Here is a 110494-nt window from a genome sequence, read left to right on the forward strand (position 1 = left end):
GGGACCTGTCCGAGTGATGACTTAAGTCCCCGGCAATGCTGGTTTGCCGCTGTCGTGCACCGCTATACTGCGGGCCTGTTTGTGCCTGATTCCTGGAGAAATGAGCATGTTGCAACGCCTGTTGTTCGGTTTGATCACTGTGGCCAGCCTGTCGCTGGCAGGCTGCGCCCACAGCCCGCAACAACTCACTCCGGAGCCCAAGCTCACCTCCCAGCTGGCGCCAGTGGGCCATGGCCAGCCGGTGGTGGTGAGGGTGGTCGATGGCCGTTCGTCCCCTGTATTGGGCACACGTGGTGGCCTGTACCCTGAAACCAGCTCGATCACCGTGCAGGGCGCGCAGATCCTGCCCAAGCTGCAGGCCCAGGCCGAAGCTGCGGTGCGCCTGCTGGGCTTTACCCCGACCACCGGTGGCAGCAATGCCCCCCAGTTGACCGTGACCCTGGCCGAGCTCAAGTATCAATCGCCCAAGGAAGGCATGTACGTGACCGAGGCGACCATCGGTGCGACCTTCCGCTCCGATGTGCAGAACGCCAACCGCCGCTACAGCGGCCGCTATGGTGCTTCCCTGGACCAGCGCTTCGGCATGGCGCCGAACCAGGACACCAACACCAAGCTGGTGGGCGACGTACTGAGCGACGCGCTGACCCGTCTGTTCAAGGACCCGAGCATCGGCCAGATCCTCGGCGAGTGATGCGCGCCCTGTAGCTGCCGTCGCCGGCTGCGAGCAAGCCCACACGGACTTGTTTGACGCTATAAGCCGACAGATGCAAAAAAGCCCGGGTCCCTTGGACGCCGGGCTTTTTCGTTGCCTGTCGGGCAGTGCTTCACGCCGCTTCGACGTAGAGGTCCAGCACGCTGACGCCGGTCAGCAGGTCGGTCTCCGGCAAGTCCGCGTGTTGATGCCCGCCAAGGGCGCAATACACCAGCCAATGGCGATCCTGGACGTTGAAGGCCAGGGCTCCGACCAGCGCCTGCTGTTCCTCGCTAGGGGCGATCAGGTAGAGGCGGTCCTGGTTTTCTGCATGCAACATGACAAGCTCCGTGGGGCATCGAGGGGCGACAGACTGGCTTGTTCAGATGACGAAAAGATGACGATCTAAATTAATTGCCCGGTGCCTCGTTACTGGTCGGAAAGGTCCGCGGGGCCGCCCGGGGATTGAGTAGAATCCGCGCCGCGGGCGCACTCGACGGCCCGAACACCGGTCTTTTTCGAGGTTCATGATGTCGTTGCAAATGTTCTGGTCGATGTTCAGTGCCCATCCCGGCAAGCTGATCAACCTGTTCGCCCTGCTATTGGCCTGCCCGGGCAGCTGGCTGCTGCACGCCACTCGTCGCCGCGAGCAGCGGGCCCTGGCCAACCTGGCAGTCCAGAGTGAAGAACGGGCGGTGGACCAGCCCATGCTGATGCTCGACCCGGCCACCCTGCGCATCAACCGCTTCTTCTATCGTTTCGGTTTCGCCTGCCTGGGCCTGGCGCTGCTGGTGTCCTGGATCAGCACGCGGTACTGATCGCCCACCTGGCAACGGATACGACAACGGCGCCCGCAGGCGCCGTTGTGCTTTAGCAGCCCGGGCTCTACAGCGCCAGGCCGGCCTTGACCCGATACTGGTTGCGGACCGGGGTCGCATACTGCAGCACCAGGTAGGGGCGATGCTCCGGCGGGCATTCTTGCAGGCGACGCTGCCATTCCTGCTCGGCCTTGGCCAGTTCCTGGGCCGGGAACACCTCGGCGGCGCTGGGCACCTGCAGCTGCGGATCGGCGTCGCTCCACTGGGCATAGGCCAGGTAGTGCACCGGGAACAGCCGGTAGCCGCCGAGGATCTGCCGATCCATTTCCATGGCCAGTTGCTTGGTATCTTCGAACTTTTCGCTGATGGGCGTGGCGAAGTTCACGTGGACCCGGCCCTTGTAGCCGGTGATGCCCTTGGCGATGCTCACGTCGTCTTCCCCCGGTGCCTTGGTGTAGCTGCCGGTGGTGGCGCGGATATACAGCTCCCGGGCCTTGGCCTGGTCGCAAGGGTCGTATTCGTAGCTGATGGACACCGGCGTCAGGTTCAGTGACTGGATCACTTCGCCGAACGGTTCATCCTTGCGGCTCATGTGGAACATCTTGAGGATCGCCGACTCGGTACGGTCGTCGCCGTCCTTGGCCCGGCCCTCGGCCTGGGCGATCCAGATCGACTGGCCGTCGTTGCGGATCGAGTGGTTGATGTAGGCCGACAACAGTTGGTAGGCCGCGAGCTTTTCCCTCCGCCCGCTGAGGGAGCGATGCACGATGAAGCTCTTGTTCAGGCGCATCAGATCGCTGACGAACGGTTTCTGCAGCAGGTTGTCACCGATGGCGATGCGTGGGGTCGGCAGGCCGGCGTGATAGACCGCATAGTTGACGAACGCCGGGTCCATGACGATATCGCGATGGTTGGCCAGGAACACGTAGGCGGTTCCCGACTTGAATTGCTCGACGCCGGTATAGGTCACGCCGTCGGTGGCGCGCTCGATGGTGTGGTCGACATAGAACTCGACCTTGTCCTGCAAGGTCGCCACCGAGGTGATGCCGGCGAATTCGCGGCGCAGGCGGTGAGCGATCAGGGGCTTGAGCAGCCAACCGAAAGTGTTGGCAAAACGCGGGAAGCGAAAGTGGGTGAGGATATCTAGGAATGCCTTGTCGCTGAGCAGCCGGGCCAGCACCGCTGGTACTTCGCTGTCGTGGTAAGGTCGGATGGCATCGAATTCGCCCATCATGCTCTCTTGTTGGAAACGGCTAGGGTAAGAAGAAGGTTCGGATCGAAAAAAAGCCGGGCGCGGTCTGAAGATTCAGCTCAAGCATTAAAGCCCTGCAAATAGACCGGCGATTATACGCATAAGTCACTCGGGAGACCGCGATGCTGGAAACCGACCATTATCAATGTCCTTACTGCGGCGAACAGGCAGAGGCGGTGCTGGATCTGTCCGCCGGCGACCAGACCTATATCGAGGACTGCCCGGTTTGTTGCCGGCCCATCGTGTTCACGCTGCAGACCGATGGCCAGGAATGGATGCTGGATGTGCACGCGGAAAACGACTGAACCTGGGGGAGTGGTGCTTATGCAGCGGATCTACGAGCCGGAAAATCTGATGGAAGGCGAACTGCTCCAGCGCATGCTGGCCAGCGAGGGCATCGAGGCGCACCTGCAGGGACGCGACTTGTTGGGCGGGGCAGGGGAGTTGCCGGTCTTCGGGCTGTTGGCGCTGTCGGTGGAAAACCACGAGGCGCAGCGCGCGCGGGAACTGATCGCTGCGTACAATGCCGCCCTGCCGTTGCCCTTCGAAGAGCCGGAGGGTTTTGCCGGCGTGCTGGTCTGTTAGGCTGAGCGCCGATTTGCCGAGAGTCGTATTGCCCCATGTGTGGACGTTATGCCCTGTTTCGCTGGAACCCCGCCTTCGCGGCCTTGCCGGGATTTCCCGCGGACCAGCGGGCCCAATGGAATATTTCGCCGAATGATTCGGTGCTGATCCAGCGCTTGGAGAACGACCAGCGTACCCTGGCCAGGGCTCGCTGGGGCTTGACCCCGGCCTGGTTGACCGACCTGTCCCGTACCCCGGCCCACGCCCGGGCAGAAACCCTGGCCGAGCAACCGATGTTCCGCCAGGCGTTTCGCGAACGGCGCTGCCTGCTGCCGGCCAACGGTTTCTATGAATGGCGCGGAGGCAGCCGCAAGCGTCCCTACTGGCTGACGCCGGGGGAAGGGTCGTCGATCTTCTTCGCTGCGATCTGGGAGGCGTACCCGGTGCAGGAGCAGGTCTGGTTGAGCACCGCGGTGGTGACCCAGGCGGCTTCTACCCTGCGCCGCCCGCTGATCCTCGACGTTGCCGGCCAGGATGCCTGGCTGGATCCGCAGACTCCCCTGCATGTCCTGCACGCCTTGCTGGCCAGCCCGCCCGCAGCCTTGCGCGAGCGGGTCCTGGCCAACCTGGTCAACGATCCCAAGCTCAATGGGCCGGAGTGCCTGACCCCCGCTTGAGGCCGGGGCGAGGCACCTCGTCATTTAGACCCTGAACTGGTTGATCAGCCGGCGTTGCTGTTCGGCCAGCTTGGTCAGGCCGGCGCTGGCGGCGCTGGACTCGTCGGCCCCGCCAGCCACTTCGTTGGCCACTTGGCCGATGTTGATCACGTTGCGGTTGATGTCCTCGGCCACCGCGCTCTGCTCCTCGGCGGCGCTGGCGATCTGGGTGTTCATGTCGTTGATCACCGAGACCGCCTGGGTGATGGTCTCCAGGGCCTGGGCCGCCTTGGCCGCATGCTCCACGCTTTGGTCGGTCTTGTGCTGGCTGTCCTCCATGACCCGCACCACTTCCCGGGTGCCTTGCTGCAGTTGCTGGATCATCGACTGGATTTCCTCGGTGGCCTGCTGGGTCTTCTGCGCCAGGTTGCGCACCTCGTCGGCGACCACCGCGAAGCCGCGGCCTTGCTCGCCGGCACGGGCGGCCTCGATCGCTGCGTTGAGGGCCAGCAGGTTGGTCTGCTCGGCGATCCCGCGGATAGCGATGAGGATGGCGTTGATGTTCTCGCTGTCCTTGGCCAGGGTCTGCACCACGGTCACCGCGCGACCGATCTCTTCGGCCAGGGCGGCGATGGCGCTGGAGGTATCACGCACCACTTGCATGCCCTGGCTGGCGGCCTGGTCGGCATGGCTGGCCGCTTGTGCAGCCTGGGTCGCGTTGCGTGCCACGTCCTGGGCGGTGGCGGTCATCTCGTGCACCGCAGTGGCCACCTGGTCGATTTCCACCATCTGCTTGTGTACGCCCTGGTTGGTGCGGATGGCGATATCGGCGGTGTGTTCCGAGGAGTCGCTGACACTCTGCACCGAGGTCACCACCTGGCTGATCATCGCCTGCAACTTGGCCAGGAAGGTGTTGAAACCCTTGGCGATCGAGCCCAGCTCATCGGCGCGGTCGCTGCTCAGGCGGCGAGTCAGGTCGCCTTCGCCCTGGGCGATATCGTCGAGCATCGCCACCATCTGCCGCAGCGGCCGGGCGATGCCGTGGCCCACCAGCCAGATCACCAGCAGGCCGACGCCGGCGATCACCAGGCCGACCATGGCCATGCCGAAAGTGTCGGCCTGGCGCTGTTCGGCCAGGTCGCTTTGGAGCTTGTCCAGGTCAGCCATTACCGCGCCCAGGGGCAGTTGCAGCATCAGGGTCCACTGGGCATCGGTCTGGCCGATGCCGAAGGGCAGGTAGAGGGCGATCTTGCCGTTGGCCTGGTCGACGTCATAGGTCACCTCGCCGCGCTTGAGATTGGACAGCTTGGCGACGGTATCGCTGTTGAGTACGTCGCTGACCTTCTCGCCGAACTTGCCGGGGTCCTTGGTGTAGGCCACCAGGCGCGCGTTGCCGCCGATCAGGGCCATCTCGCCGGCGCCGCCGTAGAGCTTCTGGTTGGCGCCCACCAGCATGTCCTGGATGAAGTTCACCGACAGGTCGGCACCGACTATGCCCTGGAACTTGCCGTCCAGCAGGATGGGCTGGATGAAGGAGGCGAGCATCACCACCTTGTCGCCGACCTTGTAAGGCGCGGGGTCGATCACGCAGGGCTTGAGGTTGTCCTTGGAGCACAGGTAGTACTCGCTGGCCCGCACCCCGGTGGACAGCACGGTCCGGTCATTGACGTCGGCCAGCTTGTCCAGGCCCAGGCTGGAGTCCTGGTTGCGGAACCACCAGGGCAGGAAGCGGCCGCTAGCGGCATCGATGCCGACCACGTTGGTGCCGACGTAGGCCCCGTCGTTGTGGTCGATGGCGTTGGGCTCCCAGCCTATATAGGCGCCGAGGATCTTCGGGTTCTGGGTGACGTTTTCCTTGATCAGGGCGATCAGCTGTTCGCGGCTCAGGTTCAGTTGCGCCTGGCCCTGGGCATCCCGGCTGCCCATCAGGGCGTTGACCCGCACCAGGCCTGCGGCAATCAGCAGCGGCGCCTCCAGTTCCCGCTGGATCTGGCTGACCTGGGTCTGCGCCAGGCCGCTCAAGCGTTGCTCGATGACTTGCTCGAACTGGACCTGGGTCCTTTCCTGCACCATCTGCTGGGTCCGGGCGCCGGAGAACAGGGCATACAGCACCAGGGCTGCAACCACGCTGAGGACGATGGCTCCGGCCAGTGCGGCCACCGAAAACTGGATCGACTTGAACTTCATAGAGGCTCCGGGCGCAGGAATTGAGGTCTGCCGTGCTGTATCGGCCGCAGCCCTATGGGTCATTAGCCCGGATTGCACAAATGACGCCTCGAAGGAGGCGGAGGTCGTTAGTGGCAAGGTGCCATGTCAAATGCCACGGGCCCTGGGGACAAGATGAATTTTTTCCTGCAGCGCTGACCTGCATCTCAATTGCGAGCAAAAAAGCGTTTTGCATCTGGCGCGGATACCAACTCGCCCTTAGGATACGCGCCATGTTTTCAGGGAGGTTTTCATGAAGAAGAAGTCATTGGTTGTATGTGCGCTGAGCGCCGCGGTATTGCTCAGTGGTTGCGAGACGGTCAACACCACCAACGCAGGTGTGGTGGGCGTGGATCGCAAACAGTCCATGTTCAGCATGGTATCCAGTGCCGAGGTCAATCAGTCCTACGCACAGTCCTACCAGGAGACCCTGAGCGAGGCTAGCAGCCAGGGCGCACTGGACAAGACCAGCGCCAACGCCAAGCGCCTGCAGGTCATCGCCAACCGCCTGATTGCCCAGGCCCCGAACTTCCGTCCGGATTGCGCGCAGTGGAAATGGGAAGTCAACCTGATCAAGAGCGATGAGCTCAACGCCAACTGCGGTCCTGGCGGCAAGATCATTTTCTACTCCGGCCTGATCGAGCAGCTGAAGCTGACCGACGATGAAATCGCCGCGGTGATGGGCCACGAGATCGCCCACGCCCTGCGTGAGCACGGTCGCGAGGCGATGTCCAAGCAGTACGCGCTGGGTGCCGGCAAGCAGATCGCGACCCTGTTCGGTGTTTCCCAGCAGACGGTTGCCCTGGGCGACAACGGCGTCAACCTGTTGATGACCCTGCCCAACAGCCGTGAGAACGAGAACGAGGCTGACCTGATCGGCCTGGAGCTGGCCGCCCGTGCCGGCTACAACCCGAACGCGGCCATTACCCTGTGGAACAAGATGGGCCAGGCTGCCGGTGGTTCCGCGCCGCCCGAGTTCATGAGCACTCACCCGGCGTCCACCAGCCGTATCGCCTCGTTGCAGGCGGCGATTCCCAAGGTGATGCCGCTGTACCAGCAGGCCAAGAAGTCCTGATCCACCGCGTCAGCCGATGATGCATGCGCCGGCAAGGCGGTTCCCGTAACGGGGGCTGCCTTGCCGGCGTTTTCGTTTACAGCCAGCCGCTGCTCTGCATGGCCTTGTACACCGCGACCAGGGCCAGGATGACAAACGCCGATGCCGCCAGGCGCCGGATCAGGGTCAGCGGCAGTTTGTCCGCGGCGAAGTTGCCGGCAAGCACCACTGGTACGTTGGCGATCAGCATGCCCAGGGTGGTGCCGATGATCACCAGCCACAATTCCGGATACTGCGCAGCCAGCATGACCGTGGCGACCTGGGTCTTGTCGCCGATCTCGGCCAGGAAGAAGGCGATCAGGGTCGTGAGGAAGGGGCCGAACTTGCGCGCGGTGGTGGCTTCGTCGTCGTCCATCTTGTCCGGCACCAGGGTCCACAGCGCAGTGGCGGTGAAGCTGGCGGCGAGGATCCAGTGCAGGGTCGCATCCGAGAAGAAGCTGCCGAACCAGGCGCCTACCGCACCGGCGGCCGCATGGTTGGCCAGGGTCGCGGCGACGATGCCGGCGATGATCGGCCAGGGTTTGCGAAAGCGCGCAGCGAGGATCAGGGCAAGCAGTTGCGTCTTGTCGCCGATTTCGGCCAAGGCAACGATTGCGGTGGGAACGAGCAGGGAGTCCAGCATCAGGGTTTTCCTAAGGGGCGGGTCGACACGGCTATGACACGTACAGCCTTCCCGCCCCGGGTAAGGTGTGCGTGTCATAGGTCTTGTCAAACCCGGCAGCCCGTCTGTGCGGACTCTTGGGTCGCATGCGCCATGGTCTTCGGACCAAGTATGTTGACGCATGCCGGACGAGCGTGGCGCTCGTGGGAGACTACTCCCCTAGGACGGAGCGGATTCTGCCTAGGCAAAATCCTTTCGGCAAGCCTTGTTGGTGAAAAAGACGCTCAGCCGCGCTTGGCCCGGTAGATGCGGAAACCATCGCCTTCGGCCTTGATCGCGCAGGGCCCCAGATGCTCTTCGATCAGTGGCTGGTAGCGCAGGAAACTGTTGGCGACTACCCGCAGTTCGCCGCCTTTTTCCAGATGTTCCCTGGATTTTTTCAGCAGGTTTTCCGTGGCCTGATAGTCGGTGTGGACCCCGGTATGGAACGGCGGATTGGTCAGGATGCAGTTCAAGCCCATGGGCGCGGCATCGATACCGTCCCCGGTCAGGACCTCGCCTTCCAGGCCGTTGGCTGCCAGGGTCAGGCGGCTGCTCCGGGCCGCGAAGGCGTCCACGTCCAACAGGGTCACGCGGGTTTGCGGATAGCGGCGCTTGACCGTCGCCCCCAGCACTCCGGCGCCACAACCGAAATCCAGCAGGTGGCCGGCAGGCAAGTGGTCCAGGTGTTCGAGCAGCAGCGCGGTGCCGCGATCCAGGCGGCCATGGCTGAACACGCCGGGCAGGCTGACGACCTTCAGCGGACCTTCGGCCAATGGCAACAGGTACTCCTGGGCCAGGCTCTCCAGGGCCACAGGTTCGGGGACGTTGCTCACCGTGACCTGCCACAGCTGGCAATGCCTGGCGCTATCGAGCTTGCGCGGCTTGCCGAAGGCGGCGAGCTGCTTGGCGGTGCTTTCCACGCCGGCGCGCTTTTCCCCCACCAGGTACAGCTCGCGCCCGGCCAGGCGCGAAGCCAGGGTGTTGAGCAGGTAGTGGGCCAGGTCCTTGGACTTGGGCAGGAACAGCACGGCGCTGTCGAAGGCGCTGTCCGGGGCGTTCACCCCGAAATGGCAGCGGTCCGGGAAGCGGGCTAGCAGCGCCGTGTGGTCGCCGGCGTGCCAGCTCCAGCCCTGGGCGGCCGGCAGGCGGCCGAGCAGGTCATCGGCGCTCAGGCCGGCCAGCAATACCTGGCCCTGGAACAGCTCGGCCTGGCGTAAGAGTATTTCGCTGCGTATGTCCATCGTCCGCACCTGAAAAAAAGTGGCGCAGTCTATCAATTCACGACCCGCAGCGGTTCACCATTGAAGAAGGCCCGGGCATTTTCCACCAGTTGGCCGACGATGCGCTGGCGGGCTTCGCGACTGCCCCAGGCGTTGTGCGGGGTTACGATCAGGCGCGGGATATCGGCCTCCAGCAAGGGGTTGCCGTTGACCGGCGGCTCGACACTCAGGACGTCGGTGGCCGCGCCCCCCAGGTGGCCGCTGCGCAGAGCGTCGGCCAGGGCCTGTTCGTCGATCAGCCCGCCGCGGGCGGTGTTGACCACCAGGGCCCCGGGCTTGAGCAGGGCCAGCTCCCGGGCGCCGATCAAGTTGCGGGTGTGTTCGTTGAGCGGGCAGTGCAGGGTCAGGGCATCCACCTGGGGCAGCAGTTCGTCCAGGGGCAGGCGGTCGGCGCGCAGCGGGCGTCCGGGAATCTGTCCCAGGACCACGCGCATGCCGAAGGCTTCGGCCAGGCGTGCCACCGCGCCGCCCAGTTCGCCATGGCCCAGCAGGCCCAGGGTCTTGCCCGCCAGCTCCATGATCGGGAAATCCAGCAGGCAGAACTGGCTGGCCTGCTGCCAGCGTCCGGCAGCCACGGCCTGTTGATAATCGGCGACCCGTGTCGCCAGGTTGAGCAGCAGCATCAGGGTGTGCTGGGCCACCGACGGCGTGCCGTAGCCCTGGCAGTTGCTGACGGTGATGCCCTGGCGCCGGGCGGCTTCCAGGTCGATGTTGTTGGTGCCGGTGGCCGTCACCAGGATCAGTCGCAGCTCGGGACAGGCGGCCAGGGCCTGGGCGTTGATCGCCACCTTGTTGCTGATGGCCACCTGGGCTCCTTGTAGGCGCTCGGCCACCTGTTCCGGGGACGAATGGGCATGCAAGTGCAAGGGACTGAAACTGTCGTGCAGCGCCCCCAGATCCAGGTCACCCAAGTCAAGCGAACTGTGATCGAGGAAGACGGCGCGGCGATTGTCGGTCATGAACTGTACCTTTCGTGCGAGGAAACCAAGGCGTAATCTGCCGAGCCTAACAGATGAAATAATTAGACATATACAGGAGCCTGCATGTACCTCACCGAGTTCTTGACCGTTGCCCTCATCCATCTGCTGGCGGTGGCCAGCCCCGGCCCGGACTTTGCCGTGGTGGTGCGCGAAAGCGTGACCCATGGCCGTCGCGCCGGCACCTGGACCGCCCTGGGAGTGGGTTCGGCGATCTTCCTGCACGTGGGGTACTCGTTGCTGGGGATCGGCCTGATCGTTTCCCAGTCCATCGTGCTGTTCAACGCCCTGAAGTGGCTGGCCGCCGCCTACCTGCTGTACATCGGCTACAAGGCCCTGCGTGCCCAGCCAGCCAAGCCGGCCACGGACGACCTGCACAAGGAGGCCGGCGTGCGCACCGCCCGCGGAGCCTTCACCTCAGGTTTCGTCACCAATGGCCTGAATCCCAAGGCGACGCTGTTCTTCCTCTCGCTGTTCACCGTGGTGATCAACCCTCATACCCCGCTGGCGATCCAGGCCGGCTATGGGGTCTACCTGGCGGCGGCCACGGCCCTGTGGTTCTGCCTGGTGGCCATGCTGTTCAGCCAGCAGCGGGTGCGTGCCGGTTTCGCCCGCATGGGCCATTGGTTCGACCGCACCATGGGTGCGGTGCTGATCGCCATCGGTGTCAAGCTGGCCTTCACCGAGATGCATTGAGGGCACTGAGCTGGTTCAGGGACGCCACGTAATGCCGTGGCGTATCCCCGAGCAAGCGCTGGAACATGGCGCTGAAGGCCCGGGCGCTGCCATAGCCCAGTGAGTCGGCCACGCTGTGCACGCTTTCCCCGGCGAGCAGGCGTGGCAAGGCTTCCATCAGGCGCAACTGTTGGCGCCAGGCATTGAAATTCATCCGCACCTGCTGCTGGAACAGCCGCGCCAGGGTCCGTGAGCTGGCGCCCACCTGCTGCGCCCAATCCTCCAGGGTGTAGCAATGGTCGGGAGTGCGCAGCAGGGCCAGGCAGATGGCTTGCAGGCGGCGGTCCTGGGGCATCGGGATATGCAGTGGCAGGTTCTCCAGGCCGGCGATCTCCTCCAGCATCAGTTGCTGGATCAGCGGGTTGCGGGCCTGCTTCGGGCCCTGCACCGCGCGCAGGATCAATTCCCTCAACAGCGGTGTGACCGCCAGTACGCAGCACTGCTGCAAGGATGCCGGACAGAGCTCGGAAGCGATGAACAGCGTGCGCATGCGCACTTCCCCGGCCATGAAGATCTCATGCTCCACCAGCGGTGGAATCCATACTGCGCGGGTCGGAGGGATGACCCAGGCGCCATGGGCGGTCACCAGGCGCATGGTGCCGCAGGCGGCGTAGAGGAACTGCGCCTCGTGATGACAGTGCAGCGGCTGGTGCGCGGCATCGGCGTAGTCCCTGGAGTAGGCGCTGACCGGGCCCTGCTGGAAGTGGCTGATTAACATGTCCGTTTTGATGACTTTGTTGTCCAGAATGCTGTTTGTCGCCAACCTAGCATAGGCGTCACCTTCACTACCTGCAGCGTGCCGCCATGAACCAAGCCCGAAATGTCATCCGCTACGTCAATGCCGCCCATGTCATCGACCACATGTTCATGCTGATCTTCCCTGCGGCGGTACTGGGCATGACCCAGGCCTTCGCCATGGACTATGCCGCGCTGATCGGCTTGTCCCTGGGAGGTTTCATCGCCTTTGGCGCCTGCTCGTTGCCGGCCGGCTGGCTGGGCGACCACTGGAGCCGCCGACGCATGTTGCTGCTGTTCTTCTTCGGCATCGGTGGTTCCTCGATCCTCACGGGCCTGAGCAGCAGCCCGGCGATGTTGACCCTGGGCCTGACCCTGATGGGGGTGTTCGCCGCCATCTATCATCCGGTGGGCACGGCGATGTTGGTGGCCTACGCCCGCAACCGTGGGCGCGAGATCGGTATCAACGGCATGTGGGGCAACCTGGGGGTGGCCTTCTCGGCGCTGCTCACCGGCTTCCTGGTGGCTCGCTTCGGCTGGCGTTCGGCATTCATCCTGCCAGGCGCCGTGGCGATCGTGCTGGGTATCGGTTTTGCCTGGCAGGTGCGTGAGGAGCCGATCCCGGTCCGGGCCCATGCGCCGCTCAAAGGGCAGGGCGGACAGCAGATCTCGATGTTCCTGGTGTTCGCTGTCCTGGCGCTGGCCACGGCCACTGGCGGCGTGGTGTTCAACGCCACCACCATGACCTATCCGAAACTGTTCCAGGAGCGCTTGCTGGACGTCTTCACCTCGCCGCAGACCCTGGGACTGGTGGTGAGCCTGGCCTACGCCTTCGGTGCGGTGGCGCAGTTGACCATGGGGCGCCTGCTGCATCGCTTCAGCCTGAAATGGCCATTCATCATCATGACCCTGTTCCAGGGGCCTTTGTTGCTGGCGCTGGCCCATGCTGAGGGCTGGAGTGTGATTGTGCTGGGCGCGGCGTTCATGTTCGTGGTGTTCGGCCAGGTCACGGTCAACGATGCGATGGTCGCCAACTTCGTCGCCCCCCAGTGGCAGGCCCGGGTATTCGCCTTGCGTTACTGCCTGTCGTTCGGTGCCAGCGCCACGGCGATTCCGCTGATCGCCCTGGTGGAGCCACGCCAGGGCCTGGCCGGGCTGTACCTGATCCTGGGTGCGATCGCGGCGCTGACCTTCGTCGCCGCCCTGGCTTTCCCCCGCACGCCAGCCGAAGCGGCGCTGGGCCAGCAGGCGTGATGGCACGCGGGGCCGCGCCGATGCTGGCCTGGAGCTAGTATCAGGCGTCCCTGCAAATCATTCCTTTGGCTGATTTGGCTGGCGCGCAGGCACTCTAGAGTGAGTATTCTCCAGTTACGACCGAGCCGTCAGAAAAGGGATTCTTATGTTGCAGACTCGCGTTATCCCCCCTGCTGAGGGGGCCTACCAATACCCGCTCCTGATCAAGCGGCTGCTGATGTCCGGCAGCCGCTACGAGAAGACCCGCGAGATCATCTACCGCGACCAGCTGCGCTACACCTATCCGACCCTGATCGAGCGGGTGGCGCGCCTGGCCAACGTGTTGACCGCGGCCGGGGTCAAGGCCGGGGACACCGTGGCGGTGATGGACTGGGACAGCCATCGTTACCTGGAGTGCATGTTCGCCATCCCGATGATCGGCGCGGTCATCCACACCATCAACGTACGCCTGTCGCCGGAGCAGATCCTCTACACCATGAACCACGCCGAGGACCGCTTCGTGCTGGTCAACAGCGAGTTCGTCGGCCTGTACCAGGCGATTGCCGGGCACTTGACCACGGTGGACAAGACCCTGCTGCTCACCGATGGCGAACAGAAGACCGCCGACCTGCCGAACCTGGTGGGCGAGTACGAGACCTTGCTGGCGGCCGCCAGCCCGCACTACCAGTTCGAGGACTTCGACGAGAACTCGGTGGCCACCACCTTCTACACCACCGGCACCACCGGTAATCCCAAGGGTGTGTACTTCACCCATCGCCAACTGGTGCTGCACACCATGGGCGTGTCCACCATCATGGGCGCCATCGACAGCGTGCGCCTGCTGGGCACCAACGACGTCTACATGCCCATCACCCCGATGTTCCACGTGCATGCCTGGGGCCTGCCCTACGTGGCCACCATGCTGGGCCTCAAGCAGGTCTATCCGGGGCGCTACGACCCCGAGTACCTGGTGGAGCTGTGGCGCCGGGAAAAAGTCACCTTCTCCCACTGCGTGCCGACCATCCTGCAGATGGTGCTCAATGCCAAGGCGGCCCAGGGCACGGATTTCGGCGGCTGGAAGATCGTCATCGGCGGCAGCGCCCTGAACCGCGCGCTGTACGAGGCCGCCAAGGCCAGGGGCGTGCAATTGACCGCCGCCTACGGCATGTCCGAGACCGGGCCGCTGGTGTCCTGCGCCCACCTCAACGATGAGCTGATGGCGGGCAGCGAGGACGAGCGCACCACCTACCGGATCAAGGCCGGCGTGCCCGGGCCCCTGGTGGAGGCGGCGATCGTCGACGCCGAGGGCAACTTCCTGCCGGCGGACGGCGAATCCCAGGGTGAGCTGGTACTGCGCGCACCCTGGTTGAGCGAGGGTTATTTCAACGAACCGCAAAAGGGCGCCGAGCTCTGGGAAGGCGGCTGGCTGCATACCGGCGACGTGGCGACCCTGGACGGCATGGGCGTGATCGATATCCGCGACCGGATCAAGGATGTGATCAAGACCGGCGGGGAGTGGATCTCGTCCCTGGACCTGGAGGACCTCATCAGCCGCCATGGGGCGGTACGCGAAGTAGCAGTGGTGGGCATCGCCGATCCGCAATGGGGAGAGCGGCCGTTCGCCTTGCTGGTGGTCCGTGAAGGCCACGAGATCGGCGCCCGGGAGCTCAAGGAACACCTCAAGCCATTCGTCGAACTGGGGCACCTGAGCAAGTGGGCCATTCCCACCCAGATCGCCCTTGTTACGGAAATTCCCAAGACCAGCGTCGGCAAGCTCGACAAGAAGCGCATCCGCGTCAACATCAGCGAGTGGCAGGCCAGCAACAGCGCCTTTCTCTCCACCCTCTGAGTCTTTCCCGCCGTGTCCGCCCGGGCACGGCGCGCCCACCCTGCAAGCCTTTGCCTTGTACTCGCGGATTTTTCCGTCATCCTTGCCGGCCATTTTTCAGCGGTTATGGCAACGGGCCGCTCCAGCACGGCCGGATGGCTGCAAATCACACTTTAGAGGGATCAAGCAGTAATCCTTGCTGGCTATAGTCCGTTAACAGTCTTTTTCGAGGGACGGGGCATTGCGGGGTATTGGCGCCACGCAACCCCAGGGCCTGCGCCAGTGTGCTGGCGCCGCTACCCGGGGCGGTCTCGGAAAAACCAACTGCCATAACAATAATGCACATGGAGTAGCGTCGATGACATCAGCAAACCAGTTCTGGCGCCGGGCGAAACTGCCCCTGGCCGTCGGTCTCGCCTCCACGCTCGCCGGGCCCGCATTCGGCGTCACCTTCAACGTCGGTGAAATCGAAGGCAGCTTCGATTCGTCCCTTTCCCTGGGGGCCAGCTGGTCGACCGCAGGGCGCAACAAGGATCTGATCGGGGTCAACAACGGCGGCAAGGGCTTGTCCCAGACCACCGACGACGGCCACTTGAACTTCAACAAGGGGCAGACCTTCTCGAAGATCTTCAAGGGCATCCATGACCTGGAGCTCAAGTACGGCGATACCGGTGTCTTCGTCCGGGGCAAGTACTGGTACGACTTCAAGCTCAAAGACGAAGACATGGACTTCAAGAACATCAGCGACAGCAACCGCAAGGAAGGCGCCAAGTCCTCCGGCGGGCAGATCCTCGATGCCTTCGTCTACCACAACTACTCCATCGGCGATGAGCCGGGTTCGGTGCGCCTGGGCAAGCAGGTGGTGAGCTGGGGCGAGAGCACCTTCATCGGCGGCGGCATCAACTCGATCAACCCGATCGACGTCTCGGCGTTCCGCCGTCCCGGTGCCGAAATCAAGGAAGGCCTGATTCCGGTCAACATGTTCTACATCTCGCAGAACCTGACCGAAAACCTGTCGGCCGAAGCCTTCTACCAACTGGAATGGGACCAGACCGTCACCGACAACTGCGGGACCTTCTTCTCCCAGCCGGACAACATTTCCGACGGCTGCGATGACAATCTGCGCTTGCTGGCCAAGCGCTCGACCATCGCCGCCACGGCCCCGGGACGAGCTGCGCTGGCGGCGATGCAGGCCCGTGGCGTCGATACCAAGGAAGAGGGCACCCTGGTACGCCGCAGCGGCGACCGCGATGCCCGTGACGGCGGCCAATTCGGCGTGGCCTTCCGCTACAACTTCGAGCCGCTGGACACCGAGTTCGGCGCCTACTTCATGAACTACCACAGCCGCGCGCCGATCTTCAGCGCTACCGCAGCACCGCAGTCAGCCTATGCCATGGCCCCGGGCTTCGGCACCCTGGCTCCGGTATGGATCGCCGGCAACTCGAAGTACTTCGTCGAGTATCCCGAGGACATCCGCCTGTACGGCCTGAGCTTCTCCACCACCCTGCCCACGGGGACCGCATGGAGCGGCGAGATCAGCTACCGGCCGAACGCGCCGGTTCAGCTCAACTCCACCGACATCCTGTATTCCGCCGTGCGTCCCTTGAAGGGAGCCTTCACCAACGCGTCGTTGCTGGAGGGGGTTGCAGGGCAGGACCTCAATGGCTATCGGCGCAAGGAAATCACCCAGTTCCAGACCACGCTCACGCATTTCTTCGATCAGGTCATGGGCGCCAGCCGCCTGACCCTGGTAGGTGAACTGGGCATCACCCGCGTGGGAGGCCTGGAGAGCAAATCGAAAGTGCGGTATGGCCGCGATCCAGTGTTCGGCCCAGGCAAGCTGCCGGCGACGTTCGGCCAGAACACCTGCGCCGGGCTCAACAACACTACCATCGCCGGGGCGGGTCCTGGCGCGGATGCCAGCAACGCCACCAGCAATTGCAACAACAATGGCTTCACCACGACCACCTCCTGGGGCTACCGCGGCCGGGCGATCTGGGAATACCCGGATGTGTTCGCCGGCGTGAACCTCAAGCCCAACGTGGCCTGGTCCCATGACGTCAAGGGTTACTCACCTGGTCCTGGCGGCAACTTCGAGGAAGGGCGCAAGGCCATCAGCCTGGGGCTGGACGCCGAGTACCAGAACACCTACACCGCGAGCCTGGCCTACACCAACTTCTTCGGTGGCGACTACAGCACCGTGGATGACCGGGATTTCCTCGCCTTGAGCGTTGGCGTGAACTTCTAAGCACATTGTATTTTCAGGAAGAACAACAATATGAAAATCACCAAGAGTCTGTTGCACGTCGGTGTGCTGGGACTGTCGCTGCTGGCTACCGCAGTCATGGCCGCGGTATCGGCCGACGAGGCTGCCAAGCTGGGCAGCAGCCTGACGCCGATGGGCGCCGAGATGGCCGGTAACGCCGCCGGCACCATCCCGGCCTGGAAGCCGCTGGCGACCAACGCCGGCAGCGTGGATGGCAAGGGTTTCCTGTCCAACCCCTATGGCAACGAACAACCGCAGTTCACCATCACTGCGCAGAACGTCGAGCAGTACAAGGACAAGCTGGCACCCGGGCAGTACGCGATGTTCAAGCGCTACCCGGACAGCTACAAGATGCCGGTATACGCCACCCACCGCGGCGCTACCGTGCCGGCTGATGTGTTCGCCGCCATCAAGCGCAACGCCACCAAGACCAACCTGGTCTCCGGCGGCAACGGCCTGGAGAACTTCGAGACGGCGATTCCGTTCCCTATCCCGAAAAGCGGGGTCGAGGTGATCTGGAACCACATCACCCGCTATCGCGGCGGCAGCGTGACCCGCCTGGTGACCCAGGCCACTCCGCAAGCCAACGGCTCCTATAGCCTGGTGTACTTCCAGGACCAGTTCGTGTTCCGCGACAAGATGAAGGACTACGATCCGAAGAACCCGGGCAACATCCTGTTCTACTTCAAGCAGAAGGTCACCGCCCCGGCGCGCCTGGCCGGTGGCGTGCTGCTGGTGCACGAAACCCTGGACCAGGTGAAGGAGCCGCGTTCGGCCTGGGTCTACAACGCCGGCCAGCGCCGCGTGCGTCGCGCCCCGCAAGTCTCCTATGACGGCCCGGGTACCGCCGCCGACGGCCTGCGTACTTCCGACAACCTGGACATGTACAACGGCGCTCCGGATCGCTACGACTGGAAGTTGGAAGGCAAGAAGGAGATGTACATCGCCTCCAACAGCTACAAGATCGACTCGCCGACCCTCAAGTACGCCGACATCATCAAGGCCGGCCACATCAACCAGGACCTGGCTCGCTACGAGCTGCGCCGGGTCTGGCATGTGGTCGCGACCCTTAAGGAAGGCCAGCGCCATATCTATGCCAAGCGTGACTTCTACATTGACGAGGACACCTGGCAGGCCGCGGTGATCGACCATTACGACGGTCGTGGCCAACTGTGGCGCGTGGCCGAGGCCCATGCCGAGGACTACTACGACAAGCAAGTGCCGTGGTACGCCCTGGAAACCCTCTACGACCTGCAGTCCGGCCGCTACCTGGCGCTGGGCATGAAGAACGAAGAGAAACAGGCGTATGACTTCGGCTTCACCGCCACCACCAGCGATTTCACCCCGGCCGCCCTGCGCCAGGACGGAGTTCGCTGATCCGCGTTACCCCTTAGAGGCCGCATCCTCGAAAATTGCCCCGGCTGGTTCGGGGCTTTTTTTTGCCTGTGGGATAGGTCCGGGCCGGCTGACGTAGAAATCAGTGGCAATGCGACTATCTTTCTCGGGACGAATTGGGAGCTTGTCTAAATAAGCAAACGAAATATCGCCCAATAATTGCGGAATATCTGACCGATTTGGTCATAGTCTTTTTCGCGCGAATGGTCGCAAAAATCTTCAACAGGTGGCCTTTTACCGCTAGTCTGCGGACATCTGCTACGCCGACAACCGTACACCAATAAGAGTTGGCCATGACTGATCTGTTCTTCCTCCAGCGGTCTGACAGTGCAGTGATTCCTGCACTGGAAGGGCGTTTCTATCGGCCCCCATTGCCTGATGGCTATGTGTCGCGGCCGCGCCTCTGTGAGCGCTTGAAGGGAGGGCTGAAAGGGCGCCTGTTGCTGGTCTGCGCACCGGCCGGGTTCGGCAAGAGCTCCCTGGCGATCGAGTTCTGCCAAAGCCTGCCCGGCAATTGGCAGAGCCTGTGGCTGGGCCTGAGCCGGCGGGATAGCGATCCGGGGCGTTTCCTCGAGCGCCTGCTGGCCGGCTTGCAGCAGTATTTTCCGCAGCTGGGCCGGCAGTCCCTGGGGTTGTTGAAAATGCGCCAGCGTCACCAGCCGTTCGCCTTCGAGGAGTGGCTGGACGGTTTGCTGGACGAGTTGGCGGAGCAGTTATCCAGTGCCAGCCCGGTGTTGCTGGTGCTGGACGACTACCACCTGGCCCAGGGGCCGGTGCTCGATCGTTGCCTGCAGTTCTTCCTCAACCACCTGCCCGATGGCCTGTTGGTGATGGTCACCAGCAGGCAGCGCCCGGATTGGCACCTGGCGCGCCTGCGCCTGTCACGGCAATTGCTGGAGCTGCATGAGCAGGACCTGCGGTTGACCCACGACGAGTCCCTGAGCCTGCTGGACCGACACAGCAGCGCCTTGCGCGGCGAGGCCCTGGAAAACCTGATCGAACGTAGCGAGGGCTGGGTCGCGGGGCTGCGCTTCTGGCTGCTCGCCGCCTCCGAAGCCGGTGCCGTGGGGACCTTGCCCCAGGGCTTGCATGGTGGCGAGGGGTTGATCCGCGATTACCTGCTCGAAGAAGTCATCGATTGCCTGCCCGCCGAGGTCCAGGCCTTCCTGTATGACACCGCCCCCCAGGAGCGCTTCTGCGCCGAGCTGTGCGATGCCCTGCGCGAGGCCCATGACAGCGCCGAGATCCTCGGCTTCCTGCAGGCGCACCAGGTGTTCCTGGTGCCGCTGGACGAGCATGGGCACTGGTACCGTTATCACCATCTGTTCTCCGACCTGTTGCGTAGCCGCCCAGCGGCCAGTGCCCTGGTGCCGGCCGCCAGCCTGCACTTGCGTGCCTGTCGCTGGTTCAACGCCCAGGGCCTGCTGGATGAAGCGGTGGAACAGGCACTGCGTGCCGGGCACCTGGACGTGGCCGCCAACCTGGTGCAGAACTTGTCCGAGGAACAACTGCTGGCGGAGCAGAACATCGGCATGCTGTTGCGCTGGAAGATGGACCTGCCCGACAGCTTGCTGGTCAGCACGCCGCGCCTGATCGTGCTGTATAGCTGGGCCCTGGGCCTGGCTTGCCAGCTGGATGCGGCCCAGGAGCTGGCGGCCCAGCTGAGCCGCTTCCTGCCGGCGCCTTCGGCGACGGCGCAAAAGTCGATGCTGGCGCAGTGGCTGGCCCTGAGCGGGATCATCGCTCGCGGGCGCGGCCAGCGGGAGCAGACCCTGGCCTATTGCAGCGAGGCCCTGGAGAGCCTGCCCCTCAAGCGTTATGGACAGCGGTTGATGTGCCTGTCGACCTTGTCCAACCTGGCCATCACCGATGCCGACCTGTGGCGTGCCCGCAGCCTCAATCGTGAGTCGCTGGAGCTGGCGCAGCGGGTCGGCAACCCGCTCTTCGAGGCCCTGGCCCACTACGACCGGGCGCGGGTCCTGCAGGCCCGGGGCGAAGTGCTGCGGGCGATGGATGAAGTGAAGCAAGGGCTGGCCCGCTTGCAGGGGCTGTCGGCCCAGCGGTTGTACGCGGTGCGGGCCCGGTTGACCTTGTATGAAGGCTACCTGCTGACCCTGAGGCTCGAGCCCGAGACCGGCCTGGCCAGGTTGCAGGCCGGGCTGGTGGAAGCTCGGGCCTGTCGTGATATCAGCGTGCTGATCGGTCATTGCGTGATCGCCAAGCAGGACGGCATGCGCGGCGAATTCGCCCGGGCCTTCGCCGAACTGGCCGAGGCCGAGCGCCTGATGCATATCTGGGACGTGCCGCCGATCTACTACCTGGCGATGATCACCCTGGTGAAATGCGAGCTTTGGCTGGCCCAGGGCCGTACCGACCTCGCCGAAGCCTGGCTGGCGCGCCTGGGGCAGACCTACACCGGCGGGCAGGCGGCGGCTCCGCCGGAATTCCATCCTCAACTGCCCTTGCATATCGAGTTGCAGCAGGCTCGCTTGGAAGTCATCAAGGGTGACGCCGCCCAGGCCGAGCTGCGCCTGGCGCGGTTGGTGGAGCATGGGCAGAACAGCGGCCGGCAGTTGCTGTGTGCCATGGCCCTGACCCAGAAGACCGCTCTGTTGCTGGCCCTCGGTCGAAGCCAGGAGGCACGCCAGGATCTGCTCCTGGCCCTGGAGGCGGCAGTGGGGGGAATCCTCCAGCCGTTCGCCGGGCTGATCCTCGACTATCCCGGCTGGATGCGCGAGCAACTGGAGCAGCGTACCGGCACCGCGTTGACCCAGGCCCTGCTCGCACGCCTGCCCTCGGCGCCCCGTGAGTTGCACGAAGCCGCCGCCCATAGCGAGAGCCTCAGCTCCCGGGAGCTGGCAGTGCTGCAACTGATTGCCCGAGGCTGCTCCAACCAGGAGATCAGCGAGCGTCTGTTCATTTCCCTGCACACCGTGAAGACCCACGCCAGCCACATCAACAGCAAGCTGGGTGTCGAGCGCCGGACCCAGGCGGTGGCCCGGGCCCAGGAGCTGGGCCTGCTGGGCTAGGGCTCGGCGTGCGGCTTGGCGACCACGGCCAGGTGCTGCTTGCAGTAGTCGGCGAACAGGCGTGCCGGTTTGGTCAATTGACCACGCTTGAGCCAGGCCGCCACCAGCCCGGAACCGGTCACCTCCTCGACTATCTCCACGCACACCACGGGCTTGCCGTCGTAGGAGCATTGGCAGTGGGGGCGGGTGACCAGGATCGAGAAGCCGAAGCCCTGGCCCACCATGCCCCGGACCATCTCGATGGACGGTGAGCTGAAGGCAATCTGCGGAGTCAGGCCCAGCTCCTCGAACAAGCTGACGAAGTAGGTCCGGCTCGGCTGCACATCCAGCAGGATCATCGGTTCCAGGCAGAGGTCGCGCAGCGAAACCCGGGCTTGCTGGGCGTAGCGGTGGTCGGCCGGTAGCAGGGCATAGGGACGTTGCGGCGGCATCAGCGGCTCGGTCTCGATGGTGCCGTCCAGCTCATGCTCGTACAGGATCACCAGGTCGTAGGCACCGCCGGTCAGGCCCTGCACCAGTTCCTGCTGCTCGCCATCGCGGATGCGGATCTCCACCCCGGGATAGAGCGCGCCGAAACCGGCGATCAATTGCGGCAGGTACAGCGGTGCCACGGTCTCGAAACAACCGATGTCGATCTGCCCGCAAACCACATCGTTGTCCGCCAGGGCGTTCTGCTCGAACTCCCTGGCCATGCGCAGCAGCTCCTGGGCCTTGCGGTAGAAGCGCGCGCCACTGGGGGTCAGGGAAACGCCCTGGGCGTGATGGCGGATCAGCAACTGCACGCCGAAGCTGTCCTCCAGGCCCTTGATCGCGGTGGAGATCGAGGGCTGGGCGATGTACAGCTTGCGCGATGCTTCGGCGACACTGCCGCATTCGACGGTGGTGATGAAGTACTTCAACTGACGCAGATTGTAGGCGGCCACGGCGAACCTCGTTCTTTGCCCGGGGCGCAAGGGGAGGGCAGGACTGGTGGCTGGCCTCCCGAGCGCGATTGTCGTGCGCCCACGATACCCACAAGCGATGCTGTACAGGGCCTGGGCGGCCGAGCTTTTTCATCGCCTGCGAGCATATTTTTCCTCGCTTGCCGAGGCCGCCTAGGCCAGTGGCCCGGCCTCGCCGTCTTCTTCGGCAGGTGGCTGCTCGGCGACCGGTGCGGGCTCGAATGCCAGGGTGACGATGTAGCACTGTTCTTCGACTACCACCTCGATGTGCCAGCCCAGGCGTGCCGATAGCTGGCGCATCAACTCCAGCCCCAGGCCGTAGCCGAAATCGCTGGAGGTCTCGCTTTGCAGGGTTTCGCGGATGCGATTGACCAGGCGCAGTTGCGGGTAGCCGAAGCTGATCTCGACGACGCCGTCATCGGCGTACTGCAGGGCGTTGCGCAGGAAGTTGCCGACCACGATGCGGCAGGCCGTGAGTGGCAGGCGACAAGGCTCGTCGCTGATGTCGAGGATCAGCTCGATATCCCGGGTGCCGATCAGGTAACGATGTTCCTCGATCAGGTCGTTGACCAGCCCGCTCATGTCGATGGGTTCCTCGGGCAAGGGCTCGGGCAGTTCGCGGCTCATCCACAACAGGGTCTCGGCGATGCGCTGCATGTTTAGCACCGAGCGTTCGATCCTTTGCAATGGCGGCGGCAAGACCCCGCCGGACTGCAGGGCCAAGAGTTCGATGTTGGCCTTGAGCACCGCCAGCGGGGTGCGCAGTTCGTGGCTGGTGTAGCGCAGCAGGCGACCTTCGCGCACGCTGGCGGCCTGTACTTGTTGCACGCTCTGGGCCAGGGCATCTGCCAACATGTTGAACTCCTTGAATCCGAAATTCGGACGTTCGCCGGACACGGCTTCCGGGTCCTCGAGGGTGGTGGACCACTGGGCCAGTCGTCCCAGGGGGCGAACCACCCACCAGACCAGCAGGGCGATGATGATCAGGGCCGGTATGAACACCGCGAGGCTGATGAAGATGACGCCACGCAGTTCATGATCCAGGTAGGCATCGGAGCGTGGGGTTTCCACCTCTCCGCCTTCCTCCTGGTCATGATCGATGTCGTACATGTACAGGGTCTTGCCGTCGCTCAGGGGCTGGGCCAGGACCGCCCGGCCTTCGTCCTCGTCGTCGGAGTCCAGGTCGCCGAACACCTGTACCGCGCCGAAGGACATGCTCGGCGGGGTATCGAGCATGTGGCGGATCTTCTCCGGCAATGCTTCCTTGCCGATGACGCTGGTATAGAAATAGTTGCTCGGTGGCGGCGTGTTCGGATCCTTGGCGTAGTGCCTGGAGAAATACTGCGCCTCCTCTTCCATCATCGCGCTGGCGGTATAGAGCAGGCCGCGCACGCTGTATTCGGGCAGCAACAGGCTGTAGATCAGTAACACGATGGCGATCAGCAACAGGAAGCTGCCGCTGATCACCCATTTCAGAGCCAGGCGCTTACCCATGGGACCTCAACTGTATGCCGACGCCGGGGAGCGTGTGGATCAGCGGCTGGCCGAAGGACTTGTCCACGGTCTTGCGCAGCCGGTGCATGTGCACCTTGAGCGTGTTGCTGTCTGGCGGTTCGTCTCCCCAGATGGTCGCTTCCAGGCGTTCGCGGGTGACCGGCTCGGGACTGGCGCGCATCAGGCATTCCAGCAAGGTCCAGCAAATCGGCGACAGGTGCAGTTCCTGGCCGGCCCGACTGACCTTGCGAGTACTCAGTTCCATGACCAGGTCGGCCACCTGCAAACGGCTGGCCTGGCCACTGCGACGTAGGCTCAGGGCGCGGATCCGGGCGACCAGCTCGGCCAGCTCGAAGGGCTTGACCAGGTAGTCGTCGGCGCCGGCGGCGAAGCTGGCCAGCTTGTCCGGCAGGGCATCGAGGGAGGTGAGCATCAGGATCGGGGTCTGGCTGCCTTGCTGGCGCAGTTGCGCACAGAGCTGCTGGCCGTCCAGGCGCGGCAGCATGATGTCCAGGAGAATGACGTCGTAATGCTGGTTGAGGGCCAGGTTGAGTCCGGCCTGGCCATTGCTTGCGTGATCGCAGACGATGCCGCTGATTTCCAGGTATTCGATGACGGTATTGGCTAGATCGAGATTGTCCTCGACCAGCAGCAGGTTAATGTGCACGGGAGTGTCCCTCAGGGCCTGTGTCGCTCATTGGTGCGAAGGATAGCGAACTCCATTCGGGCTCCGCCGATGTTTACCTGCTGTTAACCCGTGGCTCGCTAGTCTGCAATCCTACTTCTCTTGAGCGTGGCGCTGCCATGAACCTGTCTTCGGTAATCAGAGGTCTCTTGCTGGTCTTGATTCTTCTGGGCCTGATGGCCTCCGTCCTGCCCTCCAAGGCGCCTTTGGTGCGCCTGGGCGAGGGTGGCCCGCTGAGCTGGTTCCTGATTGGGCAGAGCGCCGAGCGTGCAGGTCCGGATTATGTTGCCAGCGCATTCTGATGACGCCAGCTACACCGATCAGTTGGTGTTGTGCCTGGTGTTGATTCTCTGTGTTTCGATTTCCCTGGGCGCCTACATCATGCGTTTCAATGCGCAGATCGATAAGCAGCGCGAGCTGTCTCCCGTGCACCTGCTCGAGTGTGGCAAGGGGCGTGGAGCCTTTATCGTCGACCCTTATGGCCAGCGCAGCAGCAGTGACAACTGCTACGTGATCGAAGACGATAACTAGCCCGGGGGGCGTATGGTTCTCCGTCGAGTTCGAGCGCAAGAATCGTAGTTCTTGCGCCCGAACCGCGATTTACAGTGAAGGCGTATCCAGGCTCGAACCCCGCAAGGGGCCGCCTGATTGCCTTGGTGGATTGAAGGAGACCCCGACATGTCCTGTGCATTCAAGATCATTCCCTCCCCTGTGGGCGAGCTGACCCTGGTAGCCAGGGGCGCGAAGCTGGCCGCGATTCTCTGGGAGCAGGAGCGCGAGAATCGGGTGCGCCTCGGCCCGCTCGAGCAAGCCCCCGAACACCCGCAACTGCTGGAGACCGAGCGCCAGTTGCAGGAATACTTCGCCGGCACGCGCAAGCGTTTCGAACTCGAACTGGATTTCGTCGGTACCGAGTTCCAGTGCAAGGTCTGGCAGGCGCTATTGACCATTCCCTTCGGTGAAACCCGCAGCTACAGCCAGATCGCCCAGCAGGTCGGCAGCCCCAAGGCGGTGCGTGCGGTAGGCGCGGCCAATGGGCGCAACCCGATTTCCATCGTCACTCCCTGTCACCGGGTGATCGGGGCTTCGGGCAGCCTTACCGGCTTTGCCGGGGGGCTCGAGGCCAAGCAGTTCTTGCTGGCGCTGGAAGGTGGGGAAACCCTGCCGCTGGGGTTCTGAGTGAGCGGTGGCGGTAGCTGTGCCAGAATGTCCCATCGTTTTTCTGGACATTCCCATGGACGCCGCCAAACCCAGCCTCATCCGCGAGACCTTCCCCGTCGGCCCGTTGCAGTGCAACTGCACCATCATCGGCGATCCGCTGACCAAGAAAGCCATAGTCGTCGATCCGGGCGGCAATCCGGACTTGATCATGGCGCGCCTCGATGCCCTGGGCCTGAAGGTGGTCAGCATCATCCACACCCATGCTCATCTGGATCATTTCCTGGCCTCCGGGCAGATGAAGGAAAAGACCGGCGCCACCTTGCACCTGCACAAGGATGACCAGTTCCTCTGGGACAACCTGGAGATGCAGTGCAGCATGTTCGGCGTGCCCTATGCCCCAGTACCGGCCCCGGACCGCTGGTTGGGCGACGACGAGGAGCTGGCCTGCGGCTGCGGCGTGGCCCTGCATACCCCGGGACATACTCCAGGTTCCATGAGCTTTTGGTTTTCCGAGGCTAAGCTTCTGATTACCGGCGACACCTTGTTCAAGCGTGGGGTCGGGCGCACGGATCTGTGGGGCGGCGACCAGGCCACCCTGGTGCGTTCGATCCAGCAGCGTCTGTATACCCTCGACGAAGACGCCACGGTGGTTGCCGGGCACGGTCCGGACACCCGGCTGGGCGATGAAATGCGTCAGAACCCGTTCGTGAGAGCTTGAGTTTTTGCTCGGCGTTCCACGGAATTTTTGCCGTTCTGTGTGTTCCAACGCCGGCACAGGTCCGTTGCCAACGTCCTTTGCATTACAGAATGCATATGTAGGAGCTTTCCATGTTCACCTCGCGTCGTTTGATTGTTGTCGCTACTGCTGTGGCCTTGTTATCCGGCTGCGCTTCGCCTAACCCCTATGACAACCAGGGGCAGGCCGACGGCGGTTCGTCGGGCATGAGCAAAACTGCGAAATATGGTGGCCTGGGTGCCTTGGCCGGCGCCTTGGCCGGTGCCGCGATCAGCCACAACAACCGTGGCAAGGGCGCGCTGATCGGCGCCGCGGTAGTCGGTGCATCCGCCGCCGGTTATGGCTACTACGCCGACCAGCAGGAGAAGAAGCTGCGCGCCAGCATGGCCAATACCGGGGTCGAGGTGCAGCGCCAGGGGGACCAGATCAAGCTGATCATGCCGGGCAATATCACCTTCGCCACCGACTCGGCGAACATCGCCCCAAGCTTCTATCAGCCGCTGAACAACCTGGCCAACTCCCTGCGCGAGTTCAACCAGAACCAGATCGAGATCGTCGGCTACACCGATAGCACCGGCAGCCGCCAGCACAACATGGACCTGTCCCAGCGTCGTGCGCAAAGCGTGGCCACCTACCTGACTTCCCAGGGTGTGAGTGGCGCCAACCTGTCTTCGCGCGGTGCCGGCCCGGACAATCCGATCGCCAGCAACGCCGACGTCAACGGGCGGGCCCAGAACCGTCGGGTAGAGGTCAACCTCAAGGCAATCCCTGGCCAGCAGTACCAGCAGCCAACCCAGCAGCCCTACCAGCAGCAGGGTTACTGATCGAACCGGCTTGAGCCGCAGGCATAAAAAAGCCCGCCCGATGAAGATCGGGCGGGCTTTTTGTTGGCTGGCTGTAGCCGCTTACTTCTTCAGGCCATATTGCTCGTCGAGCATGCCCGGGGCGTTCGGCGTCTTTGGCGCGTAGTCCCGTGGTGGTTCCTGGTCCCGTGGTGGGGTCAGGCGTTCACGTGGCGCCTGCACCGACTCGGAGTGCAGGGCGGCCAGCAGGCGCTGGCGGGTCAGTTCGTCCAGGGCCAGGCGATTGGCGCCTTCGGCCAGGTGATCCTGTACTTCCTGATAGCTCTGGGTGAGTTTTTTCACCAGGGTGGCGGTGCTGTTGAAGTGCGTCACCACTTCGTTCTGGTAATTGTCGAAACGCTCCTGGATATCGTCCAACTGACGCTGCGTGCGGTTAGGCGCGGCGTTGGGCAGCAGGCGCGCGACCAGGAATCCAATGGCGACACCCGCGACCAGGGCAAGAGTCGGCAACAACCAAACTAAGAGCGAGTGTTCCACGAGTCCTTCCTCTATAAACGGCTTTGCTTTACGTTAACGGCTCGAACCTGCGCTGTATACCGCGATTCACTCGCAATAGATTGGCACAGACCATTTGCTAGACGAGTCGACCCCCTTCGAGGTCACGGAGTTCCTTCCTTGCTTATGCGTGAAACCCCTGTAGTGATTGCCGGCCCCGTGGGCCAACTGGAAGCCCTGTATCTGGAGGTGCCCGACGCCCGCGGCGTGGCCCTGATCTGCCACCCGAACCCGGTACAGGGCGGCACCATGCTCAACAAGGTGGTCTCCACCTTGCAGCGCACGGCACGGGATGCCGGGCTGATCACCCTGCGCTTCAACTACCGTGGCGTCGGGGCCAGCGAAGGCAGTCACGACATGGGCACGGGTGAAGTCGACGATGCCGAGGCGGCGGCCCACTGGCTGCGGGCCAAGCATCCACAGCTGCCACTGACGCTGCTGGGCTTCTCCTTCGGCGGCTTCGTCGCGGCGAGCCTCGGTGGACGCCTCGAGGCCCAGGATATACGGCTCAAGCACCTGTTCATGGTGGCCGCAGCGGTGACTCGCCTGCGCGATACCGATACCTTGCCCCACGATTGCCCGCTGACCCTGATCCAGCCGGAGACCGACGAGGTCATCGATCCGCAGGCGGTCTATGACTGGTCCGCGGCCCTGGTTCGTCCCCATGAGCTGCTGAAAGTGGCAGAATGTGGGCACTTTTTTCATGGCAAGCTCACCGATCTGAAGGATCTGGTGCTGCCGCGACTTTCGAATTGATTGCAGTCTGATAAGCGATTACCCATGACTACTCGTACGCGCATCCTCACCGGCATCACCACCACCGGCACGCCGCACCTGGGCAACTATGCCGGGGCGATCCGCCCGGCGATCCTCGCCAGCCGCGATAGCAATGCCGATTCCTTCTATTTCCTGGCCGACTATCACGCCCTGATCAAGTGCGATGATCCGTTGCGCATCCAGCGTTCGCGCCTGGAGATCGCCGCCACCTGGCTGGCCGGTGGCCTGGATGTGGAGCGCGTGACCTTCTATCGCCAGTCCGACATCCCGGAAATCCCGCAACTGACCTGGCTCTTGACCTGTGTCGCCGCCAAGGGCCTGCTCAATCGTGCCCACGCCTACAAGGCCTCGGTGGACAAGAACGTCGAGGCCGGTGAAGACCCGGATGCCGGCGTCACCATGGGTCTGTACAGCTATCCGGTGCTGATGGCCGCCGACATCCTGATGTTCAACGCGCACAAGGTGCCGGTGGGCCGCGACCAGATCCAGCACGTGGAGATGGCCCGGGATATCGGCCAGCGTTTCAACCACCTGTTCGGCCAGGGCAAGGAGTTCTTCGCCATGCCCGAAGCGCTGATCGAGGAAAGCGTCGCCACCTTGCCGGGCCTGGACGGTCGCAAGATGTCCAAGAGCTACGACAACACCATCCCGCTGTTCACCAGCGCCAAGGACATGAAGGATGCGATCTCGCGGATCGTCACCGACTCCAAGGCACCGGGCGAGGCCAAGGATCCGGACAACTCCCACTTGTTCACCCTGTTCCAGGCGTTCTCCACTGCCGAGCAGGCCGCCGAGTTCCGTAGCGAACTGCTGCAGGGCCTGGGCTGGGGCGAGGCCAAGAGCCGCCTGTTCCAGTTGCTGGACGGCGAGTTGGGCGAGGCCCGCGAGCGCTATCACCAATTGATCGCCCGCCCGGCGGATCTGGAGGACATCCTCCTGGCTGGCGCGGCCAAGGCCCGTAGCGTGGCGACGCCATTCCTGGCCGAGTTGCGCGAAGCGGTAGGCCTGCGCTCCTTCGAAAACCAGGTCCAGGTGGCGGCCACCACCAAGAAGAAGGCGGTCAAGGCTGCACGTGTCGTGAGCTTCCGCGAGGACGATGGCAGCTTCCGCTTCCGTTTGTTGTCCGCCGATGGCGAGCAACTGCTGCTGTCGCGCAACTTTGCCGACGGCAAGGCTGCCGGTGCGGCGAGCAAGCAGTTGCAATCGGGCCAGGAGTTGGACCTGCGTGCCGAGGCCAACAGCTTCAGTATCTGGCTGGACGGCGCCAGCGTGGCTGACAGCCCGGTCTTTGCCGACGCTGCTGCCCGTGATGCAGCCATCGAAGAAGTACGGATCGCCTTGGCCCCGGCCCAGGATTGAGCGGAATCTTCCCGACCAAGGGCTGATTGCCATTCCCCAGGGCCGTCGCTAAAGTGACGGCCCGTTTTTGTTGCCTTGCTAACGAATTATGACGCCCCTAGAACGATACCAAGCAGATCTGAAACGCCCGGATTTCTTTCATGACGCTGCACAGGAAACCGCTGTGCGTCATCTGCAGCGCCTGTATGACGATCTGATCGCGGCCGAGCACAACAAGCCGGGTCTGCTCGGCAAGCTCTTTGGCAAGAAAGACCAGGCGCCGGTCAAGGGCCTGTATTTCTGGGGTGGCGTGGGGCGCGGCAAGACCTACCTGGTCGACACTTTCTTCGAAGCCTTGCCCTTCAAGGAAAAGGTTCGTACGCACTTCCACCGATTCATGAAGCGCGTCCACGAGGAAATGAAGACCCTGGGTGGCGAGAAGAACCCGCTGACCATCATCGCCAAGCGTTTCTCCCAGGAGGCGCGGGTGATCTGTTTCGATGAGTTCTTCGTATCCGATATCACTGACGCGATGATTCTCGGCACCCTGATGGAGGAGCTGTTCAAGAACGGCGTGACCCTGGTGGCCACTTCCAACATCGTGCCCGACGGCCTGTACAAGGATGGCTTGCAGCGTGCCCGCTTCCTGCCGGCCATTGCCCTGATCAAGCAGAACACCGAAATCGTCAACGTCGACAGTGGTGTCGATTATCGCCTGCGTCACCTGGAGCAGGCCGAGCTGTTCCATTATCCATTGGACGAAGTGGCCCACGAGAGCTTGCGCAAGAGCTTCCGGGCGCTGACGCCTGAGTGCACCCAGGCCGTGGAAAACGATGTGCTGATCATCGAGAACCGCGAGATCCGTGCGTTGCGCACCTGTGACGATGTGGCCTGGTTCGACTTCCGCGAGTTGTGCGACGGCCCACGCAGCCAGAACGATTACATCGAGCTGGGCAAGATCTTCCACGCGGTGCTGCTCAGCGGCGTGGAGCAGATGGGGGTTGCCACCGATGACATCGCCCGGCGTTTCATCAACATGGTCGACGAGTTCTACGACCGTAACGTCAAGCTGATCATCTCCGCCGAGGTGGAGCTCAAGGATCTCTATACCGGTGGCCGGCTGACGTTCGAGTTCCAGCGGACCCTCAGCCGCTTGCTGGAGATGCAGTCCCACGAGTTCCTGTCGCGGGCGCACAAGCCGTAAATCCCGACTCAATGAAGAAGGGCCTGCAATGCTGGCCCTTTTTTCATGCCGCCAGTTGCTGGAACTGCTGGCGGTACTGGTTGGGGGAAAGCTCGGTGTGCTGGCGAAACAGTCGGGCGAAGAAGCTGGCGTCGTCATAGCCGACTTCGTAGCTGATGGTCTTGATGCTCTTGCGTGTGCCTGACAGCAGGCCTTTTGCGGTTTCGATCCGCAGGCGCTGCAGGTAGTGCAGGGGCTTGTCGCCGGTGGCGGTCTGGAAGCGCCGCATGAAGTTGCGGATGCTCATGCCATGCTCGCGGGCGACGTCCTCGAAGCGGAACTTGTCGGCGAAGTGTTCTTCGAGCCAATGCTGGATCTGCAGGATGATCACGTCCTGATGCAGCTTCTGGCCGCCAAAACCCATGCGTCCCGGAGCGTAGCTGCGCTGGACCTCATAGAGAATGTCCCGGGCTACGGCCTGGGCCACGCTGGCGCCACAGAAGCGCTCGATGAGGTAGATGTAGAGGTCGCAGGCCGAGGTGGTGCCGCTGGCGCAGTAGAGGTTGTCGGCGTCGGTCAGGTGCTTGTCCTGGTTGAGCTGGACCTTGGGGAAGCGCTCGCTGAAGGTGTTGAAGAAGCGCCAGTAGGTGGTGGCCTCCTTGCCATCGAGCAACCCGGCCTCGGCCAGCCAGAAGACCCCGGTAGCCTCGCCGCATAGCACGGCGCCACGGGCGTGCTGGGCGCATAACCAGGGCAATATCTGGGGATAACGCTGGCACAGGGTGTCGAAGTCGTCCCAGAAGGCCGGGAGGATGATTACGTCGGCATCTCCCAGTGGGCCATCCACTGGCATGATCACATCGCTGAAGCTGCGCACCGGCTGGCCGTCAGGGCTGACCAGGCGGGTCTCGAAGGCTGGTGTCAGGCCATGGCCCAGTTGTTTGCCGTAGCGCAGGCTGGCCAGGTGGAAGAAGTCCTTGGCTTGCATGAGGGTGGAAGCGAAAACCCGGTCGATAGCCAGGATGCTGACGCGCCGCAAGGGCGTGGAAGTTTGGTTAGACATAATTCGATTGTTCTTATAGGGGAAAGTGGTCACCAGACGGCTGGATCGTCTTATTTTTTGTCGGATGTGTCCAGTGTCCCGTGCCGGTGGCTGGGCTTAGGCTCTGGCAGCCAGACCCGATAAATGACAACCACAGGTGGCTGCATGATCCCCAGAACCTTGTTCAGTTCCGAGCACGAACTCTTCCGTGACAGCGTGCGTACCTTCCTTGAAAAAGAAGCGGTGCCTTTCCATGGCGAATGGGAAAAGCAGGGCTACATCGACCGCAAGTTGTGGAGCAAGGCCGGGGAGGCGGGGATGCTGTGCTCGCACATCCCCGAGGAGTACGGCGGTCTGGGGGCGGACTTCCTGTATAGCACGGTGGTGATCGAGGAGGTCAGCCGCCTGGGCTTGAGCGGCATTGGCTTCTCCCTGCACTCGGATATCGTCGCGCCTTACCTCCTGCATTACGGCAGTGAGGCGCTGAAGCAGAAATACCTGCCACGGATGGTCTCGGGCGAGCTGGTCACGGCGATCGCCATGACCGAGCCCGGAACCGGGTCCGACTTGCAGGGCGTGAAGACCACGGCAGTGCTCGACGGCGATGAGTATGTGCTCAACGGTTCCAAGACCTTCATTACCAACGGTTACTTGGCGGAGTTGGTGATCGTGGTGGCCAAGACCGATCCCAAGGCTGGGGCCAAGGGCACCAGCCTGTTCCTGGTTGAAGCCGATTCGCCAGGCTTCACCAAGGGCAAGCGCCTGGAAAAGGTCGGTATGAAGGCCCAGGACACCTCGGAACTGTTCTTCCAGGATGTTCGAGTGCCCAAGGAGAACCTCCTGGGCCAGGCCGGGATGGGTTTCGTCTACCTGATGCAGGAGCTGCCCCAGGAGCGCCTGAGCGTGGCCATCGGTGGCCTGGCCAGTGCCGAGGCGGCGTTGAAATGGACCCTGGACTACACCCGCGAGCGCAAGGCCTTCGGCAAGGCGATCGCCGACTTCCAGAACAGCCGGTTCAAGCTGGCGGAGATGGCCACGCAAATCCAGATTGGCCGGGTGTTCGTCGATCGCTGCCTGGAGCTGCACCTGAAGGGCAAGCTCGACGTACCGACGGCGGCCATGGCCAAGTACTGGGGAACCGACCTGCAGTGCAAGGTCCTGGATGAGTGCGTGCAGCTGCATGGCGGCTACGGTTTCATGTGGGAGTACCCGATTGCCCGGGCGTGGGCCGACTCCCGGGTGCAGCGGATCTACGCCGGGACCAACGAGATCATGAAGGAAATCATCGCCCGTTCTCTATAAGGCGGGTGGAGCGCTTGCCGGCGAACGGGGCGGTTACCTGTTGGCCGGCAAGCGGAACGGCGGGCTGCTTATGGGGCAGGGTTGGGCTGGTCCTTGTGGATGGCCTCGATCCCGGCCAGGACTTCTTCCGACAACTTCAGCCCGGCGCTGGCGATGTTGCTGTCCAGTTGCTCCAGGGTGGTGGCGCCGATGATGTTGCTGGTCACGAAGGGTTGTTGGGTCACGAAAGCCAGGGCCATTTGCGCCGGGTCCAGGCCGTGTTCGCGAGCCAGCGCCACGTAGCGGCTGCAAGCGGCTTCCGACTGCGGATTGAAGTAACGGCTGAAGCGGCTGTAGAGGCTCAGGCGGGCCTTGGCGGGGCGGGCGCCATCTTCGTACTTGCCGGACAGGAAGCCGAAGGCCAGGGGTGAGTAGGCCAGCAAGCCGCATTGTTCACGGATGGCGATTTCCGCCAGGCCCACTTCAAAGCTGCGGTTGAGCAGGTTATAGGGGTTCTGGATCGACACCGCCCGTGGCCAGCCACGGCTCTCGGCCAGGGCCAGGAACTTCATGGTGCCCCACGGAGTTTCGTTGGACAGGCCGATATGGCGGATCTTCCCGGCCCTGACCTGTTCGTCCAGGGCTTCGAGGGTTTCCTCCAGCGGGGTGAAGTCTTCGTCTGCCTTGTGCTTGTAGCCGAGCTGCCCGAAGAAGTTGGTGCCGCGTTCCGGCCAGTGCAACTGGTAGAGGTCGATCCAGTCGGTTTGCAGGCGCTTGAGGCTGGCATCCACGGCTTCGACTATGTGCTTGCGGTTGTGCTTGAGCTGCTTGTCGCGGATGTAGTCGATGGTGTTGCCCGGGCCGGCGATCTTGCTGGCCAGGATCCAGTCGGCACGGTCCCCGCGCTGCTTGAACCAATTGCCGATGTAGCGCTCGGTGGTGGCGTAGGTCTCGGCCTTGGGTGGCACCGGATACATCTCGGCAGTATCGATGAAGTTGATCCCGGCCTGCTTGGCCCGCTCGATCTGGGCGAAGGCCTCGGCCTCGGTGTTCTGTTCGCCCCAGGTCATGGTGCCCAGGCAGATGGCACTCACTTTCAGATCGGTCCGGCCCAGTTGGCGGTAGTCCATGGGTACTTCCTCGGTAAAACAATCATAAAAGCAGGTTGAATTTTTTTTCGCAATCTGGATAATTCTGCAGCTCTTTCTGCGGTGGAAGTGATGCCCCGCCTGCCGAAGATTCTTGCCGCATGCCAGACGCGCTGACCCGAGCCCCCGAAAGCGTCTGTATTCGGCTGCCTTTGACCTTGTCAAAGTAAGCACTATTCAGTAAGATCCGCCGTCTATTTTGCTGGGCGGCCCCTGAGGCTATAAAGAATGAAAACTTTTACTGCTAAACCGGAAACAGTAAAGCGCGATTGGTTCGTCATCGACGCCGCTGGCCAGACCCTGGGTCGTCTGGCTACCGAAATCGCGAGCCGTCTGCGTGGCAAGCACAAGCCTGAGTACACTCCTCACGTTGACACCGGCGACTACATCGTCGTGATCAATGCCGAGCAGGTACGTGTTACTGGTGCTAAAACCACTGACAAAATGTACTACTCCCACTCCGGTTTCCCGGGCGGCATCAAGTCGATCAACTTCGAGAAGCTGATCGCTAAAGCCCCTGAGCGCGTGATCGAGACCGCGGTAAAAGGCATGCTGCCTAAGAACCCGCTGGGTCGCGACATGTACCGTAAGCTGAAAGTATATGCGGGCGCTGCTCACCCTCATACTGCTCAGCAGCCCCAAGAACTGAAGATTTAACGGAATAGTTCATTATGTCGGCGACTCAAAATTACGGCACTGGCCGTCGCAAGACTGCAACCGCACGCGTATTCCTGCGTCCGGGCACTGGCAATATCTCCATCAACAACCGTTCCCTGGATAGCTTCTTCGGTCGCGAAACTGCCCGCATGGTAGTTCGTCAGCCGCTGGAACTGACCGAGACCGTTGAGAAGTTCGATATCTACGTTACCGTTATCGGCGGTGGTGTAAGTGGCCAGGCTGGCGCAATCCGCCACGGTATCACTCGCGCCTTGATGGATTACGACGAGACTCTGCGCAGCGCCCTGCGTAAAGCCGGCTACGTAACCCGTGACGCACGTGAAGTTGAGCGTAAGAAAGTGGGTCTGCGTAAAGCGCGTAAGCGTCCGCAATACTCCAAGCGTTAATTCGCAACTGCGTTCAAAAAAACGCCCAGCCTCCTTTGGAGCTGGGCGTTTTTTATTGCTCAAAATTTGCCGTGTGACAACTTGCCACATCCGTGGAGGCCCTATACTACAAGGCCTGGCGCAGAGTCCGCCTGGTAATTACCTTGTCAGAATTGGGGGTTTTCATTACCATTCGGCAAAATTTTTATAAGTTCAGATTTTTACTTAGTAGATGCCTGATTTAACAGGCCACAAAGCTGATGGGAGAGGACTGAATGAGCAATGACGGCGTGAATGCAGGCCGGCGTCGCTTCTTGGTGGCAGCCACATCCGTGGTGGGTGCTGCTGGAGCGGTGGGGGCTGCGGTCCCGTTCGTGGGGTCATGGTTTCCCAGTGCCAAGGCGAAAGCCGCAGGTGCACCGGTGAAGGTGAATATCAGCAAGATCGACCCAGGTCAGCAGATGGTTGCTGAGTGGCGTGGTCAACCGGTATTCATCGTCCGCCGTACAGAGGAAATCCTGGGGAATCTTAAAAAGATCGAGGGCCAGCTGTCTGACCCTGACTCCAAGAACTCGGTACAACCAACCTACGTCGACCCCGAAGTGCGTTCGATCAAGCCAGAGATTCTTCTGTTGATCGGTATCTGCACCCACTTGGGTTGTTCTCCTACCTTCCGTCCTGAAGTGGCGCCTGCGGATCTGGGCAAGGACTGGGTAGGTGGCTATTTCTGCCCTTGCCACGGCTCCCACTACGATCTGGCTGGTCGTGTCTACAAGTCGCAGCCCGCGCCATTGAACCTGCCAGTACCCCCGCATTCCTATGAGTCGGATGACATCATCGTCATTGGCGTCGACACGGAGAAAGCGTGATGAGCAAGTTCATGGATTGGGTAGATGCGCGCTTCCCCGCCACCAAGATGTGGGAAGACCATCTGAGCAAGTATTACGCTCCGAAGAACTTCAACTTCTTCTATTTCTTTGGTTCCCTGGCACTGCTGGTTCTGGTCAACCAGATCGTTACCGGTGTCTGGCTGACCATGAGCTATACCCCTTCGGCAGAAGAAGCCTTCGCTTCCGTCGAATACATCATGCGCGACGTCGAGTACGGCGCGATCTTGCGTCTGCTGCACTCCACAGGCGCTTCGGCGTTCTTCATCGTGGTCTACCTGCATATGTTCCGTGGCCTGCTCTACGGTTCCTACCAGAAGCCTCGTGAGTTGGTGTGGCTGTTCGGCATGCTGATCTACCTGGCGCTGATGGCAGAGGCCTTCATGGGGTACCTGCTGCCGTGGGGGCAGATGTCCTATTGGGGCGCCCAGGTGATCATCTCGCTGTTCGGCGCCATCCCGGTCATCGGCGACGACCTGACCCAGTGGATCCGCGGTGACTACCTGATCTCCGGCATTACCCTCAACCGCTTCTTCGCCCTGCACGTCGTGGCCCTGCCTATCGTGATCCTGGGGCTTGTGGTGCTGCACATCCTGGCACTGCACGAAGTGGGTTCGAACAACCCGGATGGCGTCGATATCAAGAAGCACAAGGATGAAAACGGCGTACCGCTCGACGGCATCGCATTCCATCCGTACTACACCGTGAAAGATATCGTCGGCGTAGTGGTATTCCTGTTCATCTTCTGCTCGATCGTGTTCTTCTTCCCGGAAATGGGTGGTTATTTCCTCGAGAAGCCGAACTTCGAGCAGGCCAACCCGTTCAAGACGCCTGAGCATATTGCCCCGGTTTGGTACTTCACTCCGTTCTACGCAATCCTGCGTGCGGTGCCGGACAAGCTCATGGGCGTTATCGCCATGGGTGCTGCGATTGCCGTGCTGTTCGTGCTGCCATGGCTTGACCGCAGCCCGGTCAAGTCCATGCGCTACAAAGGCTGGCTGAGCAAGATCTGGCTGCTGGTGTTCTGCATCTCGTTCGTGATCCTGGGCGTGCTGGGCGTACTGGCGCCGACTCCGGGTCGTACGTTGCTGTCGCAGGTATGTACCTTCCTGTACTTCGCCTACTTCATTTTGATGCCGTTCTACACCAGGCTCGAGAAGACCAAACCGGTTCCGGAAAGGGTGACTGGCTGATGAAAAAGCTATTTGCTGTACTGATTCTTGCTGCTATGCCTGTATTGTCTTTCGCAGCCGAGCACGGTGGTCCTGAGTTGGAAAAGGTCGATATCGACCTGGCCGACAAGGCTGCAATGCAGGACGGTGCGCGTACCTTTGCCAACTATTGCATGGGCTGCCACAGCGCCAAGTTCCAGCGGTACGAGCGGGTTGCCGATGACCTTGGCATCCCTCATGACCTGATGATGAGCAAGCTGGTCTTCACCGGTGCGAAGATCGGTGACCACATGAACATCGGGATGCAGCCAGCCGACGCCAAGACCTGGTTCGGTGCTGCTCCGCCAGACCTGACCCTGGTGGCTCGTGTTCGTGGTACCGATTGGCTGTATGGCTACCTGAAGTCCTTCTACGAAGACCCAACACGCCCCTGGGGTGTGAACAACAAGGTATTCCCCAACGTGGGCATGCCTAACGTTCTAGTCGGACTTCAGGGTCGTCAGGTGATCGGTTGCAAGCAGGTGCAGATTGTCGAAGACGGCAAGAAGCAGTTCGACCCGCTGACCGGCACTCCGCTGACCCACGAGGCTTGCGATCAGTTGACCGTCAAGGAAAACACCGGGACCCTCAACGAGGCGCAATTCGATGAGAAGGTCAAGAACCTGGTGACTTTCCTGGCCTACTCGGCCAACCCGGTCAAGCTGCAGCACCAGCGTATCGGTACCTACGTGCTGTTGTACCTGGCCTTCTTCTTCGTATTCGCCTATTTGCTCAAGCGCGAATACTGGAAAGATGTGCATTGATAGCGTTTTAAGCATCAGTTGTTGAACGTGCGCGCCCAAGGGCGTCTCTGAAGCTGTAACAACCCTGTATCATTCGGGGGTTACCAGAGGCGCCCTCAGGGCGCGTTCGTTTTTTCTGCTTTCGATAATTTCAACACGCGAGGAGGATCGCCATGGGCGTGACCAATCGGTTGGCCTGTTACTCCGACCCCGCCGACCACTATTCCCATCGGGTGCGCATTGTACTTGCGGAGAAAGGTGTCAGCGCCGAGATCATCAGTGTGGAGGCGGGCCGTCAGCCGCCGAAGCTGATCGAAGTGAATCCCTACGGGAGCTTGCCTACGCTGGTCGATCGTGATCTTGCGCTGTGGGAGTCGAGCGTAGTGATGGAATACCTGGATGAGCGTTATCCACATCCACCATTGCTGCCGGTCTATCCTGTAGCTCGAGCCAACAGTCGCTTGCTGATGCATCGGATCCAGCGTGACTGGTGCGGGCACGTGGATCTGATACTCGATTCGCGGACCAAGGAAGCGGTGCGTGCGCAGGCGCGCAAGGAGCTGCGAGAAAGCCTGACCGGTGTTTCACCGCTGTTCGCCGACAAGCCGTTCTTCCTCAGCGAGGAACAAAGCCTGGTGGATTGCTGCCTACTGCCCATACTCTGGAGGTTGCCGGTCCTGGGTATTGAACTGCCGCGGCAAGCCAAGCCGTTGCTCGATTATATGGAGCGCCAATTTGCGCGTGAGGCTTTCCAGGCAAGTCTGTCTGGTGTCGAACGCGACATGCGCTAAGGCTTAAGGAGCCGTTATGAACTCCAGTCGACCTTATCTGGTCCGCGCGCTCTATGAGTGGATTGTGGACAATGATTGCACCCCGCATTTGCTGGTCAACTCCGATTATCCAGCGGTGCAGGTGCCTCAGGGGTTTGCCAGTGATGGACAGATCGTCCTGAATATTTCTCCCAGTGCCGTGCGTCATCTGCATATGGATAACGACGCAGTCACCTTTGAAGGGCGCTTTGGTGGCGTGCCTCATAGCTTGTTTGTGCCGGTTGGCGCGATTCTGGGAATCTATGCTCGGGAGAATGGCCAAGGCATGGTTTTCGACCTGGAGTCTCCTCTGGATGACGAGGAGGATGTCGAGCCGGATGACGATATGCCGCCGCCAGACAGTGAGCCGCCGCGCCCAAGTGGCAGGCCAAGCTTGAAGGTGGTCAAGTAATAAAAAAGGCGATCCGAGGGGATCGCCTTTTTTGTGCCTGTGGGCAGGCTTAGTCGATGTACTCGAACAGCTTGACGATTTTCTGTACGCCCGAGACGCCCTGCACGAGGTTCGTTGCCTGGGCCGCTTCCTGTTTGGTCAGCAATCCCAGCATGTAGACGATGCCGTTCTCGGTCACCACCTTGATACGTGAGGCTGGGACGTTGGCATCGGCGAGCATCTGGGTCTTGATCTTGGTGGTCAGCCAGCTGTCGTTCTGTCGGGCCAGGAACCCGGAAGGAGGCAGTACTTGCAGCTCGTTGTGCACCTTCTTGACGCGCTGTACTTCGCTGGCGGCTTGTTCGGCCGTTGCCTTGAGGTCCGGGCGCGGGGTCTGGCCGGCCAGCAGCACTACGCCGTTGAAGCTGGTAACCACGATGTGCGAGTTGTTTTCCAGGTCCGGGTTGGCCTTGGCGACGTTCACGGCGACCTTGGTTTCGATCAGGGAGTCGTCGATCTTGCTGCCGAAGGTGCGGGTGCCGCGGTCGTCGTCGATGGGTTTGTCGCGGGTGGCGGTAATCACCGAGCTGCAGCCAGTGAGGCTCAGGCACAGGGTCAGGGCCAGGAGGCCGAGGCGATTAGGGGTCATTCTTCACTCCCGAACAATTGGCTGTCGATCAGGTCGCAGAGGCAGTGGATCGCCAGCAGGTGGACTTCTTGGATGCGTGCGGTAACGGTGGCCGGTACACGAATCTCCACGTCTTCAGGCAGTAGCAGGGAGGCCATGCCACCGCCGTCGCGACCGGTCAATGCTACGACAATCATTTCGCGATCATGTGCGGCCTGGATCGCCTGGATGATGTTCGCCGAGTTGCCGCTGGTGGAGATGGCCAGCAGAACGTCGCCAGGTTGGCCCAAGGCGCGGATCTGCTTGGAGAAGACTTCGTTGTAGCTGTAGTCGTTGGCGATCGAGGTGATGGTCGAGCTGTCGGTGGTCAGTGCTATGGCAGGCAGGCTGGGCCGCTCACGCTCGAAACGATTGAGCAGCTCCGAGGAGAAGTGCTGGGCGTCGCCGGCTGAGCCGCCATTGCCACAGGCAAGCATCTTTCCTTCGTTGAGCAGGGCGTTGACCATGACCTGGCTGGCTTGCTCGATGTGCGGTGCAAGTACGTCCATCGCCTGTTGCTTGGTGTTGATGCTGGCCTGGAAAAGCTGGCGAATTCGGGATTGCATGTCCATCTGTGTGACCTTAAGTAGCTGGGCTTGGTGGCACGTGAATGTGCAGCCCGCAGTGCAAAGAGCAAAGAAATTGGGTGGAAGTGGCGCGGCCTGCAGGCGTCTTTCAGCCGTCAAAGGCGTTGCGTAGCCAGTTCAACTGGGCCTGGGGGCCCGGGGTGCCGTCAATGGCGACCACGTCGAAGCGACAGGGGTGGTTGGACCAACGTGATTCGCTTTGCAGAAAGAACTGCGCGGCAAGGATCAGTTTTTGGCGTTTGCGCCCATCGATACTGCCCAGAGCGCCACCCCATTGTGTGTGTTGTCTGTAGCGGACTTCGACGAATACTACTGTATCGCCGTCAAGCATGACCAGATCAAGCTCGCCGCGCTTGCACAGCCAGTTCTGCGCCACCAGGCGCAGGCCCTGCTGTTGGAGATGCCGAAGCGCAAGGCTTTCGGCATCTCTTCCGCTTTGCTGGCGTGATCCGGGGTGCATCAGCGCGGAGTATCGGGCAGGCGAGTGACCTGGCCGCTGACGAACTTGGCCCATGGCAGTTGGCGCTCGATCCGCTGGCCGGCGGCCATGCCCAGGCTGCCGGACTCACCGTCGATGCGGGTATCAGGCAAGGCCTTGAGCTGGCCCAGGCGCGGGGCCAGGTGGTAGGCGTCGACACCCATGGCGTACAGGCGGCCAAGGCTGCCGCCGGCCTGCGGCCATTGGGCGGTGACCTGGCGCCGCATTGTGCCGTTTGCGTCCAGCAGCCATGGCGTCTCGCAGAACATGATGCCGTTCATGTCGTTGTACTGGTTCTGGTCGCCACTGGCGCTGAAGACGTTGGAGATGGCGTAGACAGGAACGTCACCGGCGTACTGGAAATTCAAGGTCGGCTTGATCTGCTGGGCCTGTTGCGGAGTGGATGCGAGGAAAATGAACTCGATATCCTGGCGACGCGACGGCTGGGCAGCCACCTGGCTGCCAACGGTGCTCTGCAGGCTCTTGGCGCGAGCTTCGCTTTGGCGCAACTGAAACAGGTTGGCAATTTGCTGGGCCAGGGCTACAGGTTGATCGATTCGCTCGATGGCCAGTACGCTGCCGCCGTTGCTTTCCCAGTCCTGGCGGAAAGCCTTGAATACACGATCGCCCCATTCGCTCTTGGGTACCAGTGCCGCGGCGCGATGCAGGCCGTCGGCGCGGGCACGCCGAGAAGCTTCGCGAGCTTCATCTTCGGCGGCAAGGCCGAATTGGAACAGCTGTGCGGGAGCTTGTTCGCCTTCGCTGTAGTTCAGGGCCAGAGTGGTGATGGGCAGTTGTGGGCTGGCGGCCAGTTGCTTGACTAGTGGTTTTTCCAGGGGGCCGACCACCAGTTGTACGCCGTCGGCTTGGGCCTTGCGATAGAACTCATCCAGGGACTTCAGGCGCGAGCTGTCATAGAACTCGATGCTGGGTGGTTTTTGTCCGGCTTGTTGTGCCTGGTAGTGGGCGGCCATGAAACCTTCGCGCAGGGCCTTGGAAACTGCTGCCAGCGGGCCTTCCTGCGGTAGCAGCAGGGCGATTTTCGAAACGGGCTGGCTGGCCAGTTCCTTGAGCTTGACCAATGGTTGTGGTAATTGAACCGCTGCTGGGTGTTTCGGATTCTGGGCGCGCCAGTTGTCGATGGCAGCTTGCTGCTGTTCCAGGGTGCCTGCGGTCTTGATTGCCAGGGCCAGGCTCAGCCAGCCGCTCAGGTCGTCGTTTCCGGCAGGTTGCAGTTGGTCGGTAGGCAGGGCGGCGATCAGGGACCAGATGGCTTCGTGGTTCTTAGCCGCAGCGTCATCCTTGAGCAGGGGGGCCAGGGTAATCCGCTCCTTGGCTGCCGCCAGGGTCTGGCCATCGGCCTCCAGGGCGCGGGCGTGGACGCTCAGGGTGCGTACCTGCTGGGCGGCGGGAAGCTCGCCAAGGTGTTGCAGGCTCGGATGGCCCAGGGCCGTCAACGCAGCCTTGGGCTGGTTGCGCGTCATGGCCAGTTCCGCCGCCAGGGTACTGGCGAAAATCTGCTGGGCAGGCTTGAGCTGGTCCAGTTGGACTTGCTGCAGGATCTGTCCGGCGCGTCCGGCATTGCCTTGGCGGTAGGCCAGGTCGGCGGCGCTCAGGCGTAATAGGGCGGCTTTGTCGGGGTTTTTGCTGGTGGCGGCCTCTTCGAGCAGTTGCTCGATGCTGGCATCCGGTGTCCGTGGGAGTTCGCCAAGGCTGGAGGAGGGCGAGCTGGCGCAAGCCACCAGAAGGGTAGCCAGGCAGAGGGCGATAAACAGCCGCAGGCAAGCGATCATGTAAGTGTTCCTGATACTCGATCAAATGAACGTTGAATTGTACCCAAGCACTGGCCGGGGCGCGATGTTACTGGCGATAAACCATCTATTTAGCGAATGCAGATGTTGCTGTGTCAGGTGCACTTGAGTGAACACGATACGCATTGATCAGCTGCCAGTGCGTACAATGGCGCTTTTGCTGATCGCGAGGTGTGCGCTTTGACTGCTCCAGGTTCCATGAATTCCGTTGCCGGCTCGCTTTATGTAGTGGCGACGCCTATCGGCAACCTGGACGATATAAGTGCCCGGGCCTTGAAGTTGTTGCGCGAGGTGTCCCTGATTGCCGCTGAGGATACCCGGCACTCCCAGCGCCTGATGCAGCACTTTGGCATTTCTACCCCCTTGGCTGCTTGTCACGAGCACAATGAGCGTGATGAGGGTAGTCGTTTCATTACTCGTCTACTGGCGGGTGATGATGTCGCGCTTATTTCCGATGCCGGCACGCCGCTGATCTCCGACCCCGGCTATCACCTGGTGCGCCAAGCCCGGGCCGCGGGAATCAATGTCGTCCCGGTGCCGGGGGCGTGTGCGCTGATAGCGGCGCTGTCCGCCGCAGGACTGCCCTCGGATCGTTTCATCTTCGAGGGTTTCCTGCCGGCCAAGGCCAGTGGGCGCCGAGCGCGCCTGGAGCAGGTCCGTGAAGAGCCGCGTACGCTGATTTTCTATGAGGCCCCCCATCGCATTCTCGAATGCCTGCAGGATATGGAGGCGGTGTTCGGTGGTGATCGCCCGGCGTTGCTGGCTCGCGAGCTGACCAAGGCTTTCGAGACCCTCAAGGGGTTGCCGTTGGTCGAATTGCGTCAGTTCGTCGAATCCGATTCCAACCAGCAGCGTGGGGAGTGTGTGGTTTTGGTGGCGGGATGGACTGCTCCGCAGGGTGGTGAGGCCATCAGCAGCGAGACGATGCGAATTCTCGACCTGTTGCTCAAGGAGATGCCGCTCAAAAGAGCGGCGGCACTGGCTGCAGAGATCACTGGCGAGCGCAAGAACGTGTTGTATCAGCTCGCCCTGGAAAAACAGAAAGAGCAATAAATAGCGGAGCAGGGTGGCCAAAGGCTTTTATCGCTTGTCCTGAGACCGCTCTGCCGTTAACCTGCGCGGCGGAGAGTCGATTGGACAGTCGCTGCCCTCTATGAAAATTAGAGGGGGGAGGAAAGTCCGGGCTCCATAGGGCGGAGTGCCAGGTAATGCCTGGGGGGCGTGAGCCTACGGAAAGTGCCACAGAAAATAACCGCCTAAGCACTTCGGTGCCGGTAAGGGTGAAAAGGTGCGGTAAGAGCGCACCGCACGTCTGGTAACAGTTCGTGGCTAGGTAAACCCCACTCGGAGCAAGACCAAATAGGGTTCCAAGGCGTGGCCCGCGCTGGAACCGGGTAGGTTGCTAAAGATGTCCAGTGATGGCCATCGTAGAGGAATGACTGTCCTCGACAGAACCCGGCTTACAGATCGACTCTCCACCCCCTTCCTTCCCTGCTTGATTCAATAGCAGAAGCGTTTTTGTAATACCGAAAAAATCTTACTCTTAATAAATTACTTTAACTTCGCGACGCAGCTTTCTGAGCGGTATGAAGTTGATGTCGTGAAATGTCTCTCGAATTCTCGTTACCCCTCCGTTAAGCCTCCTAAATCTCCGTTCTATAAGGGTTTTCCGTCGCCGCGTGCCTTGACGGTGGTGTGGGCGCATTCCTATAGTGTGCGCAAGTGGCGGAAAGTGGCACAAAGTGGGTTTTTTGAACGCAAAACGCTAAAATTTGGAGAAACGCTGACGTGTTTCGCGGAGCCAACGCTATCAGTCTCGATGCCAAAGGCCGGCTAGCCATGCCCAGCCGGTATCGTGACGAGCTCGTTTCGCGAAGTTCCGGACAGCTGATCGTCACCATCGACGCCGTTGATCCTTGTTTGTGCGTCTACCCCCTCGACGAGTGGGAGCTGATAGAAACCAAGCTGCGTGCCTTGCCTTCTCTACGCGAAGAGAACCGCCGGCTGCAGCGTTTGCTGATTGGTAATGCCGTCGATCTCGAACTCGACGGTAGTGGTCGTTTTCTGGTGCCGCCGCGCCTGCGTGAATATGCCAAGTTGGATAAGCGCGCGATGCTGGTGGGCCAACTGAACAAGTTCCAACTGTGGGACGAGGATGCCTGGAACGCTGTTTCTGCAGCTGACCTGGCAGCTATTCAACAACCGGGCGCCATGCCCGATGAACTGCGTGATTTGATCCTGTGACTATTGATAGCGGTTTTAACCACATCACCGTACTGCTTGACGAAGCCGTCGAGGCTCTCGCGGTACGTCCTGATGGCTGCTATCTGGATGGCACATTCGGGCGCGGGGGCCACAGCCGGCTGATTCTCAGCAAGCTCGGGCCAGGTGGGCGGCTCCTCGGATTCGACAAGGACCCCCAAGCGATTGCCACCGGGCAAGCGCTAGCGGCCGAAGACGGCCGCTTTGTCGTTGTACAGCGTAGTTTTGCCGAGCTGGGTTCCGAGGTCGCTGGACGTGGGCTGGATGGCAAGGTCAGTGGCGTGCTGCTGGACCTGGGCGTGTCCTCGCCGCAACTGGATGACCCTGAGCGCGGCTTCAGTTTTCTCAATGACGGTCCATTGGACATGCGCATGGATCCGAGCCGAGGCATCAGCGCTGCCCAGTTCATCGCCACCGCCCCGGTAGAAGAGATCGCCCGGGTATTCAAGGAGTACGGCGAAGAGCGTTTCTCCGGCCGCATGGCCCGAGCCGTGGTCGAGCGCCGCGAAGTCCAGCCTTTTGAACGCACGGCCGACCTGGCCGAAGTGCTCAAGGTGGCCAACCCTGCCTGGGAGAAGGGCAAGAACCCGGCGACCCGGGCGTTCCAGGGCCTGCGCATCCACGTGAACAACGAACTGGGCGACCTCGAGGCCGGCCTGGAAGCTGCGCTGGAGTCCCTGGAAATCGGCGGGCGTCTGGTGGTGATCAGCTTCCACTCGTTGGAGGACCGCATCGTCAAGCTGTTCATGCGTCGCCTGGCCAAGGGTGAAGCCGACAACCTGCCGCGCAACCTGCCAGTGCGCTTCGAAGCTTTCCAGCCAAAAATCAAGATCCACGGCAAAGCGCAGTTCGCTTCCGAAGCCGAGCTCAAAGCCAATCCCCGTGCCCGTAGTGCCGTCATGCGTGTCGCGGAGAAGCTTCGGTGAGCAAGCTTTTCGCCAAGCCACTTCCAGGCGGAAGCTTCTTCATGCTTCTGCTGTTCATCGGCGTTTTGGTTTCCGCGATCGCGGTGTCCTACAGCGCCCACTGGAACCGTCAACTGCTCAATACGCTGTACGGCGAGTTGAGCGTGCGCGACAAGGCCCAGGCCGAATGGGGTCGATTGATCCTGGAGCAAAGTACCTGGACCGCCCATAGCCGGATCGAAGTGCTGGCCACCGAACAACTGAAGATGCACATCCCCGGCGCAGCCGAAGTCCGAATGGTGGCGCCATGAAACTCGACGGTGCTCTTTATCCTTGGCGTTTCCGCGTGGTGCTGGGCTTGCTTGCTGTCATGGTGTCGGCGATCGCCTGGCGCATCATCGACCTGCAGGTGGTCGATCGTGACTTCCTCAAGGGGCAGGGTGACGCTCGTAGCGTGCGGCATATTCCGATTCCTGCGCACCGTGGGCTGATCACCGATCGCAACGGCGAGCCGCTGGCGGTGAGTACCCCGGTGACCACTCTCTGGGCCAATGCCAAGGAAATGCAATTGGCCAAGGACCGTTGGCCAGCCCTGGCCATGGCGCTGGGCCAGGATCCCAAGGTCCTGACCGAACGCCTCGAGGCCCAGGCCAACAAGGAATTCATCTACCTGGTGCGGGGCCTGACCCCGGAGCAGGGCCAGGCGGTGCTCGATCTCAAGGTCCCGGGTGTCTACGGCATCGAGGAGTTCCGGCGCTTCTATCCGGCCGGCGAAGTGACCGCGCACATGGTGGGTTTCACCGATATCGACGACCGTGGACGCGAAGGCGTCGAGTTGGCCTATGACGAATGGCTGGCCGGGGTGCCGGGCAAGCGTCAGGTGATCAAGGACCGGCGCGGCCGGCTGATCAAGGATGTACAAGTCACCAAGAACGCCAAGGCCGGCAAGCCCTTGGCGTTGTCCATCGACCTGCGCCTGCAGTACCTGGCCAATCGCGAGCTGCGCAACGCCATCGTCGAAAACGGCGCCAAGGCCGGCAGCCTGGTGATCATGGACGTCAAGACCGGCGAGATCCTGGCCATGGTCAACCAGCCGACCTACAACCCCAACAACCGCCGCAACCTGCAGCCGGCGATGATGCGCAACCGGGCGATGATCGACGTCTTCGAGCCTGGCTCGACCATGAAGGCCATCTCCATGAGCGCCGCTCTGGAGACCGGGCGCTGGAAGCCCAGCGATACCGTCGAGGTCTATCCGGGCACCCTGCAGTTGGGCAAGTACACCATTCGTGACGTATCCAAGACTGAAGGTCCGATCCTCGACCTGACCGGCATCCTGATCAATTCCAGTAACGTTGGCATGAGCAAGATCGCCTTCGACATCGGCGGCGAAACCATCTTCCGCCTGGCGCAGAAGATCGGCCTCGGCCAGGACACCGGCCTGGGTTTCCCAGGTGAGCGCGTTGGCAACCTCCCCAACTACAGGGAGTGGCGCAAGGCCGAGACCGCGACGCTGTCATATGGCTACGGCATCTCGGTGACCGCGATCCAGTTGGTGCACGCATTCTCCGCCCTGGCCAACAACGGGCGCATCGCCCCGCTGACGCTGATCAAATCCGACAAGGCGCCACAAACTGCCCAGGTGATCCCGGAGAAGGTCGCCAAGACCATGCAGGGCATGCTCCAGCAAGTGATCGAGGCCCCGCGCGGGGTGTTCCGTGCCCAGGTCCCGGCGTATCACGTTGCCGGCAAGAGTGGTACCGCGCGCAAGACTTCGGTGGGCACCAAGGGCTACGCCGAGAACTCCTACCGCTCGCTGTTCGCCGGCTTCGGTCCCATGAGCGATCCGCGCTACGCCATCGTGGTGGTGATCGACGAGCCGAGCAAGGCCGGTTACTTCGGTGGCCTGGTGTCGGCCCCGGTATTCAGCAAAGTGATGTCCGGCACGCTGCGCCTGATGAACATCACCCCGGATAACCTGCCGACCACGCAACAGGCCAATGCCACCGGCACCCCTGTACGAGCCAATGGAGGGCGCGGCTGATGTCCCTTAGCCTGAACAAGATTTTTGCCCACGCCGGTCGTGACTTGCTGATCCGCGAACTGACCCTGGACAGCCGTAATGTACGTGCCGGTGATCTGTTCCTGGCCGTGCCGGGCGCCAGGTTCGACGGTCGTGAACACATCGCCGATGCGCTGCGGCGTGGTGCGGCGGCAGTGGCCTATGAAGTGGAAGGCGCCACAGTGCTGCCGCTGACCGACGTTCCGCTGATCCCGGTCAAGGGTCTGGCTGCGCAACTGTCGGACATCGCCGGGCGCTTCTATGGCGAGCCGAGTCGTCAACTGAACCTGGTGGGCGTGACAGGCACCAATGGCAAGACCAGCGTGACCCAGTTAGTGGCCCAGGCCCTGGATCTGCTTGGCCAGCGTTGTGGCCTGGTGGGCACCTTGGGAACCGGCTTCCATGGCGCGCTGCAAAGTGGCCTGCACACCACGCCGAACCCTATCGCTGTCCAGGCGGCCCTGGCCGACTTGAAGAGTGCCGGCGCCAAGGCCGTGGCCATGGAGGTTTCTTCCCATGGCCTGGATCAGGGCCGTGTAACCGCCCTGGCCTTCGACGTCGCGGTGCTGACCAACCTGTCCCGTGACCATCTGGATTATCACGGAACCATGCAGGCCTACGGCGAGGCCAAGGCCAAACTGTTCAACTGGACCGACCTGCGTTGCCGGGTAATCAACCTCGACGACGATTTTGGCCGCAAGCTGGCAGCCGAGGCCCACGAGTCGCGGCTGATTACCTACAGCCAGGAAGATGCCGGCGCCTATTTGTATTGCCGCGAAGCTCGCTTCGATGACGACGGCGTGCGCGCGACCCTGGTGACGCCGCAAGGTGAACATCACCTGCGCAGCAGCCTGTTGGGGCGCTTCAACCTGAGCAACCTGCTGGCCGCAGTGGGCGCCTTGCTGGGCCTGGAATATGCGCTGGACGAGATTCTCGCGGTCCTGCCCAAGCTGGAAGGCCCGGCCGGGCGCATGCAGCGCCTGGGCGGCGGTCGCCAGCCATTGGTCGTGGTCGACTACGCCCATACCCCGGATGCCCTGGAGAAAGTTTTGCTGGCCCTGCGGCCCCATGCCAAGGGGCGCCTGCTGTGCCTGTTCGGTTGTGGTGGTGATCGCGACCGCGGCAAGCGGCCCCTGATGGCCGAGGTGGTCGAGCGCCTGGCCGATGGCGTGCTGGTCACCGACGACAACCCGCGTACTGAAGACCCCGCGCAGATTTTCGCCGATATCCGCGCCGGCTTCCTGAACGCGGACCAGGTCGAATTCATCGCTGGCCGTGGACCTGCCATCGCCCGCCTGATCGCGTCCGCCTCGGCTGATGACGTGGTGGTACTGGCCGGCAAGGGGCATGAGGATTACCAGGAAATCAACGGTCAACGCCATGCCTTCTCCGATCTCGTCGAGGCGGGCAAGGCCTTGGCGGCGTGGGAGGTGGCCAGTGCTTAAGCCCCTGAAGCTCAGTGAAGTAGCCGCTCCGTTGAACGCCCGCCTGATCGCGGGCGATGCCCGTTTTAGTGGCGTGAGCATCGATAGTCGGGCGATCCAGCCGGGCCAGTTGTTCGTGGCGCTCACCGGTCCGCGCTTCGATGGTCATGATTACCTGAACGAGGTGGCCGGCAAGGGCGCGGTGGCTGCGCTGGTAGAGCGTGAGATTCCCGACAGCACGCTGCCGCAGCTGCTGGTCAAGGACACGCGCCTGGCGCTGGGCCAGCTGGGGGCGCTGAACCGTGGCGCCTTCACCCATCCAGTGGCGGCCGTTACCGGCTCCAGTGGCAAGACCACGGTCAAGGAGATGCTGGCGAGCATCCTGCGTACCCGCGGACCGGTGCTCGCCACCCGCGGCAACCTGAACAACGACCTGGGCGCGCCCCTGACCCTGCTGGAGCTGGCTCCGGAGCACAGCGCCGCGGTGATCGAGCTGGGTGCCTCGCGGATTGGTGAAATCGCCTACACCGTGGCGATGACCCATCCCCAGGTGGCGATCCTCAACAACGCCGGTACCGCCCACGTCGGCGAGTTCGGTGGTCCGGAGAAAATCGTCGAGGCCAAGGGCGAGATCCTGGAAGGGCTGGATGCTTCCGGAATTGCCGTGCTGAACCTGGATGACAAGGCATTTTCGATCTGGAAGGCCCGCGCCGCCGGGCGCCAGGTACTGAGTTTCGCCCTGACCGACAGCGCAGCGGATTTCTACGCCTCCGATATCGGACGCGATGCCCGTGGCTGCCCGTCCTTCACCCTGCATAGCCCCAAGGGCACCGAGCAGGTCCAACTGAACCTGCTGGGCACCCATAACGTCGCCAACGCCCTGGCTGCTGCTGCGGCTGCCCACGCCATGGGCGTGTCGTTGTTCGGCATCGCCACTGGCCTGAACGCGGTGCAGCCGGTCAAGGGACGTACTGTCGCCCAGCTGGCCAGGAATGGCATGCGGGTGATCGATGACACTTACAACGCAAACCCCACCTCAATGTGCGCCGCCGTTGATATACTCGCCGGCTTTTCCGGTCGCACCGTCCTGGTGCTCGGAGACATCGGCGAGTTGGGCGATTGGGCGGAGCAGGGGCACCGCGACGTAGGTGCATATGCCGCTGGCAAGGTTTCGGCCCTCTACGCCGTAGGCCCGATGATGGCCCATGCCGTCACTGCCTTTGGCGCGCACGCGCGCCACTTCGCCAGCCAGGCTGAACTGATTGCCGCCCTGGACGTCGAGCAAGATCCAAACACCACCATTTTGATCAAGGGATCGCGCAGCGCGGCGATGGAAAACATCGTTGCGGCCCTGTGTGGCTCCCATCTTCAAGAAAAAGACGGAGTGAAACATTAATGCTGCTGCTGCTAGCGGAGTACCTGCAACAGTTCTACAAAGGCTTCGCGGTCTTCCAGTACCTGACCCTGCGCGGGATCCTCGGGGTGCTGACCGCCTTGTCTTTGGCACTGTGCCTGGGTCCGTGGATGATCCGTACTCTGCAGAATCGGCAGATTGGCCAGGCCGTACGTAACGATGGCCCGCAATCGCACTTGTCCAAATCCGGTACGCCGACCATGGGCGGCGCCTTGATCCTCTCGGCCATCGGTGTCAGCACCCTGCTCTGGGCCGACCTGCGCAACCACTATGTCTGGGTCGTGCTGCTGGTGACCCTGGCTTTCGGTGCCATCGGCTGGGTCGACGACTACCGCAAGGTGATCGAGAAGAACTCCCGGGGCCTGCCGAGCCGCTGGAAGTACTTCTGGCAGTCAGTGTTCGGCCTGGGCGCGGCGATCTTCCTTTACATGACCGCGCAAAGCCCGGTGGATACCACCCTGCTGATCCCGATGCTCAAGGACGTGAGCATTCCCCTGGGAGCCGGCTTCGTGGTCCTGACCTATTTCGTCATCGTCGGCTCGAGCAACGCAGTCAACCTGACCGACGGCCTCGATGGCCTGGCGATCATGCCGACGGTGATGGTCGGCGGGGCATTGGGGATCTTCTGCTACCTGTCGGGTAACGTGAAGTTCGCCGAATACCTGCTGATTCCCTACGTGCCGGGCGCAGGTGAACTGATCGTGTTCTGCGGCGCGCTGATCGGTGCGGGCCTGGGCTTCCTGTGGTTCAACACTTATCCGGCCCAGGTGTTCATGGGCGACGTCGGCGCCCTGGCGCTGGGTGCGGCCCTGGGCACCATCGCGGTGATCGTGCGCCAGGAAATCGTGCTGTTCATCATGGGCGGCGTGTTCGTGATGGAAACCCTGTCGGTGGTGATCCAGGTCGCTTCGTTCAAGCTGACCGGCAAGCGGGTGTTCCGCATGGCGCCGATCCACCACCACTTTGAACTCAAGGGCTGGCCTGAGCCACGTGTGATCGTCCGTTTCTGGATCATCACCGTGATTCTCGTGCTGATCGGCCTTGCAACCCTGAAGCTGAGGTAGAACGAGTGTCCCTGATCGCTTCCGACCACTTCCGCATCGTTGTCGGCCTCGGCAAGAGCGGCATGTCCCTGGTTCGCTTCCTGGCGAGCCGGGGCGTTGCTTTTGCGGTGGCCGACACGCGGGAAAATCCACCGGAGCTGGCCACGCTGCGCCGTGACTATCCACAGGTGGAAGTGCGTTGTGGCGAGCTGGACGTCGACTTCCTGTGCCGTGCCGACGAGCTCTACGTGAGTCCCGGCCTGGCCCTGGCGACTCCGGCCCTGCAGGCTGCCGCCGCGCGTGGGGTGAAACTGTCCGGCGACATCGAACTGTTCGCGCGTAACGCGAAGGCGCCGATCGTCGCCATCAGCGGCTCCAATGCCAAGAGCACCGTGACCACCCTGGTGGGCGAGATGGCTGCCGCTGCCGGCAAGCGCGTCGCCGTGGGCGGTAACCTCGGGACCCCGGCACTGGACCTGCTTGGTGATGACGTCGAGCTCTACGTCCTCGAGCTGTCCAGCTTCCAGCTGGAAACCACCGACCAGCTCGGTGCCGAAGTGGCCACCGTGCTGAACATCAGCGAAGACCATATGGACCGCTACAGCGGCCTGCCGGCCTACCACCTGGCCAAGCACCGGATTTTCCGCGGTGCCCGGCAAGTGGTGTTCAACCGCCAGGACGCCCTGACCCGGCCGCTGGTGGGTGAGGGGCTGCCGTGCTGGAGCTTTGGCCTGGGTGCGCCGGACTTCAAGGCCTTCGGCCTGCGTGAGGAGAATGGCGAGAAGTACCTGGCTTTCGAATTCCAGAACCTGATGCCGGTGCGCGAGCTGAAGGTCCGTGGTGCCCATAACCAGTCCAACGCCCTGGCGGCCCTGGCCCTGGGACATGCGGTGGGCCTGCCGTTCGATGCCATGCTCGCGGCGCTGCGCAATTTCGCCGGGCTGGAGCATCGCTGCCAGTGGGTACGTGACCTGGATGACGTGGGTTACTACAACGATTCCAAGGCCACTAACGTGGGGGCCGCCCTGGCCGCCATCGAAGGCCTGGGCGCCGACATCAGCGGCAAGATCGTGCTGATCGCCGGTGGCGACGGCAAGGGTGCCGACTTCAAGGACCTGCGTGATCCAGTGGCGGCCAACTGCCGTGCCGTGGTCCTGATGGGCCGGGACTCCGAGCAGATCGGCCAGGCCATTGGCGATGGTGTGCCGCTGATCCGCGCCGCTTCGCTGCCTGACGCGGTGGCCCAGTGCCGAGCCGTTGCCCAAGCGGGCGATGTGGTGCTGTTGTCGCCTGCCTGCGCCAGTTTCGACATGTTCAAGAACTACGAAGACCGTGGTCACCAGTTCGTCCGCATCGTGGAGGAGCTGGCATGAACCTGAGGAACATCATCAAGCCGTATCCATCGCCGATCATCACCGGACGCGGCGTCGACCTCGACTTCCCGATGCTCGCCGGCTGCCTGACGCTGCTCGGCCTCGGGCTGATCATGATCGCCTCGGCGTCTACCGAAGTGGCCGCGGCCCAGTCCGGCAGCGCGCTGTACTACATGATCCGGCACCTGATCTACATCCTGCTGGGCCTGGGCGCGTGCATCGTGACCATGATGATCCCGATCGCCACCTGGCAGCGCCTGGGCTGGATGATGCTGATCGGCGCCTTCGGCCTGCTGGTGATGGTGATCGTCCCGGGCATCGGTCGTGAGGTGAACGGTTCGATGCGCTGGATCGGCTTCAGCTTCTTCAACGTCCAGCCTTCCGAGATCGCCAAGGTGTTCGTGGTGATCTATCTCGCCGGCTACCTGGTGCGGCGGCAGAAGGAAGTACGCGAAAGCTGGATGGGTTTCTTCAAGCCATTCATCGTGTTGTTGCCGATGGCCGGCCTGCTGCTGATGGAGCCCGACTTCGGCGCCACGGTAGTAATGATGGGCGCGGCTGCGGCGATGCTGTTCCTTGGGGGCGTCGGGTTGTTCCGCTTCTCCCTGATGGTGGTGCTGGCGGTGGCGGCGGTGGTGTTGCTGATCCAGATGCAGCCGTACCGGATGGCGCGCCTGACCAACTTCGCCGACCCCTGGGCCGACCAGTTCGGCGCCGGCTACCAGCTGTCCCAGGCGCTGATCGCCTTTGGCCGCGGTGAGTGGCTGGGCGTTGGCCTGGGCAACAGCGTACAGAAGCAGTTCTACCTGCCAGAGGCCCATACCGACTTCGTGTTCTCGGTGCTGGCCGAGGAACTGGGGGCGGTGGGCTCGCTATGCACCGTGGCGCTGTTCGGCTTCGTCTGTATCCGTGGCATGTACATCGGCTTGTGGGCCGAGAAGGCCCGGCAGTTCTTTGCCGCCTACGTCGCCTATGGCCTGTCGTTCCTGTGGATCGGCCAGTTCCTGATCAACATCGGGGTGAACGTCGGCCTCTTGCCGACCAAGGGCCTGACCCTGCCGTTCCTCAGTTATGGCGGCAGTTCCCTGGTGATCTGCTGTGCCTGCCTGGGCTTGTTGCTGCGTATCGAATGGGAGAGCAGGACCCACCTGGGCAGCGAAGAGATGGAGTTCAATGAAAGTGACTTTGCCGAGGAGCCGACCCATGGGCGCTAACGTGCTGATCATGGCCGGCGGCACCGGTGGCCACGTGTTCCCGGCGCTGGCTTGTGCCAGGGAGTTCCAGGCGCGCGGCTACAGCGTGCACTGGCTGGGCACCCCGCGGGGAATCGAGAACGACCTGGTGCCGGCTGCGGGCCTGCCCCTGCACCTGATCAACGTCACCGGGTTGCGTGGCAAGAGCAAGCTGTCGTTGCTCAAGGCGCCTTTCGTGCTGCTCAAGGCAGTGCTCCAGGCGCGGCGGATCATGCGCCAGCTCAAGCCGGTCTGCGTGCTGGGTTTTGGTGGTTATGTGACCGGGCCGGGTGGAGTGGCTGCCAAATTGTCCTCGGTGCCGGTCATCGTTCATGAGCAGAACGCGGTCGCCGGTACCGCCAATCGGCTGCTGGTGCCGTTGGCCGCCCGAGTCTGCGAAGCTTTCCCGGACACCTTCGGGGCCTCCGGTAGCCGCCGCACCACGGGCAATCCGGTACGCACCGAGCTGTTCCTCGAGGCACCGCGCGAGGCCCTGGCCGGACGCAAGGCACGTTTGCTGGTCCTGGGTGGAAGTCTGGGCGCAGAGCCGTTGAACAAGCTGCTGCCGGAAGCCCTGGCACAGGTCGCCCCCGAGCTGCGCCCGGAGGTGTTCCACCAGGCTGGCAAAAATCACGATGAGGTCACTGCAGAGCGTTACCGCGCCGCTGGCGTCGAGGCGCAGGTGCAGCCCTTCATCAAAGACATGGCCCAAGCCTATGGCTGGGCCGACCTGGTGGTTTGTCGCGCAGGTGCGCTGACCGTCAGCGAACTGGCTGCCGCCGGTCTGCCCTCGATGCTGGTGCCTTTGCCCCATGCGATCGACGACCACCAGACTCGCAACGCCGAATATTTGGCTCGTGAAGGCGCCGCCTTCCTGATGCCGCAAAGAACGACTGGTGCTGCGGACCTTGCCGCGCGCCTGACAGAGGTTTTGATGCAACCAGAACGACTCGACAACATGGCCCGTGCCGCACGCCGCCTGGCCAAACCCGAAGCGACCCAGGACGTGGTGAATATCTGCCTGGAGGTGGCCCATGGTTGAAAGCCAGAAAGCCATGCCGCAACCGGAAATGCGCCGCATCCGCCGCATCCACTTCGTCGGTATCGGCGGCGTGGGCATGTGCGGGATCGCCGAGGTGCTGCTGAACCTGGGGTACCAGGTATCCGGTTCCGACCTCAAGGCCTCGGCCGTTACCGAGCGCCTGGAGTCGTTCGGGGCGCAGATCTTCATCGGCCACCGTGCCGAGAACGCCGCCCATGCCGACGTGCTGGTGGTATCCAGCGCCGTGAACACTTCCAACCCGGAGGTCGCCACTGCCCTGGAGCGGCGCGTGCCGGTGGTACCGCGCGCGGAAATGCTCGCCGAGCTGATGCGCTATCGCCACGGCGTGGCCGTGGCCGGTACCCATGGCAAGACCACCACCACCAGCCTGCTGGCCTCGGTGTTCGCCGCTGGCGGCCTGGACCCGACCTTCGTCATCGGTGGCCGGCTCAATGCCGCGGGCACCAATGCGCAACTGGGTACCAGCCGCTACCTCATCGCCGAAGCCGATGAAAGCGACGCCAGCTTCCTGCACCTGCAACCGCTGGTGGCCGTGGTGACCAACATCGACGCCGACCACATGGCGACCTATGACGGTGACTTCAACAAGCTGAAGAAGACCTTCGTCGACTTCCTGCACAACCTGCCTTTCTACGGGCTGGCGGTGATGTGCCTGGACGATCCTGTGGTGCGCGAGATCCTGCCGCAGGTCAAGCGGCCGACCGTGACCTACGGTTTCAGCGAAGAAGCCGACGTACGCGCGATCAATGTTCGCCAGCAAGGCATGCAGACCTTCTTCACCGTGCTGCGTCGCGACCGCGAGCCACTGGATGTGTCGGTGAACATGCCGGGCAACCATAACGTGCTCAACTCGCTGGCGACGATCGCGATCGCCACCGACGAAGGCATCAGCGACGAAGCCATTGTCCAGGGCCTGTCGGGCTTCCAGGGCGTGGGCCGGCGCTTCCAGGTCTACGGCGAACTGCCGGTGGAAGGTGGCAACGTGATGCTGGTGGACGACTACGGGCATCACCCGACCGAGGTCGCCGCGGTGATCAAGGCCGTGCGTGGTGGCTGGCCGGAACGCCGCCTGGTGATGGTCTACCAGCCGCATCGCTACAGCCGCACCCGCGACCTGTACGACGATTTCGTACAGGTGCTGACCGACGCCAACGTATTGCTGCTGATGGAAGTCTATCCGGCCGGTGAAGAGCCGATTCCCGGAGCCGACAGCCGCCAGCTGTGCCACAGCATCCGCCAGCGTGGCCAACTGGACCCGATCTACATCGAACGCGGTGTCGACCTGGCGCCGCTGGTCAAGCCGCTGCTGCGTGCCGGCGACATCCTGTTGTGCCAGGGGGCCGGCGACATCGGCGGTCTGGCGCCCAAGCTGCTCAACAGTCCACTGTTCGCCGGAGCCGTGGCTGCTGGCAAGGGAGCGTCGAAATGACCGCTGCCTACGCCAAGCTGTTCTCCACCGTGCCTCCGGCCGACTTCGGTCGCGTGGCCGTGCTGTATGGCGGCAAGAGTGCCGAGCGTGAAGTGTCGCTGAAGTCCGGCAAGGCCGTGCTCGAAGCCCTGCAGGGCGGCGGTGTGGATGCCTTCGGCATCGACGTCGGCGATGACCTGCTGCAGCGCCTGTTGAGCGAGAAGATCGATCGCGCCTTCATCATCCTCCACGGTCGTGGCGGTGAAGACGGCAGCATGCAGGGCCTGCTGGAATGCCTGGGGATTCCCTACACCGGCAGCGGCATCCTCGCCTCGGCGCTGGCCATGGACAAGCTGCGGACCAAGCAGGTCTGGCACAGCCTGGGCATTCCGACGCCACGCCATGCGGTACTGAGCTCCGAAAGCGACTGTATTTGCGCGGCGGCGGAACTGGGCATGCCTTTGATCGTCAAACCGGCCCATGAAGGTTCCAGTATCGGTATGGCCAAGGTGACCACCAGCTCCGAGTTGATCGAGGCATGGAAGGCGGCCAGTGCCTATGATTCGCAAGTGTTGGTCGAGCAATGGATCCAGGGTCCCGAGTTCACCATCGCGACCCTGCGCGGCCAGGTGTTGCCACCTATCGCCCTGGGCACTCCCCACACGTTCTACGACTACGACGCCAAGTACCTGGCTTCCGATACCCAATACCGGATCCCGTGCGGCCTCGATAGCGACAAAGAGCAGGAACTCATGGAACTCACGGCCAAGGCCTGTGAGGCGCTCGGTATCGCCGGTTGGGCGCGTGCCGATGTGATGCAGGATGCCCAGGGGCAGTTCTGGTTCCTGGAAGTGAACACCGCTCCAGGCATGACCGACCACAGTCTGGTGCCGATGGCCGCTCGTGCGGCCGGTCTGGATTTCCAGCAACTGGTGTTGGCCATCCTGGCAGCCAGTCTTGAGGCGCGAGGTTAAGTCCATGCAAGGCGCATCGCTTCGTCATCAGCAACCCGCACCCGGCCGCAAGCCGGTGCCGCGGGGTGCCAGCCGGATGGTGGCCAAAGAGCCGATGTCGGTGCGCCTGCCGAAAGCCAACTTCGGCTTCCTGAAAAGCCTGTTCTGGCCTGTGCTGCTGGTGGCATTGGGGTTCGGCACCTACGAAGGCGCCCAGCGTCTTTTGCCGTATGCCGACCGCCCGATCACCAAGATCGCGGTGCAGGGGGACTTGAGCTACATCAGCCAGCAGGCGGTGCAGCAGCGAATCGCGCCTTACGTCGCGGCGAGCTTTTTCACCATCGACCTGGCGAGCATGCGCACCGAACTGGAGCAGATGCCCTGGATCGCCCATGCCGAGGTACGCCGGGTGTGGCCGGACCAGGTGGTGATTCGCCTGGAAGAACAACTACCCGTGGCCCGCTGGGGCGACGAGGCGCTGTTGAACAACCAGGGCCAGGCCTTCACCCCGCGTGAACTGGCGAACTATGAGCACTTGCCGCAATTGTTCGGGCCGCAGCGGGCCCAGCAGCAAGTGATGCAGCAGTATCAGGTGTTGAGCCAGATGCTGCGGCCGCTGGGCTTCTCGATTGCCCGTCTGGAACTGCGCGAGCGTGGCAGCTGGTTTCTGACCACCGGTGCCGGCAGTGCCGGGCCGGGAATCGAGTTGCTGCTGGGTCGCGATCATCTGGTGGAAAAGATGCGCCGCTTCATTGCCATTTATGAAAAAACGCTGAAAGAACAGATCACGAACATCGCGCGCATCGATTTGCGCTACGCCAACGGCCTGGCCGTTGGCTGGCGCGATCCGGCGGCACCCACGACGGCGCAGCCCGCCGTCGCGAAGAATTAAGAAGAGGCAGGACCATGGCAAATGTGCAAAGCGGCAAAATGATCGTCGGCCTGGATATCGGCACCTCCAAGGTGGTGGCGCTGGTGGGCGAAGTCGCGGCCGATGGCTCGCTGGAAATCGTCGGTATCGGTACCCATCCGTCCCGCGGCCTGAAGAAGGGCGTGGTGGTGAACATCGAGTCCACCGTGCAGTCGATCCAGCGGGCAGTGGAAGAAGCGCAACTGATGGCGGGCTGCCGCATCCACTCGGCGTTCGTCGGCGTGGCGGGCAATCACATCCGCAGCCTGAACTCCCACGGCATCGTGGCGATCCGCGACCGCGAGGTCAGCTCGGCGGACCTGGAACGAGTCCTGGACGCGGCCCAGGCGGTAGCGATCCCGGCGGACCAGCGGGTCCTGCACACCCTGCCGCAGGACTACGTGATCGATAACCAGGAAGGCGTGCGCGAGCCCCTGGGCATGTCCGGCGTGCGCCTGGAAGCCAAGGTCCACGTGGTGACCTGCGCGGTCAACGCGGCGCAGAACATCGAGAAGTGCGTACGTCGCTGTGGCCTGGAAATCGACGACATCATCCTCGAGCAGTTGGCCTCTGCCTATGCGGTGCTCACCGACGACGAGAAGGAACTGGGCGTGTGCCTGGTGGATATCGGTGGCGGTACCACCGACATGGCGATCTTCACCGAAGGCGCGATTCGCCACACCGCGGTGATCCCGATCGCCGGCGACCAGGTGACCAACGACATCGCCATGGCCCTGCGGACTCCGACCCAGTACGCCGAAGAGATCAAGATCCGCTACGCCTGCGCCCTGGCCAAGCTGGCCGGTGCCGGCGAAACCATCAAGGTGCCGAGCGTCGGCGACCGTCCGCCGCGCGAGCTGTCGCGCCAGGCCCTGGCCGAGGTGGTCGAGCCGCGCTACGACGAGCTGTTCACCCTGATCCAGGCCGAGCTGCGCCGCAGCGGCTACGAAGACCTGATCCCGGCGGGCATCGTGCTCACCGGCGGCACCTCGAAGATGGAAGGCGCGGTGGAGCTGGCCGAGGAAATTTTCCACATGCCGGTCCGCCTGGGCGTGCCCCACAGTGTCAAGGGCCTGACCGACGTCGTGCGCAACCCGATCTATTCCACCGGTGTCGGCCTATTGCAGTACGGATTGCAGAAGCAGTCCGACGGCATCCAGTTCTCCGGCATCGGCAACCGCGACAGCTACAGCAGCGACGAGCCCAAGGCCGCCTTGCTCGATCGCATCAAGAGCTGGGTCCAGGGCAACTTCTGATACGCGGCTACAAGAACAGGTTTCAAGCGGTACGCAGTAAAGCAGCAGGCAACAAAGCAGTAGGCAGTAGGCGAAAAATTAGAGAATGAAAGGAGAGGGAAAATGTTCGAACTCGTAGACAACATCCCGCAAAGTCCGGTAATCAAGGTTATCGGCGTAGGCGGTGGCGGCGGCAACGCGGTCAATCACATGGTCAAGAGCAACATCGAAGGCGTCGAGTTCATCTGCGCCAACACCGATGCTCAGGCGCTGAAGAACATCGGCGCGCGGACCATCCTGCAACTGGGTACCGGTGTGACCAAGGGCCTGGGCGCGGGTGCCAATCCGGAAGTCGGTCGTCAGGCCGCCCTGGAAGACCGCGAACGTATCGCCGAAGTTCTGGCGGGCACCAACATGGTGTTCATCACCACTGGCATGGGCGGCGGTACCGGTACCGGTGCGGCGCCGATCATCGCCGAAGTGGCCAAGGAAATGGGCATCCTCACCGTTGCGGTGGTGACTCGTCCGTTCCCGTTCGAAGGCCGCAAGCGCATGCAGATCGCCGATGAAGGCATCCGCGCACTGAGCGAAAGTGTCGACTCGTTGATCACCATCCCCAACGAGAAGCTGCTGACCATCCTGGGCAAGGACGCCAGCCTGCTGTCCGCCTTCGCCAAGGCCGACGACGTGCTGGCCGGTGCCGTTCGCGGTATCTCCGACATCATCAAGCGTCCGGGCATGATCAACGTCGACTTCGCCGACGTTCGTACCGTGATGAGCGAAATGGGCATGGCGATGATGGGTACCGGCTGCGCCAGCGGTCCTAACCGTGCACGCGAAGCCACCGAGGCGGCGATCCGCAACCCGCTGCTCGAGGACGTCAACCTGGAAGGCGCTCGCGGCATCCTGGTGAATATCACCGCCGGTCCCGACTTGTCCCTGGGCGAGTACTCCGACGTGGGTAGCATCATCGAGGCCTTCGCTTCCGAGCACGCCATGGTCAAGGTCGGTACCGTTATCGATCCGGACATGCGTGACGAGTTGCACGTGACCGTAGTGGCCACCGGCCTGGGCGCGAAGATCGAGAAGCCTGTGAAGGTCATCGACAACACCGTTCAGACCTCCATGTCGTCCGCGCAGTCGCAAGCGCCAGCCCCTGCTCGCCAGGAGCTGCCGTCGGTGAACTACCGCGACCTGGATCGTCCGACCGTCATGCGTAATCAGGCGCAATCGAACGCGGCGACCGCAGCGAAGTTGAATCCGCAAGATGATCTGGACTATCTGGACATCCCGGCATTCCTGCGTCGTCAGGCCGATTGATGGAATGCATCAGGGGTATTAGGGTGATTGGTGTTCAGCAAAGGCGTGGTCTGCTATTATCGCCAGCCTTTGTTGATACCAGTTCGCAATTTGCGCTGAAGCGGCCCAAGCCATGATTAAACAACGCACCCTGAAGAATATTATCCGTGCCACAGGTGTAGGCCTGCATTCCGGGGAGAAGGTATACCTGACCCTCAAGCCTGCGCCCGTCGACACCGGCATTGTGTTTTGTCGTGCCGACCTGGACCCTGTGGTGCAGATTCCTGCTCGCGCGGAAAACGTTGGCGAAACCACCATGTCGACCACTCTGGTCAATGGTGACGTCAAAGTGGACACGGTGGAGCACTTGCTCTCGGCCATGGCTGGCCTGGGCATCGATAACGCCTACGTCGAGCTCTCCGCGTCCGAAGTCCCGATCATGGACGGTAGCGCCGGACCCTTCGTATTCCTGATTCAATCTGCTGGCCTCGAAGAACAGGACGCAGCTAAAAAGTTCATCCGCATCCTTCGTGAAGTGACAGTGGAAGACGGCGACAAGCGCGCCACCTTCGTGCCTTTCGATGGTTTTAAAGTGAGCTTCGAGATCGATTTCGATCACCCGGTTTTCCGTGACCGCACCCAGAGTGCAAGTGTGGACTTCTCCAGTACTTCGTTCGTAAAAGAAGTCAGTCGCGCCCGTACCTTTGGTTTCATGAGTGACATCGAGTACCTGCGCAAGCACAACCTCGCACTCGGCGGCAGCGTGGAAAACGCCATTGTGGTCGATTCGGATGGCGTGCTGAATGAAGACGGTCTTCGTTACGAAGACGAATTCGTCAAGCACAAGATCCTGGATGCAATTGGTGACCTCTACCTGCTGGGCAACAGCCTGATAGGTGAGTTCAAAGGCTTCAAGTCGGGCCACGCCCTGAACAACCAGCTCCTGCGCAAGTTGATTGAGCAGAAGGATGCTTGGGAAGTGGTGACCTTCGAAGATGCCAGCACTGCACCGATCTCTTACATGCGTCCAGTCGCGGCCGTGTAAGTAATACTCTCTTTCCTTTTGTTTTGAAGGCCATCCCCCCGGATGGCCTTTTTTTATGCCCGCGATATTTCAGGCGCTGCGCCTGGAGTGGCCCTGGGACATATTGGAGACCACGCGGTTGCGGCCGCTGGACTTGGCCTGGTACAGGGCCTTGTCGGCGTTGCCTATCCAGTCTTCCTGATGGGTGTCGGCATCGCCTGACCAGGTATTGATGCCGATGCTCACAGTCAAGGGCACGGCGTGCTCGGCCACGGCCGGCAGCGCCTCGATGCTGGAACGGATCTTCTCGGCCATGAGCGACGCCCCGGCGCTATCGGTCCCGGGCAGGACCACCGTGAATTCCTCGCCGCCATAACGTGCCGCCAGGTCCGTCGGGCGGCCCATGCAGGCGGCGATGTTCTGGGCCACCAGGCGCAAGGCGTCATCCCCCAGCGGGTGGCCGAAACGGTCGTTGAAGGACTTGAAGTGATCGACATCGATCATCAGCAGCGACAATGGCTGGAGCGAGCGCTGAGCCCGGGCCCATTCGTTTTTCAGGGCCAGGTCCAGGCAGCGGCGATTGGCCAGGCCAGTGAGGGGATCGATGGTGGCCAGGCGCAACAGCTCCTGTTCGGCGCGGTGGCGCCCCCGCAGTTCGCGACACAGCAGGCAGGTCAGCCATAGCAGGGCAATGCACAGTACTCCCGTGGCACCGCTGACCAGCAGCGCGGTACGGCGCCAGGAGCTGAAGACCTCATCGATGGACAGCGCGACAATCACGATCAGCGGCAGGTCGCCCACTTGGGAAAAGGTATACAGCCGGTGTGTCTGATCCACGCTGGACACCCCGCTGAAGCTGCCATTGCCTTCGTGCAGGATGCGTACGAAGTTGGGACGATTGCTGAAACTCTTGCCGATCAGGTCGTCGGCCAGGGGCGGTTGCTGGGCGAGTAGAAAGCCATCGCGGCTGATCAGGTTGATCGTGCCGTTGCGGCCGATGTCCAGATTCTTGAACAGCTCATTGAAGTAGCTCAGGCGCATGGCCGCTTCGGCTACACCGATGAACTCGCCATTCTCGTTGCTCAGTCGACGACTGAAGCTGATCCGCCAGTCATGCTCGACGGTGCGGGCGCGGAACGGAGGGCTGATCTTCATCCCCAGGTCCGGATTGTCGATATGCGGACGAAAGTACTCGCGATCGGCGAAATTGCCTTTGCGAGGCACGACCGAAGCCGAGTCGGCAAGCACATCGCCGTGCTTGTCCAGCAACAGGATATCGCCCTTGTACGGCGCGGCGGTGGCCCGGTCGAAGAGCGCCAGATGACGAATGGGCGCCGAAACGTTCTTCAGATCATTGCGTTGCGCTGCACTGATCAGCCCCTTGAGGGACAGGTCGTAGAGTTCGACGTTGCGCAATACGTCGGCGTCGATCAGTTGCACGATATTGTTGGCGGCACGGGTGGCGGCCTGTTCGGCAGCACCGTGTTCACGGATCAAAAGGGAGGTGACGATACCGAGAATGGCCACAACGGTCAGTGAACTGATCAGGATCAGCAGACGTTCAGGATTTGACGCGATTTTCCCTGTGCGGGGTGTCGCACTGCTCACGCTCATGATTTTGACTTCTGCTACGTCGACGGATTTAAGTCTAGTGTGGACGTGGGCTAAAGAAATCGGTCACGTCTGCGCGCTATATAAATCCCGACTGAATAAAAGGCCAGCAAAACCTCCTGGCCTTCTATTTATAGCGTCTTAGAACACATTGATCGGGTAGTCGACGATCACGCGGTATTCGTCGGTGTCGTTATCCACGGCGCCGTAGCCATTGCCGCCCCGGTTGGTTGCCCATTGCAGGCGCACCGCCAGGTCCTTGGCCTTGCCACCTTGCACCACATACTTGAGATCCAGGTCACGTTCCCAGTGCTTGGCATTCTTGCCATCGGCGCTGTACCAGTTGGCATAACCACGGCTGTCCGGGTTGACCTTGGTCAGGTCCAGCTCGCCGCGCGAATAGGACAGCGCCGAGGTCAGGCCGGGCAGGCCGATGCCGGCGAAGTCATAGGCGTACTTGAGCTTCCACGAGCGCTCGTTGGGGCCGTTGAAGTCCGAGTACTGCTGGGAGTTGTCCAGGTAGATGCTGTCACCCTGGGTAATGTAGTCGAACGGTGTATTGCCGTTGACCCGCTGGTAGGCGGCGGTGACGCTGTGGCTGCCTACGCCGACGGTGAAGTGCAGGCTGTAGGTGTTGTTGTCGATGTTGCCCAGCAGCGCCTTGCCGGTGTCCTGGGTGTGGTAGTAGTGCAGGCCCGGGTTGAGGCTGACCAGGTCGTTGACCGCGTAGGTGTAGTCCAGGTCGTAGTAGTACTGGTTCCAGATGTCCTTGAGCTCGGAAGCATAGAGGCTGCTGGTCAGCCCCGGCACGCCGCTCCAGGCCACCCCGGCCCAGTTCAGGTGGCGGCTTTCATCATTGCTGGGCAAGGTGCCGTAGGCGGTGCCGATGCGCTTGTGACCGCTCTGGTTGTAGAGCTTGGTGAAGCTGGCCTGGCCGCCTTCGATCAACCAGCCGTCGAAGCTGTGGTTGGTCAGGCTCACGCCACGGAATGTCTGCGGCAGCATGCGGCTCATGCCACCGGCGATCACCGGGTTGTTGAGGAACAGGTCACCGGCTTTCAGTTCGGTGTCGAAGGCGCGCATCTTCAGGGCCGCGCCAGCGGTGGAGAAGGAGCCCGGGGCCTTGCCGCCGTCCTTGCCGCTACGGCTGATCGGCAGGATGCTCGAGCCATCGGTGCCGCCACCGCCATCGAGCTTGAGGCCGAGCATGGCATTGGCATCCACGCCGAAACCGACGGTGCCTTCGGTATAACCGGACTGGAAAACCCCAAGGAAGCCTTGGCCCCACTCGATATTGTCATCGTTGTGCTGCTGGCGGTTACGGTGCATGTAGTAGTTGCGAGCGTTGAGCTTGAGGCTCGAACCGGCGACGAAACCTTCGGTCGCGCTGTCCTCGGCGGCTTGTCCAAGGCTTGGGATAGTTGCAGCGATTGCAATGAATAGCGGGCTGACCTTCAGTGAAGTCCTAAACAACGTATTGCTCCTTTGGTGGGTGAAGATAGTTTTTTATTTTGAATTCGGTGCGTTCTTGTTCTGTAGATGACGAACGTGCCGCGGGTTTCTCCACGACAAAAAAAAGCCGCTGGATTCAGCGGCTTTAAGACAACTTACTCCGGTGTAGAGCGCAGAGAAGTTATCGAGGGAAACGAGTCGGTGGCTTGGATCAACTGTCCTTTCGGGCATCAGCCTTGCTGTGCTCGGCAGTGATCTTCTGGGCTTGCTGACTGTTCTGCTGCTGGGCCGCCTGGGCGATCTGTGCTTGTTCGAACGCGGCGGCGCGTGCGGCATTGCGTGCGACGAAAGCCTGGGATTCTTCGGCCATGGCGGCAGGCGCCACGAACAGGGAAGACAAGACGAACGCGCTGGCAATACCCATGCTGTTGGACATTTCTGAAGACCTTCTTGCAGTGCAAGTTCAATTCGGTACGACAAAAATATAACCACGGTGAGGCTGGAAAAAGAGCCGAACAGGATAAGGACTGTTACCAAAAAAACAACAGTCAAGAGCGCGATGGTTGCAGGATTTTACTGCCTCTTGTCCCAGGTCAGGGGTCGTGGTGGTTTCAGCGGGGCAGGTAGAGACCGAAGGTATTGATGCCCTGGTCGCTGTGCACGAAGACGTCGCCGCCATGCATAAGGGCGATGGCCTTGACGATGGCCAGGCCCAATCCATGGTTGGCGCCACTGTTGCTGCGCGAGGCATCCACTCGATAGAAACGCTCGAACAAGCGTGGCAGGTGCTCGCTGGCGATACCCTGTCCCGGGTTGCTGACGGCGATCGCCACTTGCCGTTCCTGAACCTCGATCCGGACCCGGATCACTTCGCCGGCGGCGGTGTGCTGCACGGCGTTGCTCAGCAGGTTGATCAGCGCCCGGCGCAGGTGGGCGATCTCGATGCTGACCTGGGCGTCGCCTTCCACCTCGACCCTGACCTGGGCGTCTTCGAGGATGAAGTCCAGGTAGTCCAGGGTGGTTGCCACCTCGGTGGCCAGGGAAGCGCTGGTGAGCTTGGTGGCCTTGCTACCCTGGTCGGCGCTGGCCAGGAACAGCATGTCGTTGACGATCGAGCGCAAGCGCTCCAGTTCTTCGAGGTTGGATTGCAGCACTTCGAAGTAGTGTTCCGCCGAGCGTCCCCGGGTCAGGGCCACCTGGGTCTGGCCGATCAGGTTGGTCAATGGCGAGCGCAGCTCATGGGCCACATCGGCGTTGAACGACTCCAGGCGCGAGTAGGCCACCTCGACCCGCTCCAGGGTGGAGTTGAACGAGTTGACGAACTGGCTCAGTTCCGGCGGCAGCGGTGACAGCTGCAAGCGCCCGCAGAGCCGTGGCGGCGCCAGGCGCTGGGCCTCCTGGGACAGCTTGATCAGTGGCTTGAGGCCGATCCGCGCCACCCAGTAGCCCAGGGCCGAGGCCAGCAGCACGCCGACGATGGCCAGGCCGATCAGGGCCATCAACAGGTGGTGCTGGGTCTGGTGGAAGGTATCGGTATCGATGGCGATCAAAAAGCGCAGGGGCGGGCGCTGTTCCTTGGCAGGCAGTTGGCTGACCAGCACCCGCAACGGATAGGGATGTTCCTCCAGGGTCAGGTCGCGCATGCCCAGCGGGCCTTGGGCGAAGGCGCGGATCCGTGCATCGGGGTTGCCGTATTCATAGCCCGGGTCGCCACTGATGGCCCAGAAGCGGATGCGCTTGTCTTCCTCGCTGAGCAGCTTGAGCTTGGCGCTGATCTTGGCCCAGTGCTCCGGGTTCCCGTAGCGCGTCAGGGCCGACTCCAGCACGCTGTAGCGCGCATCCAGCTCGGCTTCCGGCAGCAGGCCCAGGCCCTTGTCCACCTGTTGATAGAGCGCCCCGCCGATCAGCAGGAAGATCAGCAGCGCCACCAGGGTGAACAGCCCGCTCAGGCGCAGGGCGATGGAATTACTCGGCACTGCGGTTCTCCAGCACATAGCCCATGCCGCGGATGGTATGCAGCAGCTTGTGTTCGAAAGGCCCGTCGAGCTTGGCCCGCAGGCGCTTGATCGCGACCTCCACGACGTTGGCGTCGCTGTCGAAATTGATATCCCAGACCATCTCGGCAATCGCGGTCTTGGACAGGATCTCGCCCTGGCGCCGGGCCAGCACGCTGAGCAGCGAGAACTCCTTGGCGGTCAGGTCCAGGCGGGTGCCGGCGCGGCTGGCCTTGCGGCTGATGAGGTCGATCCACAGGTCGGCGATGCCGATCTGCACCGGTTCGTGGCCGCCGCTGCGTCGGGTCAGGGCCTGCAGCCGGGCCACCAGTTCGAGGAAGGAGAACGGCTTGCCCAGGTAGTCGTCGGCGCCATCGCGCAGGCCCCTGATCCGGTCTTCCACCCTTTCGCGGGCGGTGAGCATGATCACCGGGGTCTGCTTGCGCGCGCGCAGGGCCCGCAGCACGCCGAAGCCATCCAGGCCCGGCAGCATCACGTCGAGCACTATCACTGCGTAGTCGCTTTCCAGCGCCAGGTGCAGGCCCTCGATGCCATCGCGGGCCAGGTCCACGGTGTAGCCTTGCTCGGTCAACCCGCGATGCAGGTAGTCCGCGGTTTTTTCTTCGTCTTCGATGATCAGGACGCGCATGACCCGCCTCAGGAATTGGTTGCTGGCGCCAGGGCCGGTCGTGGCCGGTGGAACAGCCGCTCGAGCCACAAGTATATGACCGGGGTAGTGAACAGCGTCAGCGCCTGGCTCACCAGCAGGCCGCCGACCACGGCGATGCCCAGGGGCTGGCGCAACTCCGCGCCGGTGCCGTAGCCGAGCATCAGTGGCAGGGCGCCGAGCAGGGCGGCCAGGGTGGTCATGATGATCGGCCGGAAGCGCGTGACGCAGGCCTGGTGGATCGCCTCATGCGCAGGCAAGCCGCCATGGCGCTGGGCTTCCAGGGCGAAGTCGATCATCAGGATGCCGTTCTTCTTGACGATGCCGATCAGCAGCACCAGGCCGATCAGCGCCATGATCGAGAAGTCCTGGCCACACAGCCAGAGCATCAGCAGGGCGCCCAGGCCCGCCGAGGGCAGGGTGGAGATGATGGTCAAAGGATGCACGAAGCTCTCGTACAACACCCCGAGGATGATGTAGACCGCCACCAGCGCCGCCAGGATCAGGTACGGCTGGCTGGCCAGGGAGCTCTGGAACGCCTGGGCCGCACCCTGGAAGTTGCCGCTGATGGCTGCCGGCATGCCGATCTCGCGCTTGGCCTGGTCGAGCAGGATCACCGCATCGCCCAAGGCCACGCCGGGAGCAAGGTTGAACGACAGGTTGGCCGCCGGGAACATACCGTCGTGGGCGATCGACAGCGGGCCTACGGTGGGCGCATCGAAGCGCGCCAGGGCGGAAAGCGGGACCATCTGCCCGGTCAGGGGCGAGCGCAGGTAGAAGTAGTCGAGGCTCTCGGCCTTGCCGCGTTGTTGGGTATCGAGCTCCAGGATCACGTTGTACTGGTTGACCTGGGTCTGGAACTCATTGATCTGGCGCTGGCCGAAGGCGTCGTACAACGCCTCGTCGACATCGCTGGCGGTCAGGCCGAAGCGAGCGGCGGCGACCCGGTCGATATTGATGTGGGTAATGCTGCCGCCCAGCTGCAGGTCGTTGGAGATATCGCGGAACGCCGGGTTGCCGCGCAGTTTCTCGGTCAGGCGCTGGGTCCAGGTGGCCAGGGTCGCACCGTCGTTGCTCTTGAGCACGTACTGGTATTGGGCACGGCTGGGGCCCGAGCTGGGGTTGATGTCCTGGCCGGCCCGCAGGTAGAGGGTGATGCCCGGCACCTTCATCAATTGCGGGCGGATGCGATCGATGAAGGCGCTGGCGGAGACGTCCCGCTCGCCGCGTTTTTTCAGCGAGATCCAGAAGCGGCCGTTGGCGATGGTCTGGTTGCTGCCGGACACCCCCACCGAATGGGAGAACGCCTGCACCGCCGAGTCGGCGGCGACGATCTCGGCCAGGGCCTGGTGCTTCTTCACCATGTCCGGATAGGAGATATCCGCCGCGGCCTCGGTGGTGCCGAGGACGAAACCGGTGTCCTGCACCGGGAGGAAGCCCTTGGGAATCAGGATGTAGCCGGCGATGGCCATGCCCAGGGTCAGGGCGAAGATGCCCAGCATCAGCTTCTGGTGCGCCAGGGCTCGGCGCAGGCCGCGCTCGTACAGGGCCAGCAGGCGCTCGCCGAAACCCGGCTTGCCATGGGGCGGATGCACCGGGGCCCGCATGAACAGCGCGGCCAGGGTCGGCGCCAGGGTCAGCGAGACCACCACCGAGATCATGATGGTCGAGGTGGCGGTCAGGGCGAACTCCTTGAACAGCCGGCCTACCACGCCGCCCATGAACAGCAGCGGAATGAACGCCGCCACCAGGGAGAAGCTGATGGACACCACGGTGAAGCCGATTTCCCCGGCGCCCTTGATCGCCGCTTCGCGCATGCCATCGCCGGCTTCCAGGTGCCGGTGGATGTTCTCCACCACCACGATGGCATCGTCCACCACGAACCCCACGGCGATGACGATGGCCACCAGGGTCAGGTTGTTCAGGCTGAAGCCCATCACGTACATCAGCGCGCAACTGGCGGTCAGCGACACCCCCAGCACCGCCGAGACGATCAGGGTCGCCGACCACTGGCGCAGGAACAGCGCCATCACCGCCACCACCAGCAGCACCGCGATCAGCAGGGTGATCTCCACTTCATGCAGCGAAGCGCGGATGGTCTGGGTGCGGTCCACCAGCACCTTGACCTGCACCGAGGCCGGCAGCATCGCCTCCAGGCCCGGCAGGGCGGCCTGGATCCGGTCCACGGTCTCGACGATGTTGGCGCCCGGCTGGCGCGAGATCACCAGGTTGACCCCGGGCTGGTCGCCGGACCAGGCCTGGACATAGGCGTCTTCCGGGCCATCCACCACCCGGGCCACGTCCTGCAGGCGCACTGGCGCGCCGTTCTTGTAGGACACGATCAACTGGCCGTACTCCTCGGGATGGAACAGCTGGTCGTTGGTGGACAGGGTGGAGATGCTCGAGGCGCCGTACAGTGCGCCCTTGGCCAGGTTGAGGCTGGTCTGCTGGATTGCCAGGCGGATGTCGGCCAGGGTCAGGCCGATGGCCGCCAGCTTGTCCGCCGAGGCCTGGACCCGGATGGCCGGGCGCTGCTGGCCGGTGATGTTGATCTGGCCGACCCCGTCGATCTGGCTGAGTTGCCGGGCCAGCAGGGTCTCGGCGTAGTCGCTCAGTTCGGTCCCGGGCATCTGCGTGGAGCTGATGCTGAGGATCAGCACCGGGCTGTCCGCCGGGTTGACCTTCTTCCAGGTAGGTAGCGTGGGCATGTCCTTGGGCAGCTTGCCGGCAGCGGTGTTGATCGCCGCCTGCACTTCCTGGGCGGCGGTGTCGATGCTCTTGTCCAGGGTGAATTGCAAGGTCAGCAGGCTGGTACCCAGGGCGCTGCTGGAGGTCATCTGGGTCATGCCGGGGATGGCGCTGAATTGCACTTCCAGGGGCGTGGCCACCGAGGAGGCCATGGTGTCCGGGCTGGCCCCGGGCAAGGCCGCCGAGACCTGGATGGTGGGGAACTCGGCCTCCGGCAGTGGTGCCACCGGCAGGCGCGGGAAGGCGATCAGCCCCAGCAGCACCAGGGCGAAGGTCAACAGGACGGTGGCCACTGGATGGTCGACGCACCAGGCGGAAATCGAGCCATGGCCTTTCATGGCCTGGACTCCTGGGCCTGGGCCACCTGCGGCGGATCGCCCACCACCTGGACCAGCGCGCCGGGCTTGAGCCGCGACTGGCCGTCGCTGACCAGCACATCGCCGGCCTGGACCCCGGAAATGATATTCAGGGTGCTGTCCTGATACAGCACCTGCACCGGCACCGCTTCCACCTTGTCGCCCTTGAGCCGGTACACGAAGCGCTGGTCCAGGCCGCGCTGGACCACGGTCGGCGGTACGGTCAGCGCGCCCTGGTCCAGGGCGGTCTGGATCTTCACCGTCACCAGTTGCCCGGGCCAGAGCGCCTGGCGAGCATTGGCGAACTCGGCCTTGGCGCGCAGGGTGCCGGTATCGCTGTTGATCTGGTTGTCGATCAGGGTCATGTGGCCGTTGCCCAGCAGCGCCCCGGGGTGGTCGCCGTCGGCCCCCAGGTAGGCCTCGACCGCCGCTGGATCCTGGGCCTGGATCAGGCCTTGTAGGGTGGGCAGCATCTGCTGGGGCAGGGAAAACTCCACGGCGATGGGGTCGATCTGGGTCACCGAGAACAGGCCCTGGCTGTCGGTCATGCGCAGGAAGTTGCCTTCATCCACGGTACGAATACCCACTCGCCCAGTAACTGGAGAGCGGATCTGGGTGTAGGAGAGCTGTACCAGGGCGGCATCGATGGCCGCCTGGTTGCCCTGGACCGTGGCGTTGAGTTGGTTGACCAGGGCCAGTTGCTGGTCGTAGGTCTGCTTGGAAACCCCGTCATCCACCGACAGCAGCTTGTAGCGCTTGAGGTTGACCTGGGCCACCTGGAGCTGCGCCTGGTTCTGCGCCAGTTGGGCCCGGGCCTGGTCCAGGGCGGCACGGATCGCCCGGTCGTCGATGGTGGCCAGCAGGTCGCCGGCCTTGACCAGTTGCCCCTCCTTGACCAGCAACCGGGTGAGGATGCCATCCACCTGGGGCCGGATGACCACGCTGTGCAGCGACAGCACCGTGCCGATGCCGCTGGTATAGCCCGGCAGGTCCTGGCGGAGCACTTCCACCACCCGCACCGGAATCGCCGTGGGGGTGGCCGACCTGGCGCTCGTCGGCCGGTACAGGAGCCACGCCCCAATGGCGACGAGGACCACGAGCAGGGCGGCGGTGACGGCGGTTTTCTTGGCGATGGACATGGAGAGAGGCGCCGGGGGGGTAGTGATGTCGGAAGGATGGCCAGGATCTGTGGACAGTTATATTCCGGCGAGCGGGTCAGCAGCGTGACGGCCAGCTGTCAGCGCTGTCAGAAAAGTCCTCGATGGGCGCTGTCGCCACGCTCAAAGTCCTGGGCCCTGCAGGTATACTGCCGCTCCCCGTGGTCCGTTCCTGGTCCCGGGTGTCCTATCTCCCCGGAGTTTCCATGACATCCCCCGTACAGCCCGATATCAATGCGGTTTCGCACACCGAGCCTGTGGCTGAGTCGGTCGCCAGCGACAGCGACGGCAAGGCCGCGATCCCGGCGTTCAAGTTTCCTTTCAAGCCTGCGCAATTCCTGGCGGCCAAAAACGCGAGCCAGCCCAGCTATCGCAACGGTGCCGGCGACTACCACGCCAAGACCCCCGGTGTAGCGCCTCCGGGCACTCGACGCTCCATGGGCAAACGCTGAGATCGCCGACATTCGCGGATAAAGCAGCCATTTACGCTTTTCAAGCACGATGATGGCTAATTGCTTTAAAACTGAGCTGGATCAGTGTTTGTGCTTTCAGTGCGCTTAGAGTCAGCAGCCCTGCTGACTCCACCCAACAATTACGAGCGCGCTATCCATGAAGATCAACCTTCCGGTTACTGGGCGAAACGTGGACTTTGCCCCTGATGCGAACATCCTCTCGACCACCGATCTGACCAGCGCGATCACCTACGCCAACCCTGATTTCATCAATATCAGTGGTTACAGCCGTGAGGAATTGTTGGGCTCTCCCCATAACCTGTTGCGTCATCCGGACATGCCGAAGGCGGCGTTCGCCCATATGTGGGGGACCCTCAAGCGCGGCCGTTCGTGGATGGGCATGGTGAAGAACCGCTGCAAGAACGGCGATCACTATTGGGTCAGCGCCTACGTCACCCCCGTGACCCGCGACGGCCAGGCGGTGGAATACCAATCGGTGCGGACCAAGCCCAGCCCGCAACAGGTGCAGGCCGCCGAGCGAGCCTATGGCCGCCTGAACGACCCGGGGCCGTCCTGGTGGAACCTGCTGCCGGTAATGAGCCTGCGCTTGCGCCTCTGGGCCTGGATCAGCGCCAGTTTCATCGGCACCTTCGGCATCTCGGTGTGGCTGTTGCCCCAGTCATGGATGTACCAGGGCGCGGCGGTGGCCCTGGGATGCTGCCTGGGTTCGTTGGGTGTCGGCTGGCAGTTGCGGCCACTGGGGCGCCTGAACCAACGGGCCCGGCAGATCGGCGACAACCCTTTGAGCCAGGGCATCTATACCGGGCGGATGGACGAGTTCGGGCGTATCGAGTTCGCCCTGCAGATGCTCGAGGCCCAGGTCGGCGCGGTGGTGGGGCGTATCGGCGACGCTTCCCAGCGCCTGGCCGGGCATGCGTCCGAGCTGGTGGAACACTTGCATTGCAGCCACAACAGCACCCTGGAGCAGCAGGCGGAAACCGATCAGGTAGCGGCGGCCATCAACCAGATGGCGGCCAGCGTGGCCGAGGTGGCCACCCATGCCCAGCAGGCTTCGGTGGCGGCCGACCAGGCGGAGAGCGAAACCCGCGAGGGCCACCTGTTGGTGGGGGAAAGCCGCAGCGCGGTGCTGCGCCTGGCCAACGAGCTGGAGCGGGCCACTGAAGTCATCCATCAGTTGGAAAGCCACAGCATCGACATTTCCGGGGTGCTGGAGGTGATCCGCAGCATCGCCGAGCAGACCAACTTGCTGGCCCTGAATGCAGCGATCGAGGCGGCGCGCGCCGGGGAGCAGGGCCGCGGTTTCGCCGTGGTGGCCGACGAGGTGCGCGGGTTGGCCCAGCGGACCCAGGATTCCACCAATGAGATCCAGCGCATGATCAGCACCCTGCAAAACGGTGCGCGCAACGCCGTCGAGGCCATGCAGCACAGCAGCCTGCATGTGGAAAGCAGCGTCGACCAGGCCCAGCGTGCGGCGGTGGCCCTGGACGGCATCAGCCAGCGGGTCAACCAGATCACCGAGATGAGCTTGCAGATCGCCGCGGCAGTGGAAGAGCAGAGCGCGGTGAGCGAGGACATCAACCGCAATATCATCGGCATTCGCAATGCCTGCGAGGCGACCGTCCATGCCGGCCAGCTCAGCCATGTGAACTCCGGCGACGTGGCCGGCCTGGCAGGGGATCTGCGCCAACTGGCCCTGGAGTTCTGGCACAAGCGCGCCTGAGCCGCGTCTCGATGCCGCCAGGCGCCGGGTTCAGGCGGCCCGCAGCGGGATGAAGGCGTAGTCCAAGGGCGTATCGCTGGCCACCTGGGCGCCACTGGCCGCGACCTCGGCGGCGACTTGTTCGTTGGACAGGTGGAAGCGCCAGGCTTGTTCCGGCGCTGTGAGCGGGTTGGCCTGGAGCTGGTCGATGGCCTGGGACAGGGCGCCCATGTCCGGCAGGTAGGCGGTAAAGCCGTCCCCCTTGAGCGCCGTGGTGCGGATGCCCAGTCGCGCGCAGATGGCTTGCTTGGCCTGGATGTCATCCCGGTCGGCCTGGCGCGAGTGCTGGATCAGTTCGGCCAGTTGCTCATCCACCAATTGTCCGCCGAGGATCAATTGCGGGCCCTGTTCCCAGGATTCCGGCGGGCACTCCTTGGCCGTGGGAACCAGAGGAATGTGCGGATTGATCTCCATGGGGTAGATGCGGCACACCAACGGCCTGCGCTCATAGATGCGGCACAGCTGGTCTTCGTCAAGATTCCGGCAGGGGCCGACGTTATAGGCGGCGAAGGTGATCGCCACATAGGCATCGGTACTACCGCTGGGCACCCGGCAGGAACGGCGCTGGGCATGGTCGCGCTGCTGTGCCGGCAGACCCAGGCCATTGCCGAGGAAGGCTTCCACCAGCACGATCACCTGGCCGCCATCGGCCGCCCAGGCCCGGGCTTCGGCGAGAGTCAGGGGAACATGGTGGTCGTGGCAGCACTTGCCACAGCCTACGCAGGAAAACCGAGTGTTCATGGTGTGAGCAACCAAAGCGGATCGAAAGGGCGCGTCGGCTTTCTGTTGTTCGACGCTGCGAATGGCCCTGGCGAAGCAAGTTATGCGCCAGTCAACGGCTCTTGAGCGCTGGGCCAATGCTGTCCCATTCGCTGACCACCGCCTTGCGGCTTGGCCGGTGGTACAGGCACAGCTCGATGCCGTTGCGGCCCCGCATGTGCTTCTGTGGATACTGGCCCTGGAGCAACAGGGCGCTATAGCCGACCCGGTCGTCGAACTGGGTTCCGGGGCCCAGCGGTTTGGCGTCTTTCAGGCCGCTGGCCTGGACGCAGGCGCGCTGCATGGCCTGCTCCAGTTCGGCCCAGGCCTGGTCGCTGGAAGCGTGGGCCGAGCCAGAGACGGCGACGAGACAGAGCAGGGCCAGGGTCTTGTGGTTCATGGAGCGCGATCTCAAGGCGTGGTACCCAGATGGACCCCGGCGACGGCCTGTGGTTCGCTGCTGTCGCAGGCGACAGGAGGGGAGGGCGAAGGTCTTGCGGGTCTGGTCGCGGCCTCGCAGGCTCAGCAGTGGCTACAGGCCGTGCGTGTCGGCGTAAGTTTGCCTATGGCACCAGCTCGCGGCGGACCACTTGCATGCCGGCGCTGTCGTACAGGCGGCGGGCGCGCAGGTTGTCTTCCAGCACCTTGAGGTCGAGCCGCTCTTCCCGGCGTTCGGCGAACATCACGAACACCTGTTGCAAAAGGGCCCGGCCCAGGCCTCGGCCGCGTGCGTCGGCATGCACCACCAGGTCCTTGAGGTAGGCGCTGGTCCAGCACTGGGCCACGCCTATGACCCGGCCGGCCTCCTGGAGCACCAGGCAGAGTTCAGGATCGTATTCGGCATCGGTCTCGAAGGCCTTGCGCCAGGTATCGAGGTCCGGGACGCGGCCGCCGCCGTCCAGGTAACCCAGCTGCATCAAATGATGCACCTCTGGTGCGAGATCCGGGCTGTAGTGGCTCAGGCTGACCCCGGCCGGCCATCGAGGGGCGAGCTGCGGGCCGCTCAGGTCGCGGCGCATCAACAGGCAATAGCGTTCTTCCACGGTTCAGGCTCCGTGGGCGGCGATGGCCTTGGCCGCATCGATCAGGCAGCGAGTCAGCTCCGGCGAGGAGAACTTGGTCAGCACCGCATTGGCCCCGGCCTGGCGCGCCTTCTCGCTGTTCATCGCGCTGTCCAGGGAGGTATGCAGAAGCACATACAGGTGGGCGAAGTCCGGGGTCTCGCGCAGGGTCCGAGTCAGGGCATAGCCGTCCATCTCGGACATTTCGATGTCCGAGACGATCAGGTTGATTTCGTTGGCCGTGCCTTGCAGCTCCAGCAGGCAGTCGATGGCTTCCTTGGCGCTGCGGGCGGTGTGGCATTGCAGGCCGAGGTTGCGCAGGGTGTGCACCGATTGCTGCAGCGCCACCTGGCTGTCGTCCACCACCAGGATGCGCGCGTTGCCCAGGGCATCGGCGTCTTCCATGCTCAATTCGGTGGGGGCCATCTCGATCTGGGCCGGGGCGATGCCATGGATCACCTTCTCGATGTCCAGCACCTGCACCAGGGTCCCGTCCACCTGGGTCACCCCGGTGATGTAGGACTTGATGCCGCCCGAGCCGTAGGGCGGCGGACGGATATCGGTGGTCAGGCAGTGCACGATCTTGCTCACGGCCTGTACGTGCAGGCCCTGCTTGGAGCGGCTGACGTCGGTGACGATCAGGCAGCCGGCGTCCGGATCGGCCAGGGGACGCTCGCCGATGGCCCGGCTGAGATCGATCACCGACAGCGAGTTGCCGCGCAAAGTGGCGATGCCTTTCACATGGGGATGGGATTCAGGCAGCTTGGTCAGGGGCGGGCAGGGAATGATTTCGCTGACCTTGAGCAGGTTGATGGCCATCAGCTTGCCGCTGCGCAAGGTAAACAGCAGAAGCGAAAGCGAATCTGCGCGGGCTTTGTTGGAGGACATAAAAACCTTCTTCTTGAAGAATTGGCGCGTGGATCGAGCCACGGACAACCATGGATAACGGGTTATCGACGTTTTCAGGACGGGCTTTAGCCGGATTGGCCGATCCGGCTCGTCGCAAGCGCCGCCCCGGGTGCGCTCATTTGAGCCCCAGGCGCCTGGCCAGGCGACTCAGGTTGGCCCTGTCCAAGCCTAGCTCACGGGCGGCGGCGGCCCAGTTGTGCTGGTGCCGTTGCAGGCAGGCGTCGATCAACTGGCGCTGGTAGTGCTCGGTGGCCTGGCGCAGGTCCCCGGAAGCCGCCAGTGGCATGGCCGGCGGCGTTGCTTGGGCGGCCACGCCGGGTTTTTCGCCTGCATGGGGCAGGTCCAGGTCCGCGGCGTCGAGGCTGAGGATCTTCGGCCGCTGCCGGTGGTTGCCCAAGGCCTTGAGGGCGCTGCGGCCGATCAGGTGCTCCAGCTCGCGGACGTTGCCCGGCCAGTGGTAGGCCAGCAATGCGGCCTGGGCATCGGCGCTCAGGCGCAGGCTGCCCAGGCCCATGCGCGAACGGTTCTGCTCCAGGAAGTAGCCGCTGAGCAGCAGCACGTCGCGGCCACGGTCGCGCAACGCCGGGACGCGCAGTGGATAAACGCTCAGGCGATGGTAGAAGTCGGCACGATAGCGGCCGTTGCGCACCTCTTGGGCCAGGTCGCGATTGGTCGCGGCGATCAGGCGCACGTCCACCCGATGCTCCTTGTCCGAGCCCAGGCGCTGCAACTGGCCGCTTTGCAGCACGCGCAACAGCTTGGCCTGGACGAGCAACGGCAATTCGCCCACTTCGTCGAGGAACAGGGTGCCGCCGTTGGCCAGCTCGAACTTGCCCTGGCGGTCCTGGGTGGCGCCGGTGAAGGCGCCCCGGACATGGCCGAACAGTTCGCTTTCCACCAGGGTATCCGGCAGGGCCGCGCAGTTGAGGCTGACCAGCGGCTGGTCGGCGCGTAGCGAGGCGGCGTGGATGGCCTGGGCCACCAGTTCCTTGCCGACCCCGGTTTCTCCGGTGATCAGGACCGTCAGGTCGCTGCTGCCCACCAGGGCGATTTCTTCCATCAGGTGCTTGTGGGCCTTGCTCTGGCCGATCATTTCCCGATGCTGGCCGCTGGCCTGGCGATACACCTCGGCGCGCTGGTGCTCGTTCTCCGCTCGCTGGGCCAGGCGTTCGATGCGTTCGGCGGCGCTGACGGTGGCCGCGGCCAGGCTGGCGAATGCCTGCAGGGCATCCAGCTCGATGGGTTCGAACCGTTGCGGATCCAGCGCGTCGAGGGTCAGCAGGCCCCATGGGCGTTCGTCGACGAACAGTGGGCAGCCCATGCAATCGTGGATCTCCAGGTGTTCGTCGAGCCCTTCCACCAAACCGTCGTAGGGGTCGGGTAGCTGGCTGTCGCTGGCGAAGCGGGTTGGCCCCGGGCTGGCCAGCAACGCGGCGAAACGCGGGTGTTCGCTGACCTTGAAGCGACGGCCCAGGGTGTCGGTGCTCAGGCCATCGACGGCTAGCGGCACCAGCCACTCGCCATCCAGGCGCAACAGCGCGGCGGCGTCGCAAGGCAGGAGCACGCGCAGGGCCTCCAGCAGGCGTCGATAGCGCTCGCCTTCCGGCAATTCCCGGGACAGGTCGGTGACCAGGGGCAGCAGCGTGGTGAGCAGGGCTTTTGCAGTCATAAAGACTCCTAGTAGTCGTTACGACTATAAATTCATTGGGGTCTTTATGACTACGATGTTTTTAACTTGTTGAATTTAAATGATTTTTATCTTGGCACGAATACTGATTGGACAAGGGAAACCTGCAAGCAGTCATAAGTCCAGGAGTTGTCCCATGCTAAGCGTCCAAGATCGCGCCATCATCAAATCCACCGTGCCCCTGCTGGAAAGCGGTGGTGAGGCCCTGATCACCCACTTCTACCGGATGATGCTCTCGGAGTATCCAGAAGTCCGCCCACTGTTCAACCAGGCCCACCAGGCCAGCGGCGACCAGCCCCGGGCCCTGGCCAATGGCGTGCTGATGTACGCCCGGCACATCGACCAGCTCGACCAGCTGGGAGACCTGGTCGCCAAGATCATCAACAAGCACGTCGCCCTGCAGATCCTGCCGGAGCACTACCCCATCGTCGGCAGTTGCCTGTTGCGGGCCATTGCGCAAGTGCTGGGCAGCGAGATCGCCACCCAGCAGGTCATCGATGCCTGGGCCGCGGCCTACAACCAGCTGGCGAACATCCTGATCGGCGCCGAGGCGGCCATCTACGACGAGAAGGCCCAGGCCCCGGGCGGCTGGCGTGGTGCCCGGGAGTTCAAGTTGGTGCGCAAGGTGCAGGAAAGCGCGGAAATCACTTCCTTGTATTTCGAGCCGGCCGACCAGGGGCCGATCCTCGCCGCCGAACCGGGCCAGTACATCGGCCTGCAACTGTTCATCGATGGCCAGGAAATTCGCCGCAATTACTCGCTGTCGGCCTTGTCCGACCAGGGCCAGTACCGCATCAGCGTCAAGCGCGAGGCCGGTGGCGTGGCCTCCAACTACCTGCATGACCAATGCCCGGTGGGCAGCAGCATCATGTTGTTCCCGCCTGCCGGGGAATTCACCCTGCAGGCCAGCGACAAGCCGCTGGTGCTGATCAGTGGGGGCGTCGGCATTACCCCGACCTTGCCGATGCTGGAGGCAGCGTTGGCTACCGAGCGTCCGGTGCACTTCATTCATTGTGCGCGCAACGGCCAGGTGCATGCCTTCCGCCAGTGGGTCGACGCCCTGGCTGAACGTTATCCACAGCTCAAGCGTTTCTACTGCTATGCCGAGGATGATGGCGTCAGCCCGGCGGCCGACAACCTGGGCCTGTTGACCCAGGACCAGCTGGCGCAGTGGCTGCCCGAGCAGCGCGACCTGGATGCCTACTTCCTCGGGCCCAAGGGCTTCATGGCCGCGATCAAGCGCCACCTGAAGGCCCTGGGCATTCCTGAGCAGCAGAGCCGCTACGAGTTCTTCGGCCCGGCCGCGGCCCTGGAATAACCCTCCCGCCTGCCGGCTCCTGTCCTCCAGGGGCCGCTTGCCGGCGCCCGCCATGTGCATTCCAGCCACCATGTGGCGCCGGCAATCTCCAGACCTATTGGCCGACCTTGGAAGGGCGGCTGCCGGGTTAATCCCGACTTAACCTGCCTGTCGTTAATTGCCTGCGATATCGTCCGGGGCGCGATTGCCCGGGCGAGCCGTTCGATTGCGTCGCTCGCCCGGCAGGCCTTGGCTTGCAGCCTGCAAGCCGTGCATTCAAAGGTCATGTTCAGCGTGTAGACTTCCGAGCACTGCGACGGCGAACCGGCCATTTGGCAATTTCACAGCGCGCCGCCGCGATAGAGGCGGGCGGGCCGCTGCAACACACAGAAAAAGGAATAGGGATGAGTGACGACAGACTGCGTTTGGGGCGTGAACGACGCTTCCTGGTACTGCTGGGGGTGATCTGCCTGGCACTGATCGGTGGTGCCTTGTACATGCAGGTGGTGCTGGGCGAGGCGCCTTGTCCGCTGTGCATCCTGCAACGCTACGCCTTGTTGCTGATCGCGCTCTTCGCCTTCATCGGTGCGGCCCTGGGCTCGCGCCGCGGCGTCACCATCATGGAGACCCTGGTGGTCATCTGCGCCATCGCCGGCGCGGGGGTGGCCGGGCACCATGTGTACACCCAGTTCTATCCGGCGGTGAGCTGTGGCATCGATGTACTGCAGCCGATCGTCGACAGCCTGCCGCTGGCGAGCATCTTTCCCCTGGGTTTCCAGGTCGATGGTTTCTGCTCCACGCCGTACCCACCGATCCTTGGCCTGTCCCTGGCCCAGTGGGCGTTGCTGGCGTTCGTGCTGACAGTGATCCTGGTACCGCTGGGCGTGGTGCGCAATCGCAAGAAAACCTATTGATCGTCTTGCAAAAGCCCCGGTTCCTGTGGAGGAGCCGGGGCTTTTTCATGTCGCGCATGAGGTGCCTGAAAAGTCCGTGATTTGCGGCAAGCCAGGGGGCAACAAAAGTGCGACATGTTGTCACACTGTCGCAGCCGCAGAGAGGCAAGGGAATGGTTTCAAGAGACTGCAATTTCCCCAACTGGTTCAATTCGAGCCTGTCAGTTTGTGTATGCCGGCAATGTCGAAAAAAACCATAGCCTGCTATCTATACAATTCTTCACAGACCCCGTTTTACAAGGGCTGAGCCATACGGATGGCGGCTTTCAGCGACTTTTTCAGGCGCTTGCCGATACTGGCATGAGGGGCTTTTCTGGGGTTTTTGTTGCGAATGAAAATCGATATGATTGCGGGTCTTCGTAACAATCATGTGGGATTGTTGCGGTCAGCGATAAAAATTATTTCGGGATAAGACATGGTTTATAAAACGCGACATATCTACAATCGCCCGCACTGAATTTCCGACGCTGCTCACCCCTGAGCACACGAGGATGGTCGAGGAGTGGATTGAGCGCTCCATGCGACTGCAGGTGTCGGCGCCTTCCTAACTTCCGCACCAAATGGAATTGGTCTGTAACAAGGCCTTTGACCACGAGATCGAATAAGAACCACTGCTAGCCCGGGATGTGTCGTTGAGCGTTTCACCGCAACGGGCAGGCCCTTATTCAATTGAAGAAAAATGCCAACCCTTGGCAGGGTGAAGTGTTGGCGATCAAAACCCAACTGCATTGCGCAAGCTGCTTTAGAGGTCGTGAGATGAGTAAAAACAGGTACCCCAGATTACTAGGCTTATTGCCGCTGCTCAGCATGTTGATGCTGGGGGGCTGCAAATGGACCTTGCTTGATCCCAAGGGTCAGGTCGGTCTGGACGAACGAAACCTGATCATCACTGCAACCATCCTGATGCTGCTGGTGGTGGTGCCGGTCATTCTCATGACCTTCGCTTTCGCCTGGAAGTATCGTGCTTCCAACCAGAACGCGACCTACGCGCCGAAGTGGTCCCACTCCACCAAGATCGAAGTGGCCGTATGGGCCGTGCCGATCATGATCATCCTGGCCCTGGGCTATGTGACCTACAAGTCGACCCACGCCCTGGACCCTTATCGTCCGCTGGAGTCCGACGTCAAGCCGGTGACCATCGAAGTGGTCGCGATGGACTGGAAATGGCTGTTCATCTATCCGGAGCAGGGCATTGCCACGGTCAACAAGATCGTGTTCCCGGCCCATACCCCGGTCAACTTCCGCGTGACCTCCGACACCGTGATGAACTCGTTCTTCATCCCGGGCCTGGGCGGCCAGATCTACGCAATGGCGGGCATGACCACCAAGCTGCACCTGATTGCCAACCAGAACACCGAACTTGAAGGTATCTCCGCCAACTACAGCGGCGCGGGTTTCACCGGCATGAAGTTCAAAGCGATCGCAACCAGCCAGGAAGAGTTCGACGCCTGGGTAAACGAAGCCAAGAAGGCACCTAAACAGCTGGACACAGCTGAATACGCGGCCCTTTCCAAGCCAAGCCAGAACAACCCTGTGGAGCTCTACTCCTCGTACGCGCCAAACCTGTTTCAGACCATCGTCGACAAGTATGAAGGTATGACTCCAGGCAAGCCGCTCAAGCACGAGAAGAAAGAGAAAGAAGTGGCCACTTCGCAGGGAATGGACATGAGCTCGCATTCAGCTGCCGGGGCAGAGGAGTAAACGATGTTTGGTAAATTAAGTCTGGACGCGATACCGTTCCACGAGCCGATTGTCATGGTGACCATTGCCATGATCGCGCTGGGTGGTCTGGCGGTCGTCGCGGGTATCACCTATTTCAAGAAATGGACCTACCTGTGGTCCGAGTGGCTGACTTCGGTCGACCACAAGAAAATCGGCGTGATGTACATCATCGTTGCCATGGTCATGCTGCTGCGTGGCTTTGCCGACGCCATCATGATGCGTTCCCAGCTGGCCCTGGCCACCGAGGGTTCGCCTGGTTACCTGCCACCTGAACACTATGACCAGATCTTCACCGCCCACGGTGTGATCATGATCATCTTCATGGCGATGCCATTCTTCACCGGCCTGATGAACCTCGTCGTGCCGCTGCAGATCGGCGCTCGCGACGTGGCCTATCCATTCCTCAACTCCCTGAGCTTCTGGCTGCTGGTTTCCGGCGTCGTGCTGATCAACCTGTCCCTGGGCGTTGGCGAATTCGCCAAGACCGGCTGGGTTGCCTATCCGCCGCTGTCGGGCCTGCAATACAGTCCTGGCGTGGGTATGGACTACTACATCTGGGCGCTACAGCTTTCAGGTCTAGGGACGACGCTGACGGGGGTCAACTTCCTGGCCACCGTACTGAAGATGCGTACCCCGGGCATGAAGATCATGGACATGCCGATCTTCACCTGGACCTGCACCTGGGCCAACGTGCTGATCGTGGCTTCGTTCCCGATCCTGACCGCTACCCTGGCGCTGCTGACGCTTGACCGCTACATGGATTTCCACATTTTCACCAATGAACTTGGTGGCAATCCGATGATGTACGTGAACCTGTTCTGGGCCTGGGGTCACCCCGAGGTGTACATCCTGATCCTGCCGGCGTTCGGTATCTTCTCCGAAGTCATCTCGACCTTCTCCGGCAAGCGCCTGTTCGGCCACCATTCGATGATCTACGCTTCCGGCGCGATCTCGATCCTGGGCTTCATGGTCTGGCTGCACCACTTCTTCACCATGGGTTCGGGTGCCAGCGTCAACGCCTTCTTCGGCCTGGCGACCATGCTGATCTCCATCCCGACCGGGGTGAAGCTGTTCAACTGGCTGTTCACCATCTACCACGGCCGCTTGCGCATCACCAGCCAGGTTCTGTGGACCCTGGGCTTCATGGTGACCTTCGCCATCGGCGGCATGACCGGCGTACTGCTGGCCATCCCGGGTGCCGACTTCGTTCTGCACAACAGCCTGTTCGTGATCGCGCACTTCCACAACGTGATCATCGGCGGTGCGGTATTCGGTTACATCGCCGGCTTCGGCTTCTACTTCCCGAAAGCCTTCGGCTTCAAGCTGCATGAAGGCTGGGGCAAGGCTGCCTTCTGGTTCTGGATCTCGGGCTTCTTCGTCGCGTTCATGCCGCTCTATGCACTGGGCTTCATGGGCATGACCCGTCGCCTGAACGCCACCACCAACCCAGAGTGGGTGCCGTACCTGTACGTCGCCATGGTGGGTGCAGTCTTGATCGCCGTGGGTATCGCCTGCCAGTTGATCCAGCTGTACGTCAGCGTGCGTGATCGCAAGCAGAACATGTGTGTATCGGGCGACCCGTGGAATGCCCACACCCTGGAATGGTCGACCTCGTCGCCACCTCCGTTCTACAACTTCGCGGTACTGCCGAAAGCCGAAGGTATCGATCCGTTCACCGAAGCCAAGGAAAACGGCACTGCCTACGAGCAGCCTGGCCGCTACCAGCCGATCCACATGCCCAACAACACCGCTACCGGTTTGGTCATGGGGGCTCTGCTGACCGTGTTCGGTTTCGCCATGATCTGGCACATCTGGTGGATGGCCATCGCAAGCCTGGCCGGCACCGTGATCTATTTCGCGATCCACGCTGCCCGTGATGATCAAGGCTACATGGTGCCGGTCGAGACGATCGAGCGCATCGAAGCCGAGCAGCACAAGCGTCTGGTATCGGAGAAGAAGATCCCGGCTACCCGTGTTGAAACCTCGTTGGAACAGGCTTAATCCATGTCGAACTTAGTGACCAATGCTGGACACGCCCATGGTCATGACCATGGGCACGATGACCATCACCACGACTCGGGCGAGATGACCGTATTCGGTTTCTGGCTCTACTTGATGACCGACTGCATTCTGTTTGCGTCGATCTTCGCGGTATACGCGGTACTGGTTAACAACGTAGCGGGTGGCCCGTCGGGCCACGACATCTTCGAACTGCCTTATGTACTGGGCGAAACCGCTCTGCTGCTGTTCAGTTCGATCACCTACGGCTTCGCCATGCTGGCGTTCTTCCGGGGCAACAAGAAGCAGGTTCTGGGCTGGCTGGCCATGACGTTCCTGTTCGGCCTGGGCTTCATCGGCATGGAGATCTACGAGTTCCACCTGCTGATCTCCGAAGGCTACGGCCCTAGCCGTTCCGGCTTCCTGTCCGGGTTCTTCACCCTGGTCGGTACCCACGGTCTGCACGTGACCAGCGGTCTGATCTGGATGGCAATCATGATGTACCAGGTGCAGAAAAAAGGCCTGACGGCGACCAACAAGACCCGTCTGAGCTGCCTGAGCCTGTTCTGGCACTTCCTGGACGTTGTGTGGATCTGCGTATTCACCGTTGTTTACCTGATGGGGACTATGTAAATGGCTAACGCATCACATTCCCACAATGGCCACGACGAAGCCGGCCACGGCAGCGTCAAGTCCTACGCCATCGGCTTCATCCTGTCGGTCATCCTGACCCTGATCCCGTTCGGCCTGGTGATGTACCCATCGCTGCCTAAAGACGTGACCCTGTGGATCGTCCTGGCGTTCGCGGTGATCCAGGTGCTGGTGCACCTGGTGTACTTCCTGCACCTGGACCGTTCCGCGGCACAGCGCAACAACGTGGTGGCGTTCATCTTCGCCGCGTTGGTCATTGTCCTGCTGGTTGGTCTGTCGTTGTGGATCATGTTCAGCATCCACACCGTCATGATGGCGAAGTGAGGTAGACCCGATGTCGCTCAAGCACTTTATCCAAATCACCAAACCGGGGATCATTTTCGGTAACGTGCTTTCGGTGGCAGGCGGGTTCTTCCTGGCCTCGAAGGGGCATGTCGATCTGGCCATTTTCCTGGCCGCCATGATCGGCACCTCGCTGGTGGTAGCGTCCGGTTGCGTGTTCAACAACTGCATCGACCGTGACATCGACCTGAAGATGGAGCGCACCAAGAACCGCGTGCTGGTCCAGGGCCTGATCTCCCTGGAAGTGGCCCTGGTCTATGCCTCCCTCCTCGGTGTCGCCGGCGTCGCCCTGCTGTACTACGTGGCCAACCCGTTGGCCGCATTGTTCGCGGTAATCGGCTTTGTCATCTACGTTGGCCTCTACAGCCTGTACCTCAAGCGCAAGTCGGTTCACGGCACGCTGGTGGGCAGCCTGTCCGGGGCCATGCCGCCGGTGATCGGTTACGTGGCCGTGAGCAACAGCTTCGACATGGCCGCGTTGACCCTGCTGGTGATGTTCAGCCTGTGGCAGATGCCGCATTCCTACGCCATCGCGATCTTCCGCTTCAACGACTACCTGGCCGCATCGATCCCGGTGCTGCCGGTCAAGCGCGGTATTCGCGTGGCCAAGAAGCACATCCTGCTCTACATCCTGGCGTTCCTGGTGGCGACCCTGATGCTGACTTTCAGCGGGTATGCCGGCATGGGCTACATGGCGGTAGCGGCGGCGATGGGCATGTACTGGCTGTACATGGCCTGGACCGGCTACAAGGCGGTGGATGACACCGTATGGGCCCGCAAGCTCTTCGTGTTCTCGATCTTCACCATCACCGCGCTGAGCGTGATGATGTCGGTGGATTTCAAGGCCCCGACCGAGTTGCTGCTGACCTACGCCCACTAAGCCCGGGCCACGAAAAAGCCCCGCCTTCGCAAGAAGCGCGGGGCTTTTTCATTTCATGGCGGTCACATCATTTAAAGCTTTAGGCCCGAAGCTTTTGCCTGGGCGGGTAAAATGCGCCGCTCGTGATGAACCTGAGTGGATGGAATGGAACGCGGTATCGAACTATACGACTCGAAGCAGCGCTACGGCGCCGTCAGTCGCGGATTGCACTGGGCCATGGCATTGGCCTTCGCCTGGATCTACAGCACTGCCGGTGCGCATTACCTGCTGGCTGATTCGGCCCTGGACGAGTTCCTCTGGCCGACCCACAAGCAGGTGGGCCTGCTGCTGATGGCCCTGTTGCTGGCGAGGGTGCTGTGGAGCCTGTTGAATCGCCGTCGGCGGCCACCGAGCCTCAACCTCGCGGCAACGCTGGGGCATGGGCTGCTATATGTGGGAATGTTCGCCATTCCGTTTCTCGGCCTGCTGCGCCAGTACGGTTCGGGGCGCGCTTTCTCCGCCTTCGGCCTGCCGGTAATGAGTGGCTTCGAAGGGCCGAAGATCCAGTGGATGACCGACCTGGGCAACAACTTCCACAGCCTCCTGGGCTGGATCTTGCTGGTGTTGATCCTTGGCCATGTCGCGGCGTTGATCTTGCACTGTGCCAAGGGCCAGGGGCATATCCTGCGTCGTATGCTGGGCAATGCCTCTGCGGTTTGAGTATTTTAACCTGCAGCAGGAAAACCCCGCCTTCGAGAGAAGTGCGGGGTTTTTTACTGGCCGTCATTGTTGGGCATTCAGGGCACTGTTCAAGCGTTCTTATCTTGCCTGGCTGCTGGTCATGTACTTACTGAGCAATGACCTTGCGCCATAAGCGGGCAAGATATTGAAGAGTGCAAAAAACACCTTGATCGCGATCTGCAAGAGAACCATGTTGAGGATGTCAGCGTTGCGCATCAGCCCATAAAAGACGATGTAGCAGAATAGAAAACTATCGATGATCACTGCAAAGAAGGTACTCAAGAATATTCGCAGGAACAGGAATCTGGAGTTCGTCAGTTCTTTTATTTTGCACAGTAAATAGGAGTTTATGTTTTCCGAAACAAGGAATGAGATGGATGACGCCACCAGTACGGACGATACCTGGGTGATCACATCATTATAAGGCGAGTCGAATTTCCAGCCGGGCAGACCAGGGAGGAAGGTCGAGCCATAGAGGAGAATGAATACGGTGGAGGTACTGGCGAACGCGAAGAAAATGGCTTTTCTTGCCAGGCGGAGCCCAAAGTTTTCGTTTAGCAGGTCAACGATCAAAAAGGTCAGGGAGTAAAGAAAGGTTCCTGGAGTGATGACGATGCCCAGCGATTCCAGGTAGATCGGCTTGGTTGCGGCGATGCTGGTGAAGATATAGAAGGTAACGAGCAGCAGATTCAGGGTTATATAGATCATCCATGAGGTTTCATGGCGGTCATTCAAGTCATAGGCAGTGAGACTATCTCCTTGGGAGTAGAATTTTCGATAAAGATTCTTGATTTCTATCTTGTTCAGGTTGTCTATTATTTCGCTGTTCAAGACTTCGCTTAGTTTGATTTTGATAACCTTGCCGGTTGCGATGATCATGATTATCGCAAGCTTCTTGTTGTTATCGAATCCCAGGAGCTTGTATTTGCTGTTGTCAATTTCAAAGGCCGACATGGAACCGCTCCTCGATGACATCGCCGACTACGATCATGCGGTCCGAGTCGGAGCGAGCATCATTCGATATCAGAAGCTTTGTTGTCAGTTTGTCGTAGATCAGCTTTTCCTTGTCGTCACTCGATGAACCTTTTTGCACGATCAACAGGTCGCCGGCTTCATTCACGCCTGGAATTTCATTCTCCAGCAACACGGCTATCAGGTTAGCGGAAGTGCCGAAGTAGTAGGTCAATGGGTAAAGCGTGACCAGCTCGCCAATTCGCTTTCCCATGCTGGCCATCAGCAGCCTCTCCTTGATGATCGGAACGGCTGCCGGGTTCATGTTTCCTTGAGGGGAGATACTGCTCTCGATGATCTCCTTTTCCTCGAAGTCGACAGTTTCTATCTCTTCATAGGAAACGCCGAAGAAGTCGGAGATTTTCCGGATGGTGGACTGCTGTACGTTGCTGACCTTGCCTTCCAGGATGTTGTAGATGGTCGTTCTGGTCAGGCCGCTGGCGTTGCACAAGGACAGTTGTGTCTCACCACGACTTTTTATCAGGTACTTGATGTTGCTCTTTAAATGCTCTGTTCTTTCTCTTTTGTGCATCAGTTGCTCACCACTTCCTTTTGGTCCTGATCCCTCGAGTCCTGCATAGCGATCGTGCAGTGCCTGGGGACAACTGCCTGACGCTGGCACGAGTCCTGCCAGGGCAATTTTGGCAATTTCTGTCAGCTCGCTAGTGCTCCCTTGCGTGCCGCGTTCCTCCTGGAATCCTTGATGGTCGATATCCAGGGCGATCAAATCCCTTGGAAACGGCCGGATTGCTGGTTCAGGGGAGAAAGGCGGCGTGGGAGCCGGCCGTGACCATACAGCTCTCGAGGCGCGGCGTCATGACCCTGATGACAAACCTGAACACAAGGCAAGGTCGATGTCATTTCGACCTCTCAAGAAAAGCCTCATTTAATTTAGCTTATGTTCATTTTTTTGATTAATTTTGTTACATCTCGTACAGTCATCGTCAGGGATGGATAGCCCGTTGTGCCCAAACGAACGTAAAACCCAGGAAGCGTGCCTTCGTTCGTGGCATGCGACACACAAGGAAGGGACAGAGAACCATGGCAGCCGATACTGAACCACTCAGGACCCAGGCAGACCTGTTGCGACGTGGCCTGGCCGAATTACGAACTGAAGACGCCGAGTTGGCAAGCATCCTGGATGCGGAAATCACACGCCAACACCGCACGTTGTCCTTGGTTTCATCCTCTTGCGCGGCGGGCCCCCGGACCTTGGCGGCATCTGCCTCGGCCTTGCTCAACGTCACCGTCGAGGGCACTCCCGGTCGACGCCATCATGCCGGTTGCGAAAACGCCGACCTGGTGGAATCCCTGGCGATCCGCCGAGCCAAGGAACTGTTCGCTGCCCAGTATGCCGGCGTGCAATCGCACTCGGCCTCCAATGCCAATTACCAGGTCCTTTCGGCCCTGGCCGAGCCCGGCGACACCATCCTCGGCATGGCCCTGGACCATGGTGGCGACCTGACCCATGGCAGTTCCCTGGCGTTCAGCGGCGTCCACTACAAGGCGATCCGCTATGGCACCACGGCCCAGGGCGCCATCGACTACCAGCAAGTACGGCAACTGGCCCTGGCCCATCGTCCGCGCATCATCATCTGTGGGGCGACGGCCTATTCACGGATCGTCGACTTCCAGCGCTTTCGTGCCATCGCCGATGAGGCCGGAGCCATTCTCCTGGCCGACATTTCCCATATCGCCGGGCTGGTAGCCACCGGGCGTCATCCGAGCCCGATCGATGCGGCTCACGTCACTACTTGCTGTACCCACAGGCAGCTCGGCGGGCCTCGCGGCGGGTTGATTCTCTCGGGACGCGATGCCGACACCAAGGTGCCGGGCCTCAGGTCGAGCTTTCGTCGAGTGCTCGACCAGGCCGTGTTTCCCGGGATGCAGGGGGCGCCGGCGGTCAACATGATCGCCGCCAAGGCGGCCGCGCTGGGTTATGCCAAGTCGGTGCAGTTCGATGCCTACATGGGGCGGGTACGCACCATCGCCGATGAAATGGCCGATGCATTCATGGAGCGGGACTATGAAGTCGTGGGCGGCGGCACGGAGAATCACACCATCCTGCTGCGCTTGCATGGAGGCATCAGCGGCTCCATCGCCGAATCGGCGCTCGAGAAGTGCGCAATCATCGTCAGCAAGAAACGTGGGCCGGGAGAGATCCGTTCGGCATTCGCCGCCAATGGCCTGTGCATTGGCACCGGCTCCATTGCCCAGCGCTACCTGGACTCCCAGGGATGTCGCGAGCTCGTCGACCTGATGTGTCGGATACTGGATCAGGTCAAGCCCCACGGTGGGCAGCAATACATCCTGGAGCCTGCCTTGCAGCAGCAGTTCCGGCGGCAGACCGAGGCGCTGTGCGCGATGTACCCGATTGTCGAGTATGGGGATCGTTGAGAGGGACAAGCCCCGCCTTCGTCGTGAATACGGGGCTGCCAGCCGGCCGGTCGGCCGGGCATCGGTTTACTGCTGGATGGCGCTGTAGCCGGCGAACGCGGTCTGCTGCTGGATCGCGGTGACGATGTTCTTGCGGGTGGCCGGTTGTTCGTTGCCCAGGTTGTCGACGAACACCTCGCTTTCCAGCTCGGCCTCTTCGCCTTCGCCGATGAAGCTGAAGCCCAGGAACTCGAAGGCTTCGCGGTCGGCATTGGCCTTGGAGCGCGGGCGCATCGGCAGGGTGACGCTGATGCCGTCCTTGCTGATGGCGAACACTTCCATTTCCTTCTTGGGCCGCGATGCCTTGCTTTTGCCGCTCGGGTTGCTGATGGCCTGGTGGGTCTGGTTCAGCACCTTGAGCGCCAGGCCATAGACCAGTTCCTGGAAGTCCGGGTCGTCCTTGTAGCTGGAGAGAATCCGGCTGATGGGGAATTTCTTGCTCAGGTCCTCCAGGGCGGCCAGGTCCGCCGCTTCGGCATCCTTGAGTTGCTTGAGCTGGCCCATGAGTTCATAGGCGGTATCGTCGTCAAAGCTGTCGTGTGCCTGGCGAATGGCGGCGCGCAGTTCGCGAATCTGGTCACTTTCTTTCGAGCTCTGGAAGGCGTCGAGCACCATCTCGCTGATGGTCTTGGCCTGGGAGACATGCTGGGAAAGATGCATGGCGTTTTCGTACTCGGTCTTGTTCGACAAGGCGATTACGGATTCTTCGGTGTTGGAATCAGGCATTGAACATCCACTACTTGGTTTGACAGGTTTGAGGCGCGAAAACCCCGGGGGGATTTTCGGGGGCGCCTAATCTATTGGAGCGCACGGCCATTGTCACGGACCAAGCGCCCGGAGGTGCTGGCCGTCCCTACAGACCGGTCTGGCCGGGGAAGATTCCCCGGCCCCTGTCTCCCGCTGGATTCAGTGCCTGGCCTGCAGGATTCGCAAGTGGCGGTACAACTTGAGTGCCCGGCCCCAGAACAGCCCTACGGTGAAGCCTGCAGCCGCGCGGCCCGAATCCAGTACCGCGCCGAACGTGGAGAACAGCAGCATGGCCACCAGGCTGCCCAGCACCGCACCAGCGGTCCAGGCTCCCAGGGCCAACAGGGGATGCCCACCCAGGCTCATCGACCACAACGACCATACCAGCAGGATCAAGGGCGCAATCAATAGCGAGCCCAGGCTTTCACGGCTGCCGAAGCGAGCGCGCAAGCCGTAGTAGAGGATCATGGCGAAGACCGCATACACCCAGAGAGGCGTGCCCTGGAGAATGTTGATCATTTTCAGCGTCCTTGCTTCTTGGCGGGGAGGTGCGGCCAAATTGCGCCTTGCCGACCAGGCCGTGAAGCCACCCAGGATCAGGCCACCTGGGTGGCGCTGATCCCGGATTCCAGCTCCTGGCGCAGGTCGCTGCCGCGGCGGGCGATGAACACCAGTTGCGCGGCATGTTCGCTGGGTTGCCCGGTGGCCAGGGTGAACTGGCTGCGGCTGCCCACATGCTGCAACCAGTAGGGCTGCTCGCTGCCGTCCAGGCGTACCAGCCCCTTGAGGCGCAGCAAATCGGCCGGTAACTGCGCCAGCCAGTCACGCAAGGCCTTGGCCTGCAAGGGCCGGGGGCTGTTCCATACCCAGCTTTCGAACAACTGGTCGTGGGCCTGGGGCAAAGCCTTGAACAGCACCTCGCTGGAGCGTACCGGCGGGGCCAGCAACAGTTCGTCCGGCAGTTCGGCCTGTACGGTTTCGAACACCGGGGCGCGGCAGGTGAGGCTGCTACGGATCGCCTGCAACTGCTCGGGCGTGACCAGGTCGACCTTGTTCAGCAGCACCCAGTCGGCGCAGGCCACCTGGGCCCGGGACAGGCGCGCCATGTCGCCCTCCAGGGCCTGGAAACCGCTGGCATCCACCAGGGTCACCACCGCATCCAGGTGCAGGCGGTCGCGCAGTTGCGGGTAGCCGATGGTCTGCACGATGCGTTGCGGGTCGGAGACGCCGCTGCACTCGATGACGATCCGCTCCAGGGCCGGGCGCAGCTTGGACAGGCTCACCAGTTGCGCCAGCAGGTCTTCCTGCACGGTGCAGCAGATACAGCCGTTCTGCAGGCTGTACACCGCGTCGGTGACCTCGGCGATGATCGCCGCATCGATGTTCAGTTCGCCGAAATCGTTGACGATCACCGCCAGCCGGCCGCTGTCGGCGCGTTGCACCAGGCGGTTGAGCAGGGTGGTCTTGCCGGCCCCGAGAAAACCCGAGACCACCGTGACCGGAATGCTCGGCAGCTTGTTCATGGCTCCTGGCCCTCGATCAACGGTGGCAGGCCTTCCCATACCGCCTGCAGCGGCGTGTCGCTGAAGGTGCCCAGTCGGTCGTAGACCAACTGGCCCTCGACGAAGGTCAGCTGCACCTGGGTGTGGTGGATGTAGTTGCGGGCCGGTTGGGCGAACAGGTCGCGGTCGAGCACGATCAGGTCCGCCGACTTGCCGGCCTGCAGGCTGCCGGTCAGGTGTTCCAGGCCCATGGCATGGGCGCCGTTGAGGGTCGCCACTTGCAGCGCCTGCTCCAGGCTGATGGGGTCGCCGAAGGTGTCGGGTTCCTGGTTCCAGGGGTTTTGCCGGGTGACCATGGTTTCCAGCGCCAGCCACGGGTCGATGGATGCCACCGGCCAGTCGGTGCCGAACACCGCGATGCCGCCGGCGGCCAGCACGCCCTTGAAGTCGTAGATGCGCTTGAGGCGTTCCTGGCCATAGCCTGAGCGCGCGCCGCTGGCGAACGGGGTCGGGTACCAGGCCGCCGGGGAGAACTCGGCGATCACGTCCAGGCTCTGGAAGCGCTTGAGATTGCCCGGGTGCAGCAAGGTGCTGTGGGCACACTGGTGGCGTACGCCGCTGTGGCCGTTGCGGCGCCGGGCCTCGGCCACGGCATCGAGGAACACGTCGGAGGCGCCGTCGCCGGTGCAGTGAGCGATCACCCGCAAGCCACGGCGGTCCATGTCCACCACCATGTCGGTGATGTGTTCCGGGGTCAGGTTGAGCTTGCCGCGCCAGCTCGATTCCTCGGGCCAGGGGGTCAGCAGGTACGAGGACTTGGGCTCCACGGTGCCGTCGAAATGGAACTTCACCGCATTGGCGCTCAACCGCGAGCTGCGATAGAAGTGCCGCTCGCCGCTGAGCAGCTCCCAGCGCCGGCGTACCGGGAAGATATCGTCCTGCCAGCTGATGGCGGCTTCCACCCGCAGGGTCAGCTCGCCAGCGTCGTCCAGTTCCTTGAGTGCCTGCAAGCGGTTCTCGCAGACGTGCACGTACTTGGTGGCGGTGACCCCGCGAGAGGTCTGGAAGTGCACGCCATCGCGATAGGCCCGGCGCAGTACCGAGACCGGCGTCGCCGGCATGGCCGCGTGGATCAGCGCGTAGGCGCCGTCGATCAAAAGCCCGTTGGGCTCGCCGGTGAGCGAGTCGCGCTCCAGGTAGCCGTTGCGCGGGTCGCTGGTATGGCGATCGATACCGGCCAGTTCCAGGGCCTTGGAGTTGACCATCATGGTGCCCCACATGCGGTCCAGCAGGGCCACCGGGCGGTCCGGCATGATGCTGTCCAGCCACTCGCGGCCCGGCGTCAGGCCGGCCTCGCGAAAGGTGTAGCGCACCCAGTATTGGCCGTAGATCCAGCCGTCGCCCGGATGGCTGTCGGCATAGGCGTGGATCGCCGCCGCCAGTTGCTCCGGGGTCGGGTCCTCGATGCCCACGTCCAGGTCGTCGGCGTAGCGGGGTGCCAGGGCCAGGTCGGGGTGGGTGTGCATGTCGTGCAGGCCGGGCATGCAGAACGCCCCGTCCAGGTCGTGCTGGCGGGTATTGGGGCCGACCAGCGAGCTCAAGGAGGCGAGGCTGCCCACCGCGATCAGCTTGCCTTGGCGAATGGCCACGGCATCGGCCCAGGGCTGCGCCGGGTCGAGGGTGTAGATCCGGCCGTTGTGCAGCACCAGTTCGGCGTACTGGTCGACGGCGCTATGGGTGGAGTTGAATTGGTCGGAAGCGGTCACGGGTCAACCTCTCAAGCAGGGCCCTTCAACAATGGGCAAAAAAATGGGCGACAGGCGCAGTGGCAAAGCAGTGGTTCATGGGCGCTGCTATGGCGAGGGAGCAAGCCGCCTCGCCAGCGTCGATCCCTGGGTCAGCGTTGTGCGCCCAGGGCCTCGACGAACCCGGCGATGCGTTGGCATGCGTCCTTGAGCACCTCGTCGGCCACGGTGAAGGAAATGCGCACGAAACCCTCGGCGCTGGCGCCAAAGGCCTGGGCATCGAGGACCGAGACCCCGGTGGCGCGAAACAGCTGCCAGGCGAAGTCCATGCTCGACAGGCCGGTACGGCGCACGTCCACCAGCATGAACATCCCGGCCTCTGGCTCGCGGCAGTCCAGCAGGGGCACCTGGCACAGGCCTGCCATCACCAGGTCGCGACGGCGGCGGTAGACCTCGCGAGCGCTATCGACCACCTCGTCATCCAGCTCCAGGGCCTTGAGCGCAGCTTCCTGGATGAACCCCGGCAGGCCGTAGAGCATGCACAGCAGCAGGTTGTCCAGGTGCCCCACCAGCTCCTCGGGGCCCACCACCCAGCCCACGCGCCAGCCGGTCATGGCGTGGGTCTTGGACAGGCTGTTGAGGATCACCGTGCGCCCGGCCATGCCCGGCAGGGCTGCGATGCTCAGGTGCTGGCGGTCGTAGGTCAATTGCCCGTAGACCTCATCGGAAATCACCCACAGGTCGTGCTTGCGCGCGACCTCGGCCACCGCTTCCAGCTCTTCGCGGCTGTAGACGTTGCCGGTGGGGTTGCACGGCGTGGCCAGGGCGATGCCCCGGGTCTTGTCGGTCAGGGCCGCCTCCAGGGCCGCGGCGGTCAGGCGAAAACCGTTGGCCGCCGGTTGCTCCACCGCCACCAGGCTGGCGCCCGAGGCATGGATGCAAGCCTCGTAGGTCAGGTACATGGGTTCGGGCACCAGCACTTCATCGCCACTGCCGAACAGGCACAGCGAAGCGGCGAACAGGCCATTCTGCGCCCCGGCCACCAGGGCCACGTTGGCCGCCTCGACCTCGATGCCCAGCAGGCGCCGCTGCTTGGCGGCAATCGCCTCGCGCAGGGCCGGGCGCCCAAGCACATGGGTGTAGTGGGTATCGCCTTGCTCCAGCGCGGCGCCGGCGGCGGCGCCGATGCGCGGGTCGGTGGCGAAGTCCGGATCACCGACGCTGAGCACGATCACGTCCTCGCCACGGCCACGGGCCTCGATGGCGGCGTAGTGGATGTCCCAGGCACTGACGGATTCGCCGCTGATGCGCTGGACGAAAGGGGAATAACGCATGTGGTGCTCCTCACGGGCGCGTTGCCCGCGTAATGAATGGGTTCAGGCCTGGCGCTGGGGCGCCTGTTTGTTGGGGGTGGCGCCCAGGCGGCCGCACAGGTGTTCGATGACGAAGGCCAGCACGATGTAGATCAGCGCCACCGCCAGCAGCGGCTCGTAGACCTTCAGGGTCTGGGCCCGCACCAGGTTGGCGGCGCCCAGCAGGTCGGTGACCGCCACCGTGGAAGCCAGGGCCGTGGCCTTGAGCAGCAGCACGCATTCGCCCACCAGGGTCGGGCGTACCAGCTCCAGGGCCCGGGGCAGCCAGACCCGGCGCAAGGTCAGCCAGTAGCCCATGCCATAGGCACGGGCCGCTTCCAGTTCGCCCCGGGGCACTGCCCGCAGGCCGCCGCGCAGGACCTCGCCGACATAGGCGCCGACACTCAGGGTCAGCGCCAGGGCCACGTACCAGAAGCCTTCGCGCAGGTAGGGCCAGAGGAAGCTGCCGCGGATCGGCGGATAGGCGGCGAACAGGCTGCCGACGCCGTAGTAGAGGATGTAGATCTGCACCAGCAGCGGCGTACCGCGGAATACGCTGATGTAGAAGCGCATGGGCGCGCTGACCAGGGGGTTGCGCGACACTCGGCCCAGGCCCACCAGCACCGCCAGGACGAAACCGCAAGCTGCGCTCAGGGCCAGCAGCTTGAGGGTGATGCCCAGGCCGCGTACCAGCTCGGTGGAAAAACCATTGATCCAGGAAAAATCCATCACAGCCTCCTAGTGCTGGGGCAGCCAGCGGTGGGTGCGTCGTTCGAGCACGCGGAACACGCTGCCGGACACCAGGGTGATGACGAAGTAGAACGCCGCGACGGCGAGGTAGAACACCAGGTAGTGCTTGGTGGAACCGGCGGCCTGCTTGCCCACCGAGAGCAGTTCGCTGTAGCCGACGATGCTGATCAGCGCGCTGTCCTTGACCAGCACCAGCCACAGGTTCGACAACCCGGCCATGGCGAAGGGCAGCATGCTCGGCAGCAGGATGCGCCGCACCAGCAGCCAGCGTTCGATGCCGTAGGCCCGCGCCGCCTCGATCTGGCCATGGGGAATGGCCAGGATCGCGCCGCGGATGATCTCCGCCGAATAAGCGCCCTGGACGATGCCCAGCACCAGTACGGCGGCGATGAAACCGTTGACCGTGACGCTTGGGCGGTCCATGGCCGCCATGGCCATGTTCAGCAGGTCGGTGCCGGCGTAGTACAGCAGCAGGATCAGCAGCAGCTCGGGCATGGCCCGGTACAGGGTGGTGTAGAGGTTGGCCAGCTTCACCAGCCAGCGCGGCCCGCGCAGCTTGATCATCGCCACCAGCAGGCCGATGCCCAGGCCGAGGACGAAGGCCCCGGCGGAAATCTGCAGGGACACCAGCGCGCCCTGGGCCAGGGCGCCGAGCCAGCCGTCGGCGACGAACAGTTGGGAAAGGTCGGACAGAGAAATCATGGCGTATCCAGTCAACGCCGGCGGCCTGCCGCAGCAGGTCGCCGGGCGGCTTAGTTGGCAGAGATGTCGACGCTGAAGTAGCGGCTGCGGATCTTGTCGTAGGTGCCGTCGGCCTTGAGTGCCGCCAGGGCCTTGTCGATCCGCTGTTGCAAGGCGCTGTCGCCCTTGCGCAGGCCGACGCCGATGCCGGAGCCGAACAGCGGGTCCCGGGGCGCCAGGCCCTTGTTGGCCAGGCCCGCGCCAGCCGCCGCTTGCAGGACCGGCTCGATGGTCAGGGCGTCGGCCAGCATCACGTCGATGCGCCCGCTCTGCAGGTCGGAGAGCATGTCGTCCTGGGTGGTGTAGTAGCGCAGGGTCGAGGCCTTGCCGTAGTAGGCCTTGGCGAAGGTGGCGTTGGAGGTCGAGCCCTGCACACCGATCAGCTTGCCCTTGAGCCCTTCGGGGGTGGGGGTGAGTTCCAGGGACTGGTCGGCGACCCACATGGCCGGGGTCTGGTAGTAGGGCGCGGAGAAATCGATGACCTGCTGGCGTTCCTCGGTGATGCTCAGGGAGTTGAGGATGGCGTCGATCTGGCTCGATTGCAGGGCCGGGATCAGTCCGTCCCAGGCCACTTCCTTGAGCGGGCACTGGGCCTGCATGCGTTCGCACAGGGCCTTGATCAGCTCCGGTTCGAAACCGCTCCAGTCGCCGGCGCCGCTTTTCATCGAGAACGGCGGGTAGGGTTCCAGGGCGATGCCGAAGACGATCTTGTCGGCGGCCAGGGCATGGCTGGACAGGGCACTGAACAGGCAACCGGTGGCGAGCACCTTGAGCAGGTTTTTCATGGCTTGACCCTTTATCTAAGTTGTTGTTTTCAAGGATTGCAGCGGGACGTCAGACGCGGTTTTCCTGGGCCATGACGAATTGCCGGCAGCGCTCGCTGGCCGGGTTGAAGAATATTTGCTGCGGCGCACCTTCCTCCTCCACCAGGCCCTGGTGGAGGAACATCACCTTGCTCGACACATCGCGGGCGAAGGCCATCTCGTGGGTCACCAGGATCATCGTCCGGCCTTCCTCGGCGATGCCCTGGATGACCTTGAGCACCTCGCCCACCAGTTCCGGGTCCAGGGCCGAGGTCGGCTCGTCCATCAGCAGTACCTTGGGGCGCATGGCCAGGGCCCGGGCGATGGCCACCCGTTGTTGCTGGCCACCGGAGAGAAAGGACGGGAAGGTGTCGCGCTTGTGGGCCAGGCCGACTTTCTCCAGCAGGTGCTCGGCGTGGGCGATGGCCTCCTTGCGGTCTTCGCCCAGGACATACACCGGTGCCTCGATGACGTTCTCCAGCACGGTGCGGTGGGGCCACAGGTTGAAGCCCTGGAACACCATGCTCAGCTGGGTGCGCAGGCGTGCCACCTGGGCCGGGTCGGCGACCTGGGGATTGCCGGCGCGGTCGGTCTTCAGGCGCACCTGTTCGCCATTGATGCGCAGGCTGCCGCTGCAGGGAATCTCCAGCAGGTTGATGCAGCGCAGCAGGGTGCTTTTGCCCGAACCGCTGGAGCCGATCAGCGATACCACTTCGCCTTCGTTGGCGCGCAGGGCGATGCCCTTGAGAACGTGGTGATCGGCGTAGCTCTTGTGCAGATCGTCGATCGCCACCACGGGCTGGGTGGAGTTGGGCTGCGATTGCAAGGGTCGACCCTCTTGTTATTGTGCGATGGCCGGGCATTCCCCGGCACAGGGTAGGACCTGAGAATTAGCCATCGGCGGCATAGGGTCAATCGAGCTTTTTTAGCCGGACACGGAAATTTTTTTCAGTAATTGGTGATTTTCTTGGCGACGGACAAGGCTATTGCCGCACGCCGATTATCGCTATGGTGCAGCCACTCGTTTTCTTGCAGTCGAGGCACGATCGGTATGCGTTATCCCTCCATGACGGCGCTGCGGGCCCTGGATGCGGTGGCCCGCCTGGGCAGTGTCGCCGAAGCCGCCAGCGAGCTGAACCTGACCCCCAGCGCCATCAGCCACCAGATCAAGAGCCTGGAGCAGACCCTGGGGTTCGCCCTGACCGAGCGCCAGGGCCGCAGCATCCGCATCACCTACCAGGGCGAGCGCTACGCCCGGGACATCCACCTGCTGCTGGCCAATATCCTCGAGGCCGGGCAGCGTTCGGACGGCCAGCAAGTCAGCGGGCGCCTGTGCATCAGCAGCCCGCCAGGGTTCGCCACCTACTGGCTGTGCACCCATATCGCCGAGTTCCAGGCGCTGTATCCCCAGATCGAGCTGCACCTGGTATCGCCGCGTACCCCGGGCGATACCAGCGACAGCAACGTCGACCTGTTCGTCGCCTACGGCATGGGCGACTGGCCCAACCAGCATGTGCAGAAGATCGTCTCTTTGCGCTATTTCCCGGTGTGCAGCCCGAGCCTGGTGAACGCCATGGGCGGGCTCAAGAGCCTGGATGCGCTGGACCACGCCCTGTTGCTGCACATGATCGACTACTCCGACTGGCGGATCTGGCTGGCGGCGGCCGGGGCGCCGAACGTCGACGTGCGCCGGGGCATAGTGTTCGCCGATGCGCACTTCGTGCAGTCGGCCTGCATCGCCGGCCAGGGCATCGCCATGGGCGACAACCTGCTCAGCGGCGAGGCCCTGGCCAAGGGCCTGCTGGTGCAGCCGTTCGACACCGAGATCGAATCCAACCGCGGCTACTACCTGGTGGCCGACCAGCTCAAGGCCGAGCGCCCGGTGGTGCTGGCCTTCAGTGAGTGGGTCAAGTCGCAGTTGCACGGCATCACCCGCCTGCATCCGGAACCGCGACGCGCTGGCAAAGCGTGAATTTTATTGATCAATAGCGAGGATTTTTTTCGATTGTTGCGCCTCGGTGGCTGCGACTAATGTCCCTCGACATCAGCCGGGCGCAGGGTGTCGCCCGCCATAAGAACAAGAGGAGTAGTCGATGACCACCTGTGCGCAGTCGCTGGTTCGTTTGCTGGAAGGTTATGGCGTGGACACGGTGTTCGGGATTCCCGGGGTGCACACGGTGGAGCTGTATCGCGGCCTGCACGGCAGCCGCCTGCGCCACGTCAGCCCGCGCCACGAACAGGGCGCGGGGTTCATGGCCGACGGCTACGCCCGGGCCAGCGGCAAGCCCGGGGTGTGCTTCATCATCACCGGCCCGGGCATGACCAACATCCTCACCGCCATGGGCCAGGCCTACGCCGACTCGGTGCCGATGCTGGTGATCTCCACGGTCAACCGGCGCGAGCACCTGCGCCTGGGCCATGGCCACCTGCATGAGTTGCCGGACCAGCGGGCGATGGTGGCCGGGGTCTGCGCCTTCAGCCATACCTTGCAGTCGCCGGCGGAGTTGCCGGAGATCCTGGCCCGGGCCTTTGCCCTGTTCAAATGCGCGCGCCCACGGCCGGTGCATATCGAGATTCCCCTGGACGTGCTGGAGATGCCGGCCGTCGACCTCAACCTGATGCCGCGCAGCCTGCCCGGCGCACCGGCTCCGGCCGGGGATTCGCTGGCCGCGGCGCTGGCCCTGCTCGATGCCGCCCACCGGCCGCTGATCCTCGCCGGTGGCGGGGCCCGGGGTTGCGCCCAGGTGCTGCAGCAACTGGCCGAGCGCCTGCAAGCCCCGGTGGCGCTGACCACCAACGCCCGGGGCCTGCTGCCCCAGGCCCACCCGTTGTTGCTCGATGGGGTGCAGTCGGCGGCCCATGGCCGGGCGTTGATCGACGAAGCCGACGTGGTGCTGGCGGTGGGTACCGAACTGGGCGAGACCGACTACGACTTCTTTGGCCTGGGGCCGTTGCGCTTCAAGGGTTCGCTGATCCGCCTGGACATCGATCCGCTGCAGGTCATGGGCGTGCAACGGGCCCATGTCGGCCTGTTGGGCGATGCCCGGCAAGGCTTGCAGGCGCTGTTGGACCAGGTCGCCCCGCAGGGCGCTCGCGGGCGCTGGGCGGTGGACAGCGTGCAACGGGTGAACCAGGCCGAACGCGCCAGCTGGACGCCCCGGCAGCGAGGGCTGCAAGGCTTGCTGGACCTGTTGCGCGACAACCTCGACGCACCGATCCTGGTGGGCGACTCGACCCAGCCGGTGTACCAGGGCGCGTGCGGCTACCAGGCCCCGGCCCCGGCCAGCTGGTTCAACGCTGGCAGTGGCTACGGCACCCTGGGCTACGGCTTGCCGGCGGCCATGGGCGCCAAGCTGGCGCAGCCCGGGCGGACGGTGGTGGCGCTGGTGGGCGACGGCGGCCTGCAGTTCACCAGCGGCGAGCTGATCGCGGCCTGTGAAGCGCAGATCGGCGTGATCCTGCTGGTGTGGAACAACCAGTGTTATGGCGAGATCCGCGACTACATGCATGCCCGGGACATCCAGCCGCTGGGGGTGGACATCCTCACTCCGGATTTCCAGGCCCTGGCCGCCAGTTGCCATGTGGCCTACCACCAGGCGGCCAGCCCGGCGCAGTTGCAGGAACTGCTGGCGAATCTTGCGAGCACTCGCCAACCGGTGATGATCGAGGTCGATGCCGGCGCCTACCTGGCCCTGGACTGATTTTCCGGCGCCCCGGCAAGGCGCCGCAAGAAACGCGCAGGCAGGGGGCAAGCTGGGTTACATTCAGGTTTTCGCCGGGACGCACCTTGTCACTCGAGGACTCATGGATGAACTGCATTTTCTGCCAGATTATCGCTGGCGCCTTGCCTGCGGCCGTGATCTACCGCGATGAACATTGCATGGCCTTCATGGACGTGCACCCCCTGGGGCAGGGGCATGTGCTGCTGATTCCCCAGTCCCATGTGGAAAAGCTCGACCAGTTGCCCGGTTTCGTCCGCCAGCACCTGTACCAGGTGTTCGATGGCCTGGTGGCCGCGCAGCGTCGTGCCGGCTTCGGCGTGGAGGGCACGCACCTCTTGGTCAACGATGGCCGGGCCACCAACCAGCATATTCCCCATGCCCACATGCACCTGATCCCCCGGCGCAGCGGCGATGGCCTGGGTTTCGCCGCTCGCCTGCTGCTGCACTTCACCGGGCTGTTCGGCCCCAAGGCGAAGGTCGACACCCTGCAACGCCAGGCCGCGCTCATCGCTGGCGAGGTACGGGTGCCCTGGGTCAGCGAGACGCCGGCCGGGGGAGGCCGCTGATATGGATCGCTCACAGGCGTTGGCCGTTGAACATGCGGAAAACCAATACTTGCGCACCCGGGTCGAGGGCCTGGCGAGCATCTCGGGCAACCCCTATCGGGCAAGCGTGCAGGGCGATTCGAGCTGCGGTGCGTTCCTTGTGGCCGACCATCCCAGCCCGATGCTGAATCGGGTGCACGGTGACCAGGAGCGAGACGCCGGGAAGCTGGCCAGCCTGCTGCAGGCTTGCAACGCCTGCAACCCGGCGATCGCACTGATCGCCGCATCGGCCAGGATCGCACCCACCCTGGAGCTGCAAGGGCAACTGCTGCAACGCCTGAAGGGCTGGACCCATGGGCAATTCCTTGCGCCCGTGGAGGCGATCCCGTCCCCGCCGGCGTGTTCGGATATCGAGTCAGTGGATCTGTCGACCCTGGAAAGCTTCTGTGTGCTGCATCGCGAGGCATTCAACACACCCGCGGCTGCCCGGCCGGTTACCCAAGCGGCTTTCGGCGCCTTGCTCGACGATGCTCGCGGGCACTTGTACCTGATACGCGAACAGGGTGTCGCGGTGGCCGGTGCGGCGTTGTTCATCGCCGACAACGGCGTGGCCTACCTGGGCACCGCCTTTACCACCAAGGCTGCGCGCGGCCAGGGTCATCACCGGGCCCTGATCGCCCACAGGTTGCACCAGGCCGTCGCCCTCGGCGCTCGGAGTGTGGCGGCCACGGCGTTGGTGAACTCGCAAAGCCGGCGCAACCTGGAACACTGCGGCTTGCGCCTTTCCCACCTGCAAACCCTGTATCGGGCCGCGCCTTAGCAGCGCTGAAGCCCTGGCCCTGAACGGGTGGCGAGCCCTTGGGCAAGACGGGCAGCCCGGCTGCTTTGCGACAGGCAGGCAGCGGGCGAGGCTTGGCCTTGTGCAACCGGTCGAAGCGATGAGTTTCGGAGTCAGCACTATTGGCTTGTCCGCGATTGCCTGGCCCACTCCTCGGCCGTTTTCGCCTCCACCGGTAGCGCAAAGCAGAAGGTCGCACCGCGCCCGGGTTCGTCCACCAGGCGGATGCTCACCCCGTGCAATTGCAGGATGCGATGGACGATGCGCAAGCCCAGGCCGCCGTCACGGCGGGCGCCACCGATGGTGAAGGGGCGCAGGAACAGGCCTTCGCGCAGGTGCTCGGCAATGCCGGGACCACTGTCGCTGACTCGTACCTGCACCTGTGGCCCCTCGGCCTGCAGGCTGATTTCGATCTCGCCGCCGGCCGGGGTATGGCGCAGGGCGTTGTCGAACAGGTTGGTCAGTACCCGCTCGATCAGCCCGAGGTCGGCGCAGACCACCCAGGTGTCCGGCTTGAAACGTGCTTCGAAGCGCACCTGGCGCGCCTCGGCGGTGAGTTCGAATTTCTGGAACAGGTCCTGCAACAGGTCGGTCAGGGAGAAGGGTTCGAGAATCGGCTGGACGAAACCATGTTCCAGCCGCACCAGTTCCAGCAGTGCCTGGGCCAGGCCGCCGACCTTACGGCTCTGATCCAGGGCGATGCCCAGGTAGCGCCGACGTTCCTCGGGGCTCAGGCTGGCGTCCTTGAGCGACAGGGTTTCCAGGTAGCCATGCAGGGACGACAGTGGCGTGCGCAGGTCGTGGGAAATGTTCGCCACCAGCTCGCGGCGCTCCTGATCCTGGCGGGTCAGGGTGCGCCACTGCTCATTGAGCCGGGCCTGCATCTGGCGGAACGTGGCGTCGAGCACGGCGATTTCATCCAGGCTACCGTTCTTGGGTTGAGCTGGTGGCGTGGGCCCCAGTGGCGGCGAAGCACCCTCGATGTCGAAGTGGCCGACCCGTTCGGTCAGCGTGCGCAATGGCCGGGTGATCAGGGCGAAGGCCGTGAGGCCGGCGATCAGGCACAACAGCGCCACCAGGGCGATCGACCACAAGGCGATGTTCAAGGCCGCACCCGTGGCGCCGCGTTCGGCGATGCGGTCGTGTTCCTCGCTGAGCAGCACCACGTACAGATAACCCGCCTGCTTGCCGGCAACCATCAATGGCGCTGCGCTGAACACCTTGCGCCCATCCTGGCTGCGCGGGTCGTCGCCAAGGATCGGCAGCGGGTCGCCAGCCAGCAGGCGACGGATTGGCGCCAGGTCCACCTGTTCGCGGCGCAGGCGACCGGCGGGAGCGGCATTGCCGACTATCCGTCCCTGGCTGTCCAGCAGGTACAGCTCGACACTGGGGTTGACCAGCATCAGCTGGCCGAACAGCGCACGCAGGGCGTTGGGCATCAGACCGTTGGCATCCATCAACTGGGTGTCCCGGGCGATATGCCCGGCCAGATCCCGGGACAACCCCTGCACCACTTCCAGCTCATGCATGCGATTGGAGCGCACCTGCAGCCAGGCCGAGGTGGAGCAGCACACTAGCAGCAACAGGGCGAACACCACGGACAGGCGTTGGCTCAGGGTCAGCTTCATGTCGGCTCCTGGGCGGCGAACTTGTAGCCGCGGCCCCAGACCGTGAGGATCCGCGCGGGCTGTGCCGGGTCGCTTTCGATCTTGGCCCGCAAGCGATTGATATGGGTGTTGACGGTGTGCTCGTAGCCTTCGTGGTTGTAGCCCCAGACGGCATTGAGCAGGTCCATGCGCGAGAACACCTTGCCCGGCTGGCGGGCGAAGAAATACAGGAGGTCGAACTCCCGCGGCGTGAGGTCCAGGCGCCGCCCGTCCAGGCTGGCGTCGCGGGTCAGCGGATCGATGGCCAGGCCGTCGAGGGCGAGGCTGCCGCTGTCCAGCTTGAGGTTGCGTGCCAGCGCATCGACCCGGCGCAGCAGCGCCTTGACCCGGGCCACCAGCTCGAGCACCGAGAACGGCTTGGCCAGGTAGTCGTCGGCGCCCAGTTCCAGGCCAAGGATGCGGTGCATCTCGCTGGAGCGGGCACTGGTGATGATGATCGGGGTGTAGCGGGTCATGGCCCGGGCCTGGCGACAGATCTCCAGGCCATCGACCCCGGGCAGCATCAGGTCCAGGATCAGCGCGTCCCAGCCGCCCTGTTGCAGCAGGCGCAGGCCCTCGGTGCCGTCGGCGCTGTGCACCACCTCCAGCTGCTCGTCGCGCAAGTGCAGCGCAATCAGCTCGGCAATGTGCTGGTCGTCCTCGACCACCAGCACGCGTTTGGCTTGTTCCATCGACACAGGGTCCTTTAGGCAATGGGCGCATTGTGCGGTGTTTCGCCGAGGCCAGTTATCACGAATTGTTTAACTGTGCGTGAGGATTTGGCGATCAGCCCAAGCTTAGGCTCAACCCACTACCAGAGCGGATGATTGTGGGAGGCAGCCATGTTTTCACGGCGACAGTTCTTATTGGCCAGTGGCGGCCTGGGTGTGGCGGCCCTGGCCTTGGAGGTCCTGCCACGCTTGGGCGGCGTTGACGCGCTGGTCGCACCGGCGCTGGCCGACGAGGTTTTCGAGGTCAGTCACAGCGACGCTGAATGGCGCACCTTGCTCAGCCCCGAGCAGTACCGGGTATTGCGCCAGGAGGGCACCGAGCGCGCCTACAGCAGCCCGCTGAACGAGGAGCACCGCGCCGGCACCTTTGCCTGCGCCGGTTGTGCGCTGGCGCTGTTTTCCTCGGCCACCAAGTTCGACAGCCACACCGGCTGGCCAAGCTTCTGGGCCCCGCTGGAACAGGCAGTGGCGCAGCGCAGCGATCGTTCTTTGGGCATGCAGCGCACCGAAGTGCACTGCCGGCGCTGCGGCGGCCACCTGGGGCATGTATTCGATGATGGCCCGGCGCCTACCGGCCTGCGCTACTGCATGAACGGGCTGGCCATGAACTTCACCGTACAAGCGGCCTGATGCTGTTTCTCACCGATAGAAGGATGACCTCATGTGGCTACTGCTTCTCGCTTATCTCGGTGGTGTGCTGACCATTGTCAGCCCCTGCATTCTGCCGGTATTGCCCTTTGTCTTCGCTCGCACCGGCCAGCCGTTCTTGCGCAGTGGCTTGCCGCTGTTGCTGGGCATGGCCCTGACCTTCGCCGTGGTCGCGAGCCTGGCGGCGGTGGGCGGCGCCTGGGTGGTGCAAGCCAATCAGTACGGTCGCTGGCTCGCGTTGCTGTGCGTAGCACTGTTCGGGCTGACGCTGCTGCTGCCGCGGTTGGCCGAGCGCCTGACCCGGCCGCTGGTGGCGGTGGGCGGGCGGCTCTCGGAGGCTGCCGGCCACGACCCACGGCCGCGGCCCGGCGCTTCATTGTTGATCGGCGTTGCCACCGGCCTGCTCTGGGCGCCGTGCGCCGGGCCGATTCTCGGGCTGTTGCTGACCGGAGCGGCATTGCAGGGCGCCAACCTCGCGACCAGCCTGCTGTTGCTGGCCTACGCGGGCGGCGCTGCGACCTCGCTGGCCGTGGCGCTGTTGCTCGGTGGCAAGGTGTTCGCCGCCATGAAGCGCTCCCTGGGCGCCGGTGAATGGCTGCGCAAGGGCCTGGGGGCAGCGATGCTCGCCGGGGTCGCGGCCATTGCCATGGGCTGGGACACCGGGATTCTCGCGCGTCTTTCCACGGCCTCCACCGCCGGCCTGGAGCAGGCCCTGGTGGGACGGTTGGCGGGTGGGGCGGCTGCACCGGAGGGGGCGATGCAGGCGCAAGATCACCTCGGCGGCGCAATGATGGCTGCCGCTGGCGCCATGTCCGCGCCGGCCCTGCCGGTGCAGGGCCAGTTGCCGCCGCTGAGTGGCGCCGTGCAGTGGCTCAACTCGCCCCCCCTGAGTGCCGAGGCGCTGAAGGGCAAGGTGGTACTGGTGGATTTCTGGACCTACTCCTGCATCAACTGCCTGCGCAGCCTGCCCTATGTCAAAGCCTGGGCCGAGAAGTACCGCGACCAGGGGCTGGTGGTGATCGGTGTACACGCCCCGGAGTTCGCCTTCGAACGGGACGTGGGCAATGTCACCAAGGCCGTGAAGGACTTGGGCATCGACTACCCCGTGGCCATCGACAACGACTACCGGATCTGGCGTGCCTTCGACAACCAGTACTGGCCGGCGCACTACTTCGCCGATGCCCAGGGGCGCATTCGCTACCAGCACTTCGGCGAGGGTGAGTACGCCGAGTCGGAGCGAGTGATCCAGCAACTGCTGCGCGAGGCCGGCAATGCCCAGGTCGCCGGTGGCTTGATCCAGGCCGAGGCCAAGGGGGTGCAGCAAGCGGCGGACATGAACGAGGTGCGCTCGCCGGAAACCTACGTCGGCTACCAGCGCTCGGAGAATTTCGTGCCCCAGGCCAGCCTGGCACCGGACACCATCGCGGCCTATGAGGTGCCAGCGCAGTTGGCGCTGAACGACTGGGGCCTGCGCGGGCAGTGGAAGGTCGGGGCCGAAAGTGCTCGATCCACTGCGCCAGGCGGGGCGCTGGTGTACCGCTTTCACGCCCGTGACCTGCACCTGGTACTGGGTCCGGGTGTGGATGGCAAGCCGGTGCGCTTCAAGGTGCTGATCGACGGCCAGGCACCGGGGGCGGACCACGGCGTGGATGTGGCGCCCGACGGCAGCGGCCAGGTGACCGAGCAGCGCCTGTACCAGTTGGTGCGTCAGGCCGGCGATGTGGCGGAGCACACCTTCAGCATCGAGTTTCTCGAACCAGGGGTGCAGGCCTATGCCTTCACTTTTGGTTGAAAGGTGGGGACACGACAGTCGGTTGGCCTGGACCGTGGAAAGGCCGGGCGCGGCCCTGCAGGTTCACTCATGGCAAGAGAGGCAGGTATGAAGAACATTCTGGGTGCAGTGCTGGCAATGACCGTGCTGGGGCTGGCGGGGCAGTGCTCGGCCTTTTCCCTTGGTGGTACCGGTGACGCGGTGGTGATCGCACCGCCAGCGCTGGATGAACGCAATCCGGCCCCTAGCGAGACGGCGGTATTTGCCGGTGGTTGCTTCTGGGGTGTGCAGGGCGTGTTCGCCCATGTCAAAGGCGTGCAGCGCGCGGTGTCCGGTTATGCCGGGGGCGCGGCGCAGACGGCGGACTACCAGCGGGTCAGCGAAGGTGACACCGGGCATGCCGAGTCGGTGCAGGTGACCTTCGACCCGGCCCAGGTCAGCTATGGCAGCTTGCTGCAGATCTACTTCTCGGTGGCCCACGACCCTACCGAACTCAATCGCCAGGGGCCGGACAGCGGTCCCCAGTACCGCTCGGCGCTGTTCCCGCAGACGCCCGAGCAACAACGGGTGGCCCAGGCCTACATCGCCCAGCTCGATGCAGGACGGGCGTTCGCCAAGCCCATTGCCACCCGCCTGGAACCGGACCAGACCTTCTACCCGGCGGAGGCCTATCACCAGGATTTTCTTGCCGAGCACCCTGGCTATCCCTACATCGTGATCAATGACCTGCCCAAGGTGGCGCACCTCAAGCAGCTGTTTCCCGAGCGTTACCAGGAACAGCCGATACGGGTGAAGACTGGCGGTTGATGACCGATCTTGAGGGCGGGGAGGTCAGTAGCGCCACTTGCGTAGCAGATCCTCGCCATAGCGCTGGCTGATCAGCGCTTCGACGCCGTCATCGTCGTCATGTACCTCGGCCAGGCACAGCAGCATCAGCGCGTCCAGGTAGTCCTGCGGCGAATCGAAGAAAGGCGTCAGGGCCATGCCGCTATCGTGGTCGAAGTAGTAGACCGCGCCGGTGTCGCGCTCGAAGCAGAACAGGTTGCCGTTGCCCAGGTAGTCGCCGAAGGCCACCAGCCTTTGCGCCAGTGCCAGGTCCAGGTATTGCTCGTCGATCTCGACGATGCCGGGGTAGGCCTCCAGCAGAGGCTGGATCGAGATGTCGCCGGGCTCGACGCTGCACAGGGTCTCGGCCAGGGACAGCACCCCCAGCTGGCGGTGGTAGTCGCGCAGCGCCGGTGGCAGCGGGCAGCCCAGGCGCTGTTCCAGGGCCTGCAAGGTGTCTTCGCTGACGGGTGTCAGCTCGGGTTCGTTGATGTGTCCTTCCCATAGCGCGCCGTAGGCGCCAATCGCCGCCCGGTACCAGGCCAGGCGCGTGGCCTGATCGGGCAGGTCCGGCCAGGCCAGGGGCGGGCAGCCGGCCGGTGGCCAGTCGGCGTTGGTGTCGTGTTGTTCTGACATGAGGGCTCCTTGGGTGAGCGGCAGGTGAAGGGCGATCAGGCGCTATGGCG

At 63.0% G+C, this 110494-nt stretch carries 107 protein-coding genes, 1 other RNA gene, 1 pseudogene and 1 riboswitch (1 of these 110 running past the window's edge); of the genes and pseudogenes, 65 read left to right on the plus strand and 44 right to left on the minus strand.

What is annotated here, in order from left to right:
- Nucleotides 1-106 precede the first annotated feature (106 nt).
- Nucleotides 107-691: a YajG family lipoprotein gene (locus tag AC3WK8_RS02330; RefSeq protein ID WP_022640866.1), complete on the plus strand. Its 585-nt coding sequence runs from the start codon at nucleotides 107-109 to the stop codon at nucleotides 689-691.
- 133 nt (nucleotides 692-824) lie between these two features.
- On the opposite strand, the gene AC3WK8_RS02335 is transcribed toward AC3WK8_RS02330, so the two are convergent.
- A complete protein-coding gene (locus AC3WK8_RS02335; protein ID WP_085594790.1) occupies nucleotides 825-1031 on the minus strand; it encodes a hypothetical protein in 207 nt (68 codons plus the stop codon).
- A gap of 190 nt (nucleotides 1032-1221) precedes the next feature.
- Between AC3WK8_RS02335 and AC3WK8_RS02340 the strand changes: the two genes are divergently transcribed.
- Entirely contained in the window at nucleotides 1222-1509 is a 288-nt protein-coding gene (locus AC3WK8_RS02340; RefSeq protein ID WP_178087984.1) for a hypothetical protein, read from the plus strand.
- Nucleotides 1510-1576: 67 nt separating this feature from the next.
- On the opposite strand, the gene AC3WK8_RS02345 is transcribed toward AC3WK8_RS02340, so the two are convergent.
- Nucleotides 1577-2743: a 1-acyl-sn-glycerol-3-phosphate acyltransferase gene (locus AC3WK8_RS02345; protein WP_053132005.1), complete on the minus strand. Its 1167-nt coding sequence runs from the start codon at nucleotides 2741-2743 to the stop codon at nucleotides 1577-1579.
- A gap of 140 nt (nucleotides 2744-2883) precedes the next feature.
- Between AC3WK8_RS02345 and AC3WK8_RS02350 the strand changes: the two genes are divergently transcribed.
- From AC3WK8_RS02350 to AC3WK8_RS02360, 3 genes are read left to right on the plus strand one after another with little or no spacing between them, the layout of a single operon-like run.
- On the plus strand, nucleotides 2884-3066 hold the full coding sequence (locus tag AC3WK8_RS02350) for a CPXCG motif-containing cysteine-rich protein (protein ID WP_022640863.1): 183 nt from the start codon (nucleotides 2884-2886) through the stop codon (nucleotides 3064-3066).
- 19 nt (nucleotides 3067-3085) lie between these two features.
- Complete coding sequence (locus tag AC3WK8_RS02355; RefSeq protein ID WP_022640862.1) at nucleotides 3086-3346, plus strand: putative signal transducing protein; 261 nt, start codon at nucleotides 3086-3088, stop codon at nucleotides 3344-3346.
- A 35-nt stretch (nucleotides 3347-3381) separates the two neighbouring features.
- Nucleotides 3382-4002, plus strand: a complete 621-nt coding sequence (locus tag AC3WK8_RS02360; protein WP_103324060.1) for an SOS response-associated peptidase — start codon at nucleotides 3382-3384, stop codon at nucleotides 4000-4002.
- 24 nt (nucleotides 4003-4026) lie between these two features.
- Here AC3WK8_RS02360 and AC3WK8_RS02365 read toward each other — a convergent pair whose 3' ends face one another.
- Nucleotides 4027-6168 carry a methyl-accepting chemotaxis protein gene (locus AC3WK8_RS02365; protein ID WP_085653173.1) on the minus strand — a complete coding sequence of 714 codons (2142 nt, stop codon included), beginning with the start codon at nucleotides 6166-6168 and terminating at the stop codon, nucleotides 4027-4029.
- A gap of 271 nt (nucleotides 6169-6439) precedes the next feature.
- Between AC3WK8_RS02365 and AC3WK8_RS02370 the strand changes: the two genes are divergently transcribed.
- Complete coding sequence (locus tag AC3WK8_RS02370; protein WP_022640860.1) at nucleotides 6440-7261, plus strand: M48 family metallopeptidase; 822 nt, start codon at nucleotides 6440-6442, stop codon at nucleotides 7259-7261.
- 76 nt (nucleotides 7262-7337) lie between these two features.
- Here AC3WK8_RS02370 and AC3WK8_RS02375 read toward each other — a convergent pair whose 3' ends face one another.
- The 3 genes from AC3WK8_RS02375 to AC3WK8_RS02385 form a co-directional block, all read right to left on the minus strand.
- Nucleotides 7338-7922: a TMEM165/GDT1 family protein gene (locus AC3WK8_RS02375; protein WP_022640859.1), complete on the minus strand. Its 585-nt coding sequence runs from the start codon at nucleotides 7920-7922 to the stop codon at nucleotides 7338-7340.
- Between the two features lie 88 nt (nucleotides 7923-8010).
- Nucleotides 8011-8134: riboswitch (yybP-ykoY riboswitch) on the minus strand.
- A gap of 51 nt (nucleotides 8135-8185) precedes the next feature.
- Nucleotides 8186-9184, minus strand: a complete 999-nt coding sequence (locus tag AC3WK8_RS02380; RefSeq protein WP_103324059.1) for a methyltransferase — start codon at nucleotides 9182-9184, stop codon at nucleotides 8186-8188.
- Between the two features lie 32 nt (nucleotides 9185-9216).
- On the minus strand, nucleotides 9217-10182 hold the full coding sequence (locus AC3WK8_RS02385; RefSeq protein WP_103324058.1) for a 2-hydroxyacid dehydrogenase: 966 nt from the start codon (nucleotides 10180-10182) through the stop codon (nucleotides 9217-9219).
- Nucleotides 10183-10266: 84 nt separating this feature from the next.
- Between AC3WK8_RS02385 and AC3WK8_RS02390 the strand changes: the two genes are divergently transcribed.
- On the plus strand, nucleotides 10267-10896 hold the full coding sequence (locus tag AC3WK8_RS02390; RefSeq protein WP_053131993.1) for a LysE family translocator: 630 nt from the start codon (nucleotides 10267-10269) through the stop codon (nucleotides 10894-10896).
- On the opposite strand, the gene AC3WK8_RS02395 is transcribed toward AC3WK8_RS02390, so the two are convergent.
- Nucleotides 10880-11653 carry an AraC family transcriptional regulator gene (locus AC3WK8_RS02395; RefSeq protein ID WP_085594808.1) on the minus strand — a complete coding sequence of 258 codons (774 nt, stop codon included), beginning with the start codon at nucleotides 11651-11653 and terminating at the stop codon, nucleotides 10880-10882. The two genes, AC3WK8_RS02390 and AC3WK8_RS02395, sit on opposite strands and share 17 nt — an antisense overlap.
- An 86-nt stretch (nucleotides 11654-11739) precedes the next feature.
- Between AC3WK8_RS02395 and AC3WK8_RS02400 the strand changes: the two genes are divergently transcribed.
- From AC3WK8_RS02400 to AC3WK8_RS02420, 5 genes are all read left to right on the plus strand, one after another.
- Nucleotides 11740-12924, plus strand: coding sequence for an MFS transporter (locus AC3WK8_RS02400; RefSeq protein ID WP_103324057.1), 1185 nt, complete (start codon nucleotides 11740-11742; stop codon nucleotides 12922-12924).
- Between the two features lie 145 nt (nucleotides 12925-13069).
- Nucleotides 13070-14752 (plus strand): fatty acid--CoA ligase, encoded by a 1683-nt coding sequence (locus AC3WK8_RS02405; RefSeq protein ID WP_053131985.1) that lies wholly within the window; start codon nucleotides 13070-13072, stop codon nucleotides 14750-14752.
- A 337-nt stretch (nucleotides 14753-15089) separates the two neighbouring features.
- Entirely contained in the window at nucleotides 15090-16979 is a 1890-nt protein-coding gene (locus tag AC3WK8_RS02410) for a DUF1302 domain-containing protein (RefSeq protein ID WP_103324056.1), read from the plus strand.
- Between the two features lie 30 nt (nucleotides 16980-17009).
- Nucleotides 17010-18374 (plus strand): DUF1329 domain-containing protein, encoded by a 1365-nt coding sequence (locus AC3WK8_RS02415; protein ID WP_085594817.1) that lies wholly within the window; start codon nucleotides 17010-17012, stop codon nucleotides 18372-18374.
- A gap of 311 nt (nucleotides 18375-18685) precedes the next feature.
- Nucleotides 18686-21421 carry a winged helix-turn-helix domain-containing protein gene (locus tag AC3WK8_RS02420; RefSeq protein WP_103324055.1) on the plus strand — a complete coding sequence of 912 codons (2736 nt, stop codon included), beginning with the start codon at nucleotides 18686-18688 and terminating at the stop codon, nucleotides 21419-21421.
- Here AC3WK8_RS02420 and AC3WK8_RS02425 read toward each other — a convergent pair.
- From AC3WK8_RS02425 to AC3WK8_RS02435, 3 genes are all read right to left on the minus strand, one after another.
- A complete protein-coding gene (locus AC3WK8_RS02425) occupies nucleotides 21418-22344 on the minus strand; it encodes a LysR family transcriptional regulator (RefSeq protein ID WP_103324054.1) in 927 nt (308 codons plus the stop codon). The genes AC3WK8_RS02420 and AC3WK8_RS02425 overlap by 4 nt on opposite strands.
- Nucleotides 22345-22515: 171 nt before the next feature.
- Nucleotides 22516-23856 carry a sensor histidine kinase gene (locus AC3WK8_RS02430; RefSeq protein ID WP_085594830.1) on the minus strand — a complete coding sequence of 447 codons (1341 nt, stop codon included), beginning with the start codon at nucleotides 23854-23856 and terminating at the stop codon, nucleotides 22516-22518.
- The gene (locus AC3WK8_RS02435) at nucleotides 23849-24523 is read right to left on the minus strand and encodes a response regulator transcription factor (RefSeq protein ID WP_022640849.1); all 675 of its coding nucleotides are present in this window, start codon (nucleotides 24521-24523) and stop codon (nucleotides 23849-23851) included. Before AC3WK8_RS02435 ends, AC3WK8_RS02430 begins: the two co-directional genes overlap by 8 nt.
- Before the next feature lie 137 nt (nucleotides 24524-24660).
- Between AC3WK8_RS02435 and AC3WK8_RS02440 the strand changes: the two genes are divergently transcribed.
- The 5 genes from AC3WK8_RS02440 (at nucleotide 24661) to AC3WK8_RS02460 (ending at nucleotide 27262) form a co-directional block, all read left to right on the plus strand.
- Nucleotides 24661-24843, plus strand: coding sequence for a hypothetical protein (locus AC3WK8_RS02440; RefSeq protein WP_031320500.1), 183 nt, complete (start codon nucleotides 24661-24663; stop codon nucleotides 24841-24843).
- Nucleotides 24824-25072 (plus strand): hypothetical protein, encoded by a 249-nt coding sequence (locus AC3WK8_RS02445; protein WP_022640847.1) that lies wholly within the window; start codon nucleotides 24824-24826, stop codon nucleotides 25070-25072. Before AC3WK8_RS02440 ends, AC3WK8_RS02445 begins: the two co-directional genes overlap by 20 nt.
- Before the next feature lie 147 nt (nucleotides 25073-25219).
- Nucleotides 25220-25720 carry a methylated-DNA--[protein]-cysteine S-methyltransferase gene (locus AC3WK8_RS02450; RefSeq protein WP_085594832.1) on the plus strand — a complete coding sequence of 167 codons (501 nt, stop codon included), beginning with the start codon at nucleotides 25220-25222 and terminating at the stop codon, nucleotides 25718-25720.
- Nucleotides 25721-25775: 55 nt separating this feature from the next.
- Nucleotides 25776-26420: an MBL fold metallo-hydrolase gene (locus AC3WK8_RS02455; protein WP_085594834.1), complete on the plus strand. Its 645-nt coding sequence runs from the start codon at nucleotides 25776-25778 to the stop codon at nucleotides 26418-26420.
- A gap of 110 nt (nucleotides 26421-26530) precedes the next feature.
- Nucleotides 26531-27262 carry a YiaD family glycine zipper/OmpA-like lipoprotein gene (locus AC3WK8_RS02460; RefSeq protein WP_103324053.1) on the plus strand — a complete coding sequence of 244 codons (732 nt, stop codon included), beginning with the start codon at nucleotides 26531-26533 and terminating at the stop codon, nucleotides 27260-27262.
- Nucleotides 27263-27343: 81 nt separating this feature from the next.
- Here the strand turns inward: AC3WK8_RS02460 and AC3WK8_RS02465 are convergent, their stop codons facing one another.
- Complete coding sequence (locus AC3WK8_RS02465; protein ID WP_011063336.1) at nucleotides 27344-27778, minus strand: Z-ring associated ZapG family protein; 435 nt, start codon at nucleotides 27776-27778, stop codon at nucleotides 27344-27346.
- A gap of 144 nt (nucleotides 27779-27922) precedes the next feature.
- On the opposite strand from AC3WK8_RS02465, the gene AC3WK8_RS02470 reads away from it, so the two are divergent.
- From AC3WK8_RS02470 to zapE, 3 genes are all read left to right on the plus strand, one after another.
- Nucleotides 27923-28552 (plus strand): alpha/beta hydrolase, encoded by a 630-nt coding sequence (locus AC3WK8_RS02470; protein WP_103324052.1) that lies wholly within the window; start codon nucleotides 27923-27925, stop codon nucleotides 28550-28552.
- A 24-nt stretch (nucleotides 28553-28576) separates the two neighbouring features.
- The gene (locus AC3WK8_RS02475; RefSeq protein WP_053131940.1) at nucleotides 28577-29932 is read left to right on the plus strand and encodes a tryptophan--tRNA ligase; all 1356 of its coding nucleotides are present in this window, start codon (nucleotides 28577-28579) and stop codon (nucleotides 29930-29932) included.
- An 88-nt stretch (nucleotides 29933-30020) separates the two neighbouring features.
- Entirely contained in the window at nucleotides 30021-31115 is a 1095-nt protein-coding gene (gene zapE / locus AC3WK8_RS02480; RefSeq protein ID WP_031320484.1) for a cell division protein ZapE, read from the plus strand.
- A gap of 43 nt (nucleotides 31116-31158) precedes the next feature.
- On the opposite strand, the gene AC3WK8_RS02485 is transcribed toward zapE, so the two are convergent.
- Nucleotides 31159-32058, minus strand: coding sequence for a GlxA family transcriptional regulator (locus tag AC3WK8_RS02485; RefSeq protein WP_172681639.1), 900 nt, complete (start codon nucleotides 32056-32058; stop codon nucleotides 31159-31161).
- A 243-nt stretch (nucleotides 32059-32301) separates the two neighbouring features.
- Here AC3WK8_RS02485 and AC3WK8_RS02490 point away from each other — a divergent pair, with 243 nt between their 5' ends.
- Nucleotides 32302-33438, plus strand: a complete 1137-nt coding sequence (locus tag AC3WK8_RS02490) for an acyl-CoA dehydrogenase family protein (protein WP_031320481.1) — start codon at nucleotides 32302-32304, stop codon at nucleotides 33436-33438.
- Between the two features lie 68 nt (nucleotides 33439-33506).
- Here the strand turns inward: AC3WK8_RS02490 and AC3WK8_RS02495 are convergent, their stop codons facing one another.
- Complete coding sequence (locus AC3WK8_RS02495; RefSeq protein ID WP_103324051.1) at nucleotides 33507-34547, minus strand: NADP(H)-dependent aldo-keto reductase; 1041 nt, start codon at nucleotides 34545-34547, stop codon at nucleotides 33507-33509.
- Nucleotides 34548-34793: 246 nt separating this feature from the next.
- Here AC3WK8_RS02495 and rplM point away from each other — a divergent pair, with 246 nt between their 5' ends.
- From rplM to AC3WK8_RS02530, 7 genes are all read left to right on the plus strand, one after another.
- Nucleotides 34794-35222: a 50S ribosomal protein L13 gene (rplM, locus tag AC3WK8_RS02500; protein ID WP_022640822.1), complete on the plus strand. Its 429-nt coding sequence runs from the start codon at nucleotides 34794-34796 to the stop codon at nucleotides 35220-35222.
- A gap of 14 nt (nucleotides 35223-35236) precedes the next feature.
- Nucleotides 35237-35629 carry a 30S ribosomal protein S9 gene (gene rpsI, locus AC3WK8_RS02505; protein ID WP_022640821.1) on the plus strand — a complete coding sequence of 131 codons (393 nt, stop codon included), beginning with the start codon at nucleotides 35237-35239 and terminating at the stop codon, nucleotides 35627-35629.
- A 254-nt stretch (nucleotides 35630-35883) separates the two neighbouring features.
- Entirely contained in the window at nucleotides 35884-36477 is a 594-nt protein-coding gene (petA, locus tag AC3WK8_RS02510; RefSeq protein ID WP_031320479.1) for a ubiquinol-cytochrome c reductase iron-sulfur subunit, read from the plus strand.
- Entirely contained in the window at nucleotides 36477-37688 is a 1212-nt protein-coding gene (locus AC3WK8_RS02515) for a cytochrome b (RefSeq protein WP_053131929.1), read from the plus strand. The genes petA and AC3WK8_RS02515 overlap by 1 nt, the downstream gene beginning before the upstream one ends.
- Entirely contained in the window at nucleotides 37688-38470 is a 783-nt protein-coding gene (locus AC3WK8_RS02520; RefSeq protein ID WP_085594846.1) for a cytochrome c1, read from the plus strand. The genes AC3WK8_RS02515 and AC3WK8_RS02520 overlap by 1 nt, the downstream gene beginning before the upstream one ends.
- A 152-nt stretch (nucleotides 38471-38622) precedes the next feature.
- On the plus strand, nucleotides 38623-39240 hold the full coding sequence (locus AC3WK8_RS02525; protein WP_085594848.1) for a glutathione S-transferase N-terminal domain-containing protein: 618 nt from the start codon (nucleotides 38623-38625) through the stop codon (nucleotides 39238-39240).
- 16 nt (nucleotides 39241-39256) lie between these two features.
- Nucleotides 39257-39670 carry a ClpXP protease specificity-enhancing factor gene (locus AC3WK8_RS02530; RefSeq protein WP_022640817.1) on the plus strand — a complete coding sequence of 138 codons (414 nt, stop codon included), beginning with the start codon at nucleotides 39257-39259 and terminating at the stop codon, nucleotides 39668-39670.
- 49 nt (nucleotides 39671-39719) lie between these two features.
- On the opposite strand, the gene AC3WK8_RS02535 is transcribed toward AC3WK8_RS02530, so the two are convergent.
- The 4 genes from AC3WK8_RS02535 to AC3WK8_RS02550 all read right to left on the minus strand — a co-directional run bounded on the left by AC3WK8_RS02535 (nucleotide 39720) and on the right by AC3WK8_RS02550 (nucleotide 43174).
- A complete protein-coding gene (locus AC3WK8_RS02535) occupies nucleotides 39720-40298 on the minus strand; it encodes a BON domain-containing protein (RefSeq protein WP_022640816.1) in 579 nt (192 codons plus the stop codon).
- A complete protein-coding gene (locus AC3WK8_RS02540) occupies nucleotides 40295-40888 on the minus strand; it encodes a phosphoheptose isomerase (RefSeq protein ID WP_085594850.1) in 594 nt (197 codons plus the stop codon). The genes AC3WK8_RS02535 and AC3WK8_RS02540 overlap by 4 nt, the downstream gene beginning before the upstream one ends.
- Nucleotides 40889-40991: 103 nt before the next feature.
- On the minus strand, nucleotides 40992-41363 hold the full coding sequence (locus AC3WK8_RS02545) for a YraN family protein (RefSeq protein WP_085066002.1): 372 nt from the start codon (nucleotides 41361-41363) through the stop codon (nucleotides 40992-40994).
- The gene (locus AC3WK8_RS02550) at nucleotides 41363-43174 is read right to left on the minus strand and encodes a penicillin-binding protein activator (RefSeq protein WP_103324050.1); all 1812 of its coding nucleotides are present in this window, start codon (nucleotides 43172-43174) and stop codon (nucleotides 41363-41365) included. The genes AC3WK8_RS02545 and AC3WK8_RS02550 overlap by 1 nt, the downstream gene beginning before the upstream one ends.
- A gap of 216 nt (nucleotides 43175-43390) precedes the next feature.
- Between AC3WK8_RS02550 and rsmI the strand changes: the two genes are divergently transcribed.
- The 18 genes from rsmI to lpxC all read left to right on the plus strand — a co-directional run bounded on the left by rsmI (nucleotide 43391) and on the right by lpxC (nucleotide 62820).
- A complete protein-coding gene (rsmI, locus tag AC3WK8_RS02555; protein ID WP_178087983.1) occupies nucleotides 43391-44245 on the plus strand; it encodes a 16S rRNA (cytidine(1402)-2'-O)-methyltransferase in 855 nt (284 codons plus the stop codon).
- Between the two features lie 72 nt (nucleotides 44246-44317).
- Nucleotides 44318-44671, plus strand: an RNA gene (gene rnpB / locus AC3WK8_RS02560) — RNase P RNA component class A.
- A 309-nt stretch (nucleotides 44672-44980) separates the two neighbouring features.
- Complete coding sequence (gene mraZ / locus AC3WK8_RS02565; RefSeq protein WP_011063319.1) at nucleotides 44981-45436, plus strand: division/cell wall cluster transcriptional repressor MraZ; 456 nt, start codon at nucleotides 44981-44983, stop codon at nucleotides 45434-45436.
- Complete coding sequence (gene rsmH, locus AC3WK8_RS02570) at nucleotides 45433-46380, plus strand: 16S rRNA (cytosine(1402)-N(4))-methyltransferase RsmH (protein ID WP_022640810.1); 948 nt, start codon at nucleotides 45433-45435, stop codon at nucleotides 46378-46380. Before mraZ ends, rsmH begins: the two co-directional genes overlap by 4 nt.
- The gene (ftsL, locus tag AC3WK8_RS02575) at nucleotides 46377-46670 is read left to right on the plus strand and encodes a cell division protein FtsL (protein ID WP_003171871.1); all 294 of its coding nucleotides are present in this window, start codon (nucleotides 46377-46379) and stop codon (nucleotides 46668-46670) included. Before rsmH ends, ftsL begins: the two co-directional genes overlap by 4 nt.
- Entirely contained in the window at nucleotides 46667-48403 is a 1737-nt protein-coding gene (locus AC3WK8_RS02580) for a peptidoglycan D,D-transpeptidase FtsI family protein (protein WP_022640807.1), read from the plus strand. The genes ftsL and AC3WK8_RS02580 overlap by 4 nt, the downstream gene beginning before the upstream one ends.
- The gene (locus AC3WK8_RS02585; protein ID WP_103324048.1) at nucleotides 48403-49866 is read left to right on the plus strand and encodes a UDP-N-acetylmuramoyl-L-alanyl-D-glutamate--2,6-diaminopimelate ligase; all 1464 of its coding nucleotides are present in this window, start codon (nucleotides 48403-48405) and stop codon (nucleotides 49864-49866) included. Before AC3WK8_RS02580 ends, AC3WK8_RS02585 begins: the two co-directional genes overlap by 1 nt.
- Complete coding sequence (locus AC3WK8_RS02590) at nucleotides 49859-51241, plus strand: UDP-N-acetylmuramoyl-tripeptide--D-alanyl-D-alanine ligase (protein ID WP_085594860.1); 1383 nt, start codon at nucleotides 49859-49861, stop codon at nucleotides 51239-51241. Before AC3WK8_RS02585 ends, AC3WK8_RS02590 begins: the two co-directional genes overlap by 8 nt.
- Nucleotides 51241-52323 (plus strand): phospho-N-acetylmuramoyl-pentapeptide-transferase, encoded by a 1083-nt coding sequence (gene mraY, locus AC3WK8_RS02595; RefSeq protein ID WP_022640804.1) that lies wholly within the window; start codon nucleotides 51241-51243, stop codon nucleotides 52321-52323. Before AC3WK8_RS02590 ends, mraY begins: the two co-directional genes overlap by 1 nt.
- Before the next feature lie 5 nt (nucleotides 52324-52328).
- Nucleotides 52329-53675, plus strand: a complete 1347-nt coding sequence (murD, locus tag AC3WK8_RS02600; protein WP_103324047.1) for a UDP-N-acetylmuramoyl-L-alanine--D-glutamate ligase — start codon at nucleotides 52329-52331, stop codon at nucleotides 53673-53675.
- Nucleotides 53672-54889: a putative lipid II flippase FtsW gene (ftsW, locus tag AC3WK8_RS02605; protein WP_022640802.1), complete on the plus strand. Its 1218-nt coding sequence runs from the start codon at nucleotides 53672-53674 to the stop codon at nucleotides 54887-54889. Before murD ends, ftsW begins: the two co-directional genes overlap by 4 nt.
- The gene (gene murG / locus AC3WK8_RS02610; RefSeq protein WP_022640801.1) at nucleotides 54879-55949 is read left to right on the plus strand and encodes an undecaprenyldiphospho-muramoylpentapeptide beta-N-acetylglucosaminyltransferase; all 1071 of its coding nucleotides are present in this window, start codon (nucleotides 54879-54881) and stop codon (nucleotides 55947-55949) included. Before ftsW ends, murG begins: the two co-directional genes overlap by 11 nt.
- A complete protein-coding gene (gene murC / locus AC3WK8_RS02615; protein WP_085594864.1) occupies nucleotides 55942-57399 on the plus strand; it encodes a UDP-N-acetylmuramate--L-alanine ligase in 1458 nt (485 codons plus the stop codon). Before murG ends, murC begins: the two co-directional genes overlap by 8 nt.
- Nucleotides 57396-58352 (plus strand): D-alanine--D-alanine ligase, encoded by a 957-nt coding sequence (locus AC3WK8_RS02620; protein ID WP_103324046.1) that lies wholly within the window; start codon nucleotides 57396-57398, stop codon nucleotides 58350-58352. The genes murC and AC3WK8_RS02620 overlap by 4 nt, the downstream gene beginning before the upstream one ends.
- 4 nt (nucleotides 58353-58356) lie before the next feature.
- Nucleotides 58357-59223, plus strand: coding sequence for a cell division protein FtsQ/DivIB (locus tag AC3WK8_RS02625; protein ID WP_016966667.1), 867 nt, complete (start codon nucleotides 58357-58359; stop codon nucleotides 59221-59223).
- 14 nt (nucleotides 59224-59237) lie between these two features.
- Nucleotides 59238-60497 (plus strand): cell division protein FtsA, encoded by a 1260-nt coding sequence (gene ftsA, locus AC3WK8_RS02630; RefSeq protein ID WP_053131918.1) that lies wholly within the window; start codon nucleotides 59238-59240, stop codon nucleotides 60495-60497.
- A gap of 102 nt (nucleotides 60498-60599) precedes the next feature.
- On the plus strand, nucleotides 60600-61796 hold the full coding sequence (ftsZ, locus tag AC3WK8_RS02635; RefSeq protein WP_022640798.1) for a cell division protein FtsZ: 1197 nt from the start codon (nucleotides 60600-60602) through the stop codon (nucleotides 61794-61796).
- 112 nt (nucleotides 61797-61908) lie between these two features.
- Entirely contained in the window at nucleotides 61909-62820 is a 912-nt protein-coding gene (gene lpxC, locus AC3WK8_RS02640; RefSeq protein ID WP_011063304.1) for a UDP-3-O-acyl-N-acetylglucosamine deacetylase, read from the plus strand.
- Between the two features lie 69 nt (nucleotides 62821-62889).
- Here lpxC and AC3WK8_RS02645 read toward each other — a convergent pair whose 3' ends face one another.
- The 7 genes from AC3WK8_RS02645 to AC3WK8_RS02675 all read right to left on the minus strand — a co-directional run bounded on the left by AC3WK8_RS02645 (nucleotide 62890) and on the right by AC3WK8_RS02675 (nucleotide 72766).
- Nucleotides 62890-64413, minus strand: a complete 1524-nt coding sequence (locus AC3WK8_RS02645; RefSeq protein ID WP_103324045.1) for a sensor domain-containing diguanylate cyclase — start codon at nucleotides 64411-64413, stop codon at nucleotides 62890-62892.
- A gap of 138 nt (nucleotides 64414-64551) precedes the next feature.
- Nucleotides 64552-65883: an OprD family porin gene (locus AC3WK8_RS02650; RefSeq protein WP_085594868.1), complete on the minus strand. Its 1332-nt coding sequence runs from the start codon at nucleotides 65881-65883 to the stop codon at nucleotides 64552-64554.
- A 190-nt stretch (nucleotides 65884-66073) separates the two neighbouring features.
- Complete coding sequence (locus tag AC3WK8_RS02655) at nucleotides 66074-66298, minus strand: hypothetical protein (RefSeq protein ID WP_022640787.1); 225 nt, start codon at nucleotides 66296-66298, stop codon at nucleotides 66074-66076.
- 175 nt (nucleotides 66299-66473) lie between these two features.
- Nucleotides 66474-67838 carry a heavy metal sensor histidine kinase gene (locus tag AC3WK8_RS02660; RefSeq protein ID WP_103324044.1) on the minus strand — a complete coding sequence of 455 codons (1365 nt, stop codon included), beginning with the start codon at nucleotides 67836-67838 and terminating at the stop codon, nucleotides 66474-66476.
- Nucleotides 67828-68505, minus strand: coding sequence for a heavy metal response regulator transcription factor (locus AC3WK8_RS02665; RefSeq protein ID WP_053131907.1), 678 nt, complete (start codon nucleotides 68503-68505; stop codon nucleotides 67828-67830). The genes AC3WK8_RS02660 and AC3WK8_RS02665 overlap by 11 nt, the downstream gene beginning before the upstream one ends.
- Nucleotides 68506-68513: 8 nt before the next feature.
- Nucleotides 68514-71609 carry a multidrug efflux RND transporter permease subunit gene (locus AC3WK8_RS02670; protein ID WP_103324043.1) on the minus strand — a complete coding sequence of 1032 codons (3096 nt, stop codon included), beginning with the start codon at nucleotides 71607-71609 and terminating at the stop codon, nucleotides 68514-68516.
- Entirely contained in the window at nucleotides 71606-72766 is a 1161-nt protein-coding gene (locus AC3WK8_RS02675; protein ID WP_103324042.1) for an efflux RND transporter periplasmic adaptor subunit, read from the minus strand. Before AC3WK8_RS02675 ends, AC3WK8_RS02670 begins: the two co-directional genes overlap by 4 nt.
- 224 nt (nucleotides 72767-72990) lie before the next feature.
- On the opposite strand from AC3WK8_RS02675, the gene AC3WK8_RS02680 reads away from it, so the two are divergent.
- From AC3WK8_RS02680 to AC3WK8_RS02690, 3 genes and pseudogenes are all read left to right on the plus strand, one after another.
- Complete coding sequence (locus AC3WK8_RS02680) at nucleotides 72991-73236, plus strand: hypothetical protein (protein ID WP_085594878.1); 246 nt, start codon at nucleotides 72991-72993, stop codon at nucleotides 73234-73236.
- 157 nt (nucleotides 73237-73393) lie between these two features.
- Nucleotides 73394-73675 (plus strand): annotated as a pseudogene (locus tag AC3WK8_RS02685) (PAS domain-containing protein); the annotation flags it as partial.
- A gap of 246 nt (nucleotides 73676-73921) precedes the next feature.
- Nucleotides 73922-74977, plus strand: a complete 1056-nt coding sequence (locus AC3WK8_RS02690; RefSeq protein WP_404942589.1) for a methyl-accepting chemotaxis protein — start codon at nucleotides 73922-73924, stop codon at nucleotides 74975-74977.
- A 30-nt stretch (nucleotides 74978-75007) separates the two neighbouring features.
- On the opposite strand, the gene AC3WK8_RS02695 is transcribed toward AC3WK8_RS02690, so the two are convergent.
- The 5 genes from AC3WK8_RS02695 to norR all read right to left on the minus strand — a co-directional run bounded on the left by AC3WK8_RS02695 (nucleotide 75008) and on the right by norR (nucleotide 79414).
- Entirely contained in the window at nucleotides 75008-75757 is a 750-nt protein-coding gene (locus tag AC3WK8_RS02695) for a YkgJ family cysteine cluster protein (RefSeq protein ID WP_103324040.1), read from the minus strand.
- A 91-nt stretch (nucleotides 75758-75848) separates the two neighbouring features.
- Nucleotides 75849-76175: a hypothetical protein gene (locus AC3WK8_RS02700; RefSeq protein WP_022640781.1), complete on the minus strand. Its 327-nt coding sequence runs from the start codon at nucleotides 76173-76175 to the stop codon at nucleotides 75849-75851.
- A gap of 163 nt (nucleotides 76176-76338) precedes the next feature.
- Nucleotides 76339-76818 (minus strand): GNAT family N-acetyltransferase, encoded by a 480-nt coding sequence (locus AC3WK8_RS02705; RefSeq protein ID WP_022640780.1) that lies wholly within the window; start codon nucleotides 76816-76818, stop codon nucleotides 76339-76341.
- A gap of 3 nt (nucleotides 76819-76821) precedes the next feature.
- On the minus strand, nucleotides 76822-77724 hold the full coding sequence (locus AC3WK8_RS02710) for a chemotaxis protein CheV (RefSeq protein ID WP_022640779.1): 903 nt from the start codon (nucleotides 77722-77724) through the stop codon (nucleotides 76822-76824).
- Between the two features lie 136 nt (nucleotides 77725-77860).
- Nucleotides 77861-79414, minus strand: a complete 1554-nt coding sequence (norR, locus tag AC3WK8_RS02715) for a nitric oxide reductase transcriptional regulator NorR (RefSeq protein WP_085594888.1) — start codon at nucleotides 79412-79414, stop codon at nucleotides 77861-77863.
- Nucleotides 79415-79568: 154 nt separating this feature from the next.
- Between norR and hmpA the strand changes: the two genes are divergently transcribed.
- The 8 genes from hmpA (at nucleotide 79569) to AC3WK8_RS02755 (ending at nucleotide 87974) form a co-directional block, all read left to right on the plus strand.
- Complete coding sequence (gene hmpA, locus AC3WK8_RS02720) at nucleotides 79569-80750, plus strand: NO-inducible flavohemoprotein (RefSeq protein WP_103324039.1); 1182 nt, start codon at nucleotides 79569-79571, stop codon at nucleotides 80748-80750.
- Between the two features lie 383 nt (nucleotides 80751-81133).
- Nucleotides 81134-81643: a disulfide bond formation protein B gene (locus AC3WK8_RS02725; RefSeq protein ID WP_085594892.1), complete on the plus strand. Its 510-nt coding sequence runs from the start codon at nucleotides 81134-81136 to the stop codon at nucleotides 81641-81643.
- A 795-nt stretch (nucleotides 81644-82438) separates the two neighbouring features.
- Nucleotides 82439-83383, plus strand: a complete 945-nt coding sequence (gene cyoA, locus AC3WK8_RS02730; protein ID WP_031320464.1) for a ubiquinol oxidase subunit II — start codon at nucleotides 82439-82441, stop codon at nucleotides 83381-83383.
- Between the two features lie 3 nt (nucleotides 83384-83386).
- Entirely contained in the window at nucleotides 83387-85405 is a 2019-nt protein-coding gene (gene cyoB, locus AC3WK8_RS02735) for a cytochrome o ubiquinol oxidase subunit I (RefSeq protein ID WP_068588657.1), read from the plus strand.
- 3 nt (nucleotides 85406-85408) lie between these two features.
- On the plus strand, nucleotides 85409-86035 hold the full coding sequence (locus tag AC3WK8_RS02740) for a cytochrome o ubiquinol oxidase subunit III (protein WP_103324038.1): 627 nt from the start codon (nucleotides 85409-85411) through the stop codon (nucleotides 86033-86035).
- Nucleotides 86036-86377, plus strand: coding sequence for a cytochrome o ubiquinol oxidase subunit IV (cyoD, locus tag AC3WK8_RS02745; RefSeq protein ID WP_022640772.1), 342 nt, complete (start codon nucleotides 86036-86038; stop codon nucleotides 86375-86377).
- A gap of 10 nt (nucleotides 86378-86387) precedes the next feature.
- Entirely contained in the window at nucleotides 86388-87275 is an 888-nt protein-coding gene (gene cyoE, locus AC3WK8_RS02750) for a heme o synthase (RefSeq protein WP_085594894.1), read from the plus strand.
- A 144-nt stretch (nucleotides 87276-87419) separates the two neighbouring features.
- Nucleotides 87420-87974: a cytochrome b gene (locus AC3WK8_RS02755; RefSeq protein ID WP_103324037.1), complete on the plus strand. Its 555-nt coding sequence runs from the start codon at nucleotides 87420-87422 to the stop codon at nucleotides 87972-87974.
- A gap of 99 nt (nucleotides 87975-88073) precedes the next feature.
- On the opposite strand, the gene AC3WK8_RS02760 is transcribed toward AC3WK8_RS02755, so the two are convergent.
- Both AC3WK8_RS02760 and AC3WK8_RS02765 read right to left on the minus strand, forming a co-directional pair.
- The gene (locus AC3WK8_RS02760) at nucleotides 88074-88949 is read right to left on the minus strand and encodes a queuosine precursor transporter (RefSeq protein ID WP_085594899.1); all 876 of its coding nucleotides are present in this window, start codon (nucleotides 88947-88949) and stop codon (nucleotides 88074-88076) included.
- Complete coding sequence (locus AC3WK8_RS02765; protein ID WP_103324036.1) at nucleotides 88936-89538, minus strand: helix-turn-helix transcriptional regulator; 603 nt, start codon at nucleotides 89536-89538, stop codon at nucleotides 88936-88938. The genes AC3WK8_RS02760 and AC3WK8_RS02765 overlap by 14 nt, the downstream gene beginning before the upstream one ends.
- A gap of 509 nt (nucleotides 89539-90047) precedes the next feature.
- Here AC3WK8_RS02765 and glyA point away from each other — a divergent pair.
- Nucleotides 90048-91403 (plus strand): serine hydroxymethyltransferase, encoded by a 1356-nt coding sequence (gene glyA / locus AC3WK8_RS02770; RefSeq protein ID WP_085594903.1) that lies wholly within the window; start codon nucleotides 90048-90050, stop codon nucleotides 91401-91403.
- Nucleotides 91404-91469: 66 nt separating this feature from the next.
- On the opposite strand, the gene AC3WK8_RS02775 is transcribed toward glyA, so the two are convergent.
- From AC3WK8_RS02775 to AC3WK8_RS02815, 9 genes are all read right to left on the minus strand, one after another.
- Entirely contained in the window at nucleotides 91470-92168 is a 699-nt protein-coding gene (locus tag AC3WK8_RS02775) for a hypothetical protein (RefSeq protein WP_022640764.1), read from the minus strand.
- A gap of 180 nt (nucleotides 92169-92348) precedes the next feature.
- Nucleotides 92349-92708: a hypothetical protein gene (locus AC3WK8_RS02780; RefSeq protein ID WP_103324035.1), complete on the minus strand. Its 360-nt coding sequence runs from the start codon at nucleotides 92706-92708 to the stop codon at nucleotides 92349-92351.
- 77 nt (nucleotides 92709-92785) lie between these two features.
- Nucleotides 92786-93712 (minus strand): CobW family GTP-binding protein, encoded by a 927-nt coding sequence (locus AC3WK8_RS02785; protein ID WP_103324034.1) that lies wholly within the window; start codon nucleotides 93710-93712, stop codon nucleotides 92786-92788.
- Nucleotides 93709-95457: an amidohydrolase gene (locus AC3WK8_RS02790; RefSeq protein ID WP_103324033.1), complete on the minus strand. Its 1749-nt coding sequence runs from the start codon at nucleotides 95455-95457 to the stop codon at nucleotides 93709-93711. Before AC3WK8_RS02790 ends, AC3WK8_RS02785 begins: the two co-directional genes overlap by 4 nt.
- Nucleotides 95458-95588: 131 nt before the next feature.
- Nucleotides 95589-96770, minus strand: a complete 1182-nt coding sequence (locus AC3WK8_RS02795) for a pyridoxal phosphate-dependent aminotransferase (RefSeq protein WP_103324032.1) — start codon at nucleotides 96768-96770, stop codon at nucleotides 95589-95591.
- A 42-nt stretch (nucleotides 96771-96812) separates the two neighbouring features.
- A complete protein-coding gene (locus AC3WK8_RS02800) occupies nucleotides 96813-97517 on the minus strand; it encodes an ABC transporter permease (RefSeq protein WP_085594915.1) in 705 nt (234 codons plus the stop codon).
- Nucleotides 97518-97526: 9 nt separating this feature from the next.
- Nucleotides 97527-98240 (minus strand): ABC transporter permease, encoded by a 714-nt coding sequence (locus AC3WK8_RS02805; protein ID WP_022640758.1) that lies wholly within the window; start codon nucleotides 98238-98240, stop codon nucleotides 97527-97529.
- A gap of 50 nt (nucleotides 98241-98290) precedes the next feature.
- A complete protein-coding gene (locus AC3WK8_RS02810; RefSeq protein ID WP_103324031.1) occupies nucleotides 98291-99064 on the minus strand; it encodes a transporter substrate-binding domain-containing protein in 774 nt (257 codons plus the stop codon).
- A gap of 49 nt (nucleotides 99065-99113) precedes the next feature.
- Complete coding sequence (locus tag AC3WK8_RS02815; protein WP_068588693.1) at nucleotides 99114-99908, minus strand: ABC transporter ATP-binding protein; 795 nt, start codon at nucleotides 99906-99908, stop codon at nucleotides 99114-99116.
- Nucleotides 99909-100133: 225 nt separating this feature from the next.
- On the opposite strand from AC3WK8_RS02815, the gene AC3WK8_RS02820 reads away from it, so the two are divergent.
- The 4 genes from AC3WK8_RS02820 (at nucleotide 100134) to AC3WK8_RS02835 (ending at nucleotide 104169) form a co-directional block, all read left to right on the plus strand.
- On the plus strand, nucleotides 100134-101054 hold the full coding sequence (locus tag AC3WK8_RS02820; RefSeq protein ID WP_085594917.1) for a LysR substrate-binding domain-containing protein: 921 nt from the start codon (nucleotides 100134-100136) through the stop codon (nucleotides 101052-101054).
- A 121-nt stretch (nucleotides 101055-101175) separates the two neighbouring features.
- Nucleotides 101176-102783 carry a 5-guanidino-2-oxopentanoate decarboxylase gene (locus tag AC3WK8_RS02825; RefSeq protein ID WP_103324030.1) on the plus strand — a complete coding sequence of 536 codons (1608 nt, stop codon included), beginning with the start codon at nucleotides 101176-101178 and terminating at the stop codon, nucleotides 102781-102783.
- 107 nt (nucleotides 102784-102890) lie between these two features.
- A complete protein-coding gene (locus AC3WK8_RS02830; RefSeq protein ID WP_103324029.1) occupies nucleotides 102891-103370 on the plus strand; it encodes an HIT family protein in 480 nt (159 codons plus the stop codon).
- Between the two features lies 1 nt (nucleotide 103371).
- Nucleotides 103372-104169, plus strand: coding sequence for a GNAT family N-acetyltransferase (locus tag AC3WK8_RS02835; protein ID WP_103324028.1), 798 nt, complete (start codon nucleotides 103372-103374; stop codon nucleotides 104167-104169).
- A 137-nt stretch (nucleotides 104170-104306) separates the two neighbouring features.
- Here the strand turns inward: AC3WK8_RS02835 and AC3WK8_RS02840 are convergent, their stop codons facing one another.
- Both AC3WK8_RS02840 and AC3WK8_RS02845 read right to left on the minus strand, forming a co-directional pair.
- Entirely contained in the window at nucleotides 104307-105815 is a 1509-nt protein-coding gene (locus AC3WK8_RS02840) for a sensor histidine kinase (RefSeq protein ID WP_103324027.1), read from the minus strand.
- The gene (locus AC3WK8_RS02845) at nucleotides 105812-106525 is read right to left on the minus strand and encodes a response regulator transcription factor (RefSeq protein ID WP_085594927.1); all 714 of its coding nucleotides are present in this window, start codon (nucleotides 106523-106525) and stop codon (nucleotides 105812-105814) included. The genes AC3WK8_RS02840 and AC3WK8_RS02845 overlap by 4 nt, the downstream gene beginning before the upstream one ends.
- A 150-nt stretch (nucleotides 106526-106675) precedes the next feature.
- Here AC3WK8_RS02845 and msrB point away from each other — a divergent pair, with 150 nt between their 5' ends.
- The 3 genes from msrB to msrA all read left to right on the plus strand — a co-directional run bounded on the left by msrB (nucleotide 106676) and on the right by msrA (nucleotide 109790).
- Complete coding sequence (msrB, locus tag AC3WK8_RS02850; RefSeq protein WP_085594929.1) at nucleotides 106676-107194, plus strand: peptide-methionine (R)-S-oxide reductase MsrB; 519 nt, start codon at nucleotides 106676-106678, stop codon at nucleotides 107192-107194.
- Nucleotides 107195-107225: 31 nt separating this feature from the next.
- Complete coding sequence (locus AC3WK8_RS02855; protein ID WP_103324026.1) at nucleotides 107226-109004, plus strand: cytochrome c biogenesis protein DipZ; 1779 nt, start codon at nucleotides 107226-107228, stop codon at nucleotides 109002-109004.
- 87 nt (nucleotides 109005-109091) lie between these two features.
- Nucleotides 109092-109790: a peptide-methionine (S)-S-oxide reductase MsrA gene (gene msrA / locus AC3WK8_RS02860; protein ID WP_085594933.1), complete on the plus strand. Its 699-nt coding sequence runs from the start codon at nucleotides 109092-109094 to the stop codon at nucleotides 109788-109790.
- A gap of 24 nt (nucleotides 109791-109814) precedes the next feature.
- On the opposite strand, the gene AC3WK8_RS02865 is transcribed toward msrA, so the two are convergent.
- On the minus strand, nucleotides 109815-110444 hold the full coding sequence (locus AC3WK8_RS02865; RefSeq protein WP_103324025.1) for an SMI1/KNR4 family protein: 630 nt from the start codon (nucleotides 110442-110444) through the stop codon (nucleotides 109815-109817).
- 35 nt (nucleotides 110445-110479) lie between these two features.
- A protein-coding gene (locus AC3WK8_RS02870; RefSeq protein WP_103324024.1) for a GNAT family N-acetyltransferase crosses the window boundary here: on the minus strand, nucleotides 110480-110494 show its 3' portion. 381 nt of this gene lie beyond the right edge of the window; only the last 15 of its 396 coding nucleotides appear in the window; the start codon falls outside the window, past its right edge; its stop codon occupies nucleotides 110480-110482.

The organism is Pseudomonas sp. FW507-12TSA (assembly GCF_058781435.1).

What these genes read in the sequence shown, in the direction of transcription:
- mraY (WP_022640804.1), top strand. Translation starts at nt 51,241, where the DNA reads ATGCTGCTGCTGCTAGCGGAGTACCTGCAACAGTTCTACAAAGGCTTC.
- AC3WK8_RS02515 (WP_053131929.1), top strand. Translation starts at nt 36,477, where the DNA reads ATGAGCAAGTTCATGGATTGGGTAGATGCGCGCTTCCCCGCCACCAAG.
- lpxC (WP_011063304.1), top strand. Translation starts at nt 61,909, where the DNA reads ATGATTAAACAACGCACCCTGAAGAATATTATCCGTGCCACAGGTGTA.
- murC (WP_085594864.1), top strand. Translation starts at nt 55,942, where the DNA reads ATGGTTGAAAGCCAGAAAGCCATGCCGCAACCGGAAATGCGCCGCATC.
- AC3WK8_RS02775 (WP_022640764.1), bottom strand. Translation starts at nt 92,168, where the DNA reads ATGCCTGATTCCAACACCGAAGAATCCGTAATCGCCTTGTCGAACAAG.
- AC3WK8_RS02335 (WP_085594790.1), bottom strand. Translation starts at nt 1,031, where the DNA reads ATGTTGCATGCAGAAAACCAGGACCGCCTCTACCTGATCGCCCCTAGC.
- AC3WK8_RS02820 (WP_085594917.1), top strand. Translation starts at nt 100,134, where the DNA reads ATGCGTTATCCCTCCATGACGGCGCTGCGGGCCCTGGATGCGGTGGCC.
- AC3WK8_RS02415 (WP_085594817.1), top strand. Translation starts at nt 17,010, where the DNA reads ATGAAAATCACCAAGAGTCTGTTGCACGTCGGTGTGCTGGGACTGTCG.
- glyA (WP_085594903.1), top strand. Translation starts at nt 90,048, where the DNA reads ATGGCAGCCGATACTGAACCACTCAGGACCCAGGCAGACCTGTTGCGA.
- AC3WK8_RS02785 (WP_103324034.1), bottom strand. Translation starts at nt 93,712, where the DNA reads ATGAACAAGCTGCCGAGCATTCCGGTCACGGTGGTCTCGGGTTTTCTC.
- AC3WK8_RS02780 (WP_103324035.1), bottom strand. Translation starts at nt 92,708, where the DNA reads ATGATCAACATTCTCCAGGGCACGCCTCTCTGGGTGTATGCGGTCTTC.
- AC3WK8_RS02725 (WP_085594892.1), top strand. Translation starts at nt 81,134, where the DNA reads ATGAGTGACGACAGACTGCGTTTGGGGCGTGAACGACGCTTCCTGGTA.
- AC3WK8_RS02675 (WP_103324042.1), bottom strand. Translation starts at nt 72,766, where the DNA reads ATGTCCATCGCCAAGAAAACCGCCGTCACCGCCGCCCTGCTCGTGGTC.
- AC3WK8_RS02580 (WP_022640807.1), top strand. Translation starts at nt 46,667, where the DNA reads ATGAAACTCGACGGTGCTCTTTATCCTTGGCGTTTCCGCGTGGTGCTG.
- AC3WK8_RS02830 (WP_103324029.1), top strand. Translation starts at nt 102,891, where the DNA reads ATGAACTGCATTTTCTGCCAGATTATCGCTGGCGCCTTGCCTGCGGCC.
- rplM (WP_022640822.1), top strand. Translation starts at nt 34,794, where the DNA reads ATGAAAACTTTTACTGCTAAACCGGAAACAGTAAAGCGCGATTGGTTC.
- cyoD (WP_022640772.1), top strand. Translation starts at nt 86,036, where the DNA reads ATGGCTAACGCATCACATTCCCACAATGGCCACGACGAAGCCGGCCAC.
- AC3WK8_RS02805 (WP_022640758.1), bottom strand. Translation starts at nt 98,240, where the DNA reads ATGATTTCTCTGTCCGACCTTTCCCAACTGTTCGTCGCCGACGGCTGG.
- AC3WK8_RS02695 (WP_103324040.1), bottom strand. Translation starts at nt 75,757, where the DNA reads ATGAACACTCGGTTTTCCTGCGTAGGCTGTGGCAAGTGCTGCCACGAC.
- AC3WK8_RS02810 (WP_103324031.1), bottom strand. Translation starts at nt 99,064, where the DNA reads ATGAAAAACCTGCTCAAGGTGCTCGCCACCGGTTGCCTGTTCAGTGCC.
- AC3WK8_RS02800 (WP_085594915.1), bottom strand. Translation starts at nt 97,517, where the DNA reads ATGGATTTTTCCTGGATCAATGGTTTTTCCACCGAGCTGGTACGCGGC.
- AC3WK8_RS02540 (WP_085594850.1), bottom strand. Translation starts at nt 40,888, where the DNA reads ATGGACATGCAATCCCGAATTCGCCAGCTTTTCCAGGCCAGCATCAAC.
- petA (WP_031320479.1), top strand. Translation starts at nt 35,884, where the DNA reads ATGAGCAATGACGGCGTGAATGCAGGCCGGCGTCGCTTCTTGGTGGCA.
- AC3WK8_RS02385 (WP_103324058.1), bottom strand. Translation starts at nt 10,182, where the DNA reads ATGACCGACAATCGCCGCGCCGTCTTCCTCGATCACAGTTCGCTTGAC.
- AC3WK8_RS02845 (WP_085594927.1), bottom strand. Translation starts at nt 106,525, where the DNA reads ATGGAACAAGCCAAACGCGTGCTGGTGGTCGAGGACGACCAGCACATT.
- AC3WK8_RS02645 (WP_103324045.1), bottom strand. Translation starts at nt 64,413, where the DNA reads ATGAGCGTGAGCAGTGCGACACCCCGCACAGGGAAAATCGCGTCAAAT.
- ftsZ (WP_022640798.1), top strand. Translation starts at nt 60,600, where the DNA reads ATGTTCGAACTCGTAGACAACATCCCGCAAAGTCCGGTAATCAAGGTT.
- AC3WK8_RS02375 (WP_022640859.1), bottom strand. Translation starts at nt 7,922, where the DNA reads ATGCTGGACTCCCTGCTCGTTCCCACCGCAATCGTTGCCTTGGCCGAA.
- AC3WK8_RS02525 (WP_085594848.1), top strand. Translation starts at nt 38,623, where the DNA reads ATGGGCGTGACCAATCGGTTGGCCTGTTACTCCGACCCCGCCGACCAC.
- AC3WK8_RS02370 (WP_022640860.1), top strand. Translation starts at nt 6,440, where the DNA reads ATGAAGAAGAAGTCATTGGTTGTATGTGCGCTGAGCGCCGCGGTATTG.
- AC3WK8_RS02380 (WP_103324059.1), bottom strand. Translation starts at nt 9,184, where the DNA reads ATGGACATACGCAGCGAAATACTCTTACGCCAGGCCGAGCTGTTCCAG.
- hmpA (WP_103324039.1), top strand. Translation starts at nt 79,569, where the DNA reads ATGCTAAGCGTCCAAGATCGCGCCATCATCAAATCCACCGTGCCCCTG.
- AC3WK8_RS02355 (WP_022640862.1), top strand. Translation starts at nt 3,086, where the DNA reads ATGCAGCGGATCTACGAGCCGGAAAATCTGATGGAAGGCGAACTGCTC.
- AC3WK8_RS02350 (WP_022640863.1), top strand. Translation starts at nt 2,884, where the DNA reads ATGCTGGAAACCGACCATTATCAATGTCCTTACTGCGGCGAACAGGCA.
- AC3WK8_RS02410 (WP_103324056.1), top strand. Translation starts at nt 15,090, where the DNA reads ATGACATCAGCAAACCAGTTCTGGCGCCGGGCGAAACTGCCCCTGGCC.
- AC3WK8_RS02445 (WP_022640847.1), top strand. Translation starts at nt 24,824, where the DNA reads ATGTTGCCAGCGCATTCTGATGACGCCAGCTACACCGATCAGTTGGTG.
- AC3WK8_RS02655 (WP_022640787.1), bottom strand. Translation starts at nt 66,298, where the DNA reads ATGTCCAACAGCATGGGTATTGCCAGCGCGTTCGTCTTGTCTTCCCTG.
- AC3WK8_RS02400 (WP_103324057.1), top strand. Translation starts at nt 11,740, where the DNA reads ATGAACCAAGCCCGAAATGTCATCCGCTACGTCAATGCCGCCCATGTC.
- AC3WK8_RS02490 (WP_031320481.1), top strand. Translation starts at nt 32,302, where the DNA reads ATGATCCCCAGAACCTTGTTCAGTTCCGAGCACGAACTCTTCCGTGAC.
- AC3WK8_RS02390 (WP_053131993.1), top strand. Translation starts at nt 10,267, where the DNA reads ATGTACCTCACCGAGTTCTTGACCGTTGCCCTCATCCATCTGCTGGCG.
- AC3WK8_RS02765 (WP_103324036.1), bottom strand. Translation starts at nt 89,538, where the DNA reads ATGCACAAAAGAGAAAGAACAGAGCATTTAAAGAGCAACATCAAGTAC.
- AC3WK8_RS02620 (WP_103324046.1), top strand. Translation starts at nt 57,396, where the DNA reads ATGACCGCTGCCTACGCCAAGCTGTTCTCCACCGTGCCTCCGGCCGAC.
- AC3WK8_RS02710 (WP_022640779.1), bottom strand. Translation starts at nt 77,724, where the DNA reads ATGTCCTCCAACAAAGCCCGCGCAGATTCGCTTTCGCTTCTGCTGTTT.
- AC3WK8_RS02740 (WP_103324038.1), top strand. Translation starts at nt 85,409, where the DNA reads ATGTCGAACTTAGTGACCAATGCTGGACACGCCCATGGTCATGACCAT.
- AC3WK8_RS02840 (WP_103324027.1), bottom strand. Translation starts at nt 105,815, where the DNA reads ATGAAGCTGACCCTGAGCCAACGCCTGTCCGTGGTGTTCGCCCTGTTG.
- AC3WK8_RS02340 (WP_178087984.1), top strand. Translation starts at nt 1,222, where the DNA reads ATGTCGTTGCAAATGTTCTGGTCGATGTTCAGTGCCCATCCCGGCAAG.
- AC3WK8_RS02795 (WP_103324032.1), bottom strand. Translation starts at nt 96,770, where the DNA reads ATGCGTTATTCCCCTTTCGTCCAGCGCATCAGCGGCGAATCCGTCAGT.
- AC3WK8_RS02755 (WP_103324037.1), top strand. Translation starts at nt 87,420, where the DNA reads ATGGAACGCGGTATCGAACTATACGACTCGAAGCAGCGCTACGGCGCC.
- AC3WK8_RS02460 (WP_103324053.1), top strand. Translation starts at nt 26,531, where the DNA reads ATGTTCACCTCGCGTCGTTTGATTGTTGTCGCTACTGCTGTGGCCTTG.
- msrA (WP_085594933.1), top strand. Translation starts at nt 109,092, where the DNA reads ATGAAGAACATTCTGGGTGCAGTGCTGGCAATGACCGTGCTGGGGCTG.
- AC3WK8_RS02700 (WP_022640781.1), bottom strand. Translation starts at nt 76,175, where the DNA reads ATGAACCACAAGACCCTGGCCCTGCTCTGTCTCGTCGCCGTCTCTGGC.
- msrB (WP_085594929.1), top strand. Translation starts at nt 106,676, where the DNA reads ATGTTTTCACGGCGACAGTTCTTATTGGCCAGTGGCGGCCTGGGTGTG.
- AC3WK8_RS02345 (WP_053132005.1), bottom strand. Translation starts at nt 2,743, where the DNA reads ATGATGGGCGAATTCGATGCCATCCGACCTTACCACGACAGCGAAGTA.
- AC3WK8_RS02865 (WP_103324025.1), bottom strand. Translation starts at nt 110,444, where the DNA reads ATGTCAGAACAACACGACACCAACGCCGACTGGCCACCGGCCGGCTGC.
- AC3WK8_RS02455 (WP_085594834.1), top strand. Translation starts at nt 25,776, where the DNA reads ATGGACGCCGCCAAACCCAGCCTCATCCGCGAGACCTTCCCCGTCGGC.
- AC3WK8_RS02825 (WP_103324030.1), top strand. Translation starts at nt 101,176, where the DNA reads ATGACCACCTGTGCGCAGTCGCTGGTTCGTTTGCTGGAAGGTTATGGC.
- cyoE (WP_085594894.1), top strand. Translation starts at nt 86,388, where the DNA reads ATGTCGCTCAAGCACTTTATCCAAATCACCAAACCGGGGATCATTTTC.
- ftsA (WP_053131918.1), top strand. Translation starts at nt 59,238, where the DNA reads ATGGCAAATGTGCAAAGCGGCAAAATGATCGTCGGCCTGGATATCGGC.
- AC3WK8_RS02535 (WP_022640816.1), bottom strand. Translation starts at nt 40,298, where the DNA reads ATGACCCCTAATCGCCTCGGCCTCCTGGCCCTGACCCTGTGCCTGAGC.
- AC3WK8_RS02625 (WP_016966667.1), top strand. Translation starts at nt 58,357, where the DNA reads ATGCAAGGCGCATCGCTTCGTCATCAGCAACCCGCACCCGGCCGCAAG.
- rsmI (WP_178087983.1), top strand. Translation starts at nt 43,391, where the DNA reads ATGAATTCCGTTGCCGGCTCGCTTTATGTAGTGGCGACGCCTATCGGC.
- AC3WK8_RS02760 (WP_085594899.1), bottom strand. Translation starts at nt 88,949, where the DNA reads ATGTCGGCCTTTGAAATTGACAACAGCAAATACAAGCTCCTGGGATTC.
- AC3WK8_RS02545 (WP_085066002.1), bottom strand. Translation starts at nt 41,363, where the DNA reads ATGCACCCCGGATCACGCCAGCAAAGCGGAAGAGATGCCGAAAGCCTT.
- rpsI (WP_022640821.1), top strand. Translation starts at nt 35,237, where the DNA reads ATGTCGGCGACTCAAAATTACGGCACTGGCCGTCGCAAGACTGCAACC.
- murG (WP_022640801.1), top strand. Translation starts at nt 54,879, where the DNA reads ATGGGCGCTAACGTGCTGATCATGGCCGGCGGCACCGGTGGCCACGTG.
- AC3WK8_RS02440 (WP_031320500.1), top strand. Translation starts at nt 24,661, where the DNA reads ATGAACCTGTCTTCGGTAATCAGAGGTCTCTTGCTGGTCTTGATTCTT.
- AC3WK8_RS02530 (WP_022640817.1), top strand. Translation starts at nt 39,257, where the DNA reads ATGAACTCCAGTCGACCTTATCTGGTCCGCGCGCTCTATGAGTGGATT.
- norR (WP_085594888.1), bottom strand. Translation starts at nt 79,414, where the DNA reads ATGACTGCAAAAGCCCTGCTCACCACGCTGCTGCCCCTGGTCACCGAC.
- AC3WK8_RS02470 (WP_103324052.1), top strand. Translation starts at nt 27,923, where the DNA reads ATGCGTGAAACCCCTGTAGTGATTGCCGGCCCCGTGGGCCAACTGGAA.
- AC3WK8_RS02670 (WP_103324043.1), bottom strand. Translation starts at nt 71,609, where the DNA reads ATGAAAGGCCATGGCTCGATTTCCGCCTGGTGCGTCGACCATCCAGTG.
- AC3WK8_RS02690 (WP_404942589.1), top strand. Translation starts at nt 73,922, where the DNA reads ATGTACCAGGGCGCGGCGGTGGCCCTGGGATGCTGCCTGGGTTCGTTG.
- AC3WK8_RS02475 (WP_053131940.1), top strand. Translation starts at nt 28,577, where the DNA reads ATGACTACTCGTACGCGCATCCTCACCGGCATCACCACCACCGGCACG.
- AC3WK8_RS02550 (WP_103324050.1), bottom strand. Translation starts at nt 43,174, where the DNA reads ATGATCGCTTGCCTGCGGCTGTTTATCGCCCTCTGCCTGGCTACCCTT.
- AC3WK8_RS02405 (WP_053131985.1), top strand. Translation starts at nt 13,070, where the DNA reads ATGTTGCAGACTCGCGTTATCCCCCCTGCTGAGGGGGCCTACCAATAC.
- AC3WK8_RS02430 (WP_085594830.1), bottom strand. Translation starts at nt 23,856, where the DNA reads ATGGGTAAGCGCCTGGCTCTGAAATGGGTGATCAGCGGCAGCTTCCTG.
- cyoA (WP_031320464.1), top strand. Translation starts at nt 82,439, where the DNA reads ATGAGTAAAAACAGGTACCCCAGATTACTAGGCTTATTGCCGCTGCTC.
- AC3WK8_RS02520 (WP_085594846.1), top strand. Translation starts at nt 37,688, where the DNA reads ATGAAAAAGCTATTTGCTGTACTGATTCTTGCTGCTATGCCTGTATTG.
- cyoB (WP_068588657.1), top strand. Translation starts at nt 83,387, where the DNA reads ATGTTTGGTAAATTAAGTCTGGACGCGATACCGTTCCACGAGCCGATT.
- AC3WK8_RS02365 (WP_085653173.1), bottom strand. Translation starts at nt 6,168, where the DNA reads ATGAAGTTCAAGTCGATCCAGTTTTCGGTGGCCGCACTGGCCGGAGCC.
- AC3WK8_RS02665 (WP_053131907.1), bottom strand. Translation starts at nt 68,505, where the DNA reads ATGCGCGTCCTGATCATCGAAGACGAAGAAAAAACCGCGGACTACCTG.
- AC3WK8_RS02680 (WP_085594878.1), top strand. Translation starts at nt 72,991, where the DNA reads ATGACATCCCCCGTACAGCCCGATATCAATGCGGTTTCGCACACCGAG.
- AC3WK8_RS02330 (WP_022640866.1), top strand. Translation starts at nt 107, where the DNA reads ATGTTGCAACGCCTGTTGTTCGGTTTGATCACTGTGGCCAGCCTGTCG.
- AC3WK8_RS02585 (WP_103324048.1), top strand. Translation starts at nt 48,403, where the DNA reads ATGTCCCTTAGCCTGAACAAGATTTTTGCCCACGCCGGTCGTGACTTG.
- AC3WK8_RS02495 (WP_103324051.1), bottom strand. Translation starts at nt 34,547, where the DNA reads ATGGACTACCGCCAACTGGGCCGGACCGATCTGAAAGTGAGTGCCATC.
- ftsW (WP_022640802.1), top strand. Translation starts at nt 53,672, where the DNA reads ATGAACCTGAGGAACATCATCAAGCCGTATCCATCGCCGATCATCACC.
- AC3WK8_RS02395 (WP_085594808.1), bottom strand. Translation starts at nt 11,653, where the DNA reads ATGTTAATCAGCCACTTCCAGCAGGGCCCGGTCAGCGCCTACTCCAGG.
- AC3WK8_RS02835 (WP_103324028.1), top strand. Translation starts at nt 103,372, where the DNA reads ATGGATCGCTCACAGGCGTTGGCCGTTGAACATGCGGAAAACCAATAC.
- AC3WK8_RS02855 (WP_103324026.1), top strand. Translation starts at nt 107,226, where the DNA reads ATGTGGCTACTGCTTCTCGCTTATCTCGGTGGTGTGCTGACCATTGTC.
- zapE (WP_031320484.1), top strand. Translation starts at nt 30,021, where the DNA reads ATGACGCCCCTAGAACGATACCAAGCAGATCTGAAACGCCCGGATTTC.
- AC3WK8_RS02360 (WP_103324060.1), top strand. Translation starts at nt 3,382, where the DNA reads ATGTGTGGACGTTATGCCCTGTTTCGCTGGAACCCCGCCTTCGCGGCC.
- AC3WK8_RS02420 (WP_103324055.1), top strand. Translation starts at nt 18,686, where the DNA reads ATGACTGATCTGTTCTTCCTCCAGCGGTCTGACAGTGCAGTGATTCCT.
- AC3WK8_RS02450 (WP_085594832.1), top strand. Translation starts at nt 25,220, where the DNA reads ATGTCCTGTGCATTCAAGATCATTCCCTCCCCTGTGGGCGAGCTGACC.